Source organism: Sphaerisporangium sp. NPDC005289, assembly GCF_040607455.1.
GTDB classification, from domain to species: domain Bacteria; phylum Actinomycetota; class Actinomycetes; order Streptosporangiales; family Streptosporangiaceae; genus Sphaerisporangium; species Sphaerisporangium rhizosphaerae.
Window position 1 is genome coordinate 57,332 of the sequence record NZ_JBEXGS010000013.1, and the last position, 111,047, is coordinate 168,378.

Genomic DNA, 111,047 nt, shown 5'->3' on the forward strand with positions numbered 1-111,047 from the left:
TCCCCGAGTCCGGTGACGTTGCCCGCCTTCCACGGTCGGAGTGGTTCGGCGGCGGTGAACTCGGTCCTGTAGAGGGTGTCCGGTGTTGATTCGGTGAGTAACCGGCGCAGGTCGGGATGCCACCTGGCGGTCCGTTCGGCCAGCATCCGCCGCACCGCGGCCGGGTCGGCCTGGGCTTTGGTGGTGAAGTCGCCCGGAAGGGAGTCACGGTGCGCGATGAACGCCCACAACACGTAGTCGTCGTCATGCGAGTTCGCCAGCAGTCGCTCCGGCTCCAGTCCGAGCGCACGTAACCGGTCACCGAGCCTGGCGGTGATCGCCGCCGGGTCTTCGCGTCTGCGGAAGATCGCGGTGAACAGGAAGTCCTGCTGTGGCCAGAAGACGTTCATGCCGGCGAGCAGCCGCTCCGGCAGCCATCGTCGGTTCTCCTCGGTGAGGAAGAGTTTGCCGGCGACGGCCGTCGCCGGCAGTGTGGTCCGGCGGGCCGAGGGATGGAGTTGCGCCCACACCCGGGAGTTGGCGCCATCGGCCGCGACGAGCACGTCGGCGGTCGCGGTGGTGCCGTCGGCGAACTTGGCCGTGACCGTCCCGTCGTCCACCCGGGTGAAACCGGTGAACTCCTTGCCGAAGCGGACGACGTCCCCCAGGCCGGCCAGCAGCAGCTTGCGCAGTGTGACGCGGCTGACCGCGTGCCGGCCGGTCGCAGGGTCCAGCGGGTCCGGGACACGGCCGTCCTGGCCGATGCGGACGAGCGGTCGCATCCGCTCGTCGAGGAAGCTGATCCCGGGCCCAGGGTCGCCCGCGCTGGCCACCAGCACCTCCCATAGCGCGGGCGGTAGGCAGGCGTGCAGGGCGAGACTCCCGGCCGGCTCGATGTTGAGCCGGAAGCCCTGGAGCCGGGAGTCGGGAGTGAGATCCCGTTCGTACACGGTGACGTTAACGCCGGCCTGCCTCAGGCCATGCGCCAAGCAGAGCCCGCCGACGCCGCCGCCGATGACGGCGACCTGTAAACGCCCAGGTGACATTGGTTTCCGCTTTCTGGTAGAGGGCGCCTCTTCGCGGTGCCCGTGCTGTCAGGCCGGCTCGGCCGTGTCCGCGAGTTCCGCGAGCAGGCGGTCGTGCCAGGTCAGCTCCGTCTCCAGCCGCATCAGGGTGTAGTCGAAGGCGATGGCCTCCAGCCTGGTCAGGTACGGCTGGGCTTCGACGCGCAAGGTGCGCCAGAAGTGGAGTTGCGTGGCGTAGGCATCGCGGCGCTGCTGGATGGCCGTGTGCAGTTCGCCGGGGCCGATCGCGCCGCCGTGGAGGAGCACCACCTGTATCGGATCCGGCCGGAGCCTGGTGTCGGCGAGGATGGATCTGATCAGCGAGACCAACTCGGTGCGGCCTTTGTCGGTGATGCCGTACACGGTGCGGGCAGGGAGGTTGCCTTCCTGTTCGGTGCGGACCACCTCGACGCTGCCTTCGTCCGCCATCCGGCGCAGCGCGCCGTACAACGATCCGGGCTTGATGTCCGCCCACAGCTCCACCCGGTCCATCTGCGCGGCGGCCCGGATCTTGTGCCCGTGCATGGGGCCGCCGTCGGCCAGGGCGCCGAGAATGAATAGGCGTGTTGCTCGCATATGAGTACTCAAACACGAGCACCATCCCATGGTCAAGAGAGAGTACTCAAATGTGAGTGGTCGGAGTGACTGTGAGGCTAGGGGTGCCTACGCTGAGCCGCATGCGATGACTCTCGCGCTGACGACTGGGCGGTGAGTGATCGAACTCATGTTCGTGACGTGGAAGAACCTGTCCAGCGGGCGGATTAGAGTCGTGCCATGCCGTCGCTCGAATCGAAATGGGAGACTCAGGCATTGGTCCGGGCCGCCCAGCTCGGCGATCGCGCAAGCTTCGCCGAGTTGTTCGAGCAGCTCTATGCCGGGATGCTGGCCGTCGCCTATCGGATCCTCGGCTACGGGCCCGACGCCGAGGACGCCTGCCAGGACGCGGCGATCACGGCGTTCGGCCGGATCGGCGAACTGCGCGACCTCGCCGCGGTGCGACCCTGGCTGCACGCGATCGTCCGCAACAACTGCCGCACGATGCTGAGTACACGAAGGCCCATCCCGGTCGATGTGGCCGGAATGGATCTCCTCGCCCCGGAGCTGGACGACCCGGCCGCGTACGTCGAGCGCAGTGCCCAGCGCGACTGGATCTGGCACGGCCTCCAGCAGCTCTCGCCGGCCGCGCGGACCGTCGCGCTGCTGCGCTACTTCACGGTTCAGAACTCCTACGAGCAGATCGCGATGTTGTGCGGGATCCCGGTCGGCACCGTGCGCAGCCGGTTGAGCGAAGCGCGGCGGCAGCTCGCCGTCGTCCTGCCCCGGGTGCGGGATGAGCGGCACGACAGCGCCGCGACCCTGGTCGCCGAACGCCGCGATGAGGCGACGACGATCCTGTCCGCGATCGTGAACGGCGTGCCGCTTGGTCAGGTGAGCGGACGCTGGGCCGACGATGTGACCATCTGGTGGCCCAGCGGCGCGCGGCTGACCGGACTGGCGTCGCTGTTCGCCGTGATGCGACGCGACTACGACGCGGGCGTGCTCGCCCGGCTGACCGGACTGGTCGCCGGGCGTGGCATCACCGTGTGGGAGAACGTCTTCGTCAACCCGCCGGAAGACCCCGACCACTGCCCGCCCGGCGGTACCTTCCTGCTGCGGGAGAACAAGGGGCTGGTGAGCGAGGTGCGCCTGCTCCACGCGCCGCGCCCGGCCTGTCCGGAAATCGGTGGTCCGCCGGATCGAACTTTCGCCCGCCGCCCCAAGTCCTGAGGGTATGACGACACTTTCCATCCATGATCTGGAACCGCAGCTCGCCGCCAACCGGCGGTTCTGGTGCGGCTGGGCCGGTGACCGGCCCGACACCGATCTGACCCTCTACCGCACCGACGTCGATCACGTGCTCTTCAATGGAGTGCTGCGAGTATGCGACCAACCGCTCGACCAGGCGGTCGAGAAGGCGAAGAAGCACCTGGCCGGCACCCGGTGGAGCTGGTGGGTGAGCGCGGACAGCGACGAGGGCACCGCCGACGGCCTGGCCGCTCGCGGCGGCGAGCTGATCAGCGACATGCCGGTCATGGCGATCGACGTGACGACCGTTCGCGACGCCCGGATGCCGGAGGGGCTGACCATCCGGCCCGCGGCCGGCGACTCCGAGGTGCACGATTACGTGTACGCCTACGCCGGCCCCCTCGGCCTCGAGGGTGACCTCGACCTGGTGGTCGACCGGGAACTGAGGTTCAGCTACCCGAACGTCATCCGCCTCGCCGGCATCGTCGACGGCGAGACCGTCGGCACCTGCACCGTCTCGCTCGGAACCACCGACGTGGGCGCCCTGTACTGCATCGCCACCGACCCGGCGTACCGCCGGCGTGGGATCGCGACCGCACTGACCCGGGAGGCGCTCCGGATCGTCCGCGAGTCGGGCCGGCGCGTCGCGACTCTCCAGGCGAGCAGCGAAGGGGAACCGGTGTACCGGAACATCGGCTTCGAGACGGTGACGCGCTACCGCCTGTTCACCTTCTCCGAGTGAGCACCCGCACACGCTCGACGACGGCCCCGCGACCTCCGGCGGCTACTCGGCGTAGGGCTGGTCCTTTCCCTGGGCGCTGTATCCGAGGCTCCAGATGTAGCCGTCCGGGTCGGCGAAGGTGCCGCCGTAGCCGCCCCACGGCAGAGCGCCGGCGGGCTTGAGGATCGTGGCGCCGGCCTTCTCGGCCTCGGCGAGGATCTCGTCGACCCGCGCCTCACTGCGGACGACGTAGGTGAGGACGAGCCCGCTGAAGCCGCTGCCTTCCGGGCTCGTTCCCACCTGACCGGCCAGGCCCTCGCGGCCGTAGAAGCCGACGGGCGAGGCTCCGTCCGACTCGAAGAACACCGAGATGCCGTAGTCGTTCTGGATCTTCCAGCCGAGCCCTTCGGTGTAGAAGCGCTTGGCCCGGTCCATGTCGCGGACAGCGAGAAGGATCGAGCTGACGTGTGCTTTCATGCCTTGTCTCCTTGGTGCATAAGGGATCGTGCACATGCAGCTCAGGCTACGAAGGCCCCCTGATCCGGCGCTTCTCCATTCCTGACCGGTTCGGTCATCTCGCAGCGCTGTGGCGTCATCGCGGTGGCTTGTTGAGATGATTCGATCGTGGATGTGAGGACGCGGGCGGACGGGGTGCCGGCCGGGGGAGTGGTGGCAGGCCGAGAGTCGGGTCGGTCCACGGGATGGGCCATGCGGCCTGCGGAGCCGGGGGATGTCGAGGTGATCGCGGAGCTGCGGGCCATGGTGATGCGTCCTGATCTGGAGCGGCTGGGCCGGTTCGACGAGCACCGGGTGCGGCAGCGGCTGCGGGATGCCTTCACCCCGCAGTACACCTCGGTCATCTCGGCCGACGGCCTTTTCGCGGGGTGTGTCACATTGCGACCGGCCGAGGACGGATGGTGGCTGGAGCACTTCTATCTCGCGCCGCACCTCCAGGGCAGGGGGCTCGGTTCGGCCGTCCTGCGCGGCCTGTTGAGCCGCACCGACGCCGACGGCGTGCCCGTCCGTCTGCAGGTTCTGCAGGGCAGCGCCGCCCGCCGGCTGTACGAGCGCCACGGGTTCACCGTGGAGACGCAGGACCCTATCGACGTCTACATGGTCCGGTCACCGGGAGCGGACGCCGCCGTCTGAAGCGCTGGGCATGCCGACATGGGTCGGTCGAATCGCTGAACGGCGGGAAAGGATGGCTTCGAGGAGGGGGAGGGCCTGGTTGGTTCGGCGGGCGCGGATGAGCAGGTCCCAGAGGGGTTCGAACTTCTTCCAGCCCGCGGCGTAGGCCAGGTGCCTGGCCTGGCCGCGGAGGGTCGGCTTGACGCTCGCGCCCTGCCAGATCGATTTCCACCGGTAGAAGTCGCGGTACGCCCGCCAGTAGCCCTCCTCCAGTTCGGCGGGGGTCATCCGGGCCGGCTGGAAGACGGTGTGCCGGGTGTCGTAGCGATCCCAGTCGCTGTGCAGCAGGCGTCCCTGGGCGGCCATCCGCTCGTACAGGCGGGTGCCGGGGTAGGGGGTCATGACGTGGAAGGTCGCGGTCTCCACGCCCTGGCCGACGGCCCATTCGACGGTGCGCTCGAACACCGAGGCGTCATCGGAGTCCATGCCTGAACATGAAACTGGCGTTCACCATGACCCCGAGGTCGCACAGGTCGTGCTCGTCGTCGGTGCGGACCTTCTCCACATGCTCGTCGACGAGGGTGACCTCGTCCTCGTCGTCGAGGTCCCCAGCCAGCGTGGCCAGGCCGAGCGGGGGGAACAGCGAGTATTCGACCGGGCGGAATAGCGGACTGGTCGCCTCCGTGAGCGCAGGGAGGATCATCTTCACGCGCATGCAGCCAAGCATGAACGGACGGCATGGCGACCGGGTGGGGCCTTTGTCGAGATCCTGTGGAGATCTGCGTCCGGCCTGATCGGTTCATGGCGGCCTTCGCCCCGCCGTCTCCCGTAGGCCTTCGGTCAAGCGCCTTCTGTGGGTTGTGGCTCCGCCGCACGGTCGGGGCCGGGGCCGTACACGGGGTGGAGGTCCGGGCGTTTGGCGGTGCGGCCGTCGCCCGAGGAGCGGCCGCGCAGGCGGCGGACCAGCCACGGGCCGAGGAAGCCGGCGGCCCAGGTCAGTTCGGTGTGGGCGCGGCGCCAGGCCGGCGGGAGAGGCAACGGGGGGAGCGGGGCGGTCCAGGAGGAGTCGCTGCCGGGGAGGGCCAGCGCCTCGGCGACCGCCGCCGCGATGAGCGCGTGCCCCAGCGGGCCGGCGTGCAGACGGTCGGGGCTCCACAGCCGGGGGTCGGTGGTCACCGGGTGGGGGAAGGTGTCCACCACCAGGGCGCCGTGGCGGCGGGCCGCGTCGCGGACGCGCTGGTTGAAGTCCACGACCCGGGGCCGCAGGTGCCGGGTCAGCGGAGAGATCGCGGCGACGTCGGGGAAGGTGAAGGTGACCACGCGGGCGCCGGAGGCGGTGAAGGCGGCCAGCATCGCCTCCACGTCGGCGGCGACGGCGGAGGCGTCGCACCCGGGCCGCACCAGGTCGTTCATCCCGGCCATGACGGTCACCAGGTCGGGTTCCAGCGCGAGGGCGGCGCCGGTCTGCTCGGCGCGGATCCGCGCGGCGAGCCGGCCGCGGACCGCCAGGTTGGCGTAGCGGAACTCCGGCTCCTGCGCGGCCAGCAGTTCGGCCAGCCGGTCGGCCCAGCCGCGGTAGCCGGTTTGCTCGTCGCCGTCGTTGAGGCCCTCGGTCTGGCTGTCGCCGACCGCGACGTATCTCAGGTACCTCATCAGTCCACTTTCATCGTCAGAAACGGAACGCGGGTGGGATGCCGGGGAAAGGCGGGTCAGGTGGCGGGGGCCGAGCGCCGCTCCAGCACGGCCATGGCCCACCGGCACCACTGCGCGTTCTCGCGCTCGAAGGCGAGGCCGCGCGTCAGCGTCAGGTAGGGGCCGATGCGCTCGGCGTGGGCGAGGAACTCCTCCTCCTCGCGGCCGTCGAGCAGCCGGGCGCGGAGCCGTTCGAATCGGGCGATCTTGGCCTCGGCCCAGGCCATGCGCTCTTCGATGGCGGCGCGCACGGCGCCGGTCTCGCCGGCGTCCACGGCCTGCACCTTGACCATCAGCTCGTCGCGGATCGCGCCGGGGCGCGGCGGCGCGGCGGTGAACTCGCGCAGCACCCGGCGCCCGGTCTCGGTGAGGGAGAACAGCCGCTTGTTGGGGCGGCGTTCCTGCTGGACGACGCGTGCTCGCACCAGGCCCTCGACCTGCATCCTGTCCAGTTCGCGGTACAGCTGCTGTGGGGTGGCCATCCAGAAGTTGGCCACCGACGCGTCGAACCCCTTGGCCAGGTCGTACCCGGACGCTTCGCCTTCGAGAAGCGCGGCCATCACCGCGTGGCGCAACGACATGGCATCACGATAACGCGCAGTTGATTACTTGTCTCGTTTCATAGTCAATTAATTGTGTATATGGGTGCACGTGGCGGTCGAAGTCGATCAACAGCCGAGGGTGGGAGCGCCGCAGGCGACCGGCGTGCGCGTCTGGTGACGTTCCGGTCGCACCATGCCATGACGAAAAGTGTCGGGGCCGTCGATTAGTGTCGGCGGGTGGCCGCCAAGGGGGAACGGACGGTGCCGGTGGAACTGCTGCCCCGGCTGCGGCTGGCGCGCGACCACATCGACCGTCACTACCAGTCCAAGCTCGACCTCGACCGGCTCGCGGCCGTCGCCGGCATCTCCAAGTTCTACTTCGTCCGCTGCTTCGAGTCGGCCTACGGTGAGACGCCCAACCGTTACGTCCTGCGCCGCCGGCTGGAGCGGGCGCAAGATCTGCTGCGCTTCGCCAACCTCACGGTGACCGAGATCTGCATGGCCGTGGGCTTCACCAGCCTCGGCTCGTTCTCTTCCAAGTTCACCCAGGTGGTCGGCGAGAGCCCGAGCGCCTACCGCGACCGGTGGGCCGCCCACGGGGCCCCGACGGTCCCTGGGTGCTACCTGTTCATGTCCGGAGCGCTCGATCCGGCCGGCACCGTGGCCCCGCGCGAGCAAGATCACGACTTGTGCAATATTGGAGAAGTCCCTGGTAAGGGGCAGGGAGTAACTTTCTCGGCATGATTACGAACGTCAATCTCGTCACCGTCTACTGCCTCGACCAGGACCAGGCCCGCGACTTCTACGTGGACGTCCTCGGCTTCGCCGCCAATGCCGACGTCACCATGGGGGACGACTTCCGCTGGGTCACCGTCATCCACCCCGACCACCCCGAACTGCAGGTCACGCTCATGAAGCCCGGCCCCCCGCTCGACACCGAGGCCGCCGACTTCGTCCGCCGCCAGCTCGAGAAGGGGCAGATGGGCGGCCTCGGCCTGCGGGTCGACGACTGCCGCAAGACCTTCGAGGAGCTCACCGCCAAGGGCGTGACCTTCCTCCAGGAGCCGTCCGAGCGCCCGTACGGCGTGGAGGCCGTCATGCGCGACAACTCCGGCAACTGGCTGGTGCTCGTCGAGCCGAAGGAGTACGCGCAGAACACCGGCGGCTGAGCCGGGCAGGGGGTCATCATGGCTCGGTGACCACTCCCGAGAGCACCGCCGGGAAGGCCGAGGCGCCTTCCGCCGACGTCGGCACGCCGTTCGGTCTGTTCGACGGCTTCGAGGCCTACCGCACTCCGACCGAGCAGGATCATCGCGACCTGCTCACGACCGGCTTGGTGGTGCCGGACACCAATGTCCTGCTCAACTTGTACCGGTACAACGACCGCACCCGGCACGACCTGCTGGACGTGCTGCGCGGCCTGGGGAAGACCCTGTGGGTGCCCCGGCAGGTCGTGGTGGAGTTCTGGCGCAACCGCGAGGCCGTGCTGGCGGACCCGCGCGAGTCCGCCAAGACCACGGAGGACCTGGAGCAGAGGCGGGAGGGCGCTCTTCGCGTCCTGCGCGGCTGGGCCGGGCGGGTCGATCTGCCGCACGAGCGCTGCGCGGAACTCATCGACGGGCTCTCGCGGGCGTTCGGCACGGTGATCGCCGCGGTGGGAGAACTGGACGACGCCGAGGCGGCCGCGTTCGTCGGCAACACCAGTGTCGACTGGGTGCTCAGCGCTCTGGAGGAGATCCTGCGCGGCCGGGTGGGCGCCCCGTTGGGCGAGGATGAGCAGGCCGAGGCGCTGGCCGAGGCCCGGCGGCGCGGGCAGGCGAGGATCCCGCCGGGGTACATGGACGCGGCCAAGGACCCTGAGGCGGCGGCCGGTGACTACCTGATCTGGGTCCAGACGCTCCGCGAGGCGCGACGCCGGCGCGTGGACGTGCTTCTGGTCACCGGCGACCTGAAAGAGGACTGGTGGCGGCGGGAGGGCGGCGAGCCGCGGGGTCCCCGGTACGAACTCGCCGAGGAGATGGCGGCCGTCGCCGGTGTCGGGCTGTTCATGCTGAGGCCGGACGATCTGCTGAGGCGGGCCCGGTCGATCCTGCGCGTCGCGGTGCGGGAGGAGTCGGTCGAGAACGTCGAGAGGGTCGGCCGTTCGCTCGCCGAGGCGGCGGACGAGGACCGGTACCCGGGCGCGGACGTCCCTGCGCCTCCGCTCCCTCTGACAGGCGGGCTGGACGACCAGGCGGACCTGGTCGACTGACGGCGGTCCGTCGCCTCCCGGGGGGACCTCCGGGAGGCGACGGCCGGGCCGGGCCCGGTCAGACGGTGGCGCAGGGGACGCCGTTGACCAGGAATCGCGTGGGGACCGGAGGGTGTCCGTTGTGGGCGGCGTTGAAGCCCATCAGCACCGAGCCGCCCGGTGGTATGACCTTGTTCCACGGCAGGTTCGTCGCGGTGATCCGGGAGCCGGTCTGGGCCCAGATCGCCGAATGGGCCGTGGTCAGGGTCAGGTCCGGCGCCGCGTACTCGATGGTCAGCGTCCAGCCGTCGATCGGCGTGGCGCCCGTGTTCTTGATCGACAGCCAGGCGCTGAGCCCGGTGTTCCACACGGTGGCCGCGTAGGTCACGGCGCACGACAGACTAGGCGTCGGCGTCGGCGTCGGGGTGGGCGTCGGTGTGGGGGTGGGCTTCGGGGTGGGCGTGGGCGTGGGGGTCGGGGCTGGGAGGCCCGGACGGGCGGTGGCCACGATCGGGACCGAAGGCGCGCTGAGGTTGCCCGCCGCGTCCCGGGCGACCACCACATAGGTGTAGCGCGTCCCGGTCACCAGGCCGCCCTCGGTGAAGATCAGGTAGGACGAGGGGTTGACCGTCCCGGCCTTGACGTACCCGGTCGCGGTCTCGCGGTACACGTCGTAGGCGGTGACCGCGACGTTGTCGGTCGAGGGGTCGAAGCAGAACGCCACGCCGGGGAAGTCGGCCAGGCACCCTTCTCGCAGCCCGGTCGGCCGGGACGGCGGCACGACGTCGCCGGTGGGCGTCGGGCTCGGCGAGGGCCCCGGGCTGGGCGTCATGCCGGTGCTCGCCCCGACGGTGATCAGACTGGAGGGCGGGCTGATGTTGCCCGCCGCGTCCTTGGCCACGACGTACAGGGTGTACGCGCGGCCGAGGACCCCGGAGAACCCGCCCACCGTGCCGGTCGTGCTGCTCGCCCGCACGAAGCCGCCGGTCTCCAGCCGGTAGATGTCGTAGCCGGTGACTCCCTGGTCGTCGGTCGAGGCGGTCCAGCACACCGCGACGTACCCGGTGGTGGCGCTCGGCACGGGGCAGTTGACCAGCCCGGTCGGCCGGGACGGCGGCGTGGTGTCGGCCGCGCGTGCCGTGAGGGCGCCGGCCGCCCTCTCGGCGGAGGTGGCGGCCGCGTGTTCGGCGGACGTCGTGGTGAAGGCGGCGGCCTGTACCGCAGGGGTGGCCGCCAGGACGGCGGTGAGGAATGCGGCGGCGAGGGCGGCGCACAAGGGCGGTGTGCGGAATCTCATCGTTCCCCTGTCGGTCAAGGACGGCCCGTGGGTGTCAGCACCGAGCGTGAGGCGGCTTCGGCGGGACGTAAAGGGCCGGACCGGCCGCGGCGGCGGACGCGCTGGTCGCGGGTGAACGGTTCACCGGTACGGCCCTGCTAGGAGAGCGGTTTCACCGGTGTGGCCGTGCGCGGGGAAGGGGTGGTCGAGTGGGCGCGGGCGAGGGCGAGGAGGGTGTCGACGGGCCACTGGTCGTAGGCGTGGTCGCCGTACTTGACGGCCAGGACGCGGCCCTCGCCGTCGATCAGGAGGTCGGCGGGCAGGCCCAGGTTTCCACCGGACGGGACGAGGGAGGGAGCGGGGCGGCGCCGGAGCAGGACGGGGCCGAGGTCGCGCACCACCCCCCGGATGATCGCCCACAGGGCGCGGGGGTGCAGGAGCGAACGCGGCGCGGCCTCGACGCCGAACTCGGCGTAGAGCCGCTTTCCCGGGTCGGGGACGACGGCGAAGGGGAGGTCGGCCACGTGCGGGCGGAGGTCCTCGGCGGAGGAGTGGAACACGACGACCTCGCGGATCCCCGCGGCGAGGATCTCGTCGTGCCGTGCGACCACCGAGCGCAGATGGAGATTGCACACCGGGCAGCCGGCGAAGCGGCGGAACTGCAGGTGGGTGAGCCGTCCGGCGTCCGGGACGGCGACCGGTCCGCCGGTGACCGTGGCCAGGCGGCGCCCGGTGATCGACATGCCGGGCGTGACGCGCCGGGGGTTCGCGGGTCGGGACATGGTGCACCTTCTCAGAAGCGGGATGCGGGCCCGGGGGCCCTTGAGGTGGCCGAGTAGCCGTTGGGGGGCGAGGCGAGCGCCGAGGGGAAGACCGGGGATCGTAGGAGTGCGGTGTACGCCTACGACGCTATGAGCGTATGTTGTACGCTGTCAAGCCGTGCCCCGACCTCGTTCGCTGACCCAGGACGACCTGGCCGCCGCCGCGCTGGCGGTGATCGACCGGGACGGCCTCGCGGCGCTCTCCATGCGCGCGGTCGCCGTGCGGCTCGGCATGGGCACGATGTCGCTGTACCGCTACGTCGCCGACCGCGAGCAGTTGGAGGGGCTGGTGGTCGAGCTCGTGCTGTCCGGCGTGGACGTCCGGCCGCCGCACGGCTCGTGGACGCGGCAGCTGACCGCCCTGGTGGAACGGGTGCGCGCGGCCGTCCGCGCCCACCCCGAGGTCGTGCCGCTGACGCTGACCCACCGCCACACCTCCCTCGCCGTGCTGCGCTGGTCGGAGGCGGTGCTCGCCGTGCTCGCCGGCGCCGGGTTCACCGGCCGCCACCGCGTCGTCGCCCTGCGCGCCCTGCTCGGCTACGTGATCGGCTCCATCCAGATGGAGCACCTCGGGCCGCTGTCCGGCGCCGGCACCGCGCGGATGGCCGAGTTGCCGCGCGAGGAGTTCCCCCTGCTGGCGGAGACGGCCGTCGAGGGGCGCCGCGTCCCGGTCGCCGAGGAGTTCGGCGAGGGGCTGGCGGTCATGCTGGCCGGCCTGCGCGCGCTGGCGCGCGGGGCGGAGTGAGCCGGCGGGATCGGCCACCGGGCACCCAGCCGCCGTTCTGAGTGCTCGCCCCTGTGGGACGGCCGCGTCCCGGAGACCGGCACCCACGAGGAACCGCCGCTCAGGAGAGGCGCGTACTCTGGTCCGCAGGCCGCCCAGCAGGGCTGATGTGCGTGCCGGGCGGTAAATCGATTGCCCGTCGCGCGCGGGCCCGGTTACCGTCGAAAGTCGCTTCCAACCCGATCGGACCATGGTCATGCTCTGGCGCGCCCTTGCCCGCCGCTTTCCGGTGTTCGAGATCCGCGACTTCCGGCTGCTGCTCGCCGATCGCTTCCTCGCGCCGGCCGCCGTCGCGTTCTCGCTGGTCGGCGTCTCGTTCGCCGTACTCGACCTCACCGGGTCCACCGCCGACCTGGCGTACGTGCTCGCGGCCCAGATCGCGCCGTCGCTGGTCTTCACGCTGATCAGCGGGGTGATCGCCGACCGCGTCCCGCCACAGCGGGTCATCGTCGCGGCCAATGTCATGATCGCGGTGGCCGAAGGGCTGCTCGGCATCCTGGTGCTCACCGGCCAGGTCCGGCTCTGGCACATGATCGTGCTGGAGTCCCTGACCGGCGTGGGGATGGCCGTGTTCTACCCCGCCTCGCAGGCCCTGCTGCCCAAGATCGTGCCCGATGGGGTTCTCCAGCAGGCGAACGCCGTGAGCAGGCTGGCGATGAACTTCGCCCAGATGGGCGGCGCGGCGGTCGCGGGCGTGGTCGTCGCGGTCGCCGGGCCCGGGTGGGCGCTCGCCGTCTGCGGCGTCGGGCTGCTCGGGACGATCCCCATGCTGCTGTCCATCCGGGCGACCGGGCGCGGGAGTGCGGGTGGCGGCGGCATGATCGGCGACCTGCGGGACGGCTGGTCGGAGTTCGTCTCCCACACCTGGCTGTGGGCCATCGTGGTGCAGTTCTGCGTCGTCCTCATGGCCTGGTACGGCGGCTTCATGGTGCTCGGCCCCGCCGTGGCCAAGGCCGAGATGGGCGGTCCGGCCGCGTGGGGGCTGATCACCTCGGCCGAGGCGCTCGGCCTGATCCTCGGCGGCGTGGTGTCCCTGCGCTACACCCCGCGGCGTCCCATCCTGGCGGTGGCCCTCATCGGCGCGTCGATAGCCGTCGCCCCGCTGTCGCTGGCCATGCACTGGCCGCTGCCCGTGGTGTGCGTGGCCGCGGGGCTCCTCGGCCTCGGCATGGAGGTCATGATGGTGCAGTGGAGCGTCGCCCTGGCCCGCAGGATCCCCACCGAGCGGCTGGCCCGTGTCTCGGCCTACGACGCGCTGGGCTCGGTCATGGCGATGCCGCTCGGCGCGCTGCTCGCCGGGCCGATCGCCGAGCACATCGGGCTGTCGCCCACGCAGTACGGCGCCGCGGCGCTGATCGTCGTGGCCTCGGCGCTCACCCTGCTCTCGCGCCAGGTGCGCACCATGCGCGCCTCGGAGGGGATCGCGGCGGAGGATCTGGCGGCCGCTCCCGCCTCCACCGCGCCGTGATGGCCGGCCGCTCCCGCCTTCACCACCCCGTGGCGGTCGGCCGTCCTTGCTCCCTCTGACCTGCGGCCACGGCCGCTCGGCGCTTTCCGTGGTGACGCGCGTCTCGAAATCCCTCCTAGCCATCGGGAATCATGTGTTGTCGTATATAGTTAGCGAAGGTAATGACCTATGCTAACGAACACCCCAAAGACGGAGCGCCAGTTGGACCTGCGCAGCGACGCCGGACTGGCGTCCGCGCTACGCGTGTCACTGACGCGGCTGACCAGGCGGCTCCGGCGTCAGGGCGGAGCCCACAAGCTGACCCCCACGCAGGCCGCGACGCTCGCCGCCGTAGAACGGCACTCAGGGATCACCCCTGGCGAATTGGCCGAGCTCGAAAAGATGCAACCCCCTTCGATGACCCGGGTGATCGCCGCGCTGGAGGAGCGGGGCCTGGTCGCCCGGGCTCCGCGGCAGACCGACCGGCGGCAGGTGACCGTCAGCGTGACCGAGGCCGGGCGAGGGCTGCTCAAACAGGAGCGCCGGGGCAAGGAGGCGTGGCTCGCCCAGCGGCTGATGGAGCTGACGCCGGAGGAACGGGCGGCTCTGCGGGCCGCGGCGCCGATCTTGGAGAAGCTCTCGCAGATGTGATCGAACCCAAGGCCGCGGACGACGGGTCCGCCGACCCTCTGGAACCCGGCACGCCGGCCGCGGCGCCCGATCGCCTCGCGGCCGGCCCCCGGGCGAAGGTCGTGCGCCTGTCGCGAGCGGTGCGCCGGTCGACAGCCGGTCGCCGGGCGGAGGCCGTACGCCGCTCGGAGCTCGCCGAGGTCCAGGCCGAGGAGACCCGCGGCGCCGAGACCGTGCCGCGGACCGGCGGCGGCATGTTCCGCTCGCTGCGCAACCACAACTACCGCCTGTTCGTCTCCGGCAGCGTCGTGTCCAACGTCGGCACCTGGATGCAGCGCACCGCCCAGGACTGGCTGGTGCTGGAACTGGCCCACGGCAGTTCGGCCGCGCTCGGCGTGACGACCGCCCTGCAGTTCCTGCCGGTGGTCCTGTTCGGACTGTGGGGCGGCATGCTGGCCGACCGCTACCCCAAGCGCCCGCTGCTCATGGTCGCCCAGTCCCTGCTGGGGATGCTGGCGCTGACGATGGGCGTGCTGACCATCACCGGGCACGCCCAGGTGTGGCACGTGTACGTGATGGCCTTCATGCTCGGCTGCGTCTCGTGCGTCGAGGTCCCGACGCGCCAGTCCTTCGTGGTGGAGATGGTCGGCCGCCAGGACCTGTCCAACGCGATCGCGCTGAACAGCTCCACCTTCAACCTCGCCCGGGTCGTCGGGCCCGCGATCGCCGGCGTGCTGATCTACGCGCTGGGCGGGACGGGGCCGATCTTCCTGGTGAACGCGGCGTCCTTCGCCGCGGTGATCACCGGCCTGGTGATGATGCGCGGCTCGGAGCTGCGCACCCCCGAACCGCTCGCCCGGGCCAAGGGGCAGTTGCGCGAGGGCCTGCTGCACGTCTGGGGCCGGCCGGAGCTGCTGATGCCGATCCTGCTGGTGGCGTTCGTGGCGATGTTCGCGACGAGCTTCTCCATGAGCATCGCGCTGATGTCCAAGCAGGTGTTCGGCCAGGACGCCTCCTCCTTCGGCGTGGCCTCCAGCGTGTTCGCGGTCGGCGCCCTCGGCGGGGCGCTACTCGCCGCCCGGCGGGCCCGGCCGAGCCGCCGCCTGCTGATCGGCGGCGCGGTGTGCTTCGGCGTCGCCCAGATCGCCGCGGGTCTCGCGCCCGCCTACCCGGTGTTCCTGCTCCTGCTCATGCCGGCGGGCATGGCGATGATCACGACGAACACCGCCGCCAACTCCTCGGTCCAGCTCGCGGCCTCACCGGAGATGCGCGGCCGGGTCATGGGAATCTATGTCCTGGTGTTCACCGGTGGCGCCCCCATCGGCGCACCGCTGATCGGCTGGGTCGGCGAGCTCGCCGGGCCCCGCCTCGGAGTGGTGATCTGCGGAGTGATGTGCCTGCTGGGCGTCGGTCTGGCGATGCTGCTCACCCGGTTCGCCGAGGGAAGGACGCGCGATGCGGCTGTTCGTGGCGTTGTCGCCGCCCCCGGAGGCGCTCGCTGAGGTCGCCGCGGCCGTCGAGCCCCACCGGGACGGCTGGCCCGAGCTGCGCTGGGTCGCGCCGGAGCTGTGGCACATCACGATGAGCTTCCTCGGCGAGGTCTCCGGGGAGGTGGTGCCCGAGCTGTCGGCGCGGCTGGCGCGGGCCGCCGGACGCCACCCGGCGATGAGGCTGTCGTTCGGGGCCGCGGGCGCGTTCTCCTCCCCGGCGCGGGCGAAGGTCGTGTGGCTGGGCGTGCACGGCGGTGGTCCCGGCCTGTCGCGCCTGGCCGCCTCGCTGGCCGCCGGCGCCCGGCGCGCCGGGGCCGGGCCGCCCGACGACAAGCCCTTCCGCCCCCATCTCACCCTGGCCCGGGCCCGTCCGCGCACGGGCGCCGACGTCCGTCCGCTGGTCCAGGCGCTCGCCTCCTTCGCCGGGACGCCGTGGCGCGCCGACGCCGTCCATCTCATGCGCAGCCACCAGGGGCCGTCGGTGCGCTACGAGCCCCTCGGGGCCTGGCCACTCACCGGACGCGGCTAGGCTCCAAGGCGTGGACCGTCCCCGTCGCTGGCTGCTGCCCACCGTGCTCGCGCTTCTCGTGGTCATCGTGGTGATCGGCGCGCTGCTGTCCTAGCGGGCACCGGTCCGGGGCCTGCGGTCCTCCGCCTCGGTGGGCGGTACGGCGAGAGTCCTCGGTGGGGGAACGGCGACGGGCCCCCGGCGCGCGGCGCCGGAGGCCCGTGATGGTGAGCGGCGCCGTGGCGCGCTCCCCGATGGTCACCAGGCGTAGGCCTCGGGGGCCGGGCCGCCGGGGCCGGGGAAGATCTCGTCGAGGGTGGCGAGCGCCTTGTCGTCCAGCTCGATCTCCAGCGCCCGCAGGCTGCCGTCGAGCTGCTCGGCCGTCCGCGGGCCGATGATCGGCCCGGTGACGGCCTGCTGCAGCAGCAGCCAGGCCAGCGCCACGTCGGCCGGCTGCTCGCCCAGCTCGTCGCAGAACGCCTCGTACCGCTCGATCTTGTCGCGGTGCTGCTCCAGGGCGGCGGTGACGCGCTCGGAGGCGGAGCGGCCCTTGTCGATCTTGCGCAGGATGCCGCCCAGCAGGCCGCCGGCGAGCGGGCTCCACGGGATCACCCCGAGGCCGTACTGGTCGCAGGCGGGGAGGACCTCCAGCTCGACGGTCCGGGTGAGCAGGTTGTAGTGCGACTGCTCGGAGACCAGACCGGAGAAGTGCCGCTGCTTGGCCGTCTCCTGCGCCTGGGTGATGTGCCACCCGGCGAAGTTGGACGACCCCACGTAGATGATCTTGCCCTGCTGGCGCAGGACCTCCATGGCCTCCCAGATCTCGTCGATCGGGGTGTTCCGGTCGACGTGGTGCATCTGGTACAGGTCGATGTAGTCGGTCTGGAGCCGCTTGAGCGAGGCGTCGCAGGCCCGCCGGATGTTGAGCGCGGACAGCTTGCCGTCGTTGGGCCAGTCGCCCATGTCGCCGTTCAGCTTGGTGGCGATGACGGTCTTCTCACGGCGGCCGCCTCCCTGGGCGAACCACCGTCCGATGATCTGCTCGGTTATGCCCTCGCCCTTCTTCCAGCCGTAGACGTTGGCCGTGTCGAAGAAGTTGATCCCCAGCTCGTGCGCCCTGTCCATGATGGCGAACGAGTCCTCTTCCGAGGTGACCGGCCCGAAGTTCATGGTGCCGAGGCAGAGTCGGCTCACGGACAGTCCGGCGCGTCCAAGGTGTACGTATTCCATATCACTCACCCTAAACACCTGGAGTGCACTCCAGCCCAGCCCCGTGCCCCGTGACGTGCTCGGGCCCGTGCCCTGTGCCCGTGCCCTGTGCCGTGCTCGGGCCCGGACGGTGTCCCGACCAGACCTATCCCAACTCAGTACCGAACCGCGCGGTCGCTGCGGCGCGCCGGTGGGAACCGCGGGGCATGATGTGCCAATGGGGAGCAGCAGACGGGTGGCCGCGGTGGTTCCGGTCCTGGCGGCGTTCGGGATGTCGGTGGCGGGGCCGGTCGCGGCGTCCGCCGCCGCCACCACCGGCACCGCCTCCACCTCCACCGCCACCGCCACCGACACCGCGGAGCACGGCGCCGCGCGGCCGCGTGGCACGGGAGGCACGGGGGGCGACCGGCCGGAGGACGGCAGGCCGCGCCTGCTGTTCCGCTTCAAGGACCCGCGCATCGGCGAGTCCAGCGGCCTCGCGGTCTCCCCGACGCACAAGAACGTGGTCTACACCCACAACGACAGCGGGGCCGGGCCGCAGTTCTACGCCGTCGGGACCGACGGCCGCACGCTGGCGACGTTCACCGTCGCCGGCGCCGCGGCCCGCGACTGGGAGGCCATGGCCGCCTCCGTGGACCCGGCGACCGGGCGCAGCGTGCTGTGGTTCGCCGACATCGGCGACAACCTCAACGGCGGCTGGCCCGACTACTCGATCTACAAGGTCGAGGAGCCCAAGGTGCTGCGGGACGCCACCCTGCCGGCGACCCGCTACCGCTTCCGGTACAAGGACGGCAACCGCAACGCCGAGGGCATCATGGTCCACCCCACCACGGGCCGGCTGTACGTCGTGAGCAAGGAGTTCGCCGGCTCGGTGTACGCCGCGCCGGCCAAGCTGCGCACCGACAGGGTGAACATCCTGCGCCGGGTCGCACCGGCGCCGATCATGGCGACCGACGCCGCCTACGCGCCCGACGGGTCGAGCTTCGTGATCCGCACCTACTTCTCGGCGTCGGTCTACCGCGCGCCCGGCGATCTGATCACCCGTGTCTCCATGCCGTCGTTGCAGCAGGCCGAGTCGATCGCCTACACCAGGGACGGTAAGTCGCTGCTCACCGGCACCGAGGGGGCCGGCAGCCCGGTGTACCAGGTGCCGCTCCCGGCGGCGGCCCTGCCGGGCAGGGCAGCGGGCGGGCCCGCGCGCACGGCGTCGCCCCGGCCGAGCGTCACGCCGTCCGAGGCCGCGACCGCGCCCGACGTCGCCGCCTCCCACGCGGCGGCGAGCGACGGCGACGACGGGGGAGTGCCCACGGAGCTCATCGTCCTGTGGCTCGGCGTCGCCCTGGGCGCCACCGGCATCATCGCGGTCATCGCCCGCCGTGTCGGCTGAACCCCGCCGCGTCGGGCGAACCCGCAACGTCGGCTGAACTCGCAACGTCGGGAGAACTCGCCGCGTCGGGAGAACTCGCCGCGGCCCGCGCGGGCCGCACCCGCCGCGCGGGCCCGTGCCCTGGGGCCGCCCGCCGGGGCCGGTGCACGCGGTCCCGGAGGGCGCCCCCGGCTCTCGCGCCGGGATCAGCCGCTACGCGTCCATGGAGCCGTCGCGGAGCGGCGCCGGCTCACCGCGCCGGGCGCGGGAGGATCGAGTCGGCGCCGATGGGCCCGGGAACGGGGCTGATGGGCTCGGGACGCGACGGGCGCCCGTGGTGAGTGTGCCAGGGCCGGGCGACGGGGGTGCGGTACAGCGGCAGGCCCCAGGCGTCGCACGCCCGGTGCAGGAGCCGGCCCTTCGGGCACGGCGGGCTGCAGGTCACCTCCACCGAGTCCAGGAAGTTGCCCAGATTCGGGGTGCCTTCGGCCGACGACACCGCCTCGACGGAGAACCGCGTGAGCTTCTGGCCCTTGGGGACGCGGTAGATGCCGGTGTGGTGGCCCCACGAGTCGCCGCCGTCGGCGATGTCGGTGCCGGTCTGCCCCAGCGGGATCTGGGCCGTCGTGCCGCCCGGCGTGCCGATCCTGACGCGGATGACGTCCTTCTGGTCGGGACCGGCGCTGCGCGCGCGGTGCGCCAGCCGCCAGACCAGGACGGTCTTCGGGGTGGTGGCGATGTCCTGGTAGAGGCTGGACGCCTGCGCGCCGTTGATCGCGGCGAAACCGGTGCCGGAGTCGGCGGGGACCTCGCTGCCGGTGGCCTGCGCGTTGCCGGGCCCCCAGACCTCGATGACCCGGTCGGTGGAGGTGGTCCGCCAGTTCGGGATGTCGGTTCGCATGTTGCCGGCGCCGCGCAGGCCGGTGGGCTCCTCGAACCCTCCGTTGCTGATCACGCAGGCGGGGGCGGGCGCCGGCGGGGTGGCCGGGAGCGCCGCGGGCGCGGAGGGGGACGACTGCGCCGATGCGGAGGAGATCCCCAGGGCGGGGACGGTGAGGAGCGCCGTGGCGCCGGCAAGGAGGACACGCTGTGGCAGGGACGCCAGAGCATGGGCTGAATTCATGAACTTCCCCTCGATCCGATGACATGCCCCGGGAGGTCGGGGCCGGAGGGCACGCCGGAACATCAGTGCGGATCATGCCGGCGTGCCTGTCGTGGTATGCCCTGCGGAAACACCGAACCGAGGGGAGGGGGAGACTCTTGGGCCGCGGCGCCCCAGGGTTTTACCTGGACGATCTTGTTTGTCCCGAGGTGTCCATGCGGGCGACGAACGGCTCGCCGCGCAGGGCGTGCTCGACCAGCTCGATCGAGGCGGCCAGGCTCACGAGCCGAGGGCCTTCGCGGCGGTAGGCCGCAAGGACGGCCTCGACGGCGTGCGGAGGCAGGTACTCCTTCAGCTCGACCGCCGCGCGCCGGTAGCCGGTGCGCGCGGCCTCCACCGTGGCGTTCACGTGGTGCGATGCCATGCGGGCCAGGGCCACGGGGTGGCGGCGTAGCACGCCGTAGGCCCGGTAGTCCGGGGGGACCGCGTCGAGCAGCCACGCCACGGCCGAGGTCTCCCAGTCGGGGCTTCCCGGCGGGCGGACCTCGGGCGGCCATCCCGGTGGTAGGTACACGCCAGAAAGTGTATCGAATGTCTGTTCGAGAGTCTGCTGGCCGTTATGCCGCTTTTCCTGGACCTTCCCCAACCTTTGCCCGCGTCATGTCCGAGGCCGGCGGCCCCGGCCGGACGCCGGTCGTCTGGCGCGGCCTGCGCGAACAGAGCAAAATATCCGCTTGTGAGCGAGCGAATCGGAATCATCGGTGCGGGCATCCTCGGGCTGGCGGTGGCCCGTGAGCTTGCCGCGCGCGGTGCCACGGTGACGGTCCTGGACAAGGAGGACCGCGTCGCCGCTCACCAGACCGGCCGCAACAGCGGCGTCGTGCACGCCGGCATCTACTACACGCCCGGTTCGCTCAAGGCCAGGCTCTGCCGCGAGGGCGCCGCGCTGCTGCGGGAGTACTGCGCCGAGCACCACATCCCCTACGAGGAGATCGGCAAGCTGGTCATCGCCGCCACCGCGGCCGAGCGCGCGGGCCTGCGGCGCATCGCCGCCCGCGCCAGGGAGAACGGCGTGCCGGACGTCGCCGAACTGGACGCCCTCGGACTGCGCGAGATCGAGCCGCACGCGGTGGGCGTCGGCGCCGTCCACTCCCCGCGCACCGCCATCGTCGACTTCCCCGCCGTCGCCCGGCGCCTGGCCGAGGACGTCGCCGCGAGCGGCGGCAGCGTGCGCCTGGGGCGGCCGGTGCGGGCGCTGCGCGAGACCGCGAGCGGCGTGGAGGTGCTGGCGGGCCGGACGCGGCTGGTCTTCGACCGGTTGATCGCCTGCGCGGGCCTGCAGTCCGACGCCGTCGCCGCGATGGGGGGATACGCCGGAGACGTGCGCATCGTCCCCTTCCGCGGGGAGTACTACAAGCTCGCCGGCGCCGCCAAAGGCCTGGTCCGCGGGCTGGTGTACCCGGTGCCCGACCCGCGCTACCCCTTCCTCGGCGTGCACCTGACCCGCCGCATCGACGGCGAGGTGCTCGTCGGGCCGAACGCCGTGCTCGCGCTCGCCCGCGAAGGCTACTCCTGGCGGCAGGTGTCGCCCGGCGACCTGCGCGACATCCTGACCTGGCCGGGCACCCGGCGGATGGCCGCCCGGCACTGGAGGACCGGCCTGGCCGAGGTCTACGGCTCGCTCGCCAAGCGGGCGTTCCTCACCGCCGCGCGCCGCTACGTGCCCGTCCTCGCGCCGCACGACCTGGTGCGGACCACCGGCGGGGTGCGCGCCCAGGCCGTCGGCCGGGACGGGAGCCTGCTGGACGACTTCGTCGTGGACGTTCACGGCCGAGTGATCCTCGTGCGCAACGCCCCCTCGCCGGCCGCCACGTCCAGCCTGGCCATCGCCCGGCACATCGTTTCTTTCATCTCGGCTTAATCCGGGCAGGCCACTATAGGAAGGTGAGCGAATCGCCTGAAGCCCGCCTGCTGGTCGTCGAGGACGATCCGAACATCCTGGAGCTGCTGTCCGCCAGCCTGCGCTTCGCCGGGTTCTCGGTGACCCCGGCCGGCAACGGCGCCGAGGCGGTGGAGGCGGCGCAGCGCCGCCGGCCGGACCTCATCGTGCTGGACGTCATGCTGCCCGACATGGACGGCTTCGACGTCGTGCGGCGCCTGCGGGGCGGCGGGGCGCACACTCCGGTCGTCTTCCTCACCGCGCGGGACGCCACCGAGGACAAGATCAGGGGGCTCACCCTCGGCGGCGACGACTATGTGACCAAGCCGTTCAGCCTGGAAGAGGTGGTCGCGCGCATCCGGGCGGTGCTGCGCCGCACCGCCGGCGACCCGGCCGCGCCGCCGCCCCGGATGACCTTCGCCGACATCGAGCTGGACGAGGAGAGCCACGAGGTGTGGCGGCGGGGCACGGTCGTCCCGCTCTCGCCCACCGAGTTCAAGCTGCTGCGCTACTTCATGGCCAACGCCGGACGGGTGCTGTCCAAGGCGCAGATCCTCGACCACGTGTGGGACTACGACTTCCGCGGCGACGCCGGCATCGTCGAGTCGTACGTCTCCGTGCTGCGCAGGAAGATCGACAACACCACCCCCCGGCTCATCCACACCCTGCGCGGCGTCGGGTACGTCCTGCGCACCCCGCCCCCATGACCGCGCCCGCCTCCCCTCCGCCCGGCTCCCCTCCGCCCGTCTCCTCACCGCCCTTCTCGCGGGCCGTCCGCGGCGACGGGGCGGTGGCGTCCGCGCTCGCCCGGCGGCGGGCGGTCGTCGCGTCCCTGTTCGCCCGGACCCCGCTGCGCATCAAGCTGATCGCCACCATGCTCGCGCTCGTCGCCATCGCGCTCGCCGGCATCGGCGCGGGCAGCGTGTCGGTCCTGCGCGGCTACCTCGTCGACCGGGTCGACCAGCAGCTCGCCACCTTCGTCCAGGACGTCGCCCACCGCCTGCAACGCGGGCCCGGCCTCGGCAGTCGCGTGCCCCCCGACGGATTGATCCAGCTCCGCGACGGCGAAGGGCGGGTCGTCGCCACCCTCGCCGGACTGGAGGCCGAGCACCGGCCCGGGCCGGTGCTGCCCGACCTCGCCGCCTCGGCGTGGCGCCCGCAGACCGTCCCCGCCGAGTCGGGCGGGGGCGAGTGGCGGCTGCGCGCCGCCTCGGTGGCGGGCGTGGGCAGCGTGGTCGTGGCCATCGACATGTCCTCGGTCGCCCAGATCACCGCCCGCCTCGCGCTCACCGAACTGCTGGGCGGCGGCCTGGTCATGGTCGTCCTGGCCGTCCTCGGCGTGGTCATCGTCCGCAGGAGCCTGCGGCCGCTGGTGGAGATGGAGCACACCGCCGCCGCCATCGCCGCCGGGGACCTCGCCCGCCGCGTCCCCGACCGCGACCCGCGCACCGAGGTGGGCAGCCTGGCCGCCTCACTCAACGGCATGCTCGCCCAGATCGAGGCCGCGTTCCACGCGCGGGAAATCTCCGAGGCGGCGGCCCGCACCTCCGAGGAGCGCATGCGCCGCTTCGTCGCCGACGCCTCGCACGAACTGCGCACGCCGCTCACCTCCATCCGCGGCTTCGCCGAGTTCTACCGGCAGAATCCCGCCGGCGACCCGGCCCGGCTCATGCGCCGGGTGGAGGACGCCGCCGCCCGCATGGGCGTCCTGGTCGAGGACCTGCTGCTGCTCGCGCGCCTCGACCAGCAGCGGCCGCTCACCATGAGCCCGGTCGACCTGCTCGCCCTGGCCGCCGACGCGGTGCAGGAGGCCCGCATCCTCGCCGCCGACCGCGAGCTGGTGCTGGAGGTGGCCGGTGACGTCGCCCCGATCGTCTCCGGCGACGAGGTGCGGTTGCGCCAGATCATCGGGAACCTCGTGGGCAACGCCCTCACCCACACCCCCGCCGGCACGCCGATCACCGTGCGCGCGGGGACGGACGGCGCCGCCGCGTTTCTGGAGGTCGCCGACAAAGGCCCTGGCTTGGCCCCCGAACAGGCCGAACGCGTCTTCGAACGCTTCTACCGCGCCGACCCCGCCAGAACCCGTACCCCCCTCCCACCCGGCCCCCGGGAAGACACGCCCTCCGGCTCACCGGACGGCACCGGGTCTCCGGACGGCACTGGGTCTCCGGATGGCGCCGGGTCTCCGGATGGCGCCGGGTCTCCGGATGGCGCCGGGTCTCCGGGCGGCGCCGGGTCTCCGGGCGGCGAGGGCGCGGCGGGTTCCCGCGCGGCCGCGGCCGGCAGCGGCGCGTCGCACGGTAGTGCGACTGCGGGTGGCAGCGGCCTCGGCCTCGCGATCGTCGCCGGCCTCGTCGCGGCGCACGGCGGCACCGTGGCCCTGCGCACGGCCCCCGGCGCCGGCGCCACCTTCCGCGTGACCCTCCCCCTCGCCCCCGACGTCCTGCCCCCATCCCTGTAGTGCCCCGCGCCGGATGCTTTCCCACCCCTGGCCCCCGACGTCCTGCCCCGTCCCTGTAGTGCCCGCGCCGGACGCTTTCCCACCCCTGGCCATGTGCTGAGGGTGATCGGCGCCGGGTCGGCGGGTCGTGGTACGGCGATGCCGGCGCCGGTTACGGCGCCCGAGCCGGTGAACGTTCCTGGACGGCGCATCAGGGGCTCCCGCGGTCTTCGCGGGGCCGCCGTTCAGGGCGCCGATGGGTGGCGGGCGGGGCGGGTGTCGGCGGGCGTCCGGTTCCGGACCGATCATTGATCGGCGGAGCGATCGTTGTCTACGCTCGCGAAATGAGCATCCCCACCGAACCCATTGGCAGTATTCCCCGGCCCTCCGCCCTGCTGACCGCGATGGCGGACCACGCGGCGGGCCGCTTAGGAGATGACGACCTGGCCGCGGCGCAGGATGCGGCCGTCGCCGACACCCTCGCGAGGCTGGAGAGCATCGGCAGCCCCGTCCTGGTCGACGGCGAGCAGTCCAAGCCGAGTTTCGCCACCTACCCGATCGCCGGGCTGGACGGCCTGGCCGCGGACGGGGCGGTCATCCCGTTCGCCGACGGCCACACCCGGCAGCTTCCCCGCCTGACGACCGGGCCGTTCCGCTACGGCGAGCGCGCCGCGACCTACCTGCGGGCCGCGCGCCGCCACACCGCCCTGCCGGTCAAGCAGGCGGTCATCGCCCCATCGGCGCTCAGCCTGCTCTACCCGGCCGACGGCATCGCCGGCTATCCGCGCAAGGCCTTCGTCGACGACCTGGTCGCCGAGGCCGAGGCCGACATCCGGGGCTGCCTGGACGCCGGAGCGCACGTGGTGCAGCTCGACTTCACCGAAGGGCGGCTGTCGCTCAAGCTGGACCCGAGCGGGGGGCTGCTGGAGCAGTTCGTGGCCCTCAACAACCAGGTGCTCGAGCGCTTCACCGACGACGAGCGCGCCCGCATCGGCGTGCACACCTGTCCCGGAGGCGACCAGGACTCCACCCACAGCGCGGACGTCGACTACGCCGCTCTGCTGCCCACGTTGTTCACCCTGCGGGCCGGCAACTTCTACGTCGAACTCGCCGGCGAGGCCGACCCGGGGCGGGTGCTGGACCTCATCGCCGCGCACCTCCCCGCGCAGGCCCGGATCTTCGTCGGCGTGACCGACCCCATCGACCCGGCCGTCGAGACGCCGGAACAGGTGCGCGACAGGGTGCTGGAGGCCGCGCGGCGGCTGCCCGCCGAACGGCTCGGCACCTGCGACGACTGCGGGTTCGCGCCGTTCGCCGACGACACCTCCACCTCGCGCGACACCGCGTTCGCCAAGATCGCGGCCCGGGTCGAGGGCACCGCCCTGGCAGCGGAGGCCCTGGGCGTCTGAACCACCCGGCCAGGGGCCCGTCGCGATCGCGGCGGGCCCCTGGGCACCGGGTCGGCGGCCTTTCACGGCCAAGCCCGGCGTCGAGCGGGTCAGGGGGGTTGCTGGTGGGCTGTCCGTCGCACGTGCGCCCGGTCGGGCACCGTAGTCGGCGCCGGCATCGCCGTACCACGACCCGCCGAACCGGCGCCGATCACTTCCAGCACACATCGGGGTGGAGAGCCGCGCCTGGTGAACGGGCGCCGATCACTTCCAGCACACATCGGGGTGGAGAGCCGCGCCTGGTGAACGGGCGCCGATCACTTCCGGCACACATCGGGGTGGAGAGCCGCGCCGGGTGAACGTGAGTTCACCGCACTAGGGGTGATGGGACAGGGGAGTAGGACCGGCGCTGCGGGTCCTGGCCCAACGACCTTGTCATGGCAGAGCCCGGCGGTGGGTGCCTCAGGGGGTTCGTGAGGGGGACGGTATCGGGGAGGGGAGGCCGGGGAATCCGTCGGCGGGGAAGCCGCCCGCGGTGCCCGGAAGCTCGACCTGGTCGCCTGCCGCCAGGCCGGAGGTGACCTCGACGTACTGGTCGCCCCGCACGCCGAGCTCGACCGCGCGCTCGACGGTTCGCCCGCCGTCGCGGACCAGGACCGTCGCGACGCCGTCCGCCCGCGTGCGCACGGCCTGCGCGGGCACGTACACCGCGTCCCGCGCCTGGTCCAGCGTCACCTGGACGGTGGCCGACTGCCCGAGCAGCAGTCCCTTGGGCCGGCGGACGAAGGCGATGTCCACCCCGTACTGGACGAGCCGGTTCGTCGCGGTCGCGGTCACGTCGATGTGGGCGACCTTGCCGCGGTAGGCGACGCCGGGCCGGGTGGCCAGGGACACGGTCGCGGGCTGGCCGACCTTCAGACGCACCACGTCGGTCTGGGAGAACATGGCTTGCACCTGCAGCTCGTCGAGATCGCCGAGCGTGATGAACGGCGACCCGGCCGTGGCCGCCGCGCCGGCCGCGCCGGAGACCGTCAAGATCGTGCCCTTGGCGGGCGCCTTGATCGTCACTCCGGCCAGCGCCTCCTCGGTCCGCCGCAGGGTCGTCTCGGCCTTGGCGATGTTCGCCTCCGCCTCGGCCACCGTGGTCACCGCCTGACCGCCCTGCCGGTTCTCACCACCCTGGACACCCCGGCCACTCTGACCGGCCAGGCCGGCGCGCCCGGTCCGACCGGCCTGGCCGGACCGTCCGCTCCGTCCGCTCCGTCCGCTCTGGCCGTTGCCGTCGCGGCCGTTCTGCCCGTCATGACCTTGCGGGTTCCCGTCGGGACGGCCGTCCTGGCCGGTCGGCGTACCGCAAGTGGGGGTGGGACGCGGGGCCGGCGTGCCGCTGTCCTGCGGGCCGGGCGCCGAACCGGTCGGCGACGGGTCGACGGGGACGACGGTGGGGACGGGCCTCGGGGTGTGCGAGCTCGTGTGGTCGGGCGTGGCCGTGGCCGTGGGCCGGGGCGTAGGAACACCGGACGGCGAGGCGACGGGGGTGGGAGTCGCGGAGGGCCTGGGAGGCGCGGACGGCGTGGGGCCGTGCGCTGCGCCCGGTCCGGAGGTGTGGGCTTCGCCCGGTCCGGGGGTGGGGGATTTGGCCGGCTCGGAGGTGTGGGGCCGGGCCGGTCCAGGGGTGGGGGTCCCGGTCGGTCTGGGGATGTGGGTTCCGGCCGGCTTCGGACCGTGCCGTCCTGCGGCCTTGTGGCCACCGGTGCCTCTGTCCCTCACATCGTCCGAGGCGGACGGCCGTGCGGCGGAGGCCGTCGGCCGTGGTGTGGAGAGGGACCGTCGAGGGGTGGCCGGCTTGGACGATCGTGGCGATCTCGTGCCGGACGGTCGCGGAGTCGGAGTCGGAGTCAAGGTCGGGGTGGGCGTCGGGCTTGGTGTGGGGGTGGGGCTGGGCGTGGGAGTGGGGGTGGGCTCAGGGTGGGGGGCGGCATCGTGTTCACGGGACGGCTCCCCGGCGTCGGCGTGATCGCCGCCGGTCACAGGGCTTTCGCCGCCGGCCGCACCGGCCCCCGGACCGCCTGCGGGCCCATGGCCGCCCGAGTAGGAGAGCGGGACGACGTCGGTCGCCGCGGCCAGGCGCACCGCGTTCGGCGTGATGGTGAACCCCACGCTGGGAACGGCGCTCGGCGAAGGGGTGGCAGGGGCCGCTGATCCCGAAGGCCGCGGATTCGCACTGGTCTGCGGACACGCCGGCGTTCCCGTAGGCGAGACCGACGGCCTCCCGGAGGGCCGTCCGGTCGGTGTCGTGGAGGGCCGTCCGGTCGGTGTCGTGGAAGGGCGCCCGGTAGGTCCTCCGGAGGGCTGCCCGGTAGGAGTGCCGGAGGGTTGTGCGGAAGGGGCGCCCGAAGGTCGTCCGGTGGGAGTGCCCGAAGGACGTCCGGTCGGTCTCCCCGAGGGCTGCTGGGAAGGCCGTCCTGAGGGGAGACCGGAGGGCCGTCCTGAGGGGGTGCCGGAGGGGCGTCCGGAAGGGGCGCTGGAGGGCCGGCTGGTGGGGGTGCGGCCGGTGGGGGGTGGGGTGGCGGGGCCGGCTCGGTCGCGGGCGCCGGTGGGAGTGTTCTGGGCCTCCTCCAGTTTGTCGCGGGTCTCCTCCGCGGCGGCGAGGGCCGCCTTGGCGGCCGTGTGGTCCTCCTGGGCGATCGTGTCGTCGATGCGCGCGAGCACCTGCCCCTCGCGCACCTTCTGCCCGACCGAGACGTACACCTTCTCCACCGTGCCGTCCGCGCCGAAGGCCAGGTCGCGGATGTGGGCGTCCACGGTGCTGCCCGCCGCGGAGGCGCCGCTGACGATCGTGCCCCGCCTGGCCGACGCCAGCTCCACGCGGGCGGCCGTGGGGGCGTCGCCGCCTCCCAGGTAGACCAGCCCGGCGGCCGCCAGGACGACCCCGGCGAGCGCGAGTCCCCCGACGCGCGCGACGGTTGGCGGATTGCTCGATCTCATGCGGCCAATCCTGGTCACCGGACGTGACTCCAAGCTCAGCCCGGCCTGAGAGTTTCCTGTGTATCGCCCTCGCATGCGACCCTCCTGAGCTGCGGTTTCGATGCGCAGGGACAGGCAAGACGTGGCCCGGCGGTGTTCAGGCGCCCGCGAGACGCCCGGCCTTTCAGCAAACCTTCAGGGACGGCGGAGGTTGGCCCAAGCGGCGTGGTCCAGGCTCAGTGGTCGTGAAGCTGTCGACGAAGCGCAGAGCGCTGATCGTGAACGGCGCCCTCGGGGTGCTGTTGCTGGGAGGCGCGGGCGTCGCGTACGCCTCCCTGAACGGGGGCTCCTCCGCGGAGGCGGCGCCCTCCACCACGCCGGTCACCCGGGGCACCGTCCTGTCCTCGGTCTCGGCCTCCGGCGCGGTGGAGAGCGCGAACACCCGGTCGCTGAGCTTCGGCACGAGCGGCACGGTCGAGAAGATCTACGTCGAGAGCGGCGACAAGGTCACCAAGGGCCAGATCCTCGCCCGGGTCGACGACACGGCGGCCGAGGAGGACCTGGACGCCGCGGCGGCCTCCCTCAGCGCGGCCGAGGACGGCGACACCACCACCGCGTCGGGCTACTCGCAGTACGTCCAGGCGAGGAACGCCTACCGGGACGCCAAGCGGACGCTGGACGGCACGGTGCTCAAGGCGCCGTTCGGCGGCACCATCACCGCCGTCAACGGCGCCGTCGGCGGCTCGTCCGCAGGGTCGGGCGGCTCCTCCACGGGTTCCTCGGGCGGTACGGGCTCCTCGGCCGGGTCGGGCGCGCGGGCGAGCGGATCGTCCGGCGGCTCCTCGGCGGGCTCGGGCTCCTCCGGCTCCTCCGGGTCATCGGGGTCCTCCGGCGGCTTCATCGACATCGCCGACACCAGGAGGCTCCAGGTCGTCGGCGACTTCACCGAGTCGGATGTGACCAAGCTGAAGTCCGGTCAGACCGCGACCGTCACCTTCGACGCCCTGCCCGGCGTCACGGCCTCCGGCAAGGTGACGGTGATCGACCCGGTGGCGCAGACCAGCAACAACGTGGTCCAGTACGCCGCCACGATCTCCCTCACCGACGTGCCGAAGACCGTGCGCCTGGGTCAGACGACGAGCGTCCAGGTGATCGTCGCCAAGGCGGACGACGTGCTGACCGTCCCCACCTCGGCGGTCAGGACGGCGGGCGGCCAGGACACCGTCACCGTCCTGTCGAACGGCAGGCAGGTCGCCAAGACCGTCGAGGTCGGGGTGAAGGGGGACACGCTGACCGAGATCAGGTCCGGCCTGTCGGAGGGCGACGCGGTGGTGCGGAGCACGACGGCCGGCACGGGCGGCCTGCAGGGCGGCTTCCCCGGCGGTGGCTTCCCCGGCGGCGGCGCCGTCCGCATCGGCCGCGGCGGAGCCGGCCAGTGACCCCCTGGGAGAGCGCCGGCGGCGGCCGGGACGGCGCCGCGCCGCGCGCCGGTGGTCCGGACGGCGGCGTGCCGCGCCACGGGTCCGGCGTGCCGGTGCGGCACGCCGGCGGCCGCACCCCGCCCGTCCTCGACGTGCGGCGGGTCACGAAGGTCTACGGCGAGGGGGACACCGGTGTCCAGGCGCTGCGCGGCGTCACGCTCGCGGTCGAGCGGGGCGACTTCGTCGCCATCATGGGCGCCTCCGGCTCCGGCAAGTCGACGCTGATGAACATCCTCGGCTGCCTGGACGTGCCCAGCGCCGGCGCGTACCTCATCGACGGCACCGACGTTGGGGCTCTCGACGACCGGCAGCTGGCGATCCTGCGCAACCGGAAGATCGGCTTCGTCTTCCAGTCGTTCAACCTCATCCCCCGCATGACCGCGCTGGCCAACGTGGAGCTGCCTCTCGCGTACGGAGGGGTCGGCGCGGGCGCGCGCCGGCGGCGGGCCCTCGCGGCGCTGGACCAGGTGGGGCTGTCCGACCGCGTCCAGCACGAGCCGAACGAGCTGTCCGGCGGCCAGCAGCAGCGGGTCGCGGTCGCCCGCGCCCTGGTGACCGCGCCGTCGCTGCTGCTGGCCGACGAGCCGACCGGCAACCTGGACACCAAATCCACGGCCGACGTGCTGGCCATCCTCGACCGGCTGAGCGACGCCGGCCGCACGATCGTCCTGATCACGCACGAGGACGACGTGGCCACGCACGCCAAGCGGGTCGTCCGCCTGGTGGACGGCCAGGTCGTCGAGGACCGGCGGCAGGCTCCCGTCGACGGACCGCCGCCCCGGCTGTCCTCCCAGGTGGTGAGGGACCGATGAACGCCCTGGAAGTCCTGCGCTTCGCCGTGCGCGGCCTCACGGCCAACAAGATGCGCAGCGCGCTGACCACGCTCGGCATCCTGATCGGCGTCGCGGCGGTCATCATGCTGGTCGCCGTCGGCGAGGGCTCCTCGCAGGCGATCCAGCAGAACATCCAGCGTCTGGGCTCCAACACCCTCACCGTCATGCAGTCGTTCACCGGCGGCGGAGCGCGTGGCGGGGGTGGCGGCGGCGGGGGCGGGGGAGGGTTCTTCGGCCTCGGCGGCGGGGGCGGCAGGAACCAGCAGCAGGCCGCCACCGGCCCGCGCACCCAGGCAAAGGAGCTGACCCTGGACGATGCCAGGGCGCTGGCCGACCCGGCGAACACCCCGTCGGTCAAGAGCGTGTCCCCCGTCGTCACGGCCTCGGCGCAGACGGCGACCTACCAGGGGGCGAGCCACGCGATCGCGCAGCTCGTCGGCACCTATCCCAGCTACTTCGAGGCCTCGAACAAGCCGGTGGACAAGGGGTCGTACTTCTTCAACGAGGACGTGCTGGCCGCCCGCAAGATCATCGTCATCGGGCGGACGGTGGCCGACGACCTGTTCGGCTCCGTGGACCCCGTCGGCAGGCAGATCACGATCAGCGGGGTGCCGTTCACGGTCGTGGGCGTGCTCAAGACCGCCGGGTCGGCCGGCTTCCAGGACGCCGACGACGTCGCGGTCGCGCCGCTTCCGGCCGTGCAGCAGAGCCTCACCGGGTTCGGGCCGCTCGGCCAGATCATCGTCCAGGCCAAGAGCGCGACGGCGGTCGACGCGGCCCAGTCGGAGATCACCCAGACCCTCGACCAGCGGCACGGCATCACCGGCACCGCAACCGCCGACTACCGGATCCTCAACCAGGCGACGCTGCAGGAGACGGTCAGCGCCGCGACCGGCACCTTCACCGTGCTGCTGGGGGCCGTCGCCGCGATCAGCCTGCTGGTGGGCGGCATCGGCATCACCAACATCATGCTCGTGACCGTGACCGAGCGGACCCGCGAGATCGGCATCCGCAAGGCCATCGGCGCGCCGCGCGGCGCGATCCTCGGCCAGTTCCTCGCCGAGGCCACGATGCTCAGCCTGATCGGCGGGCTGCTCGGCGTGGCCATCGCGCTGATCGGCACCAGGTTCACCATCGCCGGCGTGCGGCCGGTCGTGGTGCCGACGTCGATCGTGCTGGCCCTCGGCGTCTCGGTCGCGATCGGCCTGTTCTTCGGCAGCTATCCGGCGAACCGGGCGGCGAAGCTGCGTCCCATCGAAGCGCTGCGGCACGAGTGACGTAGGGCCGTCGCACAAGGAGTGATCATGAGTACGAGCAGGCGCAAGCCGTACACGACGGAGGAACCGGTGACGGCGCACGAGCTGCTTTCGACCTCGCCCTTCGAGGACGACCTGGACGACGAACTCGCGGCCCGCCCCGAGCGGCGCCGGATGTCCACGCTGACCATGGCCCTCGCCGCGGCCGTGCTGCTGGTGGCGGGCATGGTCGTGGGCATCCAGCTCCAGAAGCTCTGGGGCGCGGCGAGCTCCCGGCAGGCCGCGATCCAGGGCCTGCTGGCCGGCGCGGGCGGCGGCGCGGGCGCCGGGCAGCGGGCCGGCGGGGGCGGCAGGTTCGGCTTCCCCGGCGCAGGCCAGGGCCAGGGCAGGAACGGAGGGCAGGGACAGGCAGGCGCCGGGGGCGCGGGCGGCGCGTTCGGCAACCTCACGGTCGGCACGGTCAAGCTCGTCGACGGCGGCAAGATCTACCTGGAGACCACCGGAGGCGGCATCGTCACGGTCAGGACCTCTGACGGCACCAAGGTGCAGGTCAGCAAGGAAGGCAAGGTCAAGGACCTCAAGCCGGGCAGCACCATCGTCGTGCAGGGCGAGCGCGGCAGCGACGGCTCGGTCACCGCCACCTCGGTGAACCAGGGCGGCGCCGGCGGCTTCGCCGGCCCCCGCGGACGCGGCTGATGGACGCCCCAGCACGCCCCGGCCCCCCGGCGAGCCCTGCCTTCAGCGCACGGGGTGCCTCCCTGGCACGGAACGCCTCCCCGACGTGGAGCGTGTCCCCGGCATGGAGCGCGTCCCCGGTACAAGAAGCCTTCCCGGTGCAGGGAGGTCCGCATGTCCGGTGAGGCCAAGCTGCTCATCGTCGACGACGAGCCGAACATCCGCGAGCTGCTGTCGGCGACGCTGCGCTACGCGGGGTTCGACGTCGTGACCGCCGCGGACGGGCGCGAGGCCGTGCAGCTCGTCGACCGCGTCCGGCCCGACCTGGTGGTCCTCGACGTGATGCTGCCGGACATGGACGGCTTCGCCGTGGCGAACCGGCTGCGTGCCGGCGGCAGGCGCACCCCGGTTCTCTTCCTCACCGCGCGGGACGAGACCGAGCACAAGCTGACCGGGCTCGGGCTCGGCGACGACTACGTGACCAAGCCGTTCAGCCTGGAGGAGGTGCTGGCCAGGATCCGGGCCGTGCTGCGCCGCACGCGGGGCGACCTTGACCTGCCCACGCGGCTCCAGGTGGCCGATCTCGAGCTGGACGAGGAGGGCCACCAGGTGTGGCGCGGGGGCGCCCGGGTGAAGCTGTCGCCGACCGAGTACAAGCTGCTGCACTACTTCATGGTCAACGCCGGGCGGGTGCTGTCCAAGGCGCAGATCCTCGACCACGTCTGGAACTACGACTTCGGCGGGGACCGGAACGTGGTGGAGTCCTACGTCTCCTACCTGCGGCGCAAGGTCGACACCGTCGAGCCGCGGCTGATCCACACGCTCCGGGGAGTGGGCTACGTCCTGCGCGCCCCACGCCGGTGACCGTCCTGCCGCACCTCGGATGAGCGCACGATGAGCCCGGCCCGCAGGATGAGCCCGATCCGTGCGACGAGCGCGCTCCGCAGGATGATCCCGGTCTGGGCGATCAGCCCGGTCCGCAGGATGATCCCGGTCCGTGCGATCAGCCCGGTTCGTGCGATGAGACGGTGGGCGGCCCGGTCGCCGTTGTGGCTGCGCCTGGTCGCGGGGACGCTGGCGCTGGTCACCCTCGCCATCGCGCTGACGGGTGGCGCCGCCGTCCAGCTTCTGCGCGGCTACCTCGTCGACCGGGTCGACCAGCAACTGCGGGTGGCCGCGGAGCTGCGGCGCGACCCGGCGGTGCAGCAGCAGGTACGCGACGTGACCCGCCCGCTCAAGCAGTTCGGCCTGTTCTACATGGCCGTGCTCCGGCCGGACGGCGGCGTCGAGCGCACCCTGCAGGAGCCGCCCGGCTCCTCACCGCCGGTGCTGTCTCCGGCCCAGGCCGGCGGGGCGGCCTCCGCGCGGCCCCGCCCGTTCACCGTGGAGTCCGGTGAGGGGACGCGCTGGCGGGCGATCGTGGTCGCCGACGACCGGCGGATCCGCGTGATCGCCGTCCGCATGGACGACATCGACGCCACCGTCACCCGGCTCGCCGTCATCGTCGCCAGCGTCGGCGGCGGCGCGCTGCTGGCCCTGGGCCTGGCCTGCAACTGGCTGGTCCGGCGCAGCCTGCGTCCCCTGGGGGAGATCGAGCGGACCGCCGGCGCCATCGCCGGCGGCGACCTGTCCCGCCGCCTGCCCCCGCGGCACCGCCGGACGGAGATGGGACGGCTCGGCAGGGCCATCAACGGCATGCTCGCCCAGATCGAGGCCGCCTTCGACGACCGCGAGGCCTCCGAGATCGCCGCGCGCAAGTCGGCCTTCGAGGCCCGCCGGTCGGAGGACCGCATGCGCAGGTTCGTCGCCGACGCCTCCCACGAGCTGCGCACCCCGCTGACCTCCATACGGGGCTTCGCCGAGCTCTACCGGCACGAGGCCCCGAGCCTTGAGGAGGCGGCCAGGCTGCTGCGCCGCATCGAGGACGAGGCCACCCGCATGGGCCTCCTCGTGGACGACCTGCTGCTGCTCGCCCGCCTCGACCAGCAGCGCCCGCTCGACCGGCAGCCGGTCGACGTGCTCAGCGTGGCCGCCGGGGCCGTCCTGGACGCCCAGACGCTCGCGCCGGACCGCGAGATCGACCTGGTGCGCCTGGACGGCTCCGACGGGACGGTCACCGTGACCGGCGACGAGGCGCGGCTGCGCCAGGTGGTCGCCAACCTGGTCGGCAACGTCCTGCGGCACACCCCCGCCGGCACCGCGTTCCGCGTCGGCGTGGGCAACCTGGACGGGCACGTCGTCATCGAGGTGGCCGACGAGGGGCCGGGGCTGCCGGTCCAGGACGCCGAGCGGGTGTTCGAGCGCTTCTACCGCGCCGACCCTTCGCGCACGCGCAATGGGGCGGGCGGGACGGGGCTCGGCCTTTCCATCGCGGCCGCCCTGGTCCAGGCCCACGGAGGCGTGATCACCCTCGACAGCGACCCCGGCCGCGGCGCCACCTTCCGCGTCGCCCTGCCCACCGACGCGACCCCGTTCTGACCGTGTCGCGCCGTTCACCGCGAGCCCGTTCTGACCGCGTCGCGCTGCTCATCGACGCCGGCCCGTCCTGACCGCGCCGGGGCCGTCCAGTGACGGCGACCCGGTCCTGACCGCGCAGGCGCCCGGTGGTTGACAGCGGAAATTCAGCTTTGTCGTACCTGGCGCTGAGTTTGGTGGCCTTCCATGGATACCGCCAGAGTCCCTCGGTCCCCCGATGGAGTTCACTTCGTGAATGCGTTGCCTCATGTCCTCGGCGTCGCCGCGGTGGCCACCGTCCTGCTGGCGTCCGGCTGTGGTTCCGACTCCGCCACGACCGGCGCCCAGCCTGCACCGGGCCGGACCGGTGGCGCTCCCGCCGCATTCGTCGAGTGCATGCGCAAGAACGGCGTGAACATGCCCACAGGCCGCCCTGGCGGCGCACCCACGGCTCAGCCGGGCGGTTCCCCGTCAGCTCGGCCGAGCGGCGGACCGAGGGGCTTCGGCACCATGTCACCGCAGATCCGCAAGGCGTTCGAGGCGTGCCGCTCGCTGATGCCGCAGGGCCGCGCGGGTCAGGGCGGCCGACGCGGCGGCTTCGACCCCTCGGCGCTCGCGGCCTTCCGGTCCTGCATGAAGGACAACGGCGCCGACCTGCCGGCCGGCGGCGGAGTGCGCCGTTTCGACACCAAGGACCCGGCCATCGCCAAGGCCCTGGAGAAGTGCCGCCCCCTCCTGCCCACCCCGGCCGCCACCCCGACGGCAGGTTGAAGCCGTTCGTCCACGATTGTCCGGCGGTCCGTCCGCTTCGGAGTCTGATCTCCGCCGTAGGCGTGGTCCCAGCCGCCGAATCCGCGCCGATGGCCGCCTTCAGCGTCCCGTGCAGAGAGCCCCGCGAGAGACACGGGAAGCCCACCGCGCGCCGAGCCCCGGCCGTGGACGGCCGCGGCCCGGCGTACTCGGGACGTGGTCAGCCGGGGAACGCCCCGGTGAAGCCGGGGAAGCTCCCGGTGAGCAGGGCCCAGCCCTCCGGCCAGTCGCCGAGGCCGGAGTCGGCGTTGATATGACCCTTGCGTCCGATGGGCACCAGCTCCGCGCCGATGGCGGCGGCGACCTCGGCGGTGTGCCCCGGGGAGCCGTACGGGTCGTCGTCGCTGGCGACCACGACCGTCCTGAACGGCAGCCGCCGGTGCTTCGGCGCGTCGAAGCCCACCGCCTGCGCGGGGAAGTCCGGCCCGTGCACGTCGGGCACGGCGACCAGGAAGGCGCCGGCCATGTCGTCGTTCTTGTGCTGCGCGGCCCACTCCGTCACCAGCGTGCAGCCGAGGCTGTGCGCGACGAGGATCACGGGACCCTCGACCGCGCGCAGGGCCTGGTCGAACTCGCGCACCCACACGTCGCGGACCGGGGCGTCCCAGGAGGAGTGCTCCACCCAGAGGCCGCCCGGCACCCGGGCGTGCCAGATGGCCTGCCAGTGGCCCGGGCCGGAGTTGCCGATTCCGGCCAGGTACACCAGGGCGGGACCGTGCGTGGCGTCCATGCTCAGACCTCGTACTCGACGCCGACGCCGTCGAAGCGCAGGCGGTCCTGGATGGCGACGCGTTCGTCGTTCTTGTCGTAGCCGGACAGCAGGCCGGCCTCCATCAGCCGGATGACGATCTGCGAGCTCACCTCCCGCACCCCGGAGTCGCTGAGCTGCTTGATCAGGGTCTTGTAGCTCACCGTCTCCTTGACGACGCCCTGGAAGATCTCGCGCTGCTCCTCTTCCACCGGGAACTTGATCATGTCGGTGCCGTCCTCGTTGGCCAGCACCTGCTTGCGCTCCAGCCGGAAGCTCGTCGGCTCGACCTTGTAGTACGGCTTGAGCCGCACCTCGTCGCCGGCCCACCGCAGCCGCGTGATGCGGTTCAACTGCTTGGTGAGACCGCTGATCCAGCGCATCCGGGCGAAGCCGAGCTCGTTCTCGGTGAACTCGTCGCTCAGCTCCTTCCGCTGGTGCCGGCCGATGGCGATCATCGTGGACGCCCGGTCCCGGAAGTCGGCCACCGACGTCGTCGGGTTCTCAAGGTCGTCCTGGACCAGCCGGTCGAACCAGCGCAGGCGGGACAGCCGGGCGTCGTCGGACTCGCTGATCCGGCGCTTGCGCCAGAACTCCGACTCCGGCTCGGTGAAGGAGGCGAAGGTGTAGAACGAGGCGAGGAACTCGTGGTACTGCTCGTAGGTCTCGCGGTAGCTGCGGTTGTACCAGGCGTGGACCTCCTCGCGCTCGTCCTCGAACCGCGTGATCCGGTCGATCGCGGACGCCGCGCTGACCGCCGACTGCGTGGCCAGGTGGACGCCCTGGGAGAACAGCGGGTCGGTGAAGCACGCCGCGTCGCCGCACAGGAAGTAGGCGCCGCCGGAGAACCATTCGGAGTCGTAGGACCAGTCGTGGACGATGCGCACCTCGTCGACCATCTCGGCGTCCCCGAGGATGGCGGTGGCCCGGACGGCCTGGGCCAGGGTCTCGCGGTAGAAGCGGTCGGGGCCCAGCTCCTTGACCTCGCTCGCCTTGGAGCGGTCTACCACCAGGCCGACGCTGTAGAGGTCGCCCTTGAGGGGGATCATCCACACCCAGCCGTCCTGGAAGGTGATGGAGAAGGTGGTGCCCTTGAGGTCGCCCTCGAACGGCTCCTTGCACCTGAAGTAGGACCACACCGCGAAGTTCTTGTAGAACTCGTCGTAGCGGCGGACCTTGAGCTGCCGCGCCAGCGGGCTGCCCGCGCCGCCGGCGTCGATGACGAAGTCGCTCTCGACCACGCGGGTGTCCTCGCCCTGCCGTACCGTCAGCGAGACGCGGCCGGGGTCGGAGATGTCCACGTCGCTCACGGCGGCGCCCTCGAAGACGGAGATGCCGCGCTCGCGGACCTCGTCGAGCAGGAGGGCGTCGAACTCCTCGCGCTTGACCTGGATGGCATGGTCGAAGACCCACGGGGCCGTCTTGGGGGTGGCGAAGGAGAAGGTCCAGGGCGCCTGGTCCTGGCCCCACAGGAAGGTCGCCGAGGGCTTCTTCACGAAGCCGGCCGCGTCGATCTTCTCCTGCAGGCCCAGCCGGTTGAGGATCGACAGCGTTCCTGGCAGGAACGACTCGCCGATCCGATATCGGGGGAAGTGGCCCTTCTCGTAGACCTCGACCTCGTGGCCGAGCTTGTTCAGGGTCAGGGCGGCCACGCAGCCGGCGGGACCCGCGCCGATCACGGTGACCTTCGCTCGCTTCATCATTTTCTTCCTCAGGACGTCTTGATCGACTTGATGCGGTTGGGAACCAGGTGGGAGTGGCCGCTCGGCGCGTCCTCGAACAGGGTGATGCCGGCCTGAAACCTGCTGCCGCTGCCCGCGTCCACCCCTGGGGCGACGGTGCAGCTCAGGCCGAAGAAGTTGTCGTCACCGATCTCGACGCCGCTCCCGCAGTGGAAGTTGGGCGCGAGGAAGTTGTTCGAGCCGATGCGCGAGTGGTGCCCGATGGAGCAGTGGTAGTGGACGATGTTGAACCCGCCGAGAACGGCGCCCGCGCCGATGTAACAGTCAGGCCCGATGATGTTGCCGGGGCCGAGGAGCTGCGCGGGGTCGACCCGGGCCGCCGGGTGCACGACGTTGACCACGTCGAGGTCGTGGTCGTCGACCAGGCCGTCGATCAGCCGCCGCCGTTCGGCCGGGTCGGTGAGGGCGAGCACGACGCGGACGCCGGGGCGGGGCTCGAAGTCCGCGAACGGGACGCAGCGGTCCACGGGCGCGTGCACGGGCTCTCCGGGAACGGCCAGGTAGCGTGCCACGCGGTGGTCGTCGTGCCCGGCGGCGACCAGGTCGTCGAGGTAGCGAGCGACCTCGACCGCGAACGTCCCCGCCCCGATCACGACGAGAGCGGCGTCGGTCATGGCGTCGACCTCTTCTTCTTGAACCGCTCGGACACGGTGACCGAGTCGATCAGGTTGACCTTGGTGGGCATCTTGAAGGCGTCGACCTTGCCGGTCAGGAAGTCGGCGACGTGCCTGCGCAACTCCGCGCGGGTCATCTCGCCGCGCGGCCTGACGTCCGCGCACACCGACTGCCCGGTGATGGCGTTGGGCCTGCCGTAGACCACGCAGTCGTCGATGAGCGGGCTGCCGAGCAGGATCGACTCCAGCTCCAGCGGCAGCACCTTCTCGCCGCCGACGTTGATGACCTCCGTGGCGCGGCCCTTGACGGTCATGTAACCGTCGGCGTTCTGCTCGACCAGGTCGCCGGTGCGGAACCAGCCGTCCTCGGTGAGCGCGTCGCTGGGGTAGTTGAGGTAGCCGAGGAACTGGGTGCGGCTCTTGAGCTGCAGCTCGCCGTCGACGACGCGGTGCTGGACGTTCGCGTCGTCGATCCGGAAGTAGGTGCTCCGCGAGGACTCGCTGGTGGTCGTCGAGATCCCGGTCTCGCTGGTGCCGAACGTCTGCAGCAGCCTGACCCCGGGGAAGGCGGCGTTGACCCGCGCGAGCAGTTCCTGCGGCATCGGCTCGGTGCCGTAGGTGATCAGGCGCAGGCTGCTGAGGTCGTACTCGCGGTGGTAGCCGCCGATCAGGATCAGGTTCAGGAACGTCGGGCTGGTGGGCAGCAGCCTGATCTTGTGCTTCTCGATGAGCGCGCAGATCTCCTCCGGCGTGCGGCGCCGGGGCACGATGGCGGCCCCGCCCATGCGCAGGGCGCCGAGCAGCGAGTTGAGGCCGCCGATGTGGTCGAAGAGCAGGAACATCAGGATGTTGGCGGGGCGGCCCGCCGTCCGCGCCCGGGTGCCGAGCTTCTCGGCGATGATCGCGTCCAGGTCGTGCAGGATCGCCTTGGGTTCGCCGGTGCTGCCGCTGCTCAGCAGGACCAGGCCGGAGGCTCCGGCGGCGATCAGAGAGTCGTAGGCGCCGGTGGCGGGCGCCCCGGCGATCGCCTCGATCTCCACCTCCGCGCCCACCCGCATCAGGTGCCGCGGCGAGCATGACCTGGTGACGGTGGCGAGCACCGGGTCGGTGAGGCTCACCACGGGCACCAGGACGTTCCGGTTGAGGTAGAGCGCCAGAAGCGCCGCGATCGAGCGGAAGGAGAAGTCGCCGTTGAGCACCACGACGTCGTGGGGCGGCACCCGGTGCTCCGCCAGGAACGTTCCCAGTCGTCGGGTCTCGTCGGCCAGGTCGCGGTAGCCGTACGCCGCGTCCGCGTCGACGACCGCGGTGCGGTCGCCGAGTTCGTCGAACCGGGCGAGAATCGCGTCCCGCATTTCAGTGAACACCCCCAAGGAAGAGCGTCTCGCCCGTGACGAACGAGGACTCCGGAGAGATCAGGAACTCGACCGGCCCGGTGATGTCGGCCATCGTGCACATGCGTTTCAGCGTCTGCCGCCCGATCAGGGCGTCGATCTTCTCTCGGGGCACGGTGCGGGTGAGGACGGTGTGCACGGGCGGCAGGCCGATGCCGTTCACCCGGATGCCGAGGTCGGCGACCTCTTTGCTCATCACCCGCGTGAGCTGCTCGACTGCGCTCTTGCTGGCCGAGTAGGCCAGTTGCCCGGCCAGCGCCCAGGGGACGGCGACGGTGGAGACGTTGAGGACGGCCGGGGAGCCGCTGCTCTTCTGGAGCAGTTTGACGCTCTCGCGGCAGCAGTTCAGCACCGCGAAGAAGTTGACGTCGAAGATCCGCCGGGCGACGTCCTCGGGCGTCATCATGAAGTGGTTCATGGTGGCGACCCCGGCGTTGTTGACGACGGCGTCGAGGTGCCCGTGCTCGGTCCGGACGGCCCGGCACATCGCCTTGATCCCTCTGCTGTCGGTGAGGTCCACTTCGTGGTGGCGGTAGCCGGGATGCTCGATGGTGGAGGGCCTGCGGCTGCACCCCACCACGTGGTGGCCGCGGGCGAGGAAGTGCTCGGCCAGGGCCTTGCCGATACCGGTCCGGGTGCCGGTGATCATTATGATCATGATGCGGTGCGGCCCGCCCCGTCCGTCCGGTCCGTCGTGGTCACCGGCTCAGCCGCCCAGCCGCACCGGCTCGGCGTCCGCGCCCGGCGCGTCGCCGGCGTCGCCCCCGGCGAGCCGCATCTCCTCCTCGATGAAGTCGATCAGCCGCCGGACGCTGCTGAACGGGCTCATCCGGCGGGAGACGGCCTTCTCCGAGGTCAGCGAGATCTCCACGTCGTACTCGTCCTCCAGTTCCTCCTCCACCCGGGCGAGGAAGTTGACCAGGTGCATGGAGTCGAACACCCCCGCGTCGCCGTAGAGCACCACGCCGGACAGGTTCTCGGTCGGGATCTTCTCGCCCCTGCGCTCGTTGAGCTCCTCGACGACGCCGGTGATCAACTCGAGCAGTCGGTCGTGCATGACGGTGCCTTTCGTTCGGGCTGGGCGAGCGGACTTCCTGCCCGCCCCGTGGCGGGGCCGCGGTCACGCCACGGCGGGCTCATCGGGTTCCGGTTCCTGTTCGAGCGCGTCGTGGCGCTCCGCGTGCCTGAGCCGCGCGCCCACCACGGTGGCGGCGGCCGCGGTGAGCAGGAACAGCGCGGCCAGGGCGACCATCCCCGAGGTCCCGAGGCCCAGCACGACGGCCAGGAGCACCGGGCCGACGATGCCCACGGCCGCCCCGCCGAGGCTGAACACCGAGAGGTACTCCGTGCGCAGGTCCGGGGGCGCGTGCCGGTAGGACAGCTCCCAGCCGCCGACCGCCTGGAGCATCTCGCCGCAGGTCAGCAAGATGGTGGCGACGACCAGCAAGGTGATCGTCAGCCAGGCGTGGGAGTACGACGAGGCGACCAGGACCAGGCTGGAGGCCGCCAGGGTGACGCCGGCGCCGCGCAGCGCCCGGGTGCCGCCGCGCGAGTCGCCGACCCGCTTGGCGAAGTGGACCTGGAGGGTGATCGCCAGCACCGTGTTCACCGTGATCAGGCCGCTGAGCAGGCCGGGCGGGGCGTCGGTCGACTGCACCAGCCAGAGCGGCAGGCCGATGCCGAACAGCACGGTGTGCAGGAACAGCACGCCGTTCACGGTGGTCAGCGCGAGGTAGCGGCGGTCGCGCAGGACGGGCAGCAGGCCGCTGTGCCAGCGGGCGGGCCGGTCCGCGGGGGCCGCCACCCGGACGTGGAGCAGGCCGAAGAGCCCGGCGGAGGCGATGCAGCACAGGGCGCCGATCAGCAGGATCGACCGGAGCATCCAGACGCCGCCGAGGCTGAGGAACGGCGCGGCGGCCAGGGCGCCCAGGCACATGCCCACGTTCGAGACCGAGCCGATGACCCCGAGCGACTTGGTCTGGTCGCGCTCGCCGGCGACGGCGCCCACCACGAGCTGGACCATGGGGAGCACCGGCCCCTGCGAGATCATGAACAGGGAGGCGAAGAGGGTGAAGGTCCAGACGTTGTCGGCGAAGGCCAGGGCGGCCAGCCAGGCCGCCCGCCACACCTGCACCATGCGCAGCAGTTGCAGCGGCCCGAAGCGCCTGGCCAGCATGCTCACCGGCACCGTGGTGAGGAACCCGGCCAGGCCGGCGACGGTGAGGCCGGTGCCGACCTGCGCGGTGCTCAGCCCCACGCCCTTGACCAGGAAGACGGTGCCGCCGGCCAGGTAGAGGCCGCTGCCGGTGGCGTAGACCACGACGGCGGCCACGATGAGGCGGCCGTCCCTGCTCGGCAGGATGTAGCTGCCGAGCAGGCGCCGCAGCGCGTTCGAGAAACCGCTCACGAGGCGCCCCCGATCGGCTCCATCTCCGCCCGCACCAGCTCCGACGCCCGGTCCAGCGCCCGCCCGCAGTCGCCGGGGGTGTCCCCGGTGACGATCACGGCGGCCAGGCGCGGCACCACGCCGCGCGGCGGCAGCAGCAGTCGCGCGCCCGGCTCCGCGAGCCGGACCACCTCCACCACGCCCGGCACGGCCGCGGCGTCGGACACCTCCAGGGAGCCGACCACGCCGTCCTGGGGCGGGTAGAGGAAGCGCACCTCCGCGCAGATGTCGCGGGACTGTCCCGCCTCGGGCCGCAGGGCGAGGGCGAGGTCGATCGCCGCGGCGGTCAGGTCGACGCCGGTCGCCAGCTTGCCGAGGTAGGGGATGAAGTCGCCGCCGAGGCGCCCGTTGAGCTCGACCAGACGCGGCCCGGCCGCGGTGAGCCGCACCTCCGCGTGCGTGAGGCCGGTCTGCACGCCCAGCGCCCGGTGCGCCTCGGCCAGCAGGTCGATGAGGTCGTCCGCCCACGGCTCGGCCCGCCAGGGCGAGACCAGGTGGCCGACCTCCTCGAAGAAGGGGTCGAAGCCGAGCCGCTTGCGGGCCACGTTCACCGGCCGCGCGTCCCCGTCGTGGACGACGGAGTCGACGCTGATCTCCGGCCCGGACAGGAACTCCTCCAGCAGCAGGCCGTCCAGGGGGTCAAGGCCCGGGTAGGCCGCCTCGGTCGCGTGGTGGTACACCTCGGTCAGCTCGCCGGCGTCGTGCGCGATCACCACGCCGACGCTGCCCGCGAGCGATCGCGGCTTGACCACCACCGGGTACCCGATGGCGTCCGCCTCCCTCAGCGCCTCCTCCCGGCTTCGTACGTGGGCGAAGCGGACGCCGGGAAGCCCGGCCTCGCGCAGCAGCCGGCGGGTGGCGAGCTTGTCACGGCAGTTGCGCGCCGCGGAGGGGGACATGTGCGGCAGGCCGAGCCGCGCCGCGGCGGCGGCGGTCACCTCCAGCAGCACCTCGTCCCAGGTGAACACGCCGGCCGGGCCCGGGGCGCCGGCGACGCACTGGCCCACCGCCCGGGTCAGCGCGTCCGCGCCGGAGTCGGCCACGGTGCGGTGACCGGCGAGGTAACCCGACTGCCAGGTGGGTTCGGCGGCGGCGACCAGCGTCACCTCGCAGCGGGCGGCGGCGTCGGCGAACGCGTACTCCCGGTAGGCCCGGCCGCCGCTGCCGACGAGCACGACACGCTCGGGCGCGTCCGGGTCGACCGGGGTGCAGCGGAAGTCGAAGTCGGTGATCGTCCGGCGGATCGCCGCCTCGACCTCGGCGGTGGTGGCGCCCCGGTAGCGGAACCGGGCGCCGGAGTGCTCGTATCCGGCGTGGCCGGCCAGCGTCCGGCCGACCACGGGCACGCGCTCGGCGTAGGGACCCGCGTGCTCGCCGTCCGCCGTCCGGCCGGCCCGCTCCCCGCCGGACGGTCGCGGCCCCGCGGCGACGACCCGGCACGGCCGGGCGACCGGAGTGGGCACCAGCAACCAGCCGCCGCACTCCGTCCCGCTCAGGGAGCGGCAGGCGCCGGGCAGGGGCTCGCCCATCTGGAGGGCGAAGGCGGCCGCCATCAGGTCGACGCCATGCACCTCTTTCCAGACGAACGGCACCTCCGCGCCGCCGGGGCGCGCGCCGACCTCCAGCACCTGAAGCTCGGGCGCCTCGGGCGCCCCCGACAGGAACAGCTCCAGGTGGAACACCCACGGGTCTCGGGACAGGGCGCGCACCACGCGGCCGGTGAACGCGCCCACCGCCTCGATCAGCGGCGGATCGTCCAGTTCCACCGAGCCGAGGGCCAGCCCCTCGGTGAACTCCAGGCAGGTGTTGACGTAACGCGACGCCCGCCAGGCGCCGAGGCCCGTTCCGGTGGACACGCCGTCCACGTGCAGGATGTCGTGGGGCAGGTATGGCTGCACCAGCATCGGCATGTCGCGCGGGAAGGCGTACGCGTCCAGTTCCGCGGGGGAGGCGAGGCGGGTCACTCCGGCGCTCGCGGTGCCGCGCACCGGCTTGACCAGCAGCGGCCAGCCGTGGAGGGCGGCGAAGGCGGCGACCGCCGCCCGGTCCGGCGCGGGCGCGGTGGCCGGCACGGGGACGCCGGCCTCGGCCAGGCGCCGCGCCATGACCAGTTTGTCGCGGAAGGGGGCGAGTTCGCCCGGGGTCTCTCCGGGGACGCCGAGTTCCCCGCGCAGTTCGGCCACGATGTCCAGGTCGACCTCGTGCAGCGCGATGATCCGTGCCGGCCGGCCGAACTCCTCGACCAGGGATGCGACGGCGGCCCGCACCTCCTTGCCGTCCTCCGTGCTGCGGACGATGCGCACCGCCGCGGCCCCCTCCGGCAGTGAACCGGCGGCACGGCCGGTCGTCACATAACTGACGTGGAGGGCGTCGTGGTCGGCGTAGGAGGCGTAGTCCGCGTAACGGTCGCTCCATCGATGGATGACGATGATCTGGTCGGGCACCGACCCTCCCTGTGGTTGACGGACGACGATCGGTCTGCGGACGTGCGGGACGGCCTTGCGCGGCGGGAGGGGCGCCGCCTACTCGGGATCGGCGGCGGCGACCAGGATGTCCCGCAGGAGCAGCAGCAGTCCGGTGACCTCGTCGAAACCGGTGCCGGCCGAGTTCTCGCGCAGGGTGCAGGTGAGCGCCTCCCCGTCCTGCACCTGGAGGTAGAGGGGAGCTCCGATGTTGCGGCCGGCGGTGCCGGTGCGGATCTCCTCGTCGACGGAGGTGTGCTCCTGCTGGTACCGGCCGAGGTAGTTGAAGAAGTAGCGGAAGAAGCCGCTGACCGACCCCTCGAAGGTGCCGTTCACCGAGCCGGTGTAGCCGTGGGCGCGTCCGGCCTCCAGCACGTCGTCCACGTTGTACACGCTGTGCCGGTAGGAGCGCAGGGAGTCCCAGTGGACCCGGCGCACCAGCTCGTCGAAGTCCTCCCCGGCCTTCGGTTCGACCAGCAGGGGGACGATCTGGTTCTGGGCGGCGACGAGCGTCTCCCAGCGGGGGTCGCTGCGGTTGTGGGCGTAGACCGCCACCAGCAGCCGGTCGCGGCCGGTGCGGCGGTGGACGGCCAGGCAGAAGGCGGCGAGCACCACCGAGGGCAGCGAGACCGTCAGCCGGTCGGCGATGCGGCCGGCGGCGTCGGCCGCCTCCTTGGAGCCGAGCCGCGCCCAGCGGGTGGACAGCGCCGCCCTGCCCTCGGGCCCGTCGGTCCCGGGCTCCCGCTCCATCGCCGGGGCCGCCTCGAAGACGCCCGTCCAGAACTTGCGTGCCGCTCTGCGGCGGCGCTCCCGTTCCGGCGACCACTGGTCGGCGGCGAGCTCCCGGCCGCTGGGCGCCGGCTCGGGGATGCTCAGCCCGTCCAGCAGCGCGAGGAACTCCTGGTGGAGCTGGTTGATGGCCCACGCGTCCACGGCGATGTGGTGGAAGCAGATGACCAGACGGACGGGAACCTTCTCCACGGTCACCGCGCGGGCGCGCCAGGAACGGTCCACCGCGAGGTCGAAAGGATCGGCCCCGGCCCGTTCGGCCGCCTCCTCCGCCACGCGGACGGGGTCGTCGTCTCCGTCGATGGTGTCCAGGTGGATCGGCGCGGGCGGCCAGACGGCCTGGACCAGGTCGCCCTCGCCTGCGGGTTCGTAGCGGGTGCGCAGCGACTCATGGCGTCGCTCCAGCGCCTCCAGCGCCTGCTCGACCGAAGCCAGGCTCGCGCCGTCCGGAAGCGTCCAGATCTGCGGCAGATTACAGGCCTCCGGGGGAAGCCTTTGGATCGATCGCCATAAGGAAAGCTGGCCGAATGTCAACGGCGCGCGAATGACCGACAGATGCTCCACGACCTGAAACCTCACCGAAACAAATGGGTTTTGAGGAGCACACAGGCAGCGGCCCGGCCGCCCGAATGCCTCGCGGAGGGCGTCGTCTTCGTCGCCCAGGAAGAAAGCGAAAAGAATTGTCGCCGGGGGCGAACGGGCTCACCGTCTTGCTTCCGCGAAGACGCTAACGCAGCGCCCCCGCTGCGGAACAGAATGTTCTCAGCAGCTGAGACGGACAGATTACCTGCTTTGATCTCAGATTATGACAATCGATGCTTTTGGTGGGCGCTCGCCGCTACCAATGGGTATGAGCCGACGCTATGGATGCCGCTCGACCCGGTATTCCGGCTGCCCGGTATCGGGGCCTTGGCTCGCGCCCAAACCGGGAATCTCTTCTCACAATAGTGCGTCATCACGTGAAACACCGGCCGAATGTGAGACCGTTACCGACGGCCGGCCGGCCGGACGTCCGGCGGCGGGCCGATCACCGCGCCGTGCCCACTCGTTGGCGGCCGGTGGGGATACCTTGTCCCCGCTGGGGCATGACCGGTCGTATGGCAGGGAACAACGGGTTGCTCACGGCCCTTACGGCCCTGCGACGTCAGCTCGATCGCGATCTGTTCCCCCTCGCGATCGGGGACGTCGCGTCGCATCGTCGTGCCCTCAAGGAGCTGAGAGGCCAGCTCGACGACTACCTGCTCCCGCGCGTCGCCGCCATGGACGCCCCGCTGCTGGCCGTGGTGGGCGGTTCCACCGGGGCGGGCAAGTCGACCCTGGTCAACTCCCTCGCCTCCGCCGACGTCACCGAGCCGGGCGTGCTGCGCCCGACCACGCTCGCGCCCACCCTCGTCGCCAGTCCCGCCGACGAGGCATGGTTCACCACGCAGAACGTGCTGCCCGGCCTGGCCAGGACGACCGGGCGGGGACGCGGCGAGCCGGGCACGCTGCGCATCGTCACCGCCGGCACCCTGCCGGCCGGGCTGGCGCTGCTCGACGCCCCCGACATCGACTCGGTGGTCACCGCCAACCGCGAGATCGCCGCCCAGCTCCTGGCCGCCGCCGACCTGTGGCTGTTCGTCACCACCGCCGCCCGGTACGCCGACGAGGTCCCGTGGGGCTTCCTGCGCAGCGCGCGCGAACGCAGCACGGCCCTGGCGGTGGTCCTGGACCGCGTCCCCCAGGAGGCGCTGGAGCCGGTGACCGCCCACCTCACCCGCCTGCTGGACGCCAACGGCCTGGGCGGGACGCCGCTGTTCACCGTCCCGGAGGTGGCGCTGCCCGAGGAGAACGCCCGCCTGCCCGAACAGGCCGTCCGCGAGGTGCGCGGCTGGCTGGCCGCGATCGCGGCCGACGCCCAGGCACGGGCCGAGGTCGTGCGCAGGACGCTGTCCGGGGCGCTGGACAGCGTCGCCGCCCGGGTACCCGCCCTCGCCGACCAGGCCGACCGGCAGCGGGCCGGGCTCGCCGACCTGCGGCTGTCGGTGGAGTCGGCGTACGGGGCGGCGATGGCCACCTTCGACGACGGCATCCGCGACGGCTCGCTGCTGCGCGGCGAGGTGCTCACCCGCTGGCAGGACTTCATCGGCACCGGTGACCTGATGCGCTCGCTGGAGTCGCGCATCGGCTGGCTGCGCGAGCGCATCGTGGCCGCGTTCATGGGCACCCCGCCGCCCGACACCCGGCTGCGGGTCGCCCTGGAGACCGGGGTCGAGTCGCTGATCAGGTCCGCCGCCGACGCCGCCGCCGAACGCACGCTGGAGGCGTGGTCGGGCATGCCCTCGGGCCGTGACGTCATCGAGCGCGCCGGCGCGGTCACGGCCGGGCGGCTCGGCCGCGCGTCCTCGACGCTGCCCGACCGCGCCGCCTCGGCCGTGCGGGCCTGGCAGGCGTACGTGCTCGACCTGGTCGCCAAGGAGGGGGCCGAGAAGCGCACCACCGCGCGGCTCGCCTCGTTCAGCCTGAACGGCCTCGGGCTGCTGCTCATGCTCATGGTCTTCGCCTCGACCGGCGGGCTGACCGGCATCGAGGTCGGCATCGCGGGAGGCACGAGCGTGCTCAGCCAGAAGCTGCTGGAGGCGGTGTTCGGCGACCAGGCCGTGCGCGCCCTCACCCAGGCCGCGCGCGACGACCTTCGCGAACGAGTGAGCGTGCTGCTGGAGGAGGACGCCGCGCGGTTCACCTCGCTGCTGGAGGGCGTCGAGCTGCCCGAGCAGGTCTCGGCCGATCTGCGCCGCGCCGCCCAGGCCGTCCGCGACCACCGCGACGAGGTCACCACCCGCCCCACCGGCTCCCCGGAGGACGCGGCCCTCACCGGCCCGCCCGGGACTTCCAGGACTCCCGGGACGCCCGAGGAGGCCGTTCCCGCCCCAGGGACGCCCCAGGACGCCACCCGCTCCGACGGCTCGGCGCAGGACGCGGCCGGTTCCGAGGGCTCGGTGCGGCAGGACGCGGCTCGTTCCGAGGGCCCGCCCGGCGACGCGCCGCCCGTCCGGGACACGCCGCCCGTCCGGGATGAGCCGCCCGGCGCCGCCGTCCGGCCGCGCTCGGGGGACCGGTCGTGAAGGTCCTGAGGCGGCCCAAGAGCGTGCCGCTGGACGACCGGCTCGCCGCGCTCGCCGAGGCGGCCGAGCTGGCCGAGGGACGGCTGCAGGCGGCGGCGGTCGCGCGGGCCGCCGGCGTGGTCGCCCGGGCCGGGACGCGCCGGAGCCTGTCGGTCGAGCACACGGTCGTCGCCCTCGCCGGAGCCACGGGAAGCGGCAAGTCCTCGCTCTTCAACGCCCTTTCCGGCACCTCGCTCGCCACGGTCGGGGTGACCCGGCCGACCACCTCCACCGCGCAGGCCGCGATGTGGGACCCCGAGGGCGCCGGACCGCTCCTCGACTGGCTGGAGGTCCCGCGTCGCCACACGGTCGGCGAGGACGGCGGGATGGACGGCACGCTGTCCGGGCTCGTCCTGCTCGACCTGCCCGACCACGACTCGATCGAGGCGGCCCACCGGTTGGAGGTCGACCGCCTGGTCTCGGTGGTCGACCTGCTCGTGTGGGTGCTGGACCCGCAGAAGTACGCCGACGCGGCCGTCCACGAGCGCTACCTGCGCCCGCTGCGGCGGCACCGCGACGTCATGCTGATCGTGCTGAACCAGGTGGACCGGCTGTCCCCGCCCGCGGCCGAGCGCTGCGTGCGCGACCTGCGGCGGCTGCTGGAGGAGGACGGGCTGTCCGGGGTCCCGGTGGTCGCGACCTCGGTGCGGGAGGGCAGGGGCGTCGCCGAGCTGCGGTCGGCGCTGGCCAGGCGGGTGGCCGACCGGCACGCCTGGACCGCGCGCCTGGAGGCCGACGTGCGGCAGGCCGCCGACGTCCTCGCCGCCGCCTCCTCCGGCGTCCTGACCGCCGGCGTGCCGACGGACGGCGCCTCCTCCTCCGGCATCCCGACGGACGGCGCCGCCTCCTCCGGTGTCCTGACCGCCGGCGCCTCCTCCGGCGTCCTGACGGCCGGCGTCCCGGCGGAGGCGGCCTCGCCGCCGGGCGAGCCGGAGACGTGGGCCGAGGCGTCGCGGGCGCTGGAACGGCGGGCCGAGGCCGCGGAGAAGGCACTGCCGGACGAGCTGTCCCGGCCGCTGACCGCCGCGCTCGCGGAGGCCGCGGGCGTTCCCACCGTCGTGGAGGCCGTCCGCAAGGCCCACCGGCACCGGTCGGTCGCGGCCACCGGCTGGCCGGTCACCCGCTGGCTGCGCCGGCTGCGGCCCGACCCCCTGCGCCGCCTGCACCTGGGCGGGGCCTCGGCCGCCGCCGGCGGGCGTACGTCCATCCCGGCGGCCTCGGGCGTGCAGCGGTCCCGCATGGAGACCGCGATCAGGGATGTGGGCTCGGCCGCCTCCGCGGACCTGCCCGAGCCGTGGGCGGCGGTCGTCCGCGGAGCGGCCCGGTCACGGGCGGACGACCTGGCCGAGACCCTGGACCGCGCGGTGGCGACCACCTCGATGGGCGCCGGACGGCGGCCCCGGTGGTGGCGGGCCGTGGGCGTGCTCCAGTGGCTGGTGTTCACCGCCATGCTCGCCGGGGCCCTGTGGCTGTTCGCGCTGTTCGTCATGGACTACCTGCGGTTCCCCGAGGTCCCCACCCCGACGCTGGACACCGTCCCCTGGCCGACCGTCCTGCTCGTCGGCGGCGTGCTCGCCGGGTTGCTGATCGCCCTGCTGTCGCGCGCGGCGGCGGCCGTGGGCGGCGCCCGCCGGGCGCGCAAGGCCCGGCGGGCGCTGTGGGGCGGCGTCGACCAGGTCGGCCGCGAGCTGGTGCTCGACCCGGTACGGGACGAACTCCACCGCGCCCGCCGCTTCGCCGAACTCCTCACCACCGCCCGCGGCTAGTGGGCTGTCCACGGACGTTCACCGGGCGGGGCGCCGTAGCAGGCGCCGATATCGCCGTACCACGACCCGCCGACCCGGCGCCGATCATCTTCGGCATGTGGCCGGAGTGGGAAGTCGCGTCCGGTGGAGGTCTCTGGTCAGCGCGATAGCCGACGTTCGGTGCTGGACGGTCAGGGGAGCCGTCTCAGGCTCCCCCCAAATGGACCGCCCAGGGGCCGAACCGGTGTGAGCTCAGGATTCGGGAGTGTTGTTCGGGCTGGGGCGGACGGTCTGGTTGGCGGGGGCGGGGGCGGGAGCGGCGAGGGGGTCGGGGAAGGACGCGCCGGCGGTGATGCCGCGGGGGCCGGACTCCTCGGCGTCGGCGATGGCCTCCTCGGCGGCCCTCTGCGCCTGCGCGGCCTCGGCCTGGGCGGCGGTCTTGCCCTCGGTCACCTCGCGGGTCGCCGCGGACCTCGGCAGCGACTCGGTGAACGCCTTCGACACGCCCTGCAGCGCCGAGGTGACCTCGCTCGGGATCACCCAGAAGGTGTTGCCCTGGCCCTGCGCGAGCTGCGGGAGCACCTGGAGGTACTGGTAGGCGAGCAACTGCGGGTCGGGGTCGTTGCGGTGGACGGCCTGGAACACCTCGTCGATGGCCTGCGACTGGCCCTCGGCCTTGAGGATCGCCGCGGTGCGGTCGCCCTCGGCGCGCAGGATCGCGCTCTGCTTCTCGCCCTCGGCGGTGAGGATCTGCGACTGGCGAAGACCCTCGGCGGTCAGGATGGCGGCGCGCTTGTCCCGCTCGGCGCGCATCTGCTTCTCCATCGCCTCCTTGATCGTCTTGGGCGGGTCGATGGCCTTGATCTCCACCCGGTTCACCCGGATGCCCCACTTGCCGGTGGCCTCGTCGAGCACCCCGCGTAGCTGGCTGTTGATGGTGTCGCGCGAGGTGAGGGTCTTCTCCAGGTCCATGCCGCCGACGACGTTGCGCAGCGTGGTGACGGTGAGCTGCTCGACGCCCTGGATGAAGTTGGCGATCTCGTACGCGGCGGCGCGCGGGTCGGTGACCTGGAAGTACAGCACCGTGTCGATGTCGACCACGAGGTTGTCCTCGGTGATGACGGGCTGCGGCTTGAAGGAGACCACCTGCTCGCGCAGGTCGATGAGCGGCCGGACCCGGTCGATGTAGGGGATCACGAAGTTCAGGCCGGGCCCGAGGGTGCGCGAGTAGCGGCCGAGGCGTTCGACGTTCCCCGCCCTGGCCTGCGGGACGATGCGGACCGACCGCAGGACGGTGAACACCGCGAGAAGGACGATCAGAATTCCGGCGATCAATGCGGCGTCCATGCTCACTCCCGGGGATACACGAGCGCGGTAGCGCCCTCGATTTCGATCACGTCCACCGTCGCGCCCGCCGGGATCACCAGCGTCTCGTCATAGGCGCGGGCCGACCATTCCTCCCCGCCGATGCGCACCCGCCCGTTCATCCCGGTGACCTCGCGGGTGACATAGGCGGCCTTGCCCACCAGGGCGGACACGCCGAAGCGCTGGACCGGCGGCTGCTTTATGTGGCGCTGGGCGATGGGACGCAGGACGACCAGGCCCGATATGGAGCCGAGAATGAACACGGCGAGCTGGATGCCGGTCGGCAGGCCGATCGCGGCGACGGCGGCGGTCAGCAGGGCCGCGGCGCCCAGCAGGCCGAGCGCGGCGGTGAGGGTGAACAGCTCGGCCGCCCCCAGCGCCGCCGCGAGTATCAACCAGAAGATCCATGACTCCATAGCCCCGGCCCTCCTATGAATGAGAACGCGTTCCGGGCTCCGGTGGTTCCTGAAACCCACGGTAGCTCCGTTTTTCCGGGCGCGGCATGACAAATGAGTCACGGCGCCCGGATCGCGGCAGGGCTCGCGATGACCCCCTCCGGGGTGGTGCGCCCCATCAGGCGGAGCGTGCCCGTCACCTCAGGCGGGGCCGGGTGGAATCATGCCCGTCATCTCACGCGGGGCCGGGCAGGATCGTGCCCGTCACCTCCCCGAGGGCGATGCGCGTCCCGCCCGCGCCGGGAGCGGTCGCGGTGATCGTCACGGTGTCGCCGTCCTCCAGGAAGGACCGCGACTGCCCGTCGGACAGCTTGATCGGCTCGGCGCCGTTCCAGGTGATCTCCAGCAGGGACCCGCGCCGCGCCGGCTCGTCCCCCGAGACGGTGCCGCTCGCGTACAGGTCGCCGGTGCGCAGAGACGCGCCGTTCACGGTCAGGTGGGCGAGCATCTGGTCGGGCGTCCAGTACATCTCGCGGTACGGCGGGCTCGACACCGGTTCGCCGTTCAGCGTGATCTCCATGCTGATGTCCAGGCCCCACGGCTCGCTCCGCCGCAGGTACGGAAGCGGCTCGGGGTCCTGCGCGCGGCCGGGGACACGGGCGGCCTCCAGCGCTTCCAGCGGGGTCACCCAGGCCGAGACCGACGTGGCGAACGACTTGCCGAGGAAGGGCCCGAGCGGGACGTACTCCCACGCCTGGATGTCGCGGGCGCTCCAGTCGTTGAGCAGCGTCACGCCGAACACGTGGTCGGCGAAGTCGCCCGCGCTCTCGCCCGGCCGCGTCGGCGTCCCGACGACGAATCCCAGCTCGGCCTCGATGTCCAGCTTGGCGGTGGGCGCGAGGACGGGCTCGCCGTCCGGCGTGGCGACGCGCTGGCCGCGCGGGCGGGTGACCGGCGTGCCCGACACCACGACGGTGCCGGACCGGCCGTGGTAGCCGACCGGCAGGTGCCGCCAGTTGGGCATGAGCGCCTGGCCGCCGGGCCGGAAGATGTGGCCGACGTTGGTCGCGTGCTCCAGCGAGCAGTAGAAGTCGACGTAGTCGCCGATCTCCACCGGCAGATGGAGCCGCACCTGGCGCAGCGGGATCAGGTGCGGTTCGAGCGCCGCCCGGTTGGCCGGCGCCTCCTTGGCGTCCGCCGACAGCAGCCGCTGCAGCAGCCGCCGGGTGTCCTGCCACGCCGTGCGTCCCCTGGCCATGAAGGCGTTCAGGCTCCCGGTGGCGAACACCTCGTCGTGCAGCACGGGCGCGAGGTCGAGGACGTGGTCGCCGATGCGCACGCCGGCCCTGGCCGGCTCGCCGGGACGGGAGAACACCCCGTAGGGCAGGTTGGCGACGGTGTAGGGCGTCGCGTCGGCGCCGGGCACCCAGGTGGCGGTCACGTTGTCCTCTCTGACGGTCACGGCCGGGCCGCGGTCGACGGCGAGCCCGAGCGCGCGCAGGTCTTCGGCCGGTGTGGCGGTGTTGCACGACCCGTAGGAGACCAGCAGCTCCCTGGCGCGCCGCGCCACCTCCACGGGTGTGGCGCGGACGAGCGAGACCAGCTCGGCCTTGTCCATGATCTCCAGGACGGGCACCGGGTCGCGTCCCTGGACGGCCGCGCACACGGCGAGCACGAGGTTCAGGAACCCGTGCCGGTAGACCCCGAGGCTCGGGTCGGGGTGCCGGACGGCGTGGTGCAGCCCGGCGGTGGCCTTGAACGGGGTGCCCTGCTCGACGCAGGCGCGGACGAAGGCCCCCAGCTCGTGCGTGGAAGGGTAGTTCTCGGGCGCGGCGCCCCCGCAGCGGACCTTCAGGCCGACCCCGGGGGGCGCCTGGTGCAGGTCGGTGGGGGGCACCTCGACGAACAGCCGCACCGCCGGGCCCGCTTCTGTCGCCGCCTCGCGCGGCCCGCCTGGGGCCCGCGTGAGCAGGCGCCGCGCCACGGCGGCGAGGGTGGAGCCCGGGGGCAGCGGCGCCTCGAACCAGTCGACGGTGAGGGCGGGGTCCGCGGTCGCCAGGGCGGCCAGGTCCGGCGGCTCGGGCGTGTCCACGATGACGCCGAGCCGTATGGGACGGGTCAGCTCGGCGCGCAGTTCGTCCAGCCGGCTCGCCGGGCACAGCAGGCGGTGGGTGAGCATCGGGTCGCCCGCGTCCTGGTCGGCGTAGTGCCGGGCCAGCGCCCGCGACATGGGCAGCGACGTGGGCGGGAACAGGCCGGCGTCGTCGACCAGGACGCCGAAGAGCGCCGCCGCCGTGTCCGTCATCGGGCCCACGTCCAGGCGTAACCGGGGTCCTCGCACGCGAGCGCGGCGTCGCCGAGGTCCAGAGGCCGGAAGGTGTCGACCATGACGGCCAGCTCGCTGGTCATGGTGTGGCCCTGCCGCACCGCCTCGACGACCGCCTCCACGGCGCCCGGCTGCGGGCCGTGGGTGAAGCCGGCCGGGTGCAGCGAGATGGAGCCGATGTCGATGCCCGACCCCTTGCGGGCGGTGTAGTCGCCGCCGACGTAGAACATGAACTCGTCGGAGTCGACGTTGTGGTGGTTGTAGGGGATCGGCACGGCCTCGGGGTGGAAGTCCAGCGGGCGCGGGCAGAATGAGCACACGACGAAACCGGGGCCCTCGAAGGTCTGGTGCACCGGCGGCGGCGCGTGGGTGCGCTTAACGACCGGCTCGAAGTCGGCGATGTTGAAGGCGTAGGGGTACAGGCAGCCGTCCCAGCCGACCACGTCGAACGGGTGGTGGGCGTAGGTCAGCCGGGTCAGCCCGCCCCGGGTCCTGACCAGGACGGGCGTCTCGGCGTCCTCGACGGTCAGCGGCTCGGACGGCGCGCGCAGGTCGCGCTCGCAGTAGGGAGCGTGCTCCAGGAACTGGCCGTACTGCGACAGGTAGCGCTTGGGGGGCCGGATGTGCCCGGACGCCTCGATGGTCAGCGCCCGCACCGTCGTGCCGTCCAGGGGCACCCACCGGTGGATGGTGCCGGTGGGGATCACGACGTAGTCCCCCTCGCCGGCCTCGATCGCCCCGTAGGTGGACTCGAACCGCACCCGGCCGCCGGCGATGTAGACGCACTCGTCGCCCTTGGAGTCGCGGTACAGCTCGCTGGGCCGGTCGGCGGCCGCGTACGACATGCGGACGTCCGCGTTGCCGGCCAGCGGCTGCCGCGAGGTGACCAGGTCGCCGCCGGTGGGCAGGTTCTGGGTGCGGAAGTGGCGCGGCGACAGGGGGAGGTTCGGGGACAGCGCGGTGCGCACCATGTCCGGCACGGCCTCCGCCTTGACGATCGCGGTCGGCAGGTGCCGGTGGTAGAGCAGCGAGGAGTCGGAGGAGAAGCCCTCCTCGCCCATCAGCTCTTCGGCGTACAGGCCGCCGTCGGGCTTGCGGAACTGGATGTGGCGTTTGCGCGGCACCTCGCCGACGGTGCGGTAGTACGGCATCGTCCCCTCCTGGCGTACGCATATCGGACAGCGATGTCCTCTATACGTACGACGATCCGCCATCCCCGGAACGATGTCAACCTGCCCACGCCGCCACACCTGGGACATTGCCCTGATCTGGGACGCACGCGACGGTGGGGATCGTCAGGCGGTCGCGCGTTCGGCCAAGGGCCGGGTCAGGCGTCGATCGCCTGGTACACCGTGGTCCAGAAGTCGTGGATGAGCCGCGCGGAATCGGGGACCGACATTCCGACCTGGGTGAGCAGGATTCCGGTGAGCCGGTTCCGCGGGTCGGCGTAGGTCGAGGTGCCGCTTCCGCCGTCCCAGCCGAACTGGCCGATGGGCGCGTAGTCGCCGCGGTAGGTGCGCACCGCCATCCCGAAGCCCCAGCCGCCGTGCTGGCCCTGGCCGAACGACAGGTGGACGTTCTCGGTGGCCATGGCGCTTCGGACGGCCTGCTGCTCGGGCGTGAGGCGGTTGGTGGTCATCAGCTCGACCGCGGGCCGGGACAAGATGCGCTCGCCGCCGTGCATCCCGTGATCGAGCAGCATCCGGAAGTACGCGTGGTAGTCGTCGGCGGTGGAGACCAGTCCGCCGCCGCCGCCCTGGAAGGCCGGAGGCAGGCTCCAGCGTCCTCCCTTGGCCTCGTCCCACACGGTGAACTCTCCGCTCCGCGGGTCGGGGGCGTAGAGGGTCGGCATCCGGTCGATCTGGTCGTCGGGTACGTGGAAACCGGTGTCCTTCATGCCCAGGGGGCCGAAGACGCGTTCGCGCAGGAACGTCTCGAACGACCGGCCCGTGACCCTGGCGACGAGCACGCCGAGCAGATCATTGCTGATGTGGTACTGCCAGCGCTCCCCGGGCTGGTGCATCAGCGGCAGCTCGCCGAGGCGGCGCATCCACTCGTCCGGCTCGGGCATCGGCGTCGGCAGGTCGGGCGTGAGCCCTTTCTCGAAGATCGCGCCCATGATGGGAGTGCCCAGTGACGTCATGTCCATGCCGAGGCCGAACGTGGAGGTCAGCAGGTCGCGGACGGTGATCGGCCGCCGCGCCGGCACGGTGTCGTCCAGCGGGCCGTCCAGTTGCTTCAGCACCCGCCGGTCGGCGAGCTCCGGCAGCCACGGATCCACCACGTCGTCCAGCCGCAGCCTGCACTCGTCGAGCAGCACCATCGTCGCCGCGACCGTGACCGGCTTGGACGTCGAGGCCATGCGGAAGATCGTGTCCCGGCGCATCGGCGCGCCGCCGTCATGGCGCATCGTTCCGATCGCTTCGACGTGCGTCTCGTCGCCCCGGCCGACCAGAGCGACGAGCCCGGGGATCTTCCCGGAGTCGACATGCCGCTCCAGCACCTCGCGCAGCCTGCGCAGCCCCGTGGTGGAGAAGCCGCCGTTGCCGTTTCCCATCGTGGATCTCCTCATGTGCGGCGTTCGATCCGCCGGTGTTCACCATCGTTCGGCAATCGCTGAACGTCTGCGACACTACATTGCGTTCACATATTCGTCAACGAGGAGTGAAGGCTTCTTCTGCCTGCACATCAGGGATATGGATGCCATCTTTGCAATGAGTGTGACGCTGAACGCAATGGACGACCGGTACTGGCATTGCAATGGGCGGCGAGTGAACGCATACTGTGCGGCGGGTGTGCGTGCGGAGCGCCCGCGCACGTCGACAGATGGGAGACCGGCACCGATGCCCGGAGGCAGACTCACCCCCGAGGACCGCCGGCACATCGCCGCAGGCCTGGCCGAGGGGCTCGGATACGCGGAGATCGGCCGGCGGCTGGGACGGCCCGCGTCGACCATCATGCGAGAGGTCACCCGCAACGGCGGACCCGACGACTACGGGGCGGACCGGGCGCACGAGGCCACCCGGCACCGTGCGCGGCGGCACAAGCAGGCGCGGCCCGCGGCTCCGCCGATCTCCGATGGCGGCCATGGGCGTGATCCTGAGGCGGTGCGGGACTTCGCGGAGTCCTTCACCGCTCTCCTCGTCGAACAGGGCCTGCCCCGCATGGAGGCCAGGGTGCTGGCCTGCCTGTACATCACCGACGCCGGCGCTCTCACCGCCGCCGACCTGGTCCAGCGGCTCCGCGTCAGCCCGGCGTCGATCTCGCACGCCATAGCCTTCCTCGAGCAGCAGGGAATGCTCAGGAGGGAGCGGGCTCCCGGCGCGCGGCGCGAACGCTATGTCATCGACGACGAGATCTGGCTCCGGTCCCTCATCGCGTCTCTGGAGATGAACGACGCCCTGGCGACCGCGTCGCGCCGCGGGACCGAGATCCTCGGAGCGGCGACCCCCGCGGGCGCCCGTTTCCAGTCCTCCACCGAACTGCTCGCCCTCGTGAGCGAGGCATTCCGCCAGGTCATCGACCAGTGGCGGCAGAACATGGCCACCCGCGGCACCCAGACCCCGGAGACGCCGGTGGGCGGGGGCGATCCCGGGATCGCCCCCGCCCTGCGACCGCCGCCCTAATGCGGGTCTTCGACCGGCGTGCACGGCTTGACGGAGGAGCCCGCCTGAGCCAGCCAGGCGCCGAGCCGCCAGGGCACTTGTGCGTTGCGGTTCTCGCGGAACTCCACCACGAGGGTCTCGCCCGGCCTGATGTAGCGGGGAGAGATCCGGATCGTCCGTACAGAGGTCACCCGGACGGCGTTGTACGAACGCGACCCTTCCACCATCGAACGCAAATCATCCGCTCCCGCGGCGCGCGACCCGCCGTAGGTCCCGTCCACGCCGGCGAAACGAGGAGCCGCGCAGTGCGTGCCCGCGGCCAGGAACGTCACATCGGCCGTGATGCCGGCCGCGCCCAGCTTGGCCTCCAACCCCGAGGGGTCGCGCAGTTCGTTGACGGTCACGGCGACCGTACCGTCCGGGTTCTCGGCCACCGCATAGGCGGGGTTCCCCGTTCCGCCGACCAGCGGCGTGATGAGGAGCGCCGCCGCGACACCGGCCGCGACCAGCAGCCGGGGACCGGTGACGAGGCGCTGCCGCGGGCGCATCCCGTCGAGCAGCCGCTGCCGCGCTCCGGCGAGTTCCGTGGGGGTGGCCGGCGGAATGGTGCTCCACATGGCCTTGAGCTCATCCATGGTCATTCTCCTTGCTGGTTCAGGGTGCGTCGGATCTGCAGACGGGCCCGGTTGAGGCGCGAGGCGACGGTTCCCGGCGGGATGGCGAGCGCGGCGGCGACCTCCTGGTAGCTCAGGTCCGCCCACGCGACGAGCAGCAGCACGTCGCGATCGGCCTGGGCGAGCCCCAGTAACGCCCTGGCCAGCGGCTGGTTCACGGCCAGGGTGTTGACGCCGTCCTCCACCTGAAGGCCCGACAACTCCGCCGGATGCACGCCGCTGCGGAGGTAGGCGCGGTAGAGGCCCATCTCCGTGCGCCGCCGTTTGCCGATCACATTGGAGGCGATCCCGTACAGCCACGGCCGGGCGTCGCCGCGGCTCCGGTCGTAGTCGCCTCGACGTTGGAAGGCGGCCAGAAAGGTGTCGGCCACGACGTCCTCTGCCTCGCCGGGCCCCAGGCGTCTGGCCGCGTACCTGTACAGGAGCGGTGCGTGCCGGTCGAACAGAACGGAGAAGATCTCGGGATCATCGAGCGATCTCTCGATGATGGTCGCATCATGGACCTCGACAGCTTCGCGGGGGATTGTCATGCATACCGGCCTTTCTTGGCGTATGCGGTCACTCGTACTTACCGCGCCAGGCCGAAATGCTTCACAAGGTCCCGCCTCGCCGAGCCCGAGCCGCTGGGCGCCCTGCCGCCGCCTCAAAAGGTGCTGCTGCCCTGGCTGCTGGAACCCGCCAGCCGGGACTTTCCCTGGGCGACCTGATGGTCCTCACCGCGCAGACCGGCAACGAATGGGCGGTCACCGCCGCCCTGGTGGAGCAGTACATCTATCCGCTGCTGGCCGAGCATCAGGTTAGGACCGTGCAGGTGCCCCGGGCCGGCGCCTCCCAGCGTGGCGGCATCGTCGTCCTAGACGACACCCGCAGTCCGGCCGTCTGCCACATCGGCGGCGCCTACACCCTGGCCCCGGAGATGCTCACAGCAGGCACCATCCCCCAGACGGGGGTGCCGCTAACCCACGTGTCACCAGCCGCCAATTGGGGCTGTCCCTTATCTGAGCTCCTGTAATGCTCGACTGCCTTGCGCTGATTTGTAGGGCATGGAGCGTCCACCGCTCGGCATGGATGAGCTGGTCGAGCACTGGACTGTGCTCAGCGACGAGGTCGGCTTGGTAGGCGCCAAGCACGAGAGCACCCGACTGGGATTCGCGCTGCTGCTGAAGTACTACACGCAGTACGGACGCTTTCCCCGGTGCCGGGCCGATCTTCCCGATGAGGCGGTCGACTATCTGGCGCGCCAGACCAAGACGTCGGCGAGCAGTCTGGGCATGTACGAGTGGTCGGGGCGAACGATCGAACGGCACCGCCGCGAGATACGCACCCATCTGGGGTATCGCGAGTGCTCGGTCGCTGATGCGGGCAAGCTGACCGACTGGCTGGCGGTCAACGTAGCGCACGCCGAACGGCATCCCGACTGGGTACGGGAGGAGCTGATCAAGCAGTGCCGCCAGGAGCGCATCGAACCACCGACGGCGAGGTAGATCACCCGGATCGTGCGGTCGGCTCTGCACAACGCCGAAGAGACCTGGTTCGCTCGGATCTCGACCCGGCTCGGCCCGGAGACGACCAGCCGCATCCTAGAGTCGATGCTGTGGCCGAGCGGGGACGGGAGGTCACCGCCAACCTGGTCGACCTGCTGATCGCCACTGTGCACCGGATCGGCGCCCGGGCCGATGGGAGCCCGGATATGTGTCGCTGGCCTGAGGACCGGCCTCCCCGCAGGAGGCCGGCGTGTCTGATCCCATAGCGGGATCGCGGCGGCGGTCGCGGTGGTGGCGGTGGGCACTGCTGGCTGTCGGGGTGACCTTGTTGTCCGGCAGCGTCTGGCTGTTCTATGTGGTACGGGCGCAGGGCGGCCAAGCCGATTGGGCTGCCGCGTTCCTCGCTGTCGCGGGCTTGGTCACCGGGCTGGCGCAGGTTCTGCTCGGCGGGCTGGCGCTGCGGCCGGCCGCGCGCACTGATACGGCCCTCGCCGGCGGGGCGGCGCATCGGCATCTGCGTGGTGAGGGGGGCGATGGGACGCGTCCGGCGCTAACCGTGCCCCGGCAGTTGCCCACTGCGGTGGCGGGGTTCGCCGGCCGGACGGGCGAGCTGGCCGCATTGACGTCGCTGCTGGAATCGACCAGTACGGCCGCAACCGTGGTGATCTCGGCGGTGGACGGCACCGCCGGGATCGGCAAGACCGCCCTGGCCGTGTGCTGGGCACACGGGGTAGCCGACCGGTTCCCGGACGGGCAGTTGTATGTGAACCTGCGGGGATTCGACCCGGCTGGCCCGCCAATGAGCCCCGCCGACGCGGTACGGGGGTTCCTGGACGCGTTTGAAGTCCCTTCCGAGCGTATCCCGGTCGGGTTGGACGCCCAGGCGAGCCTGTACCGCAGCATCCTGGCCGGTCGCCGGATGCTGGTGCTACTGGACAACGCCCGCGACGCCGCACAGGTACGGCCGCTGCTGCCCGGCACGCCGGGGTGTTTCGTGCTGGTGACCAGCCGAACCCGGCTGACCAGCCTGATCGCGGCTGAGGGCGCCCGGCCGTTGACCGTGCACCTGCTCCCCGACGCCGAAGCCCGAGAGCTGCTGACCTGTCGGCTCGGGCCGGACCGGGTGGCGGCCGAGCCGCAGGCCGTGGAGGAGATCATTACCCTGTGCGCGCGGCTGCCGTTGGCGCTCAGCGTCGTGGCCGCCCGAGCCGCCGCGCATCCGCAGTTTTCCCTGGCGGCTTTAGCGCGGGAACTACGGCACACCCGGGGGGGATTGCAGGGGTTCGAGGGGGGCGAGGTCAGCGTCGACGTTCGTGTGGTGTTCTCCTGGTCCTACCAGCGGCTGGACCCGGCGGCGGCGCGGTTGTTCCGGCTGCTCGGGCTGCATCCGGGACCCGACGTCACCGCGGCGGCCGCGGCCAGCCTGGCCGGCATCGACCTCGCCCAGGCGCGGCGGGCCATCGCCGACCTGGCCGGATACCACTTGCTCGCCGAGCAGGTGCCCGGTCGGTTCGGCTTCCACGACCTACTCCGGGCCTATGCCACCGAACTGGCCGGTACCCACGACAGCGATGACGAGCGGCAAGAGGCCCGCCGGCGCATGCTGGACCACTACCTGCATACGACGTACGCCGCCAACCTGCTGTTGCACCCGCGCTACGACCCGATCACCATCACCGCATCGGTGCCCGGCGTCGTGGCGGAGGAGATCACCGAGGTGGCCTCAGCGCTGGCCTGGTTCGAAGCCGAGTACGCCGTGCTGCTCGCGACGATCCACCTCGCCGTCGACGCCGGGCACCACAACCACGCCTGGCAACTGCCCCACGAGCTGACAGAGTTCTTCGTCCGCCGGGGGCATTGGGCCGACTGGGTTGCCATCGAAGGCACTGCCCTAGGAGCCGTGCAATGTCTCGGTGACCGCCCCGGGCAGGCCCATACCCACCGCAGACTGGGCCGCGCCCTGGCCTGGCTCGGACGCTACGACGAGGCGCACGACCACCTCCGCCAGGCCCTCGTCCTGTTCGCTGAACTCGGCGACATACTCGGCCAAGCCGACGTCTACAACCGGATCAGCGCCGTATTCGAACAGCAGGGCAACCCTACCGACGCCCTCACCCACGCCCAGCGGGCGGTCGCTTTAGCCCGCACCACCGACTCGCTGCGGTCACTGGCCCAAAACCTCAACAACGTCGGCTGGTACCACGCCCTGCTCGGCGAGCCCGAGCCGGCCCTGTCCTATTGCCGGCAGGCGCTGACTCTCAACAGGCAGGTCGGTGATCGCCGAGGTGAAGCGTCCGCCCTGGATAGTCTCGGCTACGCCTACCATCGCCTTGGCCAGTACGAGCAGGCTATCGACTACCTCCAGCGGGCTTGTGCCATCACCGCGGAACTGGGCGACCGGCACCGCCTCGCCGATCAATTGGATCACCTCGGCGACGCCTTCCACGCGGCTGGGGACCACGACGCCGCGCGCGCCGCCTGGCGGCAGACCCTGACCATCCTCGACCAGCTCGGCGTCGTCCGAGCCGGTACCGGCCCTGGGTATCCCGATGCCGACGAGATCGGCGCGAAACTCCGCCGACTCGCTGAACCATGAAAGGGATGCCGTTAACCAACGCGATTGTCGGCCTCGGCGCCTGGGAGAAACGGCAGGAGGTCTGGAGCTAGTGCCTGCTCTCACTGTGGCAACAGCACCACTGTCGGGCAGAGCCATCCCTGGCCGAGCCCGACGACGCGGGTCTGCGACGACTGCGTACGGATGGCCGGGGCGCTGTTCCACCAGGAGCCGACGGTGCTCGCCGGCTGAATCGGGCGAGGCCGGGCGGCGGACTTGCCACGCGGCACGCCCGCATTCTGTGCCGTTCCGGCATGCCACCTACGGAAAGGACAGCGCTTTGAGTTACGGCGATACCACCCTCACTGTCGTCGGCACCTGGTCGACGAGCCAGAGCTGCGTTTCACCCCTTCGGGGCAGGCCGTGGCCCGATCTCGTATCGCGTCCAACCCGCGCTTCATGGATCGGCAGAGCAACGAGTGGAAGGACGGCGAGAGCCTGTTACTGAACTGACCGCTGCAGCTGGGACGGCTGCAGCGGTTGAGTGCTGCCGGGGGCCGCGACGTGGGCATGTGGCCACGTCGCGGGCCTTCGGTCAGGGGGTCGGTGCGGTGGTGTCAGCCGCCTATCGCCATGGCGAAGATGTGCATGGTCGCGACGCCCGAGGCCGCCTGCCGGCTGATGTTGGGCAGGTCGACGCGGGAGACCTCCTTGTCCTGCAGCGCCACGCCCGCGAAGTAGATGGTCGCGGCGGTGTTGGCCCGCTGGTTTCCCGGCCGGTTCTGGTAGGCGGCCACGGCGGCGGCGACGCCCTCCGGCCTCGGCGCGCCGTACCAGTCAGGGGAGCTGAGGGTGAAGGTCTGCCTGGTGCCGTCCTTGTAGACGATGGTGGCCGGCCCGGACACCGCGCCGTAGGTTCCGGTCAGCAGGAAACCGAGCGTCTTGCCGGTGCCGGTGACCTTGATGGACTGTCCCGAGGCGATGGCGTTGTCCGGGCTGCCCACCGGGACGTCGGGCCAGGTGAAGTTCACCCCGCCCTTGCTGACCGTGCCGCCCGGGGTGACCCCGGCCTGGGCCAGCGCCTGGGCGGAGATGCTGGCGCCGCCGCCGTCGATGTTCCCGGGGTCGGTGTTGGTGTCGTCGGTGACGCCGACGTTGCTGAAGCTCTCCGAGAGCGGCGCCTCCCGGCCGTCCCACACCCGGACGGTGGCCTTGGCGGACGCGGCCCAGTCATGGCCGCTCACCGTGGCGACCAGGACCACCGCGCCCGCCGGCTCGCTCGCGCCGGGGGTGAGGGTGAACTCGACGGTGGTCTCCGAGTTCGGCTTCAGCGGCCGCAGCACGATCTGCGCGGGGGTGACGGTCCACCCGTCCGGGGCCTCCATGGTCACGGTGGCCTTGGGCGCCATCGGCATCTCGATGGCCCGCACGGTGACACTGACCTTGGCCTCCTGGCCCGGGCTGACCTCGGCGGGGGCGGCGAGCTTGATCTTCTGCAGGGTGTACGCGCGGTAGGTGTGCCCGGCCTTCCCGGTGAGCTCGATCAGATCGGCCCCGGTCTTCTTGACGTGGGCATGGCCGTGGGGGGTGTCGCTCACCTTGTAGCGGCCGGCGAACATCTCGCCGCGCAGCTTGACGACGCCGTCGCGATCGGGCGTGATGGTGAACTCGTCGGCCTGCCCGTCGCTCCACGCGGCGCCCACGGTGTGGCCGCCGCGGCCGCGCAGCCCCTTGACACGCCCGCTCTGCCACGCCTCCGGCAACGCCGGCAGCACGTGCAGCTCGCCGGTGTGGCTCTGCAGCAGCATCTCGGCGATGCCCGACGTGGCGCCGAAGTTGCCGTCGATCTGGAAGGGAGGGTGCAGGTCGAACATGTTCGGCGCGAGCCGGGCCGGAGTCACCAGGAAGCGGACCAGGTCGTGGGCCCGCGTGCCCTCTTCCATCCGCGCCCAGTAGTTGATCTTCCAGGCGAGCGACCAGCCGGTGCCGTCGTCGCCGCGCAGCTCCAGCGTCCGCCGCGCGGCCGTGAACAGCTCGGGCGTGCCCCGCTTGGTGATCTGGTTGCTGGGGTGCAGGCCGTACAGGTGGGAGATGTGCCGGTGGTTGCGCTCGGTCTCCACCCAGTCGTACAGCCACTCCTGGATGTTGCCGCGCGAGCCGATCTGCATCGGGGCCAGCCGCTTGCGGGTGGCCGTGAGCTGGGCCCGGAAGTCGGCGTCGACGCCGAGGACCTCGCTCGCCTTGGCGCAGCCGTCGAACAGGTCACGCAGGATCTGCATGTCCATGGTGGGGCCGGCGCACACGCTGGCGTCCGGGTGGTGGCCGAGCTCGGGGGAGTTCGACGGGTTGGTCACCAGCCACCCGAGGGTCGGCTCCTCCACCAGGGTGTCGAGGAAGAACTGGGCGGCGCCCTTCATCGCGGGGTAGTTCTCCCGCAGGAAGCCGAGGTCGCCGGTGAACAGGTAGTGGTCCCAGATCAGGCTGGACAGCCACGCGCCGCCGCTCTGCCACATGCCCCAGAACGCGCCGTCGACGACCGAGGTGGCCCGCCACCCGTCGGTGTTGTGGTGGGTGACCCAGCCGCCGGCGCCGTACTGGGCCTGCGCGGTGCGGGCGCCGGTCACCGCGAGGTCCTTGACCATGCCGAACACCGGCTCGTAGCACTCCGACAGGTTGGTGGTGTCGGCGGGCCAGTAGTTCATCGGCAGGTTGGCGTTGATGGTGTACTTCGAGTCCCACGGCGGGGCCATCTGGTCGTTCCAGATGCCCTGCAGGTTGGCCGGCTGGGTGCCCGGACGCGAGGAGCTGATCAGCAGGTACCGGCCGAACTGGAACAGCAGCGCGGAGAACTGCGGGTCGTCGGCGGAGGCGTACTGCGCGATGCGCACGTCGGTCGGCTGGTCGGCCGCGGCGGTGCGGCCGAGGTCGAGCTCCGTCCGGCCGAACAGCTTGCGGTAGTCGGCCACGTGCCGGGCGCGCAGCGCGTCGTAGTCCTTGCCCAGGGCCGCGTCGAGGTGCTCGCGCGCGATGCCCTGGTAGTCCCCGCCGACGTCCTTGTAGTTGACGTAGCTGGTGCCGATGGAGATGAGCACCGTCACGCTGTCGGCGGCGGACACCTGCAGCGTGCCGCCGGAGCTGGTCACGCTGCCGCCCTCGGCGACGGCCTTGGCCAGCGCCAGGAACCGGACCGAGCCGCTCTTGCCCTCGAAGTCGCCCGAGATGCCGTCAAGGCCGACCGTCGTGCCGTCCGGGCTCGAGCGCGTCGTGCGCTGCGGGCTGTCGAAGGTCGCTGAGAAGGTGATGGAGCCGGGCTTGTCGGCGGTCAGCCGGATGGCGATGACCTGGTCGGGCGCGCTCGCGAGCACTTCGCGCCGGTACCGCACCCCGTTCTGGACGTAGGTCGTGGACGCGGTGGCGGAGGTGAGGTTGAGCTGGCGGTTGTACTCCGAGACCCCGCCGGTGCCGCCGGGGAAGCTCAGCCTGAGGTTGCCGACGGGCTGGTAGGCGAGCTGGCCCGCGGGGCTGCCGAGCATGGTCTGGTTGATCAGGTTCTGGGCCTGCGCCCACTGGTTCTCGAAGACCAGCCGCCGGATCTCCGGCAGCGCCGCCGCGCCCTTCGGGTTGCTCTGGTCGTACGGCCCGCCGGCCCACACGGTGTCCTCGTTGAGCTGCAGGCGCTCCTGGTCCACGTTGCCGAACACCATGGCGCCGAGACGTCCGTTGCCGATCGGCAGCGCGCGCAGCCAGTCCGTGCCGGCGGCCTCGTCGTACCACAGCGCCAGGTCGTCCGCGGCGCGCACCTCGGGTGGCGCCACCGAGGCGGCCCGGGCCGCCGCCGTCCATTGCATCGGCAACAGCAGAGCTCCTGCTCCGGCCGCTCCGAACTTCATCAGTTGCCTACGCGTCAGATCTGCCATCTCGCTTCTCCAAGCGCCTGCGGCCTTGCGAGCGGCCGGCGCCGCACGCATGCGGAGACGAGCTCGACCTCGGTGAGGAAGGCGAGCTCAGCGGAACCGGCGGCATCACGAAGCACTGTTCTGGGGAGTGATCACCAAGCTACAAACATTCGATGTATGGGTCAACAGTTGTACTAATTAACGCCAAAACTCCACCGATACGTCGCATGCCAAGTCGCAGACATCCAATGTCTGAGCGTGCCCCCTGCCGTGGCGACCCGGACACCGGCAGATCATGGGCGTTCGGCCGGGCGAGGCCGTCGGGGTGTCGGCGCCGCCATGGCCCCCCTCGGTGGCTGGTGGGGGTCAGGATGGTGGGTATGACAACCTTGGACGAGTTCGCCGCGCTGGCGGCGAAGGAGCAGGGCCTGGTCGTCGTCTCGACGCTGCGGGCGGACGGCACGATTCAGGCGTCGCTGGTCAACGCGGGCGCGCTGCCCCACCCGCTCACCGGCGCTCCGGTGCTCGGGTTCGTCACCTACGGCAAGGTCAAGCTGGCCAACCTGCGAGCGCGCCCCCAGGTGACCGTGACGGCGCGGTCAGGCTGGACCTGGGCCACCATCGAGGGCACGGCCGAACTCATCGGGCCGGACGACCCGGTCGAGGGCATCGACGTCGAGAGGCTGCGACTGCTGCGGCGCGAGGTGTTCACCGCCGCGGGCGGCACCCACGAGGACTGGGACGAGTACGACCGCGTCATGGCCGAACAACGCCGCACCGTCGTTCTGCTCGCCCCGGCCCGCATCTACAGCAACTGAACGACACCCGATCGCCCACCGCGGGCGGCGCGACTGAGTGGGCTGATGGGCATCCGGCGCCCCACCGGCTCGGGTAGGTGGTGGGGCCTGCGGTTCGGGTCATGGTCCTCGCGGCGGCGCGCTTCGCCCATCGACGCGAGGGCGGTGTTCCCGGCTTGGGTATGTGGTGAGGCCTGCGGCTTGGGTCGTGGTCCTCGCGGCGGCGCGCTTCGCGCATTGACGCGAGGGCGGTGTTCTGTGGGGGTTCCCCCACGCCCCCGGCGAAGGGCCTCCGGCCCCTCACGCTCCCCGGCCCGTCACGCCAAGAGCGATGTGCCGGAGGTCGAAGAGGTCGATGAGAGGCTCCGCCACCTGGAAGAAGAGAACGGAGATGGCAAGGGACGCTGATCGTCTGGTGGTCCGCTCATGACCCGGCCTCAGTCGATGGAGATCGCTTGGTCGTGTGCCGTTCGTTCAGGTGGAGGTGGGGGCGTTGAGGGCGGCGCGGTAGTCGGGGAGGGCCGGGAGGGCGGCTCGCCGGTCGGAGGGGACGGTGTCGAGCACTCTGCGGGCGGTGTGGGTGATCATGCGGCTGCGGTAGGCCGGATCGAGGTCGGCGAGCAGCTGCGTGACCAGCCGGAGTGCTTCGTTATGGCCGCCGCTGCTGGCGACGCTGATCGCTTCGTGCAGTCGGACGTTGGCGGCGTTCTGGTAAGCCGGAGACTGCGCGAGTGTCTTGTCGCGCGCCTCGCGGCCGGACTCGGTCGCTCCCTCGAACGAGTACACCCAGGAGGAGACGAACCACGTGCAGTCGCTCGACCAGCCGACTTGCCCGTCCGGGGATGAACGGTCGACGAGGTCGTGCAGGTGGCGGACGGATTCGCGGGCCTCCTGCCGCCTGCCCATTACGGCCAGCGCCTGGGCTTCCGCGCCGACGGCCTGGAGCAGGCCCGGGGTGGTGCGCCCGGCCGCGAGAGTCTGGGCGTCTCGGGCCAGGGTGAGCACCGTCTCGACGGGACGTGGCGAGTAGAGGCCGAACACGGCCTCGGCGCCGCGAACCCAGACCCGCATGTCCGCGTCGTGAGATGCGTCGGCGGCCTGGCGGGCCGTGCGCCACCAGCGGCGGGCGGGGCCGTACTCGCCGAGCCTGGTGAGCAGGTTGGCGTGCATGGTGGACATCCATGCCGCGATGCGTTGCAGGCGAGCGCTCTGCTCGGGAGTCGCGATCGACATCTGCTGCTGCAGGATGGCCAGGTCGACCAGAAGATCGTCTAGTGCTTCGGTGGCCGGCTGGGCGAGCAGGGCGTGCGTGTGGTCGGCGCAGACGGCCTCCCAGTGGTCCAGGGCACGACCCTCGGCGGTGCCGAGCGAGCGTTCGAGCATTTGTCGGATGTGCTCGCCGTTGGTGAAGATGGGGGATTGGGCGAGAAGGCCCCATCCGGCCAATTGGAACAAATGGCGGCGTTCCATGTCGTCTCCTCCGGCGAGGGCGCAGGGTGCGTTTTCACGGTAGCCCGGATTGATGCGCTTTGTCGTTGCGGCGAGTTCTTCGAGGGGACGGTGGCCCAGGCGTTGCACCAGGGGCCAGAGCGTTTTCAGTTGGCCCCCGGCATGCAGAGCGTCGTCCAGGGACTCCACGCGCGCGCCTGACTCGGGGAGGGTCTCGCCGCGCTCGATCTGGCCGATCATTGACGCCGAGTAGCCCGTGCGGGCGGCCAGGTGGGACATGGTGAGCGGCTCGCCGACCCGTGACTCGTACGAATCGCGCAGATCGCGAATCAGTGCGCCGAAATAGTGTGCCATTGACCGATAACGGTCGCTGCTCTTCCGGGGGGCGGGCATGCCGTTTCTCCTTCCCAAAGGGCTGGCGATCGACAGTGGATCAGCACTGTCGATCAGCTCTTGTCCGGCGGCTGGACGCGTACGAACGTACTGGTGACTCTAAATGACGAGTCGATTACAGAATGCCAGTTCGCTGAGTTGTCCACAGGTCGATCAGGAGTACGACATGGCCCTCCTCGATGCGCGCCGCCGTCCCGGCCGCGGCCGCCTCCCGTTCTCGCGACGTCCCCCCACCGGCCGGCACCGCCTCCGGCGGCCCGCGACCATGCCCGAACCTCTTGCCCCGGACGGCGGGCGGAAGGCGTGGGACGAGAAGCAGCAGGCCAGGGCCGGGCAACTCGGGCTGCTGGAACCCGGGTGGCTGGTGATGTACGGGGTCTACTCGCGCCGCTTCTACGCCATCGCCCGCACGGCCGAGGTCGCGGAGCCGCTGGTCGAGGCCGCCACTCCCGGCGAGCTCCGCGCCCTCATGCGCGACTCCGAGAGCAGGCGCCCCGTCCCTCGCCCCCGGACGCCGCAGCTGGGGACGCCCGAGCTGTGGACGCCGCGTTGCGGGATGCTCGGTCCCCGCGTCGGGAGCCGGGGATGACGGGCACGCTGATGTACGGCATGCCGGAGGGGCGGGCCGAGGAGCATCGCCGGGCGCTGCGTGAGCTGGCCAAGTACCTGGAGTCCCATGGCCTGCGCTGCCGCCACGTCGAGCGCGTCCATCTCCCCATGCGATGGGGGTTCGACAGGGGCTTCCTGCTGCCGCCCGAGATGGACGTGTACGGGTGCGGCCGGCCGGCGGCCACCGTCGCCGTGGTCGACGTACCCGGCGGCGGGGCCTGGTACCTCGTCAAGCGGCCCGACGGCCTGCCTGTGCGGGCGTGCGCGGCGGCCGACCCGGCCTGCGCCGCCGAGGACATCGCGTCGGACGCGGCAGGGTCGGCGCACGCCCCCGAGCGCGAACACCGCGAGGGCGGGGCGGACCACTAGGGCGCGCATTGAGTCGTGATCGATCTGCGGATTCGCCATCGGGGCGTACGAGGAAATCCAAGATCTCCGGCAAGGTCCGGTTCAGTGGTCGCGCCGGGCTCCGTAGCGAAGTCCATCGACGAGCAGCGCGACCATCCGCTCGTCGGCGGTGCGGTCCACGCCTCCCGTACAGATCCGGGAGATGGCGTACAGCAGGTCCAACGGGGCGACGTCGGCGCGGACCTCCCCGGCGGCTGCTGCCGCTTCGAGAAGTTGTCGCAGTGCGGGCTCGAATCTCTGCTGGAAATAGGCGGGCAGCGGCTCGAAGGCGGGGTTGCCCGAGTGCAGGGCTGCGGACAGCCCGCGTTTGGTTCCGACGAACCCGGTGAACCGGTGCAGCCAACGGGCCAGGGCCTCGAAGGGCTCCTGGGTTGCGGCCAGGACGGCCGCCTCGTCGGCGCAGGCGTCCACCTCATGCCGGAAGACGGCCGAGACCAGGTCCGAGCGTTCGGGGAAGTGTCGGTAGAACGTGGCGAGACCGACTCCCGCACGGCCTGCGATCTGGCGCACGGGGGCATCCACGCCCGCTTCGAGGAACACCTCACGAGCCGCATCCACCAGTGCGTCGACGCTGCGCTGCGCGTCTGCGCGCACCCGACGGGTCCGTTCGGGCTGAGGCGTGCTCACGTGTCCCCCCGGTTGCTAACTGAGAAGGCGTTCCATATTCTCTAAATGGTAAGGCGTTCCGTTTTATCGATTCTAACAGCAGCAGTACCGGAGGACAGGCATGAAGTACCGCACGCTGGGCCGCACCGGCATCCAGGTCAGCCCCTACTGCCTGGGGGCCATGATGTTCGGCGCCATCGGCAACCCCGACCATGACGACTCGATCCGCATCATCCACAAGGCCCTCGACTCCGGCATCAACTTCATCGACACCGCGGACGTGTACTCCCGCGGCGAGTCGGAGGAGATCGTCGGCAAGGCCCTCAAGGGCCGTCGCGACAACGTCGTCCTCGCCACGAAGGTCAACGGCACCATGGGCGAGGACCCCAACCAGCGCGGTACCTCCCGACGCTGGATCATGACCGCCGTCGAAGACTCGCTGCGGCGCCTGGGCACCGACCACATCGACCTCTACCAGCTCCACCGCCTCGACGACACGGTCGACCTTGAGGACACCCTGTCGGCCCTGACCGACCTGGTGCGCAGCGGTAAGGTCCGCGCCGTCGGCTCGTCCGCCTTCCCGGCCTCCACCATCGTCGAAGCCCAGTGGATCGCCGAGTCCCGCGGACTGCAACGCCTGCGCACCGAACAGCCCGCGTACTCCATCCTCGACCGCGGCATCGAACGCGAGATCCTGCCCATCGCGCAGAAGTACGGCATCGGAACGCTCGTCTGGAGCCCGCTCGCTCAGGGCATGCTCACCGGCCGCTACCGCAAGGGGCAGCAGGCCGATACCCACCGCGGCGGACTCTTCAAGCACTACCGCGACGAGCGCCGCCTCGACGCGGTCGAGCAGCTCATCCCGCTCGCCGAACGCTCCGGCATCAAGCTCACCCACCTGGCGATGGCGTTCGCGGTCTCCCACCCCGGGGTCACCTCGGCCATCATCGGCCCGCGCACCATGGGGCACCTGGACGACCTGCTCGCCGGTGCCGACACCACGTTGGACGACGCCCTGCTGGACGAGATCGACGCCATCGTCGCTCCCGGCACCGACGTCGGCCGGCTCGACATGGCCTACAAGCCGCAAGCGCTCCAGCAGGTCGGCCTGCGTCGCCGCACACTCGAAGAACGCCCCGCCGCCTAGGCGCGCCGGCGACCGCGTCGGGCCGGGTGCGGGGGCGCACATGGCCGGGGTGGGGAGCCGCGCCCGGTGGGCCATTGGGTTGTGGTGACCGGGTGCGGGTGGTGCGGGGTGGGAGGGGCGGTGGTGGGGGCGGGGGCCGGATAATCGGGAAGGTGGATCACAAGGGGAGTCCGGAGTCGGCGCAGACGCTGGAGCGGGGGCTGCGGCTGTTGCGGCTGCTCGCCGACGGCCACCGCGCCCGTACTCCCACCGAGCTCGCCCAGGAGCTCGGGCTGAGCCGTCCGATCGTCTACCGGCTGCTCACCACGCTGCAGAACGAGGGCTTCGCCCGCCGGGACGCCGAAGGGCGGGCCCATCTCGGCTTCGGCGTCCTCGCGCTGGCCCGCGCCGTCCAGCCCCTCCTCAGAGCGGCGGCCCTCCCGGCGCTGCGCCGGCTCGCCGAGGACGCCGGGGCCACCGCCCACCTCACCGTGGCCGAGGGCGACGAGGGGCTGGCCATCGCCGTGGTCGAGCCCACGTGGACCGACATGCACGTGGCCTACCGCGAGGGCGCCCGCCATCCTCTGTCGCGCGGCGCCGCCGGGCTGGCGATCGTGGCCCTGCGCGAGGGCCGTACCGACTACAGGGTGACCGAAGGGCAGCTCCAGGAGGGCGCCCGGGGGGTCGCCGCTCCGTTGCCGAGGTTGCCGTGGCTGGAGGCGTCGGTGGGCATCGTGACCTTCGGCGCCCTGGACACCGCCACCCTCGGCCCGCGCGTCGTCGCCGCGGCCGTCGAGCTGAGCGAAGCCCTCACCTGAGCTCACCTGAGCAAGGTTCAGGGGGCGGTGTGGCGGTCGAGGCCGAGGGTGGCGATGAGGTCCTCGTGGAGCTCGAACCAGACGCGGTGGCAGGAGTCGACGTCGGTGTGGTCGACCCAGGCTCCGTCCCCGGCTCGCGCCCGCTCCAGCGCCGTTACGAACCGTTCGTCGTAGCCCTGGAAGCGGACCAGGACGCGTGAGAGCCGGTCCGTCAGCGGCGTGAGCGCGCGGCCGATGTCGCCGAGCTCCCGCAGGACCCGGGCGTCCCAGGTGTGGTCGGAGTGGTCGTTGGCGGCGAGCCGGTCGCCGGCGGTGGGCCGGAGCTGCCAGTCGGTGCAGGCCTGGAGCAGGAGGGCGTTCAGCGGGAGGAACGCGCGGTAGACCTCACGGACCTCCTCGGCGCCGTCGGCGTGTGCCAGCTCGGCCGCGAGCCGGCGCTCGTTCTCGGCCTTGCCCCGCTCGGTCAGCGACCACCCTGCGGTTCCGGCGAATGCGGTGTGCTGGACCCATCCGTACGCCTCGGCGTCGCGCAGCGTCTCTTCGGTCTCGGCCGGGTCGAGCCCGTACCGACGAGCGATCACCGGGGTGTCGGCGAACCCGGTGACGCGCACGGAGTGCAGGACCAGCAGGTCGGGTGCGGAGTCCTGCGTCATGAGCCGGCCTCCCGCCGCGTCGTCAGCCGGGTGTAGCGCTGCTGGCATGCCTGCGGGGAGTTGAACCCCATCGCCTGTGCCATCTGCGCCCAGGTCAGCCCCGCGCTGCGGGCCGTGAACAGCAGGCCGGCTTCAAGCGCGTCGACCTCGGCGCGTGCGGCGGGCATGAGGGCGAGCGCGCCCAGGATGTCCTCCGGGGTCAGGTCCGCCCAGCGCCAGACGGCGAAGTTCACCAGGTCCACCGCGGACAGCGGGACGGGTGAGGGGCGCCACGGGCGGGCCTCGAGCGCATCGGCGCCCAGCGTCAGGAGACGCCCACGCGCGTCGCGCTCGCGCTGGGCCTGGGCGTGGTCGGCGCGCTCGGTGTGAGCGATGTCCTGCTTGCGTGACATGCGGATCAGGATGCAGAATCAACGAAAAGTTGTCAACAGAACGTTGAAGGGTGGACGGGTGATCATACCCCTCGGGGAGGCCGTCGCGGACACCTGCGGGGGCAAGGCCGGCGCGCTCGGCGCGCTGCTCCGCGCGGGCCTGCCGGTGCCGGACGGCTTCGTCCTCCCGTACGCGGCCTATCGCGCCGCGGTCCGCGACCTGGACATCGGGCGGTCCGCCCGCGACCCGGATCGCGCCACCTCGCGGCTCACGGCCGTGACGGACAATTTGGCCACCGTGCGGGTCATCGGCCGGCCGGACGAGCTCGACGCGACGCGGCGGGCGATCGAGGCCCGTCCGGTCCACGCCACCGTCATCGAGGCGGTGGGGCGAGGACTCCGCGAGCTCGGCGATCGGCCCGTGGCGGTGAGGTCATCGGCGGCGGGCGAGGACACCGGCCAGGCGTCGGCGGCCGGGCAGCACGAGAGCTTTCTCGCCGTGCGCGGCACCGCCGACGTCGCCCATGCCGTACGTGCCTGCTGGGCCTCGCTGTTCTCTCCGCGTGCCATCGACTACCGCGACGCCTCCGGCCGGTCGGCCGGCGATCTCGCGATGGCGGTCATCGTCCAACGCCACCTGGACGCCGAGGTGTCCGGGGTCATGTTCACGCCCGCGGACGCGGACGAGCCGACCCTGATCGAGGCGTCCTTCGGCCTCGGCCCCAGTGTCGTCGGGGGACAGGTCGCCCCGGACGCTTACCGCGTCGCCGGCGACGGTTCGGTCATGCGCACCGTCGGGGACAAACGGACCCGCCTTGATCGGCACGGCGCGCGGCTCGTGGTCTCCGAGGTGCCCATCCGTGCCCGTGAGCAGCAGGCGATCGACGACGCGACCGCCGAGCGGCTGGCCGGGCTGGGACGGCGGATCGCCGCCGTGCTCGGCGGACCGCAGGACATCGAGTGGGCGATCGCCGACGGCCGCCTCTGGGTCCTGCAGGCACGGCCGGTCACCGCCGCGCCCCCGCCGCCTGCCCCGCCACCGGCCGCGCCCCCCGTCGCGCCGGACACCGCGAACGCCGCGAAAGCCGAGGACATGGACGGTACCCGGAACACCGAGGACGCCAACGACGGCGCGCGCACCGCGGACACCGGGGACACGGGGATCGCCGGGGACACGAGGGTCGCTGGGGATACCGGGGACACCGTGCTCAGGGGAACTCCGGGCAGCCGTGGGACCGTGACCGGCGCCGCGAGGGTCGTGCGCGGTCCCGGCGACTTCGGGCGCGTGCGCCGGGGCGACATCCTCGTCTGCCCGTTCACCGACCCCGCGTGGACGCCGTTGCTGCGCGTCGTCGCGGGCGTCGTCACCGAGACCGGAGGCGTGCTCTCCCACGCCGCGATCGTCGCTCGCGAGCAGGCCATTCCGGCCGTCCTCGGCGTCGCGGACGCGACGAGCAGGCTGCGCGACGAGACCGTCGTCACCATCGACGGCACCGCCGGAACCGTCACCGCCGCCGGCTGACGAGCGGTGCGCCGCCGGCGGGCCGGAGGTGGCGCGGCGCCGCGCCCGTACCATCGCCGGGCCCGCACCCACGATCGGAAGGAGATGGGAGACGGGCCCGTCCAGGGCGCCCCGTATCCTCACCGCTCATGACGACGCGACACCTCTACCTGGTACGCCACGGCGCGGCCGACGCGGCCGGGGAGCTGACCGACATCGGGCGCCGGCAGGCGGGCCTGCTGGGCGAGCGGCTCGCCGGCGTGCCGGTCGACGCCGTGTGGCACTCCCCGCTGCCGCGCGCGGTGGCGAGCGCGCACGAACTCGCCCGGCACTTGCCGGACGTGCCCGTGGCCGAGGCCGCCGAACTCGTCGACCACGTGCCCTACGTTCCCACCGCGGCTGAACTGCCCCCGTCCCAGGCCGGCTTCTTCGACGGCTACGACGACACCGAGGTGGCTTTGGGCCGCAGGCTCGCCGACGCGCTGGTCGCCCGATTCGCCAAGGCCCCCGCCTCGCAAGGGACCGGGACCGGGGCCGACACGCACGAGGTCCTGGTGACGCACGCCTTTCAGATCGCCTGGCTGGTGCGGCACGCGCTGGACGCGCCGCCGTCCCGGTGGCTCGGCCTGAACAGCGGCAACACCGCACTGACGGTCATCGACTACCGCGACGGCCTGCCGCCCGCGATCGTGATGTTCAACGACATGAGCCACCTCCCGGCCGAGCTGCGCTGGACCGGGTTCTCAGAACGCGTGAGGCCGTGAGGCCGCTTCCGCCGTCCGTAGACGTGTCGGACGGGCGGGGTGGTGGAACGGGGAGTGACGCGGGTCGTACGGGTGCGTGAAATCCGGGTTCGAACCAGCGTGTCGCGAGGCGGAGCCGGGCGGCCGGCCCGGCCCGTCAGGCGGCGGTGCGTTCGCTGATGGGGCGGCGGCGGAGGTTCGGATCCTGGAGGGGTGGGGGCACGTAAGCCTGGTCGAGCGTGCCGACGTCGGTGCCGGGCGGGACGATCTCGTCGATCCGGTCGAGAATGTCGTCGGTGAGGGTGACGTCGGCGCCGGCGAGCAGGTCGTCGAGGTGGCTCATCGTACGTGGCCCGACAATCGCGCTGGTCACGCCAGGGTGAGCGATCGCGAACGCCGTCGCGAGGTGGGTCAGCGGCAAGCCCGCCTCCTCGGCGAGCGAAACGAATTGCTCGACGACGTCGAGGCGACGCTCGTCGTTGAGGTGTCTCACGAGGCCCGCGCGGCGAAGTTCGTTCTGCCGGCCCTTGCGCACGCGCCCGGTGAGCAGTCCCTGCCCGAGCGGGCCCCACACCAGCGTGCCCATCCCGTAGCGTTGGGTGATCGGCAGCACTTCGCGTTCGATGCCGCGGTTGAGCAGCGAGTAGGGCGGTTGCTCTGTGTGGAGCCGCTCCAGGCCGCGCCGCTCGGCGCCCCACTGGGCTTCGATGATGTCGGACGCGGGCATGGCGGACGACCCGATCGCACGCACTTTTCCGCTGCGGATGAGGTCGGTGAGCGCGGAGAGAGTTTCCTCGATGTCGGTGGTGGGGTCCGGCCGATGGATTTGATAGAGGTCGAGGTGGTCGGTCCGCAGGCGGCGCAGCGAGTTCTCGACCGCGGTCGTGATCCAGCGCCGCGAGGCGCCTTGCTGGTTGGGGTCCTCACCCATCGGGCGGCTCACCTTGGTCGCCAGGACGACGTTGTCACGCCGCCCTTGGAGCGCTTTGCCGACGACCTCTTCCGAGTCGCCGTAGACGTCGGCGGTGTCGATGAAGTTGATTCCCGCGTCCAGCGCTTTGTGGATGATCCGCACCGAGTCGTCGGGGTCGGGGTTGCCGATGGACGTGGCGAGCATCAGTGCGCCGAGCGCGTAGGGGCTGACCTTGATACCGGTCCGGCCGAGCGTGCGGTATCGCATGCGATCTCCGCCTTTCTTGGTGGGTGATGCGGGGTCGTTCGTCCGACCGGCACATCCAGGGATGCCGGATCCGGATGTGGCGTGTCTTGGAGGGGCGTGTCATGGAGGGAGGTGCCGCGTGCGGCGTGCGGGACCTCGGCTGTGCTCGTCTCGTCGCACCCGCGGGGCGCCGCCGGTCCGCCGGGGTGGTTCTCATCGTGCGGCAGGTGCGGGCGCCGGCGGGAGAGACGTCCTTATCCTGGGAGCGGCCGTCCCTGGCTGCGGCCGGCGTTCCGAGGCATGGTGGAGGTGTGGACAGACCCGAGCTGGCCGACTTCCTGCGCCACTGCCGCACCCGCCTCACCCCCGCCGCCGTGGGCCTGCCGCATGGCGCCCGGCGCCGTACTCCGGGGTTGCGCCGTGAGGAGGTGGCGCAGCTGGCGGGCATGTCCACCGACCACTACACGCGGCTGGAGCAGGGCAGGGGCTCGCGCCCGTCCCGCCAGATGCTCGCCGCCGTCGCCCGCGCGCTGCGGCTGGCCCGCGACGAGCGGGACCACCTCTTCCATCTGGCCGGCGAGGAGCCCCCGCGGGACCGGCCGACCACCGAGCACGTCCGCCCCGGCCTGCTCCTGGTCCTCGATCGGCTGACCGACACTCCCGCCCAGGTGGTGAACGACCGCGGTGACATCCTCGCGCAGAACGCGATGGCCAAGGCGCTCAACGGCGATGCGTCCGCCCGCCCCGAGGCGGAGCGCAACATCGTCTGGCGCTACTTCACGGACCCGTCCGCGCGCGAGCTGTTCCCGGCGGAGGACCACGCCCGCGCCGCCCGCGTGGCGGTGGCGGATCTGCGCGCCACACTAGCCCGCCGCCCGGATGACGCGCGGCTGGCGGGGCTCGTCCGGGGGCTCCGCGCCAGGAGCGAGGAGTTCGCGGCGCTGTGGGACGCCCATGACGTCGCCGTGCGCCGTTCCGACGTCAAGCGCTTCCTGCACGCCGTCGTCGGCCCACTGGAGCTGGATTGCGAGGTACTGCTGAGCCCGGAGCACGACCAGCGGCTCGTGGTCTACACCGCGCGTCCGGGCAGCGAGTCTCATGAGCGGCTCGAACTGCTGCGCGTGGTCGGCCTGCAGGACCTGACCCGCGGCTGAGCCGGTACGCCGGGTCCGTCCGCCTGGGGCGGGCGCTCGGGCGCTGCCGGAACTCCGGGTGACGCAGGGGATACGGGTCGGTGAAATCCGGCCGGGGGGCGCGAGGGACTGCGCGGGTCCTGCGAGTTGGGAGGGGGGTCGGCGCGCCGGGCGGGGTTCCTGTGTTGACACGATCCCTTCGTTCCTCTGGTCGTGTAGAGATGTGCCCGATACAGTCGTTTCGATCGTTTTGCACGATCATCGGCAATATCGCCCCGCCCAAGGAGACGCTTGATGCGAATCAGGAGAGCCCTCGCCCTCAGCGCCGCCCTCACCGTTCTCGCGGTGGGCATCCCGGCCGCCACGGCGTTCTCCGAGGACGGTGCCGAGGACTGCAAGAACGTCACCAACGGCGGCTCGCAGTCCGACCCTCAGTGCTTCTGGATGGCCGACCCGGGCGAGGCGCTGGACATCGTCCGGTTCTGGGCCAAGGACGACGGCGCGAAGCTGAAGGAGGCCACCGAGTACCCGGTCGGCTGGATCGACTGCACGGTCGAGCAGTGCTCCGCCGAGGGCGAGGGCGACGGCCAGGCGCACGGTGACGGCGACCCGGCTCCCCAGGACTACCAGGACGACAGCACCCCGCCGGCCTGTCAGACCGCCGGCGAGAACTGCTCGGTGACCCCTCAGGAGATCGCCGCCGCCGCGCAGACCCCCGCCGGGCAGGCGATCGCCGCCGCCGCGGCGAGCAACATGCGGGTCTGGGTCGACACCGAGCTGCTGGACGACTACAAGGCCGGCGCAGCGGCCTTCGCCGCGGCGGTGCGCAAGGTGGGCGCGCTCGCCGCGCAGCCGGGCGTCGTCGGCATCCGCTTCACCTCCCAGCTCGGCTACAACGGCGCGGTCAAGACGCCCGAGGAGATGAGCGGGTTCGTCACCGCCGCCGCCAAGGCCCTGCACCAGATCGCCCCGGGCAAGAAGCTCGGCGTGCACACCGTGGTCCCCGCGTTCGGGTGCGGCGCCGACGACTCCTGCGGCACCGAGATGACCAAGAAGTACCCGCTGCTCACCCCCGAGCACATCGAGCCGCTGCTGACCTCCGGCTCGGTGGACCAGCTCGCGCTCGACTCCGGCCTGCTGTCGTCGGCGTACGCCACCTGGAAGATCACGCCGCAGCAGGCGCAGCGCAACCAGTGGAGCAAGGTCAAGTCCCTGGCCTGGGACACGCTCGCGCAGATCGCCGCCGAGGACGCCGGGCTCGCCGGCAAGAACGCCTCGCCGCTGACCACCGAGCAGGCCGCCGCCGTGGCACAGGACCGCATCGCCGCCCCGCTCAAGGACGGCGCCGCCACCGTCAACCTGTGGACCCGCTGGCAGGACACCTCGGGGGCGACCTACCGCGTCATGGGATCGGGCCTGGCCTCCACGCCCGCCTGGGAGCAGCTCACCAAGCTCCAGCCGCTCCAGCGCCGCCTGTCCACCATGTACAGCCCGGCGGCCCCCGAGGTCGGCATCACTCAGGACCTCAAGAAGCTCTCCGAGGTCTTCAGCCAGGTGTACGTCACCGAGTGACCGCCGGTTCCCCGGCGGGGTCTGGCTATGACATAGCGCGATAACTCCGGATTTCTGCGGCGTGTCAGTGCGAATTCCGGTATTTCGCTAATGTTTCGCTCTACCATCCCCCTGTGGCATATCCGGGACCGGGGGAGCGGATCCCCCCTGGCCAGTTCGTGCAGGCCGCCTCGCCGCTGGGGCGGTCCCCGCAGGGAGGCGCTCGGCCGCAGGCGGCGGCCGAGCCGGTGGTGGTCGACGTGGGGGCCGGTTCCAAGGCCAAGGCCGTCGCGGCCGCCGTCGTCGCCGGGACGCTCGGCGTGGTCACGGTGGCGTCCGCGCTGACCGGCCAGGTCGACGGCGGACCCGCCACGACCGTCGTCGCCGGAGTCCTCGGCGTGGTGTTCATCGCCCTCGGGCTGCTCCCGCTGCTCGCCTGGCGCAAGATCACCCGGCCGCGCAAGCTGGTCATCGAGCAGGTCGGCATCCGGTGGGACGACCCGCGCGGCACGTCATGGGCGGTCCCCTGGCATGAGCTGTCCGGAGTCGCCGTCTCGCGCACCGTCCAGCGCCGGTTCAAGCTGGACGACTACCTGCTGCCGCGCAAGGTGATGGTCCGGGTCGACCTGTTCCCGGCCGACCCGGGCTTCCGGGTCAGGCACCCCGAGATGGAGCCCCTCTGGGAGTTCCACCGGGTGCGGAACGGCTACCGTCTCCCGCTGGGGTCCGCGCCCAAGCACATCGACCCCATCGACCGGGGGATGCGGGCCCACCGGCCGAACCTCTACCTCGGCGTGCGGGACGAGGGCTTCGTGGTCGGGCTCGTCTGAACCGGCGTCGCGCCGCCGTCAGGGGTGCCCGGACCCTGCTCGCAGCTGCCGTCCCGGTCAGTGCCGCCGACCTTCGGCAGCTCGTCCACCACCGACGCCTTGAGCAGCGCGGTCAGGGCCAGGACGCTGCCCACCGGCGCGCCCGCGGCCTTGGCGTCGACGACCGTGCCGCGCTCCCCGAGGTACATGGACGTCGCCGGGTCGAAGATGAGCTGGGTGAGGACGCCGTCGCGCGCCCTGCCGAGCGCGGTGCCCCGGCGCCCGGCGGCGTCCTCGACGCCCTCGGCCACCTCGACGCCGCCGATCGTCTTGGCCGCGGCCACCAGCGCCTCCCGCTGGGCGCGCGGCAGGTAGCTCTCGCGCACCAGGTCGCCCACCGCCGTGAACGCCTGGTCGTCGGCGCCCACCTTCCCTCCGGGCCGCGCGTAGAGGTGCTCGCGCATGCCGGCCTCGTCCGCGGGCAGGGTGCTCACGTAGGCGTAGTCGGTGCGGGAGTCGTCGGGCGTGCCCGGACAGTGCCCGGCGATGTCGTGCCACTGCCCGCCGGGCCATCCCTTAGCGTCCGCGGGGAGCGACTCGCCGGGCCACGGCTTGGACGGCAGCCCCTCGATCGAGAGCAGACCGCGCGCCGTCCCGTCGGCCGACTGCCAGATCTTGCGCTTGGTCCGGTAGAGGTAGCGCGTCCCGCCCTGCGGACCGGCGGAGGAGGCCGTGGACACCGTGGACAGTGTGGACATCGTGTACATCGTCTCCGACTCCACCAGGACGAACTGCCCGGGCCGGGGGTGCAGCTCCGTGCCGTCCACGGACGGGGCGAGCGACACCGCGTCGGTCGCGGGCTCGGGTGAGGCGGCGGTGGCGACGGCGGCCGGCCTCGGGACGGGTGCGGGACGCGAGGAGAGGGCGACACCGACGCCGCCCACCAGGGCGAGGGTCACCCCGAAGGCCGCGGCGGCCTGCCAGCCGGGCCGGGGAACGCCCGTCCGGAAGAGACGGGGACGGGCGCGCGAACCGTTCGCGGCCTCGGCGAGCAGGCGGCGCCGCGCGCCCTCCCGGGCGCCGGGCCGGTACGGCGGGGCGTCCGGACGGCCGTCCCTGAACGACTGGATCTCGTCAGCCATGCTGGTGCTCCAAGGTGAGGGGGTCGCTGCCACCGAGCGCCCGGCGGAGTTTGACGCGGACGCGATGCAACCGGGAGCGCACGGTCCCGGCGGGAATGCCGAGGGCCTCGGCGACGTCCTCGTAGCTCAGGTCCGCCCAGGCGACGAGCAGCAGCAGGTCGCGCTCGCGGGCCGACAGCGCGCCCAGCGCCCGTGCCAGCCGCGGCTGGAGCTGCTGTGCGGCCACCCGTTCGTCGCTGCGCTCCTCGAAGGTGCCCGGACGGTCCGCGGCGACCCGCGCGGCGGCGCGCGTGCGCCGGCGTTCGGCCCGCCGGTGCTGCGAGGCCACGTTGGTCGTGATCCCGTACAGCCACGGACGGGCGTCGGGACGCGCGAGGTCGTATCGTGCCCTCTGGCGGAACGCGACCAGGAACGTCTCGGCCACGACGTCCTCCGCCAGTTCGGCCCCCAGACGCCGCGCGGCGTACCGGAACATCTCGTCGGCGTGCCGGTCGAACACCACCGCGAACATCTCGGGCTGCTCCAGCGAACGCGCGATCACGGTCGAGTCGTCGGCAGTGGAGCCCTCGAGCAGTGCCTGGGCACCTATCACGTGCGGTCCTCTTTCGGATTCTCGGTGCTTCCACCCTCTACTTGGCGGCACGAGCATCCTCAGGTCCCACTTTTTCGCCGTTCTCCGTACGGCGACACCCCTTCGGCTCTTACGGGGCGTGAGCGTGGAGATCTACCTGCGCGCCCGCCAGGCCCTCCGGTGAGAGCGGCGACCTGACGGGCTTTCGATGACCGTTCGGACGGGTCAGCCGGTCGTGGCGGCGAGGTAGCGGGAGAACTCCTCCAGCGAGATGCGCCCGTCGCCGTCGAGGTCGAGCTTCTGGACCGCCGCGTCGGCGGCCTCCTGGGACACGGGCTGGCCGAGCACGTCCATCAGCCGCAGCAGTTCCCCGGCCGAGATGAGCCCGTCCTTGTCGACGTCTACCAGGTCGAAGGTCACCGCGTAATCGCTCATAGCCACTCCTCGCGAGTTAGGTCGTCCAGCACCTTAGTGCGCCAACTGCCACCATTTCGGGATTTCATTCACTTACGTCACCCTGCGGCGCCGTTCCGCGTCCGCGCGCGCCGTACCAGGGCGGGCCCGACGCCCGTCCGGGATTGCCGTGCCGCAGATGGGTATGTGGGGTTGGTGAGAGTTGGTGAGAAGAAGGGAACGCTGATGGCCGCCGAGCGTGACCAGGCCCGGCTACGGGAAGAGCTCGACATGGTCGAGGAAGACCTGGTGAAGCTCCGCGAGACCGTGGCCGAGCTGCGCGGGACCGTCGGAAGCAGTGCCGAGGCCCCGACCGACGCGGCCGAGGTCTCCATGCTGATCGCCATGGCCGACGAGCAGGAACAGCTCATGAACACGCTGGAGGCCCGCCGCGAGGACCTGCGCCGCCGCCTGGGCGAGCAGCCCTGAGAGCGGTGAGGCCGCCCTCCCGGAGGAAGGCGGCCTCGGACGGCCGTGGCCCGGGCGCGCTCGGCCGCGGTGTTCCAGGCGCGGTCAGCCGCAGTGTTCGAAGGGGCTGTCGTAGGTGGACGAACCGGCTTTACCGCCCCACTTCACGCACTTGTCGGCCGCCGAAGCGCGCACCGGGCCCGCGTAGTAGGCGAAGTCGCCCGAGTCGGTGATCCTCGTCGATCCCTGCACCTCCAGGTACGCCGAGGTGGCCGTGGCCGTGCCGAGCGAGGTGCTCTTGATCGTGGCCACGCAGTTGCGGCCGCTGGAGGCGTCGTACAGCAGGTACACCGTCCCCGACGTGCCGAGCGCGGCCGAGTCGATCACGCTGTAGCCGGTGCCGCACACCTGCTCCGGGGTGTACGGGTTGCCGCCGGAGCCCCCGGTGACGTACTGCATGTACTTGGTCCAGTTCCAGTTGGGCCCCGGGTCGGTGTGGTCGGTCCCGGGGACCTGGGCGTGGCCGATGATGTGCGTGCGGTCCTTCGGGATGCCGTACTTGTCGGCGACGTAGCGGGTCAGCGCCGCCGACGAGCGGTACATCGCGTCGGTGAACCAGCTCGCGTCGTTGACGTACCCCTCGTGCTCGATCCCGACGGAACGGTCGTTGTAGACGGTCGCGTGGTAGGCGACGTCCTTCTCACGGACCATCTGCGTGATGTCGCCGTCCGACGACCGCACCAGGTAGTGCGCCGAGACCTTGGCGCTCGGGTTCTGGAACCAGGAGATCGTCCCGGCGTACGAGCCCTGCATCACGTGGATGACGATGCGGTCGATCGTGCTCGCGCCCCGGCTGCCGACCCGGTAGTTGCTGGTACTGGCCGCCGCCCAGTGGGCGCTCGGGTAGTCCGCGGCGGCCGCGAGGCGCGGAGCGTTCAGGTCGGGCGCGTCGGCGTACGCGCCCCGGTCGGGGTCCACGGTCCTGGCCTGCACGTCCACCGTCTCGCCGCGGGGTGTGACGGTGTGGATGCCGGCGCCGAGCAGGTCGTACACGGTGTCGGCGTACAGCCGGGCGGAGGAGGGGTTCGCGGCCCCGCCGTACCTGGCCACGGCCGAGTACCACCTGCCGATGTCCCGGCGGTCGGCGGCGCGCAGGCCCAGCCCGTCGGCCTCGGCGCGCAGCACCGCGGCGCCGCCGGCGATGTTGGCCGCGCTGTCGGACCGCACCGCCGCGACCGGCCTGCCGGTGAGCGCTGCGGCCTGCTCCAGCGTGTGGCGCGTCGGATTGGTGACCAGGTGCATCACGCCGTACCCGCCGCTCGCGCTGGGCGCGCCGTCGTGCCCGTCGAGGTGGGTCTCTGCGTAGGCCAGCGCGACGAGCAGATCGCGCGGCACCTCGTACCTCGCCGCCGCGCCGCTGAACGCGCCGCCCAAGGGGTCGGCCGGTGCGGACGGGGCGGCGTTCGCCGGTCCGCCGAACAGGCAGACGGGAGCCGCGAGCAGACCGGCCAGCGCCACCGCCAGGCGATGTGAGCGGCGGACGCGGAAAGCCATCATGGGTCCTCCTCAACACGGGCGCTCCTGGTGCGAAGCGCCGTGCCGTACAGCGTCCGGAGGACTCATATAAGAAAGCTCCAAAACCCATACATCCGCATGAAACGGATGCGGCCGTACCCCGGGAGCGGCGGGGTCAGCGGCCGGTGGGGGTGAGCGGGCGTTCGCGGGAGACGGGGCCCGTCTCGGCGGGTCTCCCCTCGTCACGGCGGAGCGCGTTGAGGGCGAGCACCAGCGCCGCCCCGTACGTCACGTGCGCGGCGGCCAGGACGGCCTGCCGGTCCGGCCGGTCGCGGTGGGCGGGCGGCATGGCGCCGAGGCCCGGCACCCACCCCTGGTAGCTGACCAGCCAGATCGCCAGCCCGTACGCCATGCCCTCCGCCACGCGGGGACGGCGCCGCCGGAACGGGATCGCGAACAGCCCGCCGGCGGCGGCGCCGAAGCCGACGTGCGCGACCGTCGCCAGCACGTTCTCCCCGTGCTTGGGCCGGTGTTTCGAGCCGGGCAGCACCGCGCGGACGATGTGCTTGGGCGGCGGCTTCCACGACCGCCCGGCGCGGCTCCCGGTCATCATGACGACAGTGTGGGCGGCGGTCGCGATCGTGCCGCTGACGGCGCCTTTGACGAGGTCACGGATCATTGCCGCTACCTGCCCTCACGGCCGGTCCCGAAAACGGGCGGCCGGCGCGGCAGGGGAACGGCCGCGAGCCGGCGTCGCGGCCGGGGAGGGTGAGCACCCCGTCGTTCTCGGTCAAGGGATGGCCGAGTCGGCGTCGTGGCCGGAGACGGCGAGGACGCCGTCGATCTCGGTCAGCGTGGCCGTCAGCTCCGCGACCGGCCCCGGTCCGTGCACGCTGAGCCACAACGTCACCGCGGAAGGGTCCTTCTCGACGCGCTGGTCGACCGACACCTCGCTCATGGTGAACCCCTGGCCGCTGCACACCTCCAGCACCCGCCGCAGCACCCCGCGGCCCGGCAGGTACGAAAGGTGGACGCGCGACGGCGCGTATTTGGAACGGGGCAGCATGTCCGAGACCGGGGCCAGCACGAACACCGCGATGAAATGGCCGATGGTGACGATGATCGCCAGCAGCCACAGCCCCGCCCCGGACGCCATGCCGACGGCGGCGGTCAGCCAGATCGTCGCGGCCGTGGTGAGGCCGCGCACGGCGTCCCGCCTGATGAAGATCAGCCCCGCGCCGATGAAGCCGATGCCCGACACGATCTGCGCGGCCACGCGGGACGGGTCCAGCGTCACGTTGTGCCCGAGGACGTCCTGGAAGCCGTACTTGGACACCAGCATGATCAGGGCGGCGGCGAACCCGACGAGGATGTGCGTGCGCAGGCCCGCGCTCTTCTGGCGGATCTCACGCTCGACCCCGATGGCCGCCGACAGGACGAACGCCAGGGCGAGCTCCCCGACCTGTGTCCAGCCCTGCCCGGGAAGGCCGCCGAGATATGCCGCCACCATCCGACCAGGTTAGAACAGCCCCGCCCTCCCACCACGAGAGCACGCCGCACGTCTGCGCAGGTCAGCGCGGTTGTTCGTCCGGAGGGGGAGCCGGGCGGGCGGCGGCGAGCGCGTCGGCGACCACGCGGGGGGCCTCGGCCAGCGACGGGCCGTACCAGGTGAGGTGCCGGCCGCTGACCAGCGCGGCGGGGACGCCGGGGAAGAAGCCCGGCCCGTCGCCGGGGGTGAACCGGTACGGCTCGTCCGGCAGGACCACCAGGTCGGGACGGGCGTCCAGCAGCTCGGGAAGGGGGATGCGCGGGTAGCGCTCGGCGTGACCGGCGTAGATGTTGCGCACGCCCAGGCGCATCAGCAGGTCCCCGGCGAAGGTGTCCCGCCCCACCACCATCCACGGCTTCCGCCACACCGGGATCACCGCCCGCCGCACCCCTCCGGCGGCGCCCGTCGAGCCCGCGACGCCCGTGCCACCATCCGGCCCGAGACGGGTGCCGGTGCCGGTGTTCCAGGCTCGTTCGGCGGCGGAGAGCCAGGCGGGCTCGGGCAGCCCAAGGGCGGTGACCAGCAGCCGGCGCAGAGAGGCGAACGCGTCGTCGAGCGTGCGGACGACCGTGACCCAGACCGGCACGCCCGCCGCGCGCAGCGCGTCCAGGTCGGGGACGCGGTTCTCCTCCTCGTTCGCCACGACCAGGTCCGGACGCAGCGCCACGATGGCGTCCACGTCGGGGTTCTTGGTGCCGCGCACCCGGGTCACCTGGAGATCGGCGGGGTGCGAGCACCAGTCGGTCGCGCCGGCGAGCAGCCCTGGAGCCGTCGCCGCGACCGATTCGGTCAGCGAGGGGACCAGGGACACCACCCGGCGCACCCGACCCGGGACCGGCACGGCGAGGCCGAGATCGTCGTGGAGGAGTCTCATGCCCCGGCCCCTTCTCCCGCCCGTCGCGCGGCGTGCGCCCACTGCGCCTCGCGGACCGCCGGGTCGAGCAGGGCGCAGTCGTCGCACATCCCGCCGCCGGGGACGCGGTAGTACAGGCAGCAGCTCACCCGCACGAAGGAGTACCAGCCGGGCGCGGGCTCGGCGAGGCGCCCGGTGTCGGCCAGGACGCCGAGCCCGAGCACCTCGCGCACGAACCGCGCGGCGCGCGGGCCGAGGTCCGGTCGCGCGACGGGGAGGGTGCGCAACGTCCCGGCGAGCGATGAAGCGGCGTTCCCCCACAGGAGCGGCACGGAGACCCCGGCGATCTCGCGGACGGCGCCCAGCAGGGGTTCCAGCAACTCGGTCACGACCACCCGATAGGCCACCTCGGCCGCCCCTCCTGCGCCCTGCGACCCGCCCCTGCCCTGCGGCCCGCCACCGCCCTCCGGTCCGCCCTCGCCCTGCGACCCGGCGCCGCCCTGCGACTCGGCCCCGCCTTCGGGGAGGGTGCCGCCTTCGGGGACGGTGCCGTCGGAGGAAGTCCGACCGGCCGGCACATCTCGCGCCGACGAGTCCCCGCCGGCCAGCAGGGCCTCCCTGAAGGAGCCCCCCTCGTCCGGCAGGACGACCCAGTGGGATGTGACGGCGGCGCGTAGCGGCAGGGGGCCGGTGGGAGCCGGGCGCCAGTGGATGTCCGACGGAGCCTCGGCCGGGATCAGGCCGCGTGCGGCGACGGCGCCGACGATCGGCGACCACAGCCGCGCCGCGAGCCCCTGGAACAGGATGGAGGCGGCGACGCGGATCTCCTCGGCGCCGAGCCGCCGCTGGTAATCCTCGATCTTCGCGCGCAGCGCTCTGGTGTCCGTCACGAGCTCACTCAGCGGACGCCAGCCCCCGTCCTCCTCGAAGCCGAAGCCGGAGCCGGAGCCGAGGTCGGAGCGGACGCCTGACCCGGAGCCCGAGCCCGAGCCGCGGTCCGAGCCGGGGCCCGGGCCGGGGTCGCGGTTAAAGCCGGGCTCGCGGTCCGGGCCGGGGTCGCGGTCCGAGCCGGGGCCGGAACTCGAGCCGCGGTCCGAGCCGGGGCCCGGGCCGGGGGCGCGGTCAGAGCCGGGCTCGCGGTTAGAGCCGGGGGCGCGGTCACAGCCGTGGTCAGGGCCGGGGGAGATGGCGTAGTACGGACCGATGGCCGAGAGTTCGGCGAGGGTCTCGGCGACGAGACCTGGATCCGCCCGCACACCCCTCACCCCCGGTCCGCTTCGGTACGCCTGACCCGGTCAATCTTCGCATCAGCCCCCGTCCGAACGTACCCGTCCGGTAAGCGGCGCGGGCCGGTGGCCGGGCCGGCCGGATGTTACCAACAAGTCAGTAACTTGTGGTGTGAGGTTGTCAACCGGCCGGGACGGGCCGACAGTCTGAGCAACAGCCGATCGGGGGATCACCCCAGGAGCCAGCTTGGACATCCGCCGCCGCACCCTCGTCCTCCTGTCCGCAGTAGCGTTCGTCTTCCTCCCCGCCTTCGCCGTGGCGCTCCCGTCCCCGGCCCTCGCCGCGGCCCCGCCGGTCCCCGGTTCGATGGCCTCGATGGGCGACTCCATCACGCGCGGCTTCAACGCCTGCGGCTTCTACCTGGACTGCACCTCCCGGTCGTGGTCCACCGGGTCCAGCAGCTCGGTCAACAGCCACTACCTGCGCCTCAGAGCCGCCAACCCGTCCCTGGTCGCCCACAACGACGCCAAGTCCGGCGCCACGGTGGCCGACATGCCCGGGCAGGCGCAGCAGGCCGTCTCGCAGGGCGTGGACTACGTGACCATCCTGATCGGAGCCAACGACGCGTGCGCCTCCTCCGAGGATGGCATGACCTCGGTGGCCGACTTCGAGACGAGGTTCCGCGCCACCATCGAAACCCTCTCCACCGGGCTGCCCGAGGCGTCGATCTTCGTCGCGAGCGTGCCGGACCTCAAGCGCTTGTGGGAGGTCGGCAAGGGCAACCTCGCCGCGCGCACCGCGTGGGCCGCACTGGACATCTGCCAGTCGATGCTCGCCCGTCCCCGCTCGACCGACGCGGCCGACGCCGCCCGGCGCGACCGGGTGCGCCAGCGCGTCGCCGACTACAACACGGTGCTGTCGACGGTGTGCGCCGAGCGGCCCGCCTGCCGGTACGACGGCGGTGCCGTCTTCGGGTACCCGTTCGCGCTCGCGGACCTCAGCACGTGGGACTACTTCCACCCCAACACCAACGGCCAGAAGATCCTCGCCGAGGTGACCTACGCGGCCTCCTTCGACCTGACCTCCCCGGATTCCCTCGACGACCGTTAGCGCGGTGACGTTGACCGGGTGCGGCTCTCCACCCCGGCCATGTGCTGCAGTGATCGGCGCCGGGTCGGCGGGTCGTGGTACGGCGATGTCGGCGCCTGCTACGGCACCCGAGCCGGTGAAGGGAGCGCAGTGACCACAGGTGTTGACCGGGCGCGGCTCTCCACCCTGGCCATGTGTTGCAGTGATCGGCGCCGGGTCGGCGGGTCGTGGTACGGCGATGTCGGCGCCTGCTACGGCGCCAGTGCCGGTGAAGGTTCGTGGACAGCGCATTAGCGCGCCGTTGAATCCTTCGGACTCGATCAGGGGGCCCGGGCTCGGGTCAGGGGACCAGGTAGGCGGTGTCCCTGACGTCGGTGATGGCCATGTGGCCGGGCGCGTGCCCGATGGCGAACGGCGGGCGCGAGCGCATGACCGCCGCTTGCGGGGTCACCCCGCAGGCCCAGAACACCGGGATCTCTCCCGCCCGCACCTCGACCGGCTCGCCGAAGTCGGGCCGGTCGAGGTCGCGCACGCCCAGCGCGCCGGGGTCGCCGACGTGGACGGGAGCACCGTGCACGGCCGGGTAGCGGGACGTGACCCGCACCGCCGTCGCGACCAGGTGCGCGGGCACCGGGCGCATGGACACGACCATGGGCCCGGACAGCCCGCCCGCGGGCCGGCAGCCGCGGTTCGTGCGGTACATCGGCACGTTCGTCCTGCTCTCAAGGTGCCGCACGGGCACCCCCGCCTCCAGCAGCGCGGCCTCGAAGGTGAAGCTGCAGCCGATGAGGAAGCAGACCAGGTCGTCGCGCCAGTACGCGGTCACGTCCGGCACCTCGGCGACCTGCTCGCCGTTCTCGTACACCCGGTAGGCGGGCAGGTCGGTTCGCAGGTCGCCGGCGAAGACGGAAGCGGCGACCTCGCCCGGCTCGGTCACGTCCAGCACGGGGCACGGGCGCGGGTTGCGCTGGGCGAACAGCAGAAAGTCGTACGCGCGGTCCCGGGGGAGCGCCAGCAGGTTGGCCTGCGTCCAGCCGGCCGACCAGCCGGACGTGGGCGTCACCAGCCCTTCGCGGAACAGCGACCGGGCCTCGCCGGGCGTCAGCAGAGCGGGATCCAGCATGCCTTCGTCTCCTTCCTCGCGCCTCATGGGCGAGCCTCGTGCTTCATGGACGGCTCTCGTTCTTCACGGGCGTGCTTCGTGCCTCATGGGCGGCTCTCGTGCTTCATGGGCGGGCTCTCGTGCCTCATGGGCGGGCCTCGTGCGTCACGTGCGCGCCAGGCGGAACCGGACGCGCTGGCCGGGGCGGACCTGCGCCGCGCGGTCCACGTCGGACGTGCGGACCACCGCGATCACCGGGTACCCGCCCGTGACGGGGTGGTCGGCCAGGAACAGCGTCGGCTGCCCCGACGGCGGCACCTGCAGCGCGCCCGGCACCATGCCCTCGGGCGGAAGCTCGCCCTCCCGCACCCGGTCCAGGCACGGCCCGCGCAGCCGCATGCCGACCCGGTTGCTGTCGACGGTCACCTCGTACGGCTCGGCGCACAGCGCCTGGAGCGCTCCGGGGGCGAACCAGTCGTCCCGGGGTCCGGGCAGGACGGAAAGGACGGGCTCCCCGGCGTACAGGGGGGTCACCGGGGCGAGGTCCACGATCGGGAACCTCGCCGGTGGGGGCCCCACCGGCAGCGCCGAGCCGCGCGCCGGCCGGTCGGGGCCGACCCCGGCCATGATGTCGGTCGCCCGGGACCCGAGGACCTCCGGCACGTCCAGCCCGCCCCGCACCGCCAGGTACGTGCGCAGGCCGCGCCGGGGCACGCCGAGCCGTAGCGTGGATCCGTCGGGAAGCCGTTCGACGGCCTGGTGGCCGGCTCCCCGTGCCCGGCCGGCGGCGTCGGTGACGGTCGCCGGGCACGGCGCCCCGCTCAACGCGATCGTCAGGTCGCCGTGGGCGCGCACCTGGAGCCCGCCCAGGGTGACCTCCAGCGCGGCGGCGCCCTCGGGGTTGGCCAGCAGGCGGTTCGCCAGGCGCAGCGCCGTCCGGTCGGCCGCCCCCGACCGTCCCACGCCGAGGTCGCCGCGGCCCGGACGCCCGAGATCCTGCACGGTCGTGAGCGGCCCGGTGGCCAGCACCTCCAGCCACCCCGGCCGCTCTGCCTCACCCACGACGGACCTCCCCGCGGCCGGGGGCGACCTCGGTCCGGACCTCCCCGCGGCCGGGGGCGACCTCGGTCTGTATCTCGGTCGCGGTCTCGGGCATGGTCCCGGTCGCGGTCCCGGGCGTGGTATCGGTGAAGCGCACGCGCATGCCGGGGCGCAGGAGGGCGGGCGGGTCGGCGGCGAGGTCCCACACGGAGAGCGGCGTGCGGCCGATGAGCCGCCAGCCGCCGGGCGACTCGCGCGGGTAGACCGCGCTGTACCCGGCCGCCAGCGCCACCGCCCCGGCGGGGACCCGCACCCGCGACTCGGTGCGGCGCGGCACCCGTAGCCGCGGGTCGCCGCCGACCAGGTACCCGAAGCCGGGGGCGAAGCCGGAGAAGGCCACCGTCCACGGCGTCCCGGTGTGCGCCTGGACCACCTCGCGTTCCGAGAGCCCGGTCAGGGCCGCCACGTCGGCGAGGTCGGCGCCGTCGTAGACGACCGGGACGGTCACCTCCCCGCTCGCCGCGCGCCGGCCGGTCGCCGGACGGGCGCGCAGGATCGCCGACTCGACCGGTTCGCGGCGCCGGGGCCCGTCGAAGCGGACCAGCAGCGTCCCGGCCGCCGGGAGCAGGTCGGTCACCCCGGGCGGCGGGTCGGCGGCGAGCGCTTCGTACAGGGCCAGGACCTCCTCGACCCCGTCCAGCTCGACCAGGACGGCGCTGTCCCCGCACCTGCGCAGGCGCGGGCTCATGGCGCCCGGTTCCCGATGAAGGGCGCCACCTCGACGCCGCCCGCGGCCAGCGCGGCCCGTACCCGCCGGGCCATGGCGACCGCGCCGGGGGTGTCGCCGTGCACGCAGATCGACGCGGCCGTGACCGTCAGCGGCGTGCCGTCGATCGCGGTGATCGGCTCGCCGCGCGCCATGCGCAGACAGCGTTCGGCCACCTCGCCGGGGTCGTCCAGCACCGCGCCCGGCTCGCCGCGCGGGACCAGGGTGCCCTGGGGAGTGTAGGCCCGGTCGGCGAAGCACTCGGGGACGACGGTCAGGCCCGCCTCCCCGGCCAGGCGCAGCCACTGCGAGCCGGGCAGGCCGAGCACCGGCAGCCCGGGGTCGTAGGCGCGGACGGCCGCGACGACCGCGGCCGCCTGCTCCTCATGGTGGACGATCGCGTTGTACAGGGCGCCGTGCGGCTTGACGTAGCTCACCCGCGTCCCGGCCAGGCGGGCGAACGCGTCCAGGGCGCCGATCTGGTACACGATCTCGTCGGTCAGCGTCTCGGGCGGCACGTCGATGAAGCGCCGCCCGAAGCCGGCCAGGTCGCGGTAGCTCACCTGGGCGCCGATCGCGACGCCGAGCGCGGACGCGGTCGCGCACGTGCGCCGCATGATCGTCGGGTCGCCCGCGTGGAAGCCGCAGGCCACGTTGGCGCTGGTGACGACCGACAGCAGCGCTTCGTCGTCGCCGAGGCTCCAGCGGCCGAACCCCTCACCGAGGTCGGAGTTGAGGTCGACGGTCGTGACCGGGCCTGGGCGGCCGGCCGTCGCGATCGGGCCTGACACGATGGGCTCCCAATTGACTCGTGCGGGTGGGTCAGGAAAGGCGCCGGGCCCGGGTCTCGGGCAGTCCCAGCAGGGCCACGACCGCGAGCCCGTACGCCAGCGCGCCGAACGCCATGGCGCCGCCGACGCTGTAGGCGGTCGCGAGGTATCCGATGATCGTGGGGAAGAAGGCGCCGAGGCCGCGGCCGACGTTGTAGGTGAAGCCCTGCCCGGTGCCGCGGACGGCGCTGGGGTACAGCTCGGCCAGGTAGGCCCCGAAGCCGGAGAAGATGGCCGAGGAGCAGAACCCGAGCGGGAAGCCGAGGAACATCACGTACTCGCCGGCCGAGCTCGGAAGCTGTGTGTAGAGCAGGATGAGCGCGCCGCTGAGCACCGAGAAGATGGCGAAGGTCCGCTTGCGCCCGATCTTGTCGGTGAAGTAGCCGCCGGTCAGGTAGCCGCAGAACGCGCCGGTGATGAGGAAGACCAGGTAGCCGCCCGTGCCGATGACCGACAGGCCGCGCTCGGTCTTGAGGTAGGTGGGCACCCAGGTGGCCAGGGTGTAGTAGCCGCCCTGCACGCCGGTGGCGAGCATCGTCGCGAAGACCGTGGTGCGCAGCAGGCCGTCGCCGAAGACGGCGAGCGGTGACACCCGGTCGCCGGTGGCCCGCTGCTCGGTGAAGATCGGCGCGTCGGTGACGTTGCGCCGTACGTAGATCACCGCCAGCGCCGGGAGCGCGCCGGTCCAGAACAGCACCCGCCAGGCCAGGTCCTCGTCCAGGAACTGGAACACCAGCGTGTACACCAGGACGGCGAGGCCCCAGCCGATGGCCCACGAGCTCTGGATGACCGCGACGGCCCGCCCCCGGTGGCGCGCCTGGGCGTACTCGGCGACCAGGATGGCCCCGGCCGCCCACTCGCCGCCGAAGCCGAGGCCCTGCAGAGCGCGGAACCCGAGCAGGGTCTCGTAGTTGGGCGCGATGCCGCACAGCGCGGTGAACAGCGCGTAGACCGAAACGGTGATCATGAGCGTGCGGGCGCGGCCGACCCGGTCGGCGAGCACGCCCGCGATGACGCCGCCGAGCGCGGAGCAGACCAGCGTGGCCGTGGCGAGCAGCCCGGTCTGGGCCGTACCGAGGCCGAAAGTGCCCGCGATGGCCACCAGGCCGAGCGGGAGCACCCAGAAGTCGTAGGAGTCGAGGCTGTAGCCGAGGAAGGCCCCGGCGAACGCCTTGCGGCCCTTGGCGCTGAGCGTGGAGTACCAGGCGAACGCGCCCTTGTGGGGCTGCTCGTCGTGGGGGAGGTATGCGGCTGGTTCCGGCTTGGACGTCGTCATGGCGCACCTCGCTGCCACTCTGCCAGACGGGAGGCGCCACCGGATCCGGCGGGCCGGAACGGTGTCCCCGAGCGCCCCATGGCTCTGTGAGCCAGTGGATTCAACATAAGGATCGTTCAACGATCTGGCAATAGCCTCGTGCTAGGATTTCACCTCACACCGATGGGATTGAAGGGGCTGAACCGTCGTGACCGATGGTGCCGCGGGGGTCACCGAACGCCTCGCCGAGGACCGCGCCCTGCTCGGGCGCACCAGCACGGCCGAGCGCGTCGCCGCCATCCTCCGCGAGCGCATCACCGAGGGCATGTTCTCGCCCGGCACCCGCCTGTCGGAGGAGTCGATCGGCGCGGCGCTCGGGGTGTCACGCAACACGCTGCGCGAGGCATTTCGCCTGCTGTCCCATGAACGGCTGCTCGTCCACGAGCTCAACCGGGGCGTGTTCGTCCGCCGGCTCACCGCCGAGGACGTCGTCGACCTCTACCGCGTCCGGCGCCTGATCGAATGCTCGGCGATCCGCCGGTCCGGCCGCCCCTCCGCCGAGGCGCTCGCCGACCTGCGTGAGGCCGTCGCCGCCGCCGGGCGCGCGGCGGCCGAGGAGCGGTGGGAGGACGTCGGCACCGCCAACATCCGCTTCCACCAGGCGATCGTGCACCTCACCGGCAGTCCCCGCCTGGACGAGACCATGCGCCGCCTGCTCGCCGAGCTACGGCTGAGCTTCCTGGAGATGGCCAACCCCCGTGCTTTCCACGAGCCGTATCTGTGGCGCAACCGCGACATCCTCCAGCTCATCGAGACCGGCGACACCGAGGGCGCCGAACGCGCCCTCAGCGACTACCTCACCGACGCCGAACACCAACTCGTCACCGCCCACACCTGACCGCCACCGGTCACCCATGGTCCTCGCCTCCGCGCCCTGGGGGCGCTCCGGCTCGGGCTGTATTTCCCAGGGGGCAAGCCCCCTTCGACCCCCGATCGAGGGGCCCGCCCCTCGAGCTCCCCGCCATTCGGTCCAAGCCGCGATTCCCGTCGGGGGTGTATTTCCGCCGAGGGGTGAGCCCTCCCAGCGCTCTGTGTCCCATTCCTTTGTTCATGGAAATCGTCCTACACGCATCCGTGTCATATGCGATTTGCGACCATTGTGCGATCAATGAGATGCCGCTGGACTTCACCGTCGTCATCGACGAGGACGTGATCAGCCACGTGATCGGCGACACGAAGATCATGCGCGAGCAGCTCACGCACCTGCTGGAGATAGCCCGTCATCCCCAGGTGACGCTCCAGGTCGTCCCGTATGCGGCCAGGCCGCATTGCGGCGCGATGGGCGGGTTCATCATCGCCGAACGCAACGGACATCCCTATGCCGCGTACGCGGAGGCTCAGCCAGTCGGTCGCACCTTCGATGACCGTCGACTTATATCCGAATTGATCCGGAGATATGACGCGATCCGGGCGGAGGCCGTACCGTTCAAGCAGTCCCTCCGGCTGATAGAGGAAGCGGTGGATCGAATTGGAGCTTGATCTTCGAAACGCGCGGTGGCGTAAAGTAGCTTCAGCGGTGACTCGGGAGAATGTGTCGAGGTGGCCTTGGACGTTCCCGGTCTGGTCGGGGTGCGCGACAGCAAGAATCCCGGCGGTGGCGTACTGGCCTGCGCCTCCGGCGAGTGGTCCGCTTTCCTGGCCGGCGTGAAGGCCGACCGTTTCGACGGCTGATCCCTCCGGAGCGTCCGTCCCCAGGACGAGAGTTCTCAACGACGAGGGCTCTCGTCCGCCGTTCTGGCAGTCCGGCTCTCGTCCCAGTGAGCCTTTCCGCGCAACGATGTGCAGCGCTTCGTGATCGACGACTGTGATCACACCTCGTACGCCTCGCCATCGGTGCTGGCGACCACGACCGTATAGCCGTCGGGGTCCTTGAGCCAGATTTCGCGGTGGCCCGGCCCGTTGCCTTGGCTCTGCGGGGGGTTGCGGTGCGGCGGTCGGACCACCGTGGCTCCGAGGTCGGCTGCGCGTTGGAGTACGCCGTCGAAGTCGCTGACTTCCCCGAACCACACCAGGACGCCGTTGCCGACGTCGCCGCCGACGTCGGTGAACAGGCCGTGGTGGTGCTCGACGCGCCGCTGGTGGAGCTGGAGCACGAGGACGCCGTCGGCGAGCAGGCGCTCGTACTCCGGCCCGCCGTGGTCGCTGCGCAGGCCGAGAAGCTGCTGGTACCAGCGGCTGGATGCCTCGACGTCGCTGACGGCGAGCATCGTCTGGGCCTGGGCGGTGCGGGCCGGCGCGACGACGCCGATCCGGTTGCCCGCGGGGTCGTCGATCTCAGCCAGCCAGCGTTCGCCGCCGTCCGGCTGGGGGCGGCCACGAACCCGGCCACCGGCGGCCTCCACCCGTTGCAGCGCGGGATACAACTGGTCCACCCAGACCCAGACGACCGGCCCGGCATCGCGGGCCGGCGTCAGATCGGTGGTCCACTGGCCGATCATCCCGGGTGCTTCGAAGCCGCCGTGCTCGCTGTCGGCAGACCAGCCGAAGGCCGCCTGGTAGAAGGCCGCGGAGCGGGCCACGTCGGTGGCGGGCAGTTGCAGGTAGGCGATGCCGCCCTCGGGCGGGTACTGACCCATGGCGGGGGTGGGTCGAGTCACGTCGTTCTCCTTCGGTGGTGGACGGATCCGGGGGTGTCGTCGATGAGCAGCCGGCCGGCGGAGCGGGCGAACCAGTCCTGATAGCGCTCGACCGTCCAGCCACGGCGACGGACCAGTCGGTCGAACAGTGCGGGGTCCATCAGGATCCACACGGTGTCGATGGCGTCCTGCCTGCCCAGGCCGGTGCGCAGGGCTGCCTGGGCGGTCAGCCCGTCGACGACCCAGTCGGCGGTGATCTCCCGCTGCGCGATCATCTGCTCGGCGACGTCGGCCAGCCCGGGGTCGGCCGCGGACCCCTCGAACACCGCCAGAACCAGGCCGGCGGAACGCGCCTGGGCCGGGCCGAGCACGCCGGCGACGACATCGAGAAACTCCTCCGCGCCGGCGGCGTTCATTGCTGCCACCGTCCAGCCGCGTTCCAGCACCGGGACCGCCTCATCATCACCGGCGATCGCAATGTCGATGGCGGCCTTGAGCAGGCGAGCCTTGGTGCCGAACAGCAACTCGACGGTCGGCACTGAGACACCGGCGGCCGCCGCCACGGCGCGCATCGTGGTGCCGGCATATCCCTTCGCCACGAACACCGACGTCGCGGCCTCGATCACCCGGCGCTCGGTGCGGCGTGCCTGTTCCTCCCGGCGGCTCGAACGATAGGAACGCGCCGGTGCCTGCTCGCCTGGTGGTACTGGTTCCACAGACGACAGAATTGACTATGGCTACCCCATAGTCAATATCTGACGCAGAGCGACATCGACGCCCCGGTCCTGGGTGAGCGGTATCCACATGAAGGCTCTGCTGGACGATCAAACTCAACGGCTACAGAAAGTCACGAGTAATCGCACGGAATGGCTCAGTGGCCTGATGGGGGTCATCGTGCCGGGGCGGCCGGGAGTGGGGGGTGGGTGCGTGGGGCAAGGGGTGTCTCATGAGGGTCGTCGTCCTGTCGGACACGCATGCTCCGCGGTTCTGGAAGTCGTGTCCGCCTCGGGTGGCCGATCACCTGCGGGGGGCCGACGTCATCCTGCACGCCGGGGACGTGTGCACGGCCGGCGTCCTGGATGAGCTGGCCGCGTACGCGCCGGTTCACGCGGTGAAGGGCAACAACGACGGCCCGGACGTGGACGCCCCCGAGACGCTGGAACTCGACCTGGACGGACTGCGGGTGGCCATGATCCACGACAGCGGCGCGGCCAAGGGGCGCTGGGCCCGCATGCGCAGGCGCTTTCCGTCCGCCGATCTGGTGGTGTTCGGCCACTCGCACATCCCGCTGGACCACGCCGAGGAAGGGCTGCGCATCTTCAACCCCGGTTCCCCCACCGACCGCCGCCGCCAGCCCCACGGCACCATCGGCGTCCTCCACATCGAAGACGGCCGCCTCCTGACCGCCGACATCATCCCGGTCACCTGACGACGCCCGGCCGCGCCCTCCTCGCCGGATCGCCGCGCCGCCAGGGGATCGTCCGCGCACGTGCGCCGCGTCGGGCGCCGTAGCAGGCGCCGCCATCGCCGCACCACGACCCGCCGACCCGGCGCCGATCACCTCCAGTACATAGCGGGGTGGAGGGCCGTGCCCGCCGACCCGGCGCCGATCACCTCCAGTACATAGCGGGGTGGAGGGCCGTGCCCGCCGACCCGGCGCCGATCACCTCCAGTGCACAGCGGGGTGGAGGACCGTGCCCGCCGATCCGGTGCCGGTCGCCTTCGGCGCACAGGGGGGGACCGTGCCTGCTGGAGGTATGTGGCCAGTGCATTAATCGGCGGAGGCCGGCGGGTGGGTGCGCTGGAGGTGGACTATCTGGCGGAAGGCCTGTTTGAAGACGGTGTAGACGTCCTCGCCGACGGCCTCGGCGTGCCGGCGCTCGATGTCGGCGACGATGGCGTCCGACCGTTCCATCTCGTCCAGGCCGAGCGGGGTGGGGACGATGAGCTTGGCCCGCCGGTCCTGCGGGTCGGGCTCGCGGCGCACGTAGCCGAGCTCGACCAGTTCGTCCACCAGTGTGCCGATCACCTGCTTGTGCTGGCCGGACTGCTGTGACAGGTCGGTGGCGCGGCTGCCCTCCTCGTCGAGGTACGCCAGGACGGCGCCGTGCCGGGGCCGCAGGTGGGGGTGGCCGTGCCGGGCGAGGGTCTCGAACATCTCCCGCTGGACGGCGAACAGCATCTGGCCGGCCATGATGCCGAGGTCGGGGTCGGTCTTCTTGCGTTCGCTGCGCCGCATGGGGGCCATCCGTCCGTCAACTAGTCACTGAACTTGATAGTCACTGATTCTTACTATATCGTCGAAGTCGCCTGCTCACATCAGGAGACAGCGATGACAACCGTAGAACTGACCAGATTCCATGTGGCGCCCGGTGAGGTGCGCCGCCTGCTCGCGGCCCGTCCGGCGATGCTCGCCGACTTCCGCGCCGACCGCGCCGGCTTCCTCGGCGCCCGGCTGGTGCGCCTGCTCGGCGACGACTGGCTGGACATCGTGCACTGGCGGACCGCCGAGGACTTCGCCGATTCGCGGGCCAAGGGCGCGAACCTGCCCGGCATCAGAGCCTTCTTCGAGGCCATCGACCACGTGGTGTCCGCCGAGGCGGGCACCGCCATTGAAGACGAGGACCAGCCATGACCACCCTGATCACCGGCGCCACCGGCGCCGTCTCCAGCGCGCTCCTGCGCTCCCTGCCCACCACTGACGGCGTCCGCCTGCTCGTGCGCGACCCCGCCCAGGCGCCCGACCTCCCCGGAGCCGAGGTCGTCGTCGGCGACCTGGAGCAACCCCGCACCCTCGGCCCGGCGTTCGACGGGGCCGACACCGTGTGGCTGCTCACCGCGATGGGCCCGCAGGCCCCGCACGCCTCCATGAACGCCGTCTGGGCCGCCCGTCAGGCGGGGGTGCGCCACATCGTGCGCATGTCCGCCGTCGGCGCCGGTCATGACGCCCCCACCCGCAACGGCCGGCTGCACGCGTTGTCCGACGCCGAGCTGATGGCCTCCGGCCTGCGATGGACCATCATCCGGCCGCACTTCTTCATGCAGAACCTGTTCGGCTCGGTGAACGGCGGCACCCTGTACGGGGGCCTCGGCGACGGGCGGGTCGGCATGATCGACGTGCGGGACATCGGCGACTTCGCCGCCCGCGTCCTCACCGAGCCGCAGTCCCACGAGGGGAAGGTCTACACCCTGACCGGGCCGGCCGGCATCTCGCTCAAGGAGGCCGCCGAGCGGCTCCAGCTCATCTATGGCACGCCGGTCGACTACCACGCGCTGAGCGAGAGGGAGGCCTACGAGGCCATGCTCGGCGCCGGGCTGCCCGACTGGATCGCCGCGGTCAACGCCGAGTACGGCACCGCGTACGCGCGTGGCTGGGGAGACTTCACCACATCGGACTTCCCCGACGTCATGGGGCGGCCCGCCCGATCGTTCGGCGACTTCGCCCGCGACTACGCCGACCGGATCCGCGGCGCCTGAGAGCCCGACCGGTTCCGCGGCGCCCGAGGAGTCCGACCGGTTCCGCGGCGCCCGAGGAGTCCGACCGGTTCCGCGGCCCTGAGCCTTTCGCCGGCCGTTCCGCGACGCTCGTCCAGCGGTTCCGTGCTCCCGTCCATCGGTTCCGGGGCATCGATGGGCTCCGCCGGGCGGATCCGTGGCGCCGGGAGGGGAATGTACCCGGGATCGAGCCGGGAGGGGCGGCTCCCGGCCGGGGAGGTGGGCGGATGGGCGAGGTGTGGACGATCGTCGTGCGCGGGCTGTGCGGGGGGCTGCTGGTCATGGCCTTCGCCCTCGTCGGCGAGATCGTGAGCCCGAAGCGGTTCGCCGGCATCTTCGCCGCCGGCCCCGCCGTCGCGCTCGCGGGGATGGCCGTGACGCTGCTGGTGCTGGGGGAGCGCCAGGTGGCCGAGGCGGGGCACGGCATGGTCGTCGGGGCGGTGGCGCTGGTCGCCTACTGCGCTTCGGCGGTCCCGCTGACGCGGCGGCTCGGCGCCACCGCCGGCAGCGCGGTGGCGATGGTGATCTGGGCGGCCGTCGCGGCCCTCGGCTGGGAGCTGATCACGTGAACGACGATCCCGGCAGGATCCGCGTGCACCCCGAGAAGATCCGCGAGATCTCGCTGCCCGGGATGGGGCTGCGCTTCGCCTTCGGCATGGTGGTCTCGGTGATCGCCGGCCTGGTGGGGCAGCGCTGGGGGGTCACCGCGGGCGGGGTGTTCCTGGCCTTTCCCGCCGTCATGGCCGCCACGCTCACGCTGATCCAGGACGAGGAGCACAGCCGGGTCCCGGTCGCGCAGGACGCCCGGGGTGCGGTGCTGGGCGCGATCGGGATGATCGTCTTCGCGGTGTGCGTCTGGGCGCTGGCCGGCCGCGTCCCGGCGGTGCCGGCGCTGGCGCTGGCGACCGTGGCTTGGATGATCGTCTCCGCCGTCCTCTACCTGGCGGTGCGGCGTCACACGAGATAGGTGTGCCGGGCTGTCACCGGGAGGATGGAGAACCCTCACCTCAGGGCGCCGGAACCGAAGGTGTGAAAACGCTGGGCAACGGGCGAATAGGGGGACCGATAGCGTGGTAGGGGTGGTCGGCGATAACAGTGCGATGCGCTGTTTCTCGAGATGGCGCGGCTGTTCATCCAATAATTCCCGGAAAATGACTGATGCGGCCGGAGACGTTGTCTCCGGCCGCACCTCAGCCGTCTGCCACGAGCGGTCGGTCAGATCCAGGGAGTGCTGTTGTCACTGGTGGGGGTGGGGGTGGGGGTCGGGGTCGAGCTCTGGGTCTGCGTGTCCGCCGGGGGCGTCGCGTCGGCCATGGACATGCCCGCGACGGCGGCGCTTCCGGCGGTGGCGAAGATGGCGATGATGGCGATGCGGGCGGCGGCGGACTTCATGTTCTTCATCATTTTGCTGACCCCTTTTTTGTGGCCTTCGGCTTGTTTCCCTCACCGTTTTCCTGGTGACATTTACGAAGGTATGGGGGGTCGCTATCCATGCCTTATCGCTCCGCTTCTGTTTCGCCACCGCCGAAGTAGGTGGCGGCGATAGCGGTTATCGAATGCCTTTTTTCGGGGGGTGTCGCGCCGTGGGGGAAGGTCGGCCATGGGCGTCGCGCCCCAGGCCGGGGAACGGCGATGACGGGCGACGACGGCAGCGACAGGGGCGGCCGGGTGGCGGGACGCGATGGCGGGACGCGATGGCGAGACGAGGTCGCGGCGTCGACCGGACGGGGGTGGCGCGTCCGCCCCGACGAGGATGGGCCGACGATGGCGGCAGGGAGCTGGGCGAGGAGGGTAGGAGGCCGGTCGTCCGGTCGCTACCGTGTCGGTCGTGAAGCCACATCGACGCATGCGGCGCGGTGGCCGCGCCGAGCGCGGCGCCCGGCCGGCGAAGGTGCCGCCGCCGGGGGAGCTGACGGGCATGGACGTCGTGCTCGTCGGCTACTTCTCCGCCAAGGAGCGGCATTACCTGGTGATCATGGACGAGTTCGCGAGCGCGATGGCGGCCCTGGGCGCGCAGGTGGTGGGACGCTTCGTCCAGCGCCGGGGCGTCTCGGACGGCGGGGCGCGGACGATGGACGCGCCCTATTCGTCCCGCACGCTGGTCAGCGCCGGCAAGGTGGAGGAGATCGCGCTGGTGCGGGAGAAGACCCGTGCCGACGCGGTCATCTTTCTCAACCCGCTGACCGCGCACCAGGTCGAGACCCTCACCGGCCTGTTCAACTGCCCCGTGCTCTCCTCACAGGACCTGGTGCCATAGGCGGGTGTCCTCACGGGGGCACTGTCGGGAACGCGGCTACGGCGAGCGGCGCCGCCGTCGCGGCCGGTCTCGGCCGGGAGCCGGGGGACGCCCGCCGGGGACGCCGTGATGGACGGGTCCCGGTGGGCGTAGGCGCTGACCGGTGGGTCACACCGGCTCTGTTAGCGCTAACATTCGAGAGTCTCGAGGTGCGTCGTTTTTCCTGGCGCGGGCCCTTTTCGTAACCCGGGCTCGGCGCGCCTGTCAACCCGCCGTCCGCCGCGGCTGAAATTTACAGCCGCCGGCCGGGCCGTGCCCGGCCGTGGCGCCGCCTGCGGGCGCACGTGGAACGCGCCGCCGGCGGCCGAAGAACCCGCCGCTCACCGCCTGCGCGCCGCTCCGGCGGCATCTGGGCTCATGCCTGGGCGACGACGCGGGCAAGGCGGGACGGGCGCACGCCGGCCGTTGCGCGCCGGTGATCGCGGACGTACAGTCGCCACCGCCTCACCCCTCCACCGACAGGGGCGGGCCCTTCACGGCGCCCCTCCGGCCGCACCGACGGCCGCGGGCGACGGCCTGGCGCGGGAAGCCGGGCACCGGCACGACGCCCCGCCACCTGCGGCGCGCCTTCTCCGGCGCCGACCCGGCGTGCCCGCGCGGGCACGCCTGTGCGCCGGACCGCCGTCCTGCCCCGGTGAGTCCCTGCCGCCCCGCTTCGCCCTGTGCCGTGGCGCGGGCGGCGCCGCTCGAACCACGGATGAGGACCAGGGATGAACTCCGCGACTTCCATGCCCAGAACCGGCCCGCGCCGCCGCCTCCGCCGAACGCTCGCGGCGGCGGCCGTCTCGGTCGCCGCCCTGTGCGGCTCCGCCTCGGCGCACGCCGCGACGTCCGCGCCCGCCCTGCCCGCGAAGGCGACCGCTGCCCTGCCCGGGAAGGCGACCGCCGTGCTGACCGCGTCCGCGACGGGTGCGGCAGGTACGACCGCCGTGTCGGCGGCCGGTGCGACCCTCGGACAGGCCGCTCGGCGGACCACGGCCGGGGGCGCCCCCTTCGCGGCCCGCGCCGCTTACCCCAACCCCGGGTACGTCACCGGATCGATCTCGGTGCACGACCCGTCCATGGTGAAGACGCCCGCCGGCGGCTACATCCTCGTGCACACCGGCGACAACATCGCCATTAAGACCTCCACCGACCGGACGGCCTTCCGCGACGCCGGCACGGTGTTCCCGGGCGGCGCGTCCTGGACGACGGCCTACACCGGCGGCAGCCGCAACCTGTGGGCGCCGGACATCTCCTACCGCAACGGCCGGTACTACCTGTACTACTCGGCCTCCACCTTCGGCTCCAACCACTCGGCGATCTTCCTGGCGACCAGCACGACCGGAGCCTCGGGAAGCTGGACCAACCAGGGCCTGGTCATCGAGTCCCGGACCTCCGACAACTTCAACGCCATCGACCCCAACCTGGTCGTCGACGGCCAGGGCGCCTGGTGGCTGTCGTTCGGCTCATTCTGGTCGGGCGTCAAGCTCGTCCGGATCGACCCGGCCACCGGCAAGCGGGCCGACTCCACCATCCGGTCCATCGCCGGGCGCAACGGCGGCGCGATCGAGGCGCCGTACATCTTCAGGCGCGGCTCGTACTACTACCTGTACGTGTCGTTCGACCTGTGCTGCCGGGGCGCGTCCAGCACCTACCGCGTCATGGTCGGCCGCTCGACCAGCGTCACCGGCCCCTACGTCGACCGTAACGGGGTGGCGATGACCTCCGGGGGCGGCACCGAGATCCTCGCCGGGCACGGGAGCATCCACGGCCCCGGCCACCAGGCCGTCTTCACCGACGTCGACGCCGACGTGCTGGTCTACCACTACTACGCCGACAACGGCGCCTCGCGGCTCGGCATCAACCTTCTCGCCTACGACTCCGCCGGCTGGCCCTACGTCTACTGACCGGGGATGAGGGGGACCGGGCCCTGTCCGGTCCCCCGTCGCCCTGGCCGACGGTGTAGTTGCGGAACAGCGGCAGGGCCGGGCACAGGGCCACCACGATGGTGACCACCGTGGCGGCGGCGAACACGCCCACCGGGCGCCAGCCGGCCTCCTTGAGCGAGGAGACGACGCGGAAGGCGGACCAGGCGGTCAGCGCCACGACGACGACCCCGATGAGCGCGTTCTGGGTGACCTTCCGGGTGGTCCCCGGCGTCCGGCGCCGGACCGGCCTTGGGCGCCTCCTCGGCCGCGTACTTCCGTCCGGGGGGCGGCGCGCTTTCCGTGTCCCGACGAACCCGCACGGTGCCCGGCCGCATGTAGTTTTCATCGGACGGCGCCGCCCATCACCCCTTTGACCATGAATGCAACACATATCGCTTTTCCTGTGTCATATCCATATTGCTCGGAGCGTGACGCCGTCGTTATGATCCCTCGATGCGGAGTAGCCTCGGGATGATCGCCCTCCGACAGGGTGCCCGCCTCCGCCTTGACAGTGCGACGGCCGGCGCTTTCTTCGTGCCCGCCCTCCGATTCTCCCGACACAGGGGTGCTTCGACTCGTGCATGAAATCGACCGGCCCGAATTGGCGACGCCGGAAAGCGGAGAGCCTTTCACGGCGGCGCTCCACCTCCCCTCCCGCGGCCACGTCCGCGCGCACCAGTGACATGTGGGTCCTCGGGCTCAACGCACCCGCGGTCGGCTGGCATGACGTGGCCGCCTGCCTGGTGGACGGCGACGGGGTGGTCCACGCGCTGGTGGAACAAGAGCGGGTCAGTCGCGTTAAGCACGGCCTGCGCGAGTACCCCGCCCGCGCGGCCCAGGCGTGCCTGGACATGGCCGGCATCACCGCGGCCGACGTGGACGTCGTCACCGTCGGCTGGGACATGCCCCGGCACTCGGCGCGCGACGACCTCGGCCTCGACCCGCCGGTGCTCGGCCGGCCGTGGCGGTTCGGCGACAGCCGCGACTGGCTCGCCACCGCGCTCGGATGGCGGGTCGACGCGGCCCGCCACCCCGAGGTCGTCTTCGTCCCGCACCACCTCGCCCACGCCTGCGCGTCCTTCTACGCCTCCGGGCACGCCGAGGCGGCCGTCCTGGTGGTCGACGGCAACGGCGACGACGAGAGCGTCTCGATCTACGACGCCCGCTACGGCCGGATGCTGGTGCGCCGCGAGCGCTGGCCCATCCCGCACTCGCTGGGGCTGATGTACGACGCGGTCTCCAGGACCATCGGGCTGTCGTTCCTCGAGGCCGGCAAGACCATGGGGCTCGCCGCGTACGGCAAGGCCCGCGGCGCCGACCGCTGGCCGATCTTCGAGGTGTGCGCCGGCGCCTTCTCGCCTCCCTTCGACCTGCCGTCCGGCGCTCCGCACCGCGACGTGATGCGAGCCTGGTGGGACCACTTCGCCCGCATCGGCTTCCGGCGGCACGACGGCGACCCGGCCACGCTGGACGGCGACGAGGACGCCGTCCGGCTCGCCTGGAGCGCCCAGGCGAGCCTGCAGGAGGTCATGGCGATGCTCGCGCGCCGGGCCAGGGAGGTGACCGGGCACGACGTCCTGTGCCTGTCCGGTGGCGTCGCGCTGAACTGCTCCTCCAACGGCCTGCTGCCGCCGCCGGTATACGTGCCGCCGGTGCCGCACGACGCGGGCGTGTCGCTCGGCTCGGCCTGGGCGGTCGCGCCGCCCGCCCGTCCCCGCGCCCCGCTCAGTCCGTACCTGGGCCGGCGGGTGCGGCCCCGGGAGATCGACGAGGCGCTCGCGCGGCACGGGCTCGCGGCCCGGGAGGTGCTGCCCGAGACCGTCGCCCGCTGGCTGCTGGCCGGGCGGATGGGCGGCGTCGTCACCGGGCGGGCCGAGATCGGCCCCCGCGCGCTGTGCCACCGTTCGATCATCGCGGCGGCCACCGACGACCGGATGCGCGACCGGCTCAACCGCGCCAAGGGCCGTGAGTTGTGGCGGCCGCTCGGCCCGGTGGGCCTGGCCGAGAGCGAGGGACGGCACTGGGAGGCCAGCCCGCTGCACCGCTACATGGTGGGCGCCAGCCTGATGACCGACCTCGGCGCCAAGGAGGCCCCGGCCGGCGTGCACGTCGACGGCACCGCGCGCCCGCAGATGATCGGCCGTGAGGACGGGGTGGTGTGGGACGTGCTCGACCGGTTGCGCGCGAGCGGCGCACCGGCCGTGGCGATCAACACCTCCTTCAACACCCGGCAAGAGCCGATCGTCGACGACGCCGAAGGCGCCGTGCGCTCCGCCCGGGCGATCGGCCTGGACTTCCTCATCCTGGAGGACCGCCTGGTGGACCTGAGCGGCGACGGCTGACCGGCGCGAGGCGCCACGCGCCCGTCGCACCGCCCGGACGCCGCCCGGCGTCCGGGCGGCGTTCGCGTGAGCGGGCGTCCCGGCGGTGCTCGGGTGGGCCCGCGTCCCGGCGACGCTCGCGCCGATTCTGGTCCGGGCGGCGCTCGCGGCGGCCGGCGACCGCCGGTTCACCCAACTTTCACATGCCGTTGGCCGCTCCCGGCGGCGCGCGGCGGGCGCCGCATCATGCGAATGACGAGGCCAGTTGTGGTGGTCTGACGGTTAAGGGCGATATGTAATGAATGTGGAGTGCTTGCGCAATAAAAAGCTGACATTTCAACGTCTGTCAGATTTAGCGACTCTCCGAGCTGTCTGACTTCTCCGTTCACGACCAGGACCCCCCACCTGGCCGGAGAGCAGGCAGAAGGAGAGGCTCGTGAGACGGGTCTTCACCGGCGCCCTCGCCGCCCTCGCCACCGTCGTCCTCACCCTGACCCTCACCACCGGCCCCGCCGGGGCCACCCCGCCCAACATCCCCTCCGCCGCCACCGCCGCCTCGCGACTGGCCGCGCTGACCGTCGCAGCCGAGTCCCACCAGTCCACCTACAACCGGGACCTGTTCCCGCACTGGATCACCATCTCGGGCGCCTGCAACACCCGGGAGACCGTGCTCAAGCGCGACGGCACGAACGTGGGCACCGACTCGAGCTGCGCCGCCGTCTCGGGCAGCTGGTACAGCCCCTACGACGGGGCCACCTGGAGCTCGGCCGCGGACGTCGACATCGACCACATGGTGCCCCTCGCCGAGGCGTGGCGGTCCGGGGCGTGGGCCTGGACCACGGCCCAGCGGCAGACCTACGCCAACGACCTCGGCGGGCCCGAGCTGTGGGCGGTCACCGACAACGTCAACCAGGCCAAGGGCGACCAGGACCCGACCACGTGGAAGCCTTCGCGCACCGCGTTCTGGTGCACCTACGCCCGCGCCTGGATCCAGGTGAAGTGGTACTACAGCCTCACCCTGCAGAGCGCCGAGAAGTCCGCGCTCACCTCCATGCTCAACTCCTGCTGACCGTCCCGGACGCCGCGGCGCCGCCCACGCCCGCGAGGGGTGGGCGGCGCCTGATCGTGGAAGGCGAAAGGCGCCCCGCTCGTGCGGGACGCCGTCGCGGGGGGCCGGCGGTCACCAGGTGGCCGGCTTGCCCTTCTGGTACAGCCACACGTCGAAGAAGCCCTTGAGGTCCTTGCCGGACGCGCTCTGCGCCGCGGCCACGAAGTCGGCGGTGGTGGCGTTGCCGTACTTGTGCGTGGTGGCCCAGTCCTTGAGCAGCGTGAAGAACGCCGCGTCGCCGATCTTGCCGCGCAGCGCGTGCAGCGTCATCGCGCCCCGGTTGTAGGGCACGTTGCCGAACATGTCGACCGGCCCGGGGTCGGTCAGGACGGTCTGCCAGAACGACGAGGTGGCCGCGCGCCCGTAGTTGCTCGCGCTGTCGAAGGTCTGCTGCGCGGTGGCGCCGCCGTTGTGCTCGGTCCACAGCCACTGGGCGTAGGTCGCGAAGCCCTCGTTGAGCCAGATGTCGGACCAGCGCTTCAGCGACACGCTGTCGCCGAACCACTGGTGGGCGAGCTCGTGGGCCATGGTGCCGAGGCTCGGCGCGCTGGAGAATATCGGCTTGGTCTGGCTCTCCAGGGCGTAGCCGACGTCCGGCGCCTTGTCGATGATCGCGCCGGTCGAGGCGAAGGGGTAGGGGCCGAACACCGAGGAGAAGTACTCGACGATGTCGGGGATGCGGGCGACGGTGGCCGCCGACTGGCTCGCGAGCTGCGGGTCCACGGCGGTGTAGACCGGGACGCCGCTCGGCGTGACCGACCTGGCGACCTGGAATCTGCCGAGGGTCACCGTGGCCAGGTAGGTCGCCATCGGCTCGGTGGAGTCCCACACGAAGGTCGTCCTGCCGCCGGTGGTCGTCTGCGACAGCAACTGCCCGTTGCCGACGACGGTGATGCCCTCGGGCACGGTCGCGTGGAAGGTGAACGTCGCCTTGTCCGTCGGGTGGTCGTTGCCGGGCAGCCACGCCGGCGACCCCTGCGGCTCGCCCGGGACGAACGCGCCGTCGTCGGTGGGCACCCAGCCCTCGATGGAGTCGTCGGGGTCGGTGATGACCGGCGGCGTGCCCGCGTACTTCACCCGGACGGTGAACTGCTCGCCGTTCTTCAACTTGGGCCGCGGGGTGACGACGAGTTCCTGTCCCTCCCGCCTGAACGACGCCGGGTGCTTGCCGACGGTGAGGGAGCTGATCTCGGGGCCGCGGAAGTCCAGGTCGAACCGGTCGAGGTCCTGGGTCGCCACCGCGGTGATCGTCGTGGTGGCGTCCATGCGCTTGGTGGCCGGGTCGTAGGAGAAGACGACGTCGTAGTGCCGCACGTCGTAGCCGCCGTTGCCCTCGGAGGGGAAGTACGGGTCACCGACGCTCGGCGCGCCCGCCGAGTACCGCGGCCCGCCGGGGTCGCCGGGGGCGGCGAAGGCGGGTGGGGCGCAGACCAGGACGGACAGCCCCGCCACGACGGCGGCTCCCCGCAGACCACGAGACCTCATCGAATTCCTCTCTGGACGCTCCCGGCCGGAACCGGCCGGTTCCTGAGGGAGCGGAGCATGTGGACGCCACGTGCGATCCAGGTCGGATCGTACAAACCCCCCTTAAACCGGTCAAGATCTACTGAATCCCCTGAAAAGCAACTTTCCCCGCTTTCTACCCCAGAACGGATGGTCACCCGCACGGGTACGGTCCGCGAGAAGCGCCGGTGGGGCAGGGGGTACGGCACTCCGAGGCGTCCAGGCTCCCACGGGTCACCGCACCCCGTCCCGCCGGTTGTGAACTTCTCGTTACGTCCTCGGCCGGGCCGCCGCCGCCCCTCGCCGGATCTCACTCCGACGGCACCAGGACGACCTTGCCGGTGAACCCGCCGGCCTCGGCGAAGCGCAGCGCCGCCGCCGCCTCGGTCAGCGGGAAGGTGCGGGCCACCTGCGCCGTGATGCTCCCGGCGGCCAGCATGGCGAACAGC

General features: G+C 72.0%; 110 protein-coding genes and 2 pseudogenes (2 of these 112 running past the window's edge). 56 read left to right on the plus strand and 56 right to left on the minus strand.

Annotation, left to right across the window (positions count from 1 at the left end; genetic code table 11):
- Both ABZT47_RS22840 and ABZT47_RS22845 read right to left on the minus strand, forming a co-directional pair.
- Window positions 1-1,025 carry the 5' portion of an NAD(P)/FAD-dependent oxidoreductase gene (locus ABZT47_RS22840; protein WP_354845427.1) on the minus strand. 298 nt of this gene lie to the left of the window's left edge, so the window shows 1,025 of its 1,323 coding nt (coding positions 1-1,025); it begins with the start codon at window positions 1,023-1,025; its stop codon lies off the left edge, out of view.
- 48 nt (window positions 1,026-1,073) lie between these two features.
- A complete protein-coding gene (locus tag ABZT47_RS22845; protein ID WP_354845430.1) occupies window positions 1,074-1,619 on the minus strand; it encodes a PadR family transcriptional regulator in 546 nt (181 codons plus the stop codon).
- Window positions 1,620-1,817: 198 nt separating this feature from the next.
- On the opposite strand from ABZT47_RS22845, the gene ABZT47_RS22850 reads away from it, so the two are divergent.
- Window positions 1,818-2,810, plus strand: coding sequence for an RNA polymerase sigma factor (locus ABZT47_RS22850; RefSeq protein WP_354845432.1), 993 nt, complete (start codon window positions 1,818-1,820; stop codon window positions 2,808-2,810).
- Between the two features lie 4 nt (window positions 2,811-2,814).
- A complete protein-coding gene (locus ABZT47_RS22855) occupies window positions 2,815-3,570 on the plus strand; it encodes an N-acetyltransferase (protein ID WP_354845434.1) in 756 nt (251 codons plus the stop codon).
- Between the two features lie 42 nt (window positions 3,571-3,612).
- Here the strand turns inward: ABZT47_RS22855 and ABZT47_RS22860 are convergent, their stop codons facing one another.
- A complete protein-coding gene (locus ABZT47_RS22860) occupies window positions 3,613-4,026 on the minus strand; it encodes a VOC family protein (protein ID WP_354845437.1) in 414 nt (137 codons plus the stop codon).
- A 231-nt stretch (window positions 4,027-4,257) separates the two neighbouring features.
- Here ABZT47_RS22860 and ABZT47_RS22865 point away from each other — a divergent pair, with 231 nt between their 5' ends.
- A complete protein-coding gene (locus ABZT47_RS22865; protein WP_354845439.1) occupies window positions 4,258-4,698 on the plus strand; it encodes a GNAT family N-acetyltransferase in 441 nt (146 codons plus the stop codon).
- Here ABZT47_RS22865 and ABZT47_RS22870 read toward each other — a convergent pair.
- From ABZT47_RS22870 to ABZT47_RS22885, 4 genes are all read right to left on the minus strand, one after another.
- Entirely contained in the window at window positions 4,672-5,163 is a 492-nt protein-coding gene (locus ABZT47_RS22870) for a hypothetical protein (protein WP_354845442.1), read from the minus strand. The two genes, ABZT47_RS22865 and ABZT47_RS22870, sit on opposite strands and share 27 nt — an antisense overlap.
- Window positions 5,150-5,392: a hypothetical protein gene (locus tag ABZT47_RS22875; RefSeq protein WP_354845445.1), complete on the minus strand. Its 243-nt coding sequence runs from the start codon at window positions 5,390-5,392 to the stop codon at window positions 5,150-5,152. The genes ABZT47_RS22870 and ABZT47_RS22875 overlap by 14 nt, the downstream gene beginning before the upstream one ends.
- Window positions 5,393-5,517: 125 nt before the next feature.
- On the minus strand, window positions 5,518-6,330 hold the full coding sequence (locus ABZT47_RS22880; RefSeq protein ID WP_354845448.1) for an SGNH/GDSL hydrolase family protein: 813 nt from the start codon (window positions 6,328-6,330) through the stop codon (window positions 5,518-5,520).
- 56 nt (window positions 6,331-6,386) lie between these two features.
- Window positions 6,387-6,950 carry a PadR family transcriptional regulator gene (locus ABZT47_RS22885; RefSeq protein ID WP_354845450.1) on the minus strand — a complete coding sequence of 188 codons (564 nt, stop codon included), beginning with the start codon at window positions 6,948-6,950 and terminating at the stop codon, window positions 6,387-6,389.
- Between the two features lie 198 nt (window positions 6,951-7,148).
- Here ABZT47_RS22885 and ABZT47_RS22890 point away from each other — a divergent pair, with 198 nt between their 5' ends.
- From ABZT47_RS22890 to ABZT47_RS22900, 3 genes are read left to right on the plus strand one after another with little or no spacing between them, the layout of a single operon-like run.
- Window positions 7,149-7,655: an AraC family transcriptional regulator gene (locus tag ABZT47_RS22890; protein ID WP_354845452.1), complete on the plus strand. Its 507-nt coding sequence runs from the start codon at window positions 7,149-7,151 to the stop codon at window positions 7,653-7,655.
- Window positions 7,652-8,080 carry a VOC family protein gene (locus tag ABZT47_RS22895; RefSeq protein WP_354845454.1) on the plus strand — a complete coding sequence of 143 codons (429 nt, stop codon included), beginning with the start codon at window positions 7,652-7,654 and terminating at the stop codon, window positions 8,078-8,080. Before ABZT47_RS22890 ends, ABZT47_RS22895 begins: the two co-directional genes overlap by 4 nt.
- A 26-nt stretch (window positions 8,081-8,106) precedes the next feature.
- Window positions 8,107-9,162, plus strand: a complete 1,056-nt coding sequence (locus ABZT47_RS22900; RefSeq protein WP_354845457.1) for a PIN-like domain-containing protein — start codon at window positions 8,107-8,109, stop codon at window positions 9,160-9,162.
- Window positions 9,163-9,220: 58 nt separating this feature from the next.
- On the opposite strand, the gene ABZT47_RS22905 is transcribed toward ABZT47_RS22900, so the two are convergent.
- Both ABZT47_RS22905 and ABZT47_RS22910 read right to left on the minus strand, forming a co-directional pair.
- A complete protein-coding gene (locus ABZT47_RS22905) occupies window positions 9,221-10,438 on the minus strand; it encodes a cellulose binding domain-containing protein (RefSeq protein ID WP_354845460.1) in 1,218 nt (405 codons plus the stop codon).
- Window positions 10,439-10,575: 137 nt separating this feature from the next.
- Window positions 10,576-11,199, minus strand: coding sequence for a peroxiredoxin-like family protein (locus tag ABZT47_RS22910; RefSeq protein ID WP_354845462.1), 624 nt, complete (start codon window positions 11,197-11,199; stop codon window positions 10,576-10,578).
- 157 nt (window positions 11,200-11,356) lie between these two features.
- On the opposite strand from ABZT47_RS22910, the gene ABZT47_RS22915 reads away from it, so the two are divergent.
- From ABZT47_RS22915 to thpR, 5 genes are all read left to right on the plus strand, one after another.
- Entirely contained in the window at window positions 11,357-11,983 is a 627-nt protein-coding gene (locus ABZT47_RS22915) for a TetR/AcrR family transcriptional regulator C-terminal domain-containing protein (RefSeq protein WP_354845465.1), read from the plus strand.
- Between the two features lie 229 nt (window positions 11,984-12,212).
- Window positions 12,213-13,490, plus strand: coding sequence for an MFS transporter (locus ABZT47_RS22920; RefSeq protein ID WP_354845468.1), 1,278 nt, complete (start codon window positions 12,213-12,215; stop codon window positions 13,488-13,490).
- Window positions 13,491-13,658: 168 nt separating this feature from the next.
- Window positions 13,659-14,120: a MarR family transcriptional regulator gene (locus tag ABZT47_RS22925; RefSeq protein WP_354845470.1), complete on the plus strand. Its 462-nt coding sequence runs from the start codon at window positions 13,659-13,661 to the stop codon at window positions 14,118-14,120.
- Window positions 14,117-15,601 (plus strand): MFS transporter, encoded by a 1,485-nt coding sequence (locus ABZT47_RS22930; protein WP_354845473.1) that lies wholly within the window; start codon window positions 14,117-14,119, stop codon window positions 15,599-15,601. The genes ABZT47_RS22925 and ABZT47_RS22930 overlap by 4 nt, the downstream gene beginning before the upstream one ends.
- Window positions 15,555-16,118: an RNA 2',3'-cyclic phosphodiesterase gene (gene thpR, locus ABZT47_RS22935; protein ID WP_354845475.1), complete on the plus strand. Its 564-nt coding sequence runs from the start codon at window positions 15,555-15,557 to the stop codon at window positions 16,116-16,118. The genes ABZT47_RS22930 and thpR overlap by 47 nt, the downstream gene beginning before the upstream one ends.
- A gap of 237 nt (window positions 16,119-16,355) precedes the next feature.
- Here thpR and ABZT47_RS22940 read toward each other — a convergent pair whose 3' ends face one another.
- Entirely contained in the window at window positions 16,356-17,327 is a 972-nt protein-coding gene (locus ABZT47_RS22940; protein WP_354845478.1) for an aldo/keto reductase, read from the minus strand.
- Window positions 17,328-17,523: 196 nt separating this feature from the next.
- On the opposite strand from ABZT47_RS22940, the gene ABZT47_RS22945 reads away from it, so the two are divergent.
- Complete coding sequence (locus ABZT47_RS22945) at window positions 17,524-18,693, plus strand: hypothetical protein (RefSeq protein ID WP_354845480.1); 1,170 nt, start codon at window positions 17,524-17,526, stop codon at window positions 18,691-18,693.
- Between the two features lie 229 nt (window positions 18,694-18,922).
- Here the strand turns inward: ABZT47_RS22945 and ABZT47_RS22950 are convergent, their stop codons facing one another.
- Together ABZT47_RS22950 and ABZT47_RS22955 are read right to left on the minus strand one after the other, a co-directional pair.
- Window positions 18,923-19,795, minus strand: a complete 873-nt coding sequence (locus ABZT47_RS22950; RefSeq protein WP_354845483.1) for a hypothetical protein — start codon at window positions 19,793-19,795, stop codon at window positions 18,923-18,925.
- Between the two features lie 160 nt (window positions 19,796-19,955).
- Window positions 19,956-20,348 (minus strand): hypothetical protein, encoded by a 393-nt coding sequence (locus ABZT47_RS22955; protein WP_354845485.1) that lies wholly within the window; start codon window positions 20,346-20,348, stop codon window positions 19,956-19,958.
- 162 nt (window positions 20,349-20,510) lie between these two features.
- On the opposite strand from ABZT47_RS22955, the gene lhgO reads away from it, so the two are divergent.
- The 4 genes from lhgO (at window position 20,511) to ABZT47_RS22975 (ending at window position 25,565) form a co-directional block, all read left to right on the plus strand.
- Window positions 20,511-21,695 (plus strand): L-2-hydroxyglutarate oxidase, encoded by a 1,185-nt coding sequence (lhgO, locus tag ABZT47_RS22960; protein ID WP_354845488.1) that lies wholly within the window; start codon window positions 20,511-20,513, stop codon window positions 21,693-21,695.
- A 23-nt stretch (window positions 21,696-21,718) separates the two neighbouring features.
- The gene (locus ABZT47_RS22965) at window positions 21,719-22,420 is read left to right on the plus strand and encodes a response regulator transcription factor (protein WP_354845490.1); all 702 of its coding nucleotides are present in this window, start codon (window positions 21,719-21,721) and stop codon (window positions 22,418-22,420) included.
- Window positions 22,417-24,177, plus strand: a complete 1,761-nt coding sequence (locus ABZT47_RS22970; protein WP_354845492.1) for a HAMP domain-containing sensor histidine kinase — start codon at window positions 22,417-22,419, stop codon at window positions 24,175-24,177. The genes ABZT47_RS22965 and ABZT47_RS22970 overlap by 4 nt, the downstream gene beginning before the upstream one ends.
- 323 nt (window positions 24,178-24,500) lie before the next feature.
- Entirely contained in the window at window positions 24,501-25,565 is a 1,065-nt protein-coding gene (locus tag ABZT47_RS22975; RefSeq protein ID WP_354845495.1) for a cobalamin-independent methionine synthase II family protein, read from the plus strand.
- A gap of 441 nt (window positions 25,566-26,006) precedes the next feature.
- Here ABZT47_RS22975 and ABZT47_RS22980 read toward each other — a convergent pair whose 3' ends face one another.
- Complete coding sequence (locus tag ABZT47_RS22980) at window positions 26,007-28,304, minus strand: efflux RND transporter periplasmic adaptor subunit (protein ID WP_354845909.1); 2,298 nt, start codon at window positions 28,302-28,304, stop codon at window positions 26,007-26,009.
- Here ABZT47_RS22980 and ABZT47_RS22985 point away from each other — a divergent pair.
- From ABZT47_RS22985 to ABZT47_RS23020, 8 genes are all read left to right on the plus strand, one after another.
- On the plus strand, window positions 28,243-28,449 hold the full coding sequence (locus ABZT47_RS22985; RefSeq protein ID WP_354845923.1) for a hypothetical protein: 207 nt from the start codon (window positions 28,243-28,245) through the stop codon (window positions 28,447-28,449). The genes ABZT47_RS22980 and ABZT47_RS22985 overlap by 62 nt on opposite strands.
- A gap of 307 nt (window positions 28,450-28,756) precedes the next feature.
- Window positions 28,757-29,950, plus strand: a complete 1,194-nt coding sequence (locus ABZT47_RS22990; protein WP_354845497.1) for an efflux RND transporter periplasmic adaptor subunit — start codon at window positions 28,757-28,759, stop codon at window positions 29,948-29,950.
- Window positions 29,951-30,045: 95 nt separating this feature from the next.
- Window positions 30,046-30,804 (plus strand): ABC transporter ATP-binding protein, encoded by a 759-nt coding sequence (locus tag ABZT47_RS22995; RefSeq protein ID WP_354845912.1) that lies wholly within the window; start codon window positions 30,046-30,048, stop codon window positions 30,802-30,804.
- The gene (locus ABZT47_RS23000; protein WP_354845499.1) at window positions 30,801-32,102 is read left to right on the plus strand and encodes an ABC transporter permease; all 1,302 of its coding nucleotides are present in this window, start codon (window positions 30,801-30,803) and stop codon (window positions 32,100-32,102) included. The genes ABZT47_RS22995 and ABZT47_RS23000 overlap by 4 nt, the downstream gene beginning before the upstream one ends.
- Before the next feature lie 27 nt (window positions 32,103-32,129).
- Window positions 32,130-32,777 (plus strand): hypothetical protein, encoded by a 648-nt coding sequence (locus ABZT47_RS23005; RefSeq protein WP_354845502.1) that lies wholly within the window; start codon window positions 32,130-32,132, stop codon window positions 32,775-32,777.
- A 153-nt stretch (window positions 32,778-32,930) separates the two neighbouring features.
- Window positions 32,931-33,620, plus strand: a complete 690-nt coding sequence (locus ABZT47_RS23010) for a response regulator transcription factor (protein WP_354845504.1) — start codon at window positions 32,931-32,933, stop codon at window positions 33,618-33,620.
- Between the two features lie 48 nt (window positions 33,621-33,668).
- Window positions 33,669-35,234, plus strand: coding sequence for a HAMP domain-containing sensor histidine kinase (locus ABZT47_RS23015; protein WP_354845507.1), 1,566 nt, complete (start codon window positions 33,669-33,671; stop codon window positions 35,232-35,234).
- Between the two features lie 228 nt (window positions 35,235-35,462).
- Window positions 35,463-35,981: a hypothetical protein gene (locus ABZT47_RS23020; protein ID WP_354845510.1), complete on the plus strand. Its 519-nt coding sequence runs from the start codon at window positions 35,463-35,465 to the stop codon at window positions 35,979-35,981.
- Between the two features lie 199 nt (window positions 35,982-36,180).
- Here ABZT47_RS23020 and ABZT47_RS23025 read toward each other — a convergent pair whose 3' ends face one another.
- The 9 genes from ABZT47_RS23025 to ABZT47_RS23065 form a co-directional block, all read right to left on the minus strand.
- The gene (locus tag ABZT47_RS23025) at window positions 36,181-36,750 is read right to left on the minus strand and encodes an alpha/beta hydrolase (protein WP_354845513.1); all 570 of its coding nucleotides are present in this window, start codon (window positions 36,748-36,750) and stop codon (window positions 36,181-36,183) included.
- Window positions 36,751-36,752: 2 nt separating this feature from the next.
- Complete coding sequence (cmlS, locus tag ABZT47_RS23030) at window positions 36,753-38,468, minus strand: chloramphenicol-biosynthetic FADH2-dependent halogenase CmlS (protein ID WP_354845516.1); 1,716 nt, start codon at window positions 38,466-38,468, stop codon at window positions 36,753-36,755.
- Window positions 38,469-38,479: 11 nt separating this feature from the next.
- Window positions 38,480-39,124, minus strand: coding sequence for a hypothetical protein (locus tag ABZT47_RS23035; RefSeq protein WP_354845519.1), 645 nt, complete (start codon window positions 39,122-39,124; stop codon window positions 38,480-38,482).
- Window positions 39,121-40,479, minus strand: a complete 1,359-nt coding sequence (locus ABZT47_RS23040) for an AMP-binding protein (RefSeq protein WP_354845522.1) — start codon at window positions 40,477-40,479, stop codon at window positions 39,121-39,123. The genes ABZT47_RS23035 and ABZT47_RS23040 overlap by 4 nt, the downstream gene beginning before the upstream one ends.
- Before the next feature lies 1 nt (window position 40,480).
- Window positions 40,481-41,167 (minus strand): SDR family oxidoreductase, encoded by a 687-nt coding sequence (locus tag ABZT47_RS23045; protein ID WP_354845524.1) that lies wholly within the window; start codon window positions 41,165-41,167, stop codon window positions 40,481-40,483.
- A 57-nt stretch (window positions 41,168-41,224) separates the two neighbouring features.
- Window positions 41,225-41,575, minus strand: a complete 351-nt coding sequence (locus ABZT47_RS23050; RefSeq protein WP_354845528.1) for a hypothetical protein — start codon at window positions 41,573-41,575, stop codon at window positions 41,225-41,227.
- A 63-nt stretch (window positions 41,576-41,638) separates the two neighbouring features.
- Window positions 41,639-42,925, minus strand: coding sequence for an MFS transporter (locus ABZT47_RS23055; protein ID WP_354845530.1), 1,287 nt, complete (start codon window positions 42,923-42,925; stop codon window positions 41,639-41,641).
- A complete protein-coding gene (locus ABZT47_RS23060) occupies window positions 42,922-45,408 on the minus strand; it encodes an ATP-grasp domain-containing protein (RefSeq protein WP_354845532.1) in 2,487 nt (828 codons plus the stop codon). The genes ABZT47_RS23055 and ABZT47_RS23060 overlap by 4 nt, the downstream gene beginning before the upstream one ends.
- A gap of 78 nt (window positions 45,409-45,486) precedes the next feature.
- Window positions 45,487-46,779, minus strand: coding sequence for a condensation domain-containing protein (locus ABZT47_RS23065; RefSeq protein ID WP_354845535.1), 1,293 nt, complete (start codon window positions 46,777-46,779; stop codon window positions 45,487-45,489).
- A 533-nt stretch (window positions 46,780-47,312) separates the two neighbouring features.
- Here ABZT47_RS23065 and ABZT47_RS23070 point away from each other — a divergent pair.
- Together ABZT47_RS23070 and ABZT47_RS23075 are read left to right on the plus strand one after the other, a co-directional pair.
- Window positions 47,313-49,319 carry an ABC transporter gene (locus ABZT47_RS23070; RefSeq protein WP_354845537.1) on the plus strand — a complete coding sequence of 669 codons (2,007 nt, stop codon included), beginning with the start codon at window positions 47,313-47,315 and terminating at the stop codon, window positions 49,317-49,319.
- Window positions 49,316-51,124: a YfjP family GTPase gene (locus ABZT47_RS23075; RefSeq protein WP_354845540.1), complete on the plus strand. Its 1,809-nt coding sequence runs from the start codon at window positions 49,316-49,318 to the stop codon at window positions 51,122-51,124. Before ABZT47_RS23070 ends, ABZT47_RS23075 begins: the two co-directional genes overlap by 4 nt.
- A 231-nt stretch (window positions 51,125-51,355) precedes the next feature.
- Here ABZT47_RS23075 and ABZT47_RS23080 read toward each other — a convergent pair whose 3' ends face one another.
- From ABZT47_RS23080 to ABZT47_RS23100, 5 genes are all read right to left on the minus strand, one after another.
- A complete protein-coding gene (locus ABZT47_RS23080) occupies window positions 51,356-52,450 on the minus strand; it encodes an SPFH domain-containing protein (protein ID WP_354845543.1) in 1,095 nt (364 codons plus the stop codon).
- Between the two features lie 2 nt (window positions 52,451-52,452).
- Entirely contained in the window at window positions 52,453-52,884 is a 432-nt protein-coding gene (locus tag ABZT47_RS23085) for an NfeD family protein (protein ID WP_354845546.1), read from the minus strand.
- 214 nt (window positions 52,885-53,098) lie between these two features.
- Complete coding sequence (gene fahA / locus ABZT47_RS23090) at window positions 53,099-54,304, minus strand: fumarylacetoacetase (RefSeq protein ID WP_354845915.1); 1,206 nt, start codon at window positions 54,302-54,304, stop codon at window positions 53,099-53,101.
- Window positions 54,305-55,164: 860 nt separating this feature from the next.
- Window positions 55,165-56,340: a homogentisate 1,2-dioxygenase domain-containing protein gene (locus ABZT47_RS23095; protein WP_354845549.1), complete on the minus strand. Its 1,176-nt coding sequence runs from the start codon at window positions 56,338-56,340 to the stop codon at window positions 55,165-55,167.
- A gap of 176 nt (window positions 56,341-56,516) precedes the next feature.
- Window positions 56,517-57,746 (minus strand): serine hydrolase domain-containing protein, encoded by a 1,230-nt coding sequence (locus ABZT47_RS23100; RefSeq protein ID WP_354845552.1) that lies wholly within the window; start codon window positions 57,744-57,746, stop codon window positions 56,517-56,519.
- Between the two features lie 286 nt (window positions 57,747-58,032).
- Here ABZT47_RS23100 and ABZT47_RS23105 point away from each other — a divergent pair, with 286 nt between their 5' ends.
- Window positions 58,033-58,815: a helix-turn-helix domain-containing protein gene (locus ABZT47_RS23105; protein WP_354845555.1), complete on the plus strand. Its 783-nt coding sequence runs from the start codon at window positions 58,033-58,035 to the stop codon at window positions 58,813-58,815.
- On the opposite strand, the gene ABZT47_RS23110 is transcribed toward ABZT47_RS23105, so the two are convergent.
- Together ABZT47_RS23110 and ABZT47_RS23115 are read right to left on the minus strand one after the other, a co-directional pair.
- Entirely contained in the window at window positions 58,812-59,429 is a 618-nt protein-coding gene (locus tag ABZT47_RS23110; RefSeq protein WP_354845558.1) for a hypothetical protein, read from the minus strand. The genes ABZT47_RS23105 and ABZT47_RS23110 overlap by 4 nt on opposite strands.
- Window positions 59,430-59,431: 2 nt before the next feature.
- A complete protein-coding gene (locus ABZT47_RS23115; protein ID WP_354845561.1) occupies window positions 59,432-59,998 on the minus strand; it encodes an RNA polymerase sigma factor in 567 nt (188 codons plus the stop codon).
- Between ABZT47_RS23115 and ABZT47_RS23120 the strand changes: the two genes are divergently transcribed.
- From ABZT47_RS23120 to ABZT47_RS23135, 4 genes are all read left to right on the plus strand, one after another.
- Window positions 59,900-60,175 carry a hypothetical protein gene (locus ABZT47_RS23120; protein WP_354845926.1) on the plus strand — a complete coding sequence of 92 codons (276 nt, stop codon included), beginning with the start codon at window positions 59,900-59,902 and terminating at the stop codon, window positions 60,173-60,175. The two genes, ABZT47_RS23115 and ABZT47_RS23120, sit on opposite strands and share 99 nt — an antisense overlap.
- The gene (locus ABZT47_RS23125; RefSeq protein WP_354845564.1) at window positions 60,175-60,480 is read left to right on the plus strand and encodes a hypothetical protein; all 306 of its coding nucleotides are present in this window, start codon (window positions 60,175-60,177) and stop codon (window positions 60,478-60,480) included. The genes ABZT47_RS23120 and ABZT47_RS23125 overlap by 1 nt, the downstream gene beginning before the upstream one ends.
- 52 nt (window positions 60,481-60,532) lie before the next feature.
- Window positions 60,533-60,952, plus strand: a complete 420-nt coding sequence (locus ABZT47_RS23130; RefSeq protein WP_354845567.1) for a DUF4158 domain-containing protein — start codon at window positions 60,533-60,535, stop codon at window positions 60,950-60,952.
- Between the two features lie 328 nt (window positions 60,953-61,280).
- Window positions 61,281-63,548, plus strand: coding sequence for a tetratricopeptide repeat protein (locus tag ABZT47_RS23135; RefSeq protein WP_354845569.1), 2,268 nt, complete (start codon window positions 61,281-61,283; stop codon window positions 63,546-63,548).
- An 80-nt stretch (window positions 63,549-63,628) separates the two neighbouring features.
- Here ABZT47_RS23135 and ABZT47_RS23140 read toward each other — a convergent pair whose 3' ends face one another.
- Window positions 63,629-63,796: a hypothetical protein gene (locus tag ABZT47_RS23140; protein ID WP_354845571.1), complete on the minus strand. Its 168-nt coding sequence runs from the start codon at window positions 63,794-63,796 to the stop codon at window positions 63,629-63,631.
- A 50-nt stretch (window positions 63,797-63,846) separates the two neighbouring features.
- Here ABZT47_RS23140 and ABZT47_RS23145 point away from each other — a divergent pair.
- Window positions 63,847-64,013: pseudogene (locus tag ABZT47_RS23145) on the plus strand (single-stranded DNA-binding protein); the annotation flags it as partial.
- 110 nt (window positions 64,014-64,123) lie between these two features.
- Here the strand turns inward: ABZT47_RS23145 and ABZT47_RS23150 are convergent.
- Complete coding sequence (locus tag ABZT47_RS23150) at window positions 64,124-67,423, minus strand: glycoside hydrolase N-terminal domain-containing protein (protein ID WP_354845573.1); 3,300 nt, start codon at window positions 67,421-67,423, stop codon at window positions 64,124-64,126.
- Between the two features lie 359 nt (window positions 67,424-67,782).
- Here ABZT47_RS23150 and ABZT47_RS23155 point away from each other — a divergent pair, with 359 nt between their 5' ends.
- Window positions 67,783-68,220 carry a TIGR03618 family F420-dependent PPOX class oxidoreductase gene (locus ABZT47_RS23155; protein WP_354845577.1) on the plus strand — a complete coding sequence of 146 codons (438 nt, stop codon included), beginning with the start codon at window positions 67,783-67,785 and terminating at the stop codon, window positions 68,218-68,220.
- Window positions 68,221-68,673: 453 nt separating this feature from the next.
- Here the strand turns inward: ABZT47_RS23155 and ABZT47_RS23160 are convergent, their stop codons facing one another.
- Complete coding sequence (locus ABZT47_RS23160) at window positions 68,674-70,041, minus strand: helix-turn-helix transcriptional regulator (protein WP_354845580.1); 1,368 nt, start codon at window positions 70,039-70,041, stop codon at window positions 68,674-68,676.
- Between the two features lie 166 nt (window positions 70,042-70,207).
- On the opposite strand from ABZT47_RS23160, the gene ABZT47_RS23165 reads away from it, so the two are divergent.
- On the plus strand, window positions 70,208-70,630 hold the full coding sequence (locus ABZT47_RS23165) for a hypothetical protein (protein WP_354845583.1): 423 nt from the start codon (window positions 70,208-70,210) through the stop codon (window positions 70,628-70,630).
- A complete protein-coding gene (locus ABZT47_RS23170; protein ID WP_354845585.1) occupies window positions 70,627-71,019 on the plus strand; it encodes a hypothetical protein in 393 nt (130 codons plus the stop codon). Before ABZT47_RS23165 ends, ABZT47_RS23170 begins: the two co-directional genes overlap by 4 nt.
- An 81-nt stretch (window positions 71,020-71,100) precedes the next feature.
- Here ABZT47_RS23170 and ABZT47_RS23175 read toward each other — a convergent pair whose 3' ends face one another.
- Entirely contained in the window at window positions 71,101-71,652 is a 552-nt protein-coding gene (locus tag ABZT47_RS23175; protein WP_354845588.1) for a TetR/AcrR family transcriptional regulator, read from the minus strand.
- A gap of 133 nt (window positions 71,653-71,785) precedes the next feature.
- Here ABZT47_RS23175 and ABZT47_RS23180 point away from each other — a divergent pair, with 133 nt between their 5' ends.
- A complete protein-coding gene (locus ABZT47_RS23180) occupies window positions 71,786-72,811 on the plus strand; it encodes an aldo/keto reductase (RefSeq protein ID WP_354845591.1) in 1,026 nt (341 codons plus the stop codon).
- 152 nt (window positions 72,812-72,963) lie between these two features.
- Window positions 72,964-73,608 (plus strand): helix-turn-helix domain-containing protein, encoded by a 645-nt coding sequence (locus tag ABZT47_RS23185; RefSeq protein ID WP_354845594.1) that lies wholly within the window; start codon window positions 72,964-72,966, stop codon window positions 73,606-73,608.
- A gap of 17 nt (window positions 73,609-73,625) precedes the next feature.
- Here ABZT47_RS23185 and ABZT47_RS23190 read toward each other — a convergent pair whose 3' ends face one another.
- Together ABZT47_RS23190 and ABZT47_RS23195 are read right to left on the minus strand one after the other, a co-directional pair.
- Complete coding sequence (locus ABZT47_RS23190) at window positions 73,626-74,261, minus strand: transcriptional regulator (RefSeq protein ID WP_354845597.1); 636 nt, start codon at window positions 74,259-74,261, stop codon at window positions 73,626-73,628.
- Window positions 74,258-74,653, minus strand: a complete 396-nt coding sequence (locus ABZT47_RS23195) for a DNA-binding protein (protein WP_354845600.1) — start codon at window positions 74,651-74,653, stop codon at window positions 74,258-74,260. The genes ABZT47_RS23190 and ABZT47_RS23195 overlap by 4 nt, the downstream gene beginning before the upstream one ends.
- Before the next feature lie 58 nt (window positions 74,654-74,711).
- On the opposite strand from ABZT47_RS23195, the gene ABZT47_RS23200 reads away from it, so the two are divergent.
- Together ABZT47_RS23200 and ABZT47_RS23205 are read left to right on the plus strand one after the other, a co-directional pair.
- Window positions 74,712-76,154: a PEP/pyruvate-binding domain-containing protein gene (locus tag ABZT47_RS23200; protein ID WP_354845603.1), complete on the plus strand. Its 1,443-nt coding sequence runs from the start codon at window positions 74,712-74,714 to the stop codon at window positions 76,152-76,154.
- Between the two features lie 128 nt (window positions 76,155-76,282).
- A complete protein-coding gene (locus tag ABZT47_RS23205) occupies window positions 76,283-76,897 on the plus strand; it encodes a histidine phosphatase family protein (protein ID WP_354845605.1) in 615 nt (204 codons plus the stop codon).
- 136 nt (window positions 76,898-77,033) lie between these two features.
- Here ABZT47_RS23205 and ABZT47_RS23210 read toward each other — a convergent pair whose 3' ends face one another.
- Window positions 77,034-78,056 carry an aldo/keto reductase gene (locus ABZT47_RS23210; RefSeq protein WP_354845608.1) on the minus strand — a complete coding sequence of 341 codons (1,023 nt, stop codon included), beginning with the start codon at window positions 78,054-78,056 and terminating at the stop codon, window positions 77,034-77,036.
- A gap of 290 nt (window positions 78,057-78,346) precedes the next feature.
- On the opposite strand from ABZT47_RS23210, the gene ABZT47_RS23215 reads away from it, so the two are divergent.
- The 3 genes from ABZT47_RS23215 (at window position 78,347) to ABZT47_RS23225 (ending at window position 81,549) form a co-directional block, all read left to right on the plus strand.
- A complete protein-coding gene (locus ABZT47_RS23215; protein WP_354845611.1) occupies window positions 78,347-79,189 on the plus strand; it encodes a helix-turn-helix transcriptional regulator in 843 nt (280 codons plus the stop codon).
- 273 nt (window positions 79,190-79,462) lie between these two features.
- The gene (locus tag ABZT47_RS23220) at window positions 79,463-80,740 is read left to right on the plus strand and encodes a hypothetical protein (protein WP_354845614.1); all 1,278 of its coding nucleotides are present in this window, start codon (window positions 79,463-79,465) and stop codon (window positions 80,738-80,740) included.
- A 113-nt stretch (window positions 80,741-80,853) separates the two neighbouring features.
- Window positions 80,854-81,549, plus strand: a complete 696-nt coding sequence (locus tag ABZT47_RS23225) for a hypothetical protein (protein ID WP_354845617.1) — start codon at window positions 80,854-80,856, stop codon at window positions 81,547-81,549.
- Here ABZT47_RS23225 and ABZT47_RS23230 read toward each other — a convergent pair.
- The 3 genes from ABZT47_RS23230 to ABZT47_RS23240 form a co-directional block, all read right to left on the minus strand.
- On the minus strand, window positions 81,504-82,670 hold the full coding sequence (locus ABZT47_RS23230) for a CU044_5270 family protein (RefSeq protein ID WP_354845619.1): 1,167 nt from the start codon (window positions 82,668-82,670) through the stop codon (window positions 81,504-81,506). The genes ABZT47_RS23225 and ABZT47_RS23230 overlap by 46 nt on opposite strands.
- Window positions 82,663-83,262, minus strand: a complete 600-nt coding sequence (locus ABZT47_RS23235) for an RNA polymerase sigma factor (protein WP_354845622.1) — start codon at window positions 83,260-83,262, stop codon at window positions 82,663-82,665. The genes ABZT47_RS23230 and ABZT47_RS23235 overlap by 8 nt, the downstream gene beginning before the upstream one ends.
- A 204-nt stretch (window positions 83,263-83,466) precedes the next feature.
- Window positions 83,467-83,676, minus strand: coding sequence for an EF-hand domain-containing protein (locus ABZT47_RS23240; RefSeq protein WP_354845625.1), 210 nt, complete (start codon window positions 83,674-83,676; stop codon window positions 83,467-83,469).
- Between the two features lie 174 nt (window positions 83,677-83,850).
- Here ABZT47_RS23240 and ABZT47_RS23245 point away from each other — a divergent pair, with 174 nt between their 5' ends.
- Window positions 83,851-84,123: a hypothetical protein gene (locus ABZT47_RS23245; RefSeq protein ID WP_354845627.1), complete on the plus strand. Its 273-nt coding sequence runs from the start codon at window positions 83,851-83,853 to the stop codon at window positions 84,121-84,123.
- Between the two features lie 84 nt (window positions 84,124-84,207).
- Here the strand turns inward: ABZT47_RS23245 and ABZT47_RS23250 are convergent, their stop codons facing one another.
- From ABZT47_RS23250 to ABZT47_RS23270, 5 genes are all read right to left on the minus strand, one after another.
- Window positions 84,208-85,659 carry a peptidoglycan recognition family protein gene (locus ABZT47_RS23250; protein ID WP_354845630.1) on the minus strand — a complete coding sequence of 484 codons (1,452 nt, stop codon included), beginning with the start codon at window positions 85,657-85,659 and terminating at the stop codon, window positions 84,208-84,210.
- Window positions 85,660-85,792: 133 nt separating this feature from the next.
- Complete coding sequence (locus tag ABZT47_RS23255) at window positions 85,793-86,296, minus strand: hypothetical protein (RefSeq protein ID WP_354845633.1); 504 nt, start codon at window positions 86,294-86,296, stop codon at window positions 85,793-85,795.
- A 111-nt stretch (window positions 86,297-86,407) separates the two neighbouring features.
- Complete coding sequence (locus ABZT47_RS23260; RefSeq protein WP_354845636.1) at window positions 86,408-87,127, minus strand: MgtC/SapB family protein; 720 nt, start codon at window positions 87,125-87,127, stop codon at window positions 86,408-86,410.
- A 61-nt stretch (window positions 87,128-87,188) separates the two neighbouring features.
- Entirely contained in the window at window positions 87,189-88,040 is an 852-nt protein-coding gene (locus tag ABZT47_RS23265) for a helical backbone metal receptor (protein ID WP_354845639.1), read from the minus strand.
- Window positions 88,037-89,275, minus strand: coding sequence for a (2Fe-2S)-binding protein (locus ABZT47_RS23270; RefSeq protein WP_354845641.1), 1,239 nt, complete (start codon window positions 89,273-89,275; stop codon window positions 88,037-88,039). Before ABZT47_RS23270 ends, ABZT47_RS23265 begins: the two co-directional genes overlap by 4 nt.
- A 217-nt stretch (window positions 89,276-89,492) precedes the next feature.
- Here ABZT47_RS23270 and ABZT47_RS23275 point away from each other — a divergent pair, with 217 nt between their 5' ends.
- On the plus strand, window positions 89,493-90,356 hold the full coding sequence (locus ABZT47_RS23275) for a GDSL-type esterase/lipase family protein (protein ID WP_354845643.1): 864 nt from the start codon (window positions 89,493-89,495) through the stop codon (window positions 90,354-90,356).
- 319 nt (window positions 90,357-90,675) lie between these two features.
- On the opposite strand, the gene ABZT47_RS23280 is transcribed toward ABZT47_RS23275, so the two are convergent.
- From ABZT47_RS23280 to ABZT47_RS23300, 5 genes and pseudogenes are all read right to left on the minus strand, one after another.
- Window positions 90,676-91,458: a putative hydro-lyase gene (locus tag ABZT47_RS23280; RefSeq protein ID WP_354845645.1), complete on the minus strand. Its 783-nt coding sequence runs from the start codon at window positions 91,456-91,458 to the stop codon at window positions 90,676-90,678.
- A gap of 144 nt (window positions 91,459-91,602) precedes the next feature.
- Window positions 91,603-92,499: a biotin-dependent carboxyltransferase family protein gene (locus tag ABZT47_RS23285; RefSeq protein WP_354845649.1), complete on the minus strand. Its 897-nt coding sequence runs from the start codon at window positions 92,497-92,499 to the stop codon at window positions 91,603-91,605.
- Window positions 92,500-92,620: 121 nt separating this feature from the next.
- Window positions 92,621-93,226 (minus strand): annotated as a pseudogene (locus ABZT47_RS23290) (allophanate hydrolase subunit 1); the annotation flags it as partial.
- Entirely contained in the window at window positions 93,223-94,035 is an 813-nt protein-coding gene (locus tag ABZT47_RS23295; protein ID WP_354845652.1) for a 5-oxoprolinase subunit PxpA, read from the minus strand. The pseudogene ABZT47_RS23290 and the gene ABZT47_RS23295, both read right to left, overlap by 4 nt.
- Before the next feature lie 31 nt (window positions 94,036-94,066).
- Window positions 94,067-95,350, minus strand: coding sequence for an MFS transporter (locus ABZT47_RS23300; protein ID WP_354845655.1), 1,284 nt, complete (start codon window positions 95,348-95,350; stop codon window positions 94,067-94,069).
- A 187-nt stretch (window positions 95,351-95,537) separates the two neighbouring features.
- Between ABZT47_RS23300 and ABZT47_RS23305 the strand changes: the two genes are divergently transcribed.
- From ABZT47_RS23305 to ABZT47_RS23315, 3 genes are all read left to right on the plus strand, one after another.
- Window positions 95,538-96,227 (plus strand): GntR family transcriptional regulator, encoded by a 690-nt coding sequence (locus ABZT47_RS23305; RefSeq protein ID WP_354845658.1) that lies wholly within the window; start codon window positions 95,538-95,540, stop codon window positions 96,225-96,227.
- 275 nt (window positions 96,228-96,502) lie between these two features.
- Entirely contained in the window at window positions 96,503-96,868 is a 366-nt protein-coding gene (locus tag ABZT47_RS23310) for a Scr1 family TA system antitoxin-like transcriptional regulator (protein WP_354845661.1), read from the plus strand.
- A 60-nt stretch (window positions 96,869-96,928) separates the two neighbouring features.
- Window positions 96,929-97,060 (plus strand): DUF397 domain-containing protein, encoded by a 132-nt coding sequence (locus tag ABZT47_RS23315; RefSeq protein ID WP_354845664.1) that lies wholly within the window; start codon window positions 96,929-96,931, stop codon window positions 97,058-97,060.
- Between the two features lie 137 nt (window positions 97,061-97,197).
- Here the strand turns inward: ABZT47_RS23315 and ABZT47_RS23320 are convergent, their stop codons facing one another.
- Window positions 97,198-97,986, minus strand: coding sequence for a VOC family protein (locus ABZT47_RS23320; protein ID WP_354845667.1), 789 nt, complete (start codon window positions 97,984-97,986; stop codon window positions 97,198-97,200).
- Window positions 97,983-98,681, minus strand: a complete 699-nt coding sequence (locus ABZT47_RS23325; RefSeq protein WP_354845670.1) for a TetR family transcriptional regulator — start codon at window positions 98,679-98,681, stop codon at window positions 97,983-97,985. Before ABZT47_RS23325 ends, ABZT47_RS23320 begins: the two co-directional genes overlap by 4 nt.
- Window positions 98,682-98,911: 230 nt before the next feature.
- Here ABZT47_RS23325 and ABZT47_RS23330 point away from each other — a divergent pair, with 230 nt between their 5' ends.
- Entirely contained in the window at window positions 98,912-99,394 is a 483-nt protein-coding gene (locus ABZT47_RS23330; RefSeq protein WP_354845673.1) for a metallophosphoesterase family protein, read from the plus strand.
- 342 nt (window positions 99,395-99,736) lie between these two features.
- On the opposite strand, the gene ABZT47_RS23335 is transcribed toward ABZT47_RS23330, so the two are convergent.
- Complete coding sequence (locus tag ABZT47_RS23335) at window positions 99,737-100,204, minus strand: helix-turn-helix domain-containing protein (RefSeq protein ID WP_354845675.1); 468 nt, start codon at window positions 100,202-100,204, stop codon at window positions 99,737-99,739.
- A 93-nt stretch (window positions 100,205-100,297) separates the two neighbouring features.
- On the opposite strand from ABZT47_RS23335, the gene ABZT47_RS23340 reads away from it, so the two are divergent.
- The 4 genes from ABZT47_RS23340 to ABZT47_RS23355 all read left to right on the plus strand — a co-directional run bounded on the left by ABZT47_RS23340 (window position 100,298) and on the right by ABZT47_RS23355 (window position 102,427).
- Entirely contained in the window at window positions 100,298-100,600 is a 303-nt protein-coding gene (locus ABZT47_RS23340) for an antibiotic biosynthesis monooxygenase (protein WP_354845678.1), read from the plus strand.
- Complete coding sequence (locus tag ABZT47_RS23345; RefSeq protein WP_354845681.1) at window positions 100,597-101,442, plus strand: SDR family oxidoreductase; 846 nt, start codon at window positions 100,597-100,599, stop codon at window positions 101,440-101,442. The genes ABZT47_RS23340 and ABZT47_RS23345 overlap by 4 nt, the downstream gene beginning before the upstream one ends.
- A gap of 245 nt (window positions 101,443-101,687) precedes the next feature.
- A complete protein-coding gene (locus ABZT47_RS23350) occupies window positions 101,688-102,029 on the plus strand; it encodes a DUF3147 family protein (protein ID WP_354845683.1) in 342 nt (113 codons plus the stop codon).
- Window positions 102,026-102,427: a DUF3147 family protein gene (locus ABZT47_RS23355; protein ID WP_354845685.1), complete on the plus strand. Its 402-nt coding sequence runs from the start codon at window positions 102,026-102,028 to the stop codon at window positions 102,425-102,427. The genes ABZT47_RS23350 and ABZT47_RS23355 overlap by 4 nt, the downstream gene beginning before the upstream one ends.
- A gap of 248 nt (window positions 102,428-102,675) precedes the next feature.
- On the opposite strand, the gene ABZT47_RS23360 is transcribed toward ABZT47_RS23355, so the two are convergent.
- Window positions 102,676-102,864, minus strand: a complete 189-nt coding sequence (locus ABZT47_RS23360) for a hypothetical protein (RefSeq protein WP_354845688.1) — start codon at window positions 102,862-102,864, stop codon at window positions 102,676-102,678.
- A 424-nt stretch (window positions 102,865-103,288) separates the two neighbouring features.
- On the opposite strand from ABZT47_RS23360, the gene ABZT47_RS23365 reads away from it, so the two are divergent.
- On the plus strand, window positions 103,289-103,717 hold the full coding sequence (locus ABZT47_RS23365) for a hypothetical protein (protein ID WP_354845691.1): 429 nt from the start codon (window positions 103,289-103,291) through the stop codon (window positions 103,715-103,717).
- Between the two features lie 749 nt (window positions 103,718-104,466).
- Window positions 104,467-105,645, plus strand: a complete 1,179-nt coding sequence (locus ABZT47_RS23370; protein ID WP_354845694.1) for an arabinan endo-1,5-alpha-L-arabinosidase — start codon at window positions 104,467-104,469, stop codon at window positions 105,643-105,645.
- Here the strand turns inward: ABZT47_RS23370 and ABZT47_RS23375 are convergent.
- Window positions 105,599-105,844, minus strand: coding sequence for a hypothetical protein (locus ABZT47_RS23375; protein WP_354845696.1), 246 nt, complete (start codon window positions 105,842-105,844; stop codon window positions 105,599-105,601). The genes ABZT47_RS23370 and ABZT47_RS23375 overlap by 47 nt on opposite strands.
- 505 nt (window positions 105,845-106,349) lie before the next feature.
- On the opposite strand from ABZT47_RS23375, the gene ABZT47_RS23380 reads away from it, so the two are divergent.
- Together ABZT47_RS23380 and ABZT47_RS23385 are read left to right on the plus strand one after the other, a co-directional pair.
- The gene (locus ABZT47_RS23380; protein WP_354845699.1) at window positions 106,350-108,008 is read left to right on the plus strand and encodes a carbamoyltransferase C-terminal domain-containing protein; all 1,659 of its coding nucleotides are present in this window, start codon (window positions 106,350-106,352) and stop codon (window positions 108,006-108,008) included.
- A 415-nt stretch (window positions 108,009-108,423) separates the two neighbouring features.
- Entirely contained in the window at window positions 108,424-109,056 is a 633-nt protein-coding gene (locus ABZT47_RS23385; RefSeq protein WP_354845701.1) for an HNH endonuclease family protein, read from the plus strand.
- Between the two features lie 111 nt (window positions 109,057-109,167).
- On the opposite strand, the gene ABZT47_RS23390 is transcribed toward ABZT47_RS23385, so the two are convergent.
- Both ABZT47_RS23390 and ABZT47_RS23395 read right to left on the minus strand, forming a co-directional pair.
- Complete coding sequence (locus ABZT47_RS23390) at window positions 109,168-110,580, minus strand: M1 family metallopeptidase (RefSeq protein WP_354845704.1); 1,413 nt, start codon at window positions 110,578-110,580, stop codon at window positions 109,168-109,170.
- Between the two features lie 328 nt (window positions 110,581-110,908).
- A protein-coding gene (locus ABZT47_RS23395) for a medium chain dehydrogenase/reductase family protein (protein ID WP_354845707.1) crosses the window boundary here: on the minus strand, window positions 110,909-111,047 show its 3' portion. 905 nt of this gene lie beyond the right edge of the window; only the last 139 of its 1,044 coding nucleotides appear in the window; its start codon lies off the right edge, out of view; its stop codon occupies window positions 110,909-110,911.

What these genes read in the sequence shown, in the direction of transcription:
- ABZT47_RS22845 (WP_354845430.1), bottom strand. Translation starts at nt 1,619, where the DNA reads ATGCGAGCAACACGCCTATTCATTCTCGGCGCCCTGGCCGACGGCGGC.
- ABZT47_RS22850 (WP_354845432.1), top strand. Translation starts at nt 1,818, where the DNA reads ATGCCGTCGCTCGAATCGAAATGGGAGACTCAGGCATTGGTCCGGGCC.
- ABZT47_RS22855 (WP_354845434.1), top strand. Translation starts at nt 2,815, where the DNA reads ATGACGACACTTTCCATCCATGATCTGGAACCGCAGCTCGCCGCCAAC.
- ABZT47_RS22860 (WP_354845437.1), bottom strand. Translation starts at nt 4,026, where the DNA reads ATGAAAGCACACGTCAGCTCGATCCTTCTCGCTGTCCGCGACATGGAC.
- ABZT47_RS22865 (WP_354845439.1), top strand. Translation starts at nt 4,258, where the DNA reads ATGCGGCCTGCGGAGCCGGGGGATGTCGAGGTGATCGCGGAGCTGCGG.
- ABZT47_RS22870 (WP_354845442.1), bottom strand. Translation starts at nt 5,163, where the DNA reads ATGGACTCCGATGACGCCTCGGTGTTCGAGCGCACCGTCGAATGGGCC.
- ABZT47_RS22875 (WP_354845445.1), bottom strand. Translation starts at nt 5,392, where the DNA reads ATGCGCGTGAAGATGATCCTCCCTGCGCTCACGGAGGCGACCAGTCCG.
- ABZT47_RS22880 (WP_354845448.1), bottom strand. Translation starts at nt 6,330, where the DNA reads ATGAGGTACCTGAGATACGTCGCGGTCGGCGACAGCCAGACCGAGGGC.
- ABZT47_RS22885 (WP_354845450.1), bottom strand. Translation starts at nt 6,950, where the DNA reads ATGTCGTTGCGCCACGCGGTGATGGCCGCGCTTCTCGAAGGCGAAGCG.
- ABZT47_RS22895 (WP_354845454.1), top strand. Translation starts at nt 7,652, where the DNA reads ATGATTACGAACGTCAATCTCGTCACCGTCTACTGCCTCGACCAGGAC.
- ABZT47_RS22905 (WP_354845460.1), bottom strand. Translation starts at nt 10,438, where the DNA reads ATGAGATTCCGCACACCGCCCTTGTGCGCCGCCCTCGCCGCCGCATTC.
- ABZT47_RS22910 (WP_354845462.1), bottom strand. Translation starts at nt 11,199, where the DNA reads ATGTCCCGACCCGCGAACCCCCGGCGCGTCACGCCCGGCATGTCGATC.
- ABZT47_RS22920 (WP_354845468.1), top strand. Translation starts at nt 12,213, where the DNA reads ATGGTCATGCTCTGGCGCGCCCTTGCCCGCCGCTTTCCGGTGTTCGAG.
- ABZT47_RS22925 (WP_354845470.1), top strand. Translation starts at nt 13,659, where the DNA reads ATGCTAACGAACACCCCAAAGACGGAGCGCCAGTTGGACCTGCGCAGC.
- thpR (WP_354845475.1), top strand. Translation starts at nt 15,555, where the DNA reads ATGCGGCTGTTCGTGGCGTTGTCGCCGCCCCCGGAGGCGCTCGCTGAG.
- ABZT47_RS22940 (WP_354845478.1), bottom strand. Translation starts at nt 17,327, where the DNA reads ATGGAATACGTACACCTTGGACGCGCCGGACTGTCCGTGAGCCGACTC.
- ABZT47_RS22945 (WP_354845480.1), top strand. Translation starts at nt 17,524, where the DNA reads ATGGGGAGCAGCAGACGGGTGGCCGCGGTGGTTCCGGTCCTGGCGGCG.
- ABZT47_RS22950 (WP_354845483.1), bottom strand. Translation starts at nt 19,795, where the DNA reads ATGAATTCAGCCCATGCTCTGGCGTCCCTGCCACAGCGTGTCCTCCTT.
- ABZT47_RS22970 (WP_354845492.1), top strand. Translation starts at nt 22,417, where the DNA reads ATGACCGCGCCCGCCTCCCCTCCGCCCGGCTCCCCTCCGCCCGTCTCC.
- ABZT47_RS22975 (WP_354845495.1), top strand. Translation starts at nt 24,501, where the DNA reads ATGAGCATCCCCACCGAACCCATTGGCAGTATTCCCCGGCCCTCCGCC.
- ABZT47_RS22985 (WP_354845923.1), top strand. Translation starts at nt 28,243, where the DNA reads ATGCGCGCGAGCACCTGCCCCTCGCGCACCTTCTGCCCGACCGAGACG.
- ABZT47_RS23000 (WP_354845499.1), top strand. Translation starts at nt 30,801, where the DNA reads ATGAACGCCCTGGAAGTCCTGCGCTTCGCCGTGCGCGGCCTCACGGCC.
- ABZT47_RS23005 (WP_354845502.1), top strand. Translation starts at nt 32,130, where the DNA reads ATGAGTACGAGCAGGCGCAAGCCGTACACGACGGAGGAACCGGTGACG.
- ABZT47_RS23010 (WP_354845504.1), top strand. Translation starts at nt 32,931, where the DNA reads ATGTCCGGTGAGGCCAAGCTGCTCATCGTCGACGACGAGCCGAACATC.
- ABZT47_RS23015 (WP_354845507.1), top strand. Translation starts at nt 33,669, where the DNA reads ATGAGCCCGATCCGTGCGACGAGCGCGCTCCGCAGGATGATCCCGGTC.
- ABZT47_RS23025 (WP_354845513.1), bottom strand. Translation starts at nt 36,750, where the DNA reads ATGGACGCCACGCACGGTCCCGCCCTGGTGTACCTGGCCGGAATCGGC.
- cmlS (WP_354845516.1), bottom strand. Translation starts at nt 38,468, where the DNA reads ATGAAGCGAGCGAAGGTCACCGTGATCGGCGCGGGTCCCGCCGGCTGC.
- ABZT47_RS23035 (WP_354845519.1), bottom strand. Translation starts at nt 39,124, where the DNA reads ATGACCGACGCCGCTCTCGTCGTGATCGGGGCGGGGACGTTCGCGGTC.
- ABZT47_RS23040 (WP_354845522.1), bottom strand. Translation starts at nt 40,479, where the DNA reads ATGCGGGACGCGATTCTCGCCCGGTTCGACGAACTCGGCGACCGCACC.
- ABZT47_RS23045 (WP_354845524.1), bottom strand. Translation starts at nt 41,167, where the DNA reads ATGATCACCGGCACCCGGACCGGTATCGGCAAGGCCCTGGCCGAGCAC.
- ABZT47_RS23050 (WP_354845528.1), bottom strand. Translation starts at nt 41,575, where the DNA reads ATGCACGACCGACTGCTCGAGTTGATCACCGGCGTCGTCGAGGAGCTC.
- ABZT47_RS23070 (WP_354845537.1), top strand. Translation starts at nt 47,313, where the DNA reads ATGGCAGGGAACAACGGGTTGCTCACGGCCCTTACGGCCCTGCGACGT.
- ABZT47_RS23080 (WP_354845543.1), bottom strand. Translation starts at nt 52,450, where the DNA reads ATGGACGCCGCATTGATCGCCGGAATTCTGATCGTCCTTCTCGCGGTG.
- ABZT47_RS23085 (WP_354845546.1), bottom strand. Translation starts at nt 52,884, where the DNA reads ATGGAGTCATGGATCTTCTGGTTGATACTCGCGGCGGCGCTGGGGGCG.
- ABZT47_RS23095 (WP_354845549.1), bottom strand. Translation starts at nt 56,340, where the DNA reads ATGCCGTACTACCGCACCGTCGGCGAGGTGCCGCGCAAACGCCACATC.
- ABZT47_RS23100 (WP_354845552.1), bottom strand. Translation starts at nt 57,746, where the DNA reads ATGGGAAACGGCAACGGCGGCTTCTCCACCACGGGGCTGCGCAGGCTG.
- ABZT47_RS23105 (WP_354845555.1), top strand. Translation starts at nt 58,033, where the DNA reads ATGCCCGGAGGCAGACTCACCCCCGAGGACCGCCGGCACATCGCCGCA.
- ABZT47_RS23110 (WP_354845558.1), bottom strand. Translation starts at nt 59,429, where the DNA reads ATGGATGAGCTCAAGGCCATGTGGAGCACCATTCCGCCGGCCACCCCC.
- ABZT47_RS23115 (WP_354845561.1), bottom strand. Translation starts at nt 59,998, where the DNA reads ATGACAATCCCCCGCGAAGCTGTCGAGGTCCATGATGCGACCATCATC.
- ABZT47_RS23125 (WP_354845564.1), top strand. Translation starts at nt 60,175, where the DNA reads ATGGTCCTCACCGCGCAGACCGGCAACGAATGGGCGGTCACCGCCGCC.
- ABZT47_RS23130 (WP_354845567.1), top strand. Translation starts at nt 60,533, where the DNA reads ATGGATGAGCTGGTCGAGCACTGGACTGTGCTCAGCGACGAGGTCGGC.
- ABZT47_RS23150 (WP_354845573.1), bottom strand. Translation starts at nt 67,423, where the DNA reads ATGGCAGATCTGACGCGTAGGCAACTGATGAAGTTCGGAGCGGCCGGA.
- ABZT47_RS23155 (WP_354845577.1), top strand. Translation starts at nt 67,783, where the DNA reads ATGACAACCTTGGACGAGTTCGCCGCGCTGGCGGCGAAGGAGCAGGGC.
- ABZT47_RS23160 (WP_354845580.1), bottom strand. Translation starts at nt 70,041, where the DNA reads ATGCCCGCCCCCCGGAAGAGCAGCGACCGTTATCGGTCAATGGCACAC.
- ABZT47_RS23165 (WP_354845583.1), top strand. Translation starts at nt 70,208, where the DNA reads ATGGCCCTCCTCGATGCGCGCCGCCGTCCCGGCCGCGGCCGCCTCCCG.
- ABZT47_RS23170 (WP_354845585.1), top strand. Translation starts at nt 70,627, where the DNA reads ATGACGGGCACGCTGATGTACGGCATGCCGGAGGGGCGGGCCGAGGAG.
- ABZT47_RS23180 (WP_354845591.1), top strand. Translation starts at nt 71,786, where the DNA reads ATGAAGTACCGCACGCTGGGCCGCACCGGCATCCAGGTCAGCCCCTAC.
- ABZT47_RS23190 (WP_354845597.1), bottom strand. Translation starts at nt 74,261, where the DNA reads ATGACGCAGGACTCCGCACCCGACCTGCTGGTCCTGCACTCCGTGCGC.
- ABZT47_RS23195 (WP_354845600.1), bottom strand. Translation starts at nt 74,653, where the DNA reads ATGTCACGCAAGCAGGACATCGCTCACACCGAGCGCGCCGACCACGCC.
- ABZT47_RS23205 (WP_354845605.1), top strand. Translation starts at nt 76,283, where the DNA reads ATGACGACGCGACACCTCTACCTGGTACGCCACGGCGCGGCCGACGCG.
- ABZT47_RS23210 (WP_354845608.1), bottom strand. Translation starts at nt 78,056, where the DNA reads ATGCGATACCGCACGCTCGGCCGGACCGGTATCAAGGTCAGCCCCTAC.
- ABZT47_RS23220 (WP_354845614.1), top strand. Translation starts at nt 79,463, where the DNA reads ATGCGAATCAGGAGAGCCCTCGCCCTCAGCGCCGCCCTCACCGTTCTC.
- ABZT47_RS23230 (WP_354845619.1), bottom strand. Translation starts at nt 82,670, where the DNA reads ATGGCTGACGAGATCCAGTCGTTCAGGGACGGCCGTCCGGACGCCCCG.
- ABZT47_RS23240 (WP_354845625.1), bottom strand. Translation starts at nt 83,676, where the DNA reads ATGAGCGATTACGCGGTGACCTTCGACCTGGTAGACGTCGACAAGGAC.
- ABZT47_RS23250 (WP_354845630.1), bottom strand. Translation starts at nt 85,659, where the DNA reads ATGATGGCTTTCCGCGTCCGCCGCTCACATCGCCTGGCGGTGGCGCTG.
- ABZT47_RS23255 (WP_354845633.1), bottom strand. Translation starts at nt 86,296, where the DNA reads ATGATCCGTGACCTCGTCAAAGGCGCCGTCAGCGGCACGATCGCGACC.
- ABZT47_RS23260 (WP_354845636.1), bottom strand. Translation starts at nt 87,127, where the DNA reads ATGGTGGCGGCATATCTCGGCGGCCTTCCCGGGCAGGGCTGGACACAG.
- ABZT47_RS23265 (WP_354845639.1), bottom strand. Translation starts at nt 88,040, where the DNA reads ATGAGACTCCTCCACGACGATCTCGGCCTCGCCGTGCCGGTCCCGGGT.
- ABZT47_RS23280 (WP_354845645.1), bottom strand. Translation starts at nt 91,458, where the DNA reads ATGCTGGATCCCGCTCTGCTGACGCCCGGCGAGGCCCGGTCGCTGTTC.
- ABZT47_RS23300 (WP_354845655.1), bottom strand. Translation starts at nt 95,350, where the DNA reads ATGACGACGTCCAAGCCGGAACCAGCCGCATACCTCCCCCACGACGAG.
- ABZT47_RS23310 (WP_354845661.1), top strand. Translation starts at nt 96,503, where the DNA reads ATGCCGCTGGACTTCACCGTCGTCATCGACGAGGACGTGATCAGCCAC.
- ABZT47_RS23330 (WP_354845673.1), top strand. Translation starts at nt 98,912, where the DNA reads ATGAGGGTCGTCGTCCTGTCGGACACGCATGCTCCGCGGTTCTGGAAG.
- ABZT47_RS23335 (WP_354845675.1), bottom strand. Translation starts at nt 100,204, where the DNA reads ATGCGGCGCAGCGAACGCAAGAAGACCGACCCCGACCTCGGCATCATG.
- ABZT47_RS23340 (WP_354845678.1), top strand. Translation starts at nt 100,298, where the DNA reads ATGACAACCGTAGAACTGACCAGATTCCATGTGGCGCCCGGTGAGGTG.
- ABZT47_RS23345 (WP_354845681.1), top strand. Translation starts at nt 100,597, where the DNA reads ATGACCACCCTGATCACCGGCGCCACCGGCGCCGTCTCCAGCGCGCTC.
- ABZT47_RS23350 (WP_354845683.1), top strand. Translation starts at nt 101,688, where the DNA reads ATGGGCGAGGTGTGGACGATCGTCGTGCGCGGGCTGTGCGGGGGGCTG.
- ABZT47_RS23360 (WP_354845688.1), bottom strand. Translation starts at nt 102,864, where the DNA reads ATGATGAAGAACATGAAGTCCGCCGCCGCCCGCATCGCCATCATCGCC.
- ABZT47_RS23370 (WP_354845694.1), top strand. Translation starts at nt 104,467, where the DNA reads ATGAACTCCGCGACTTCCATGCCCAGAACCGGCCCGCGCCGCCGCCTC.
- ABZT47_RS23380 (WP_354845699.1), top strand. Translation starts at nt 106,350, where the DNA reads ATGTGGGTCCTCGGGCTCAACGCACCCGCGGTCGGCTGGCATGACGTG.
- ABZT47_RS23390 (WP_354845704.1), bottom strand. Translation starts at nt 110,580, where the DNA reads ATGAGGTCTCGTGGTCTGCGGGGAGCCGCCGTCGTGGCGGGGCTGTCC.